The sequence below is a fragment of the Pseudofrankia asymbiotica genome, assembly GCF_001983105.1.
GTDB classification, from domain to species: domain Bacteria; phylum Actinomycetota; class Actinomycetes; order Frankiales; family Frankiaceae; genus Pseudofrankia; species Pseudofrankia asymbiotica.
In genome coordinates this window covers 1-111,969 of record NZ_MOMC01000049.1, presented here as the reverse complement: position 1 = coordinate 111,969, position 111,969 = coordinate 1, and the positions used below count along the sequence as shown (strand labels likewise).

85 protein-coding genes and 1 pseudogene are annotated in these 111,969 nt (G+C 71.9%); 40 read left to right on the top strand and 46 right to left on the bottom strand.

Going from position 1 to position 111,969, the window contains the following annotated elements; genetic code table 11:
* The coding region (locus BL253_RS24390; RefSeq protein ID WP_274535248.1) for a citrate/2-methylcitrate synthase at window positions 1–766 on the top strand (766 nt) is incomplete at its 5' end.
* 56 nt (window positions 767–822) lie between these two features.
* On the opposite strand, the gene pdxH is transcribed toward BL253_RS24390, so the two are convergent.
* Window positions 823–1,677 carry a pyridoxamine 5'-phosphate oxidase gene (pdxH, locus tag BL253_RS24385; protein ID WP_081438641.1) on the bottom strand — a complete coding sequence of 285 codons (855 nt, stop codon included), beginning with the start codon at window positions 1,675–1,677 and terminating at the stop codon, window positions 823–825.
* A 344-nt stretch (window positions 1,678–2,021) separates the two neighbouring features.
* Between pdxH and BL253_RS24380 the strand changes: the two genes are divergently transcribed.
* From BL253_RS24380 to BL253_RS24365, 4 genes are all read left to right on the top strand, one after another.
* Window positions 2,022–3,119: a citrate synthase 2 gene (locus BL253_RS24380; protein WP_076819435.1), complete on the top strand. Its 1,098-nt coding sequence runs from the start codon at window positions 2,022–2,024 to the stop codon at window positions 3,117–3,119.
* On the top strand, window positions 3,103–4,227 hold the full coding sequence (gene serC, locus BL253_RS24375) for a phosphoserine transaminase (RefSeq protein ID WP_076819434.1): 1,125 nt from the start codon (window positions 3,103–3,105) through the stop codon (window positions 4,225–4,227). Before BL253_RS24380 ends, serC begins: the two co-directional genes overlap by 17 nt.
* Window positions 4,228–4,819: 592 nt before the next feature.
* Entirely contained in the window at window positions 4,820–5,596 is a 777-nt protein-coding gene (locus tag BL253_RS24370) for a hypothetical protein (protein ID WP_076819432.1), read from the top strand.
* A gap of 2 nt (window positions 5,597–5,598) precedes the next feature.
* Window positions 5,599–6,366 carry a L,D-transpeptidase gene (locus BL253_RS24365; protein ID WP_076819431.1) on the top strand — a complete coding sequence of 256 codons (768 nt, stop codon included), beginning with the start codon at window positions 5,599–5,601 and terminating at the stop codon, window positions 6,364–6,366.
* 1,116 nt (window positions 6,367–7,482) lie between these two features.
* On the opposite strand, the gene BL253_RS24360 is transcribed toward BL253_RS24365, so the two are convergent.
* Window positions 7,483–7,755, bottom strand: coding sequence for a hypothetical protein (locus tag BL253_RS24360; RefSeq protein WP_076819429.1), 273 nt, complete (start codon window positions 7,753–7,755; stop codon window positions 7,483–7,485).
* An 830-nt stretch (window positions 7,756–8,585) separates the two neighbouring features.
* Between BL253_RS24360 and BL253_RS24355 the strand changes: the two genes are divergently transcribed.
* Window positions 8,586–9,803: a CE1 family esterase gene (locus BL253_RS24355; RefSeq protein ID WP_076819427.1), complete on the top strand. Its 1,218-nt coding sequence runs from the start codon at window positions 8,586–8,588 to the stop codon at window positions 9,801–9,803.
* A gap of 25 nt (window positions 9,804–9,828) precedes the next feature.
* Here BL253_RS24355 and BL253_RS43010 read toward each other — a convergent pair whose 3' ends face one another.
* Entirely contained in the window at window positions 9,829–11,403 is a 1,575-nt protein-coding gene (locus BL253_RS43010) for a hypothetical protein (protein WP_198946379.1), read from the bottom strand.
* Window positions 11,404–11,859: 456 nt separating this feature from the next.
* Between BL253_RS43010 and mscL the strand changes: the two genes are divergently transcribed.
* The 3 genes from mscL (at window position 11,860) to BL253_RS43005 (ending at window position 16,873) form a co-directional block, all read left to right on the top strand.
* A complete protein-coding gene (mscL, locus tag BL253_RS24345) occupies window positions 11,860–12,300 on the top strand; it encodes a large conductance mechanosensitive channel protein MscL (protein WP_076819426.1) in 441 nt (146 codons plus the stop codon).
* 259 nt (window positions 12,301–12,559) lie between these two features.
* Window positions 12,560–14,203, top strand: a complete 1,644-nt coding sequence (locus tag BL253_RS24340; protein WP_076819468.1) for a S1C family serine protease — start codon at window positions 12,560–12,562, stop codon at window positions 14,201–14,203.
* 753 nt (window positions 14,204–14,956) lie between these two features.
* Window positions 14,957–16,873, top strand: a complete 1,917-nt coding sequence (locus BL253_RS43005; RefSeq protein WP_096336074.1) for an RNA polymerase sigma factor — start codon at window positions 14,957–14,959, stop codon at window positions 16,871–16,873.
* Window positions 16,874–16,944: 71 nt separating this feature from the next.
* On the opposite strand, the gene BL253_RS24330 is transcribed toward BL253_RS43005, so the two are convergent.
* From BL253_RS24330 to BL253_RS24285, 10 genes are all read right to left on the bottom strand, one after another.
* A complete protein-coding gene (locus tag BL253_RS24330) occupies window positions 16,945–17,592 on the bottom strand; it encodes a response regulator transcription factor (protein WP_076819425.1) in 648 nt (215 codons plus the stop codon).
* 142 nt (window positions 17,593–17,734) lie between these two features.
* On the bottom strand, window positions 17,735–18,610 hold the full coding sequence (locus BL253_RS24325) for an MOSC domain-containing protein (RefSeq protein WP_076819423.1): 876 nt from the start codon (window positions 18,608–18,610) through the stop codon (window positions 17,735–17,737).
* Between the two features lie 231 nt (window positions 18,611–18,841).
* The gene (locus BL253_RS24320) at window positions 18,842–20,983 is read right to left on the bottom strand and encodes a copper resistance CopC/CopD family protein (protein WP_241835073.1); all 2,142 of its coding nucleotides are present in this window, start codon (window positions 20,981–20,983) and stop codon (window positions 18,842–18,844) included.
* A 194-nt stretch (window positions 20,984–21,177) separates the two neighbouring features.
* Complete coding sequence (locus BL253_RS24315) at window positions 21,178–21,921, bottom strand: YcnI family copper-binding membrane protein (protein WP_076819422.1); 744 nt, start codon at window positions 21,919–21,921, stop codon at window positions 21,178–21,180.
* 518 nt (window positions 21,922–22,439) lie between these two features.
* A complete protein-coding gene (locus BL253_RS24310; RefSeq protein ID WP_076819421.1) occupies window positions 22,440–23,237 on the bottom strand; it encodes a hypothetical protein in 798 nt (265 codons plus the stop codon).
* A 102-nt stretch (window positions 23,238–23,339) separates the two neighbouring features.
* Window positions 23,340–24,248, bottom strand: coding sequence for a metal ABC transporter permease (locus tag BL253_RS24305; protein WP_076819419.1), 909 nt, complete (start codon window positions 24,246–24,248; stop codon window positions 23,340–23,342).
* Window positions 24,245–25,207, bottom strand: coding sequence for a metal ABC transporter permease (locus tag BL253_RS24300; RefSeq protein WP_241835072.1), 963 nt, complete (start codon window positions 25,205–25,207; stop codon window positions 24,245–24,247). Before BL253_RS24300 ends, BL253_RS24305 begins: the two co-directional genes overlap by 4 nt.
* A gap of 67 nt (window positions 25,208–25,274) precedes the next feature.
* Window positions 25,275–26,327 carry a metal ABC transporter ATP-binding protein gene (locus BL253_RS24295; protein WP_241835071.1) on the bottom strand — a complete coding sequence of 351 codons (1,053 nt, stop codon included), beginning with the start codon at window positions 26,325–26,327 and terminating at the stop codon, window positions 25,275–25,277.
* Window positions 26,328–26,392: 65 nt separating this feature from the next.
* Complete coding sequence (locus BL253_RS24290; RefSeq protein WP_081438637.1) at window positions 26,393–27,397, bottom strand: metal ABC transporter substrate-binding protein; 1,005 nt, start codon at window positions 27,395–27,397, stop codon at window positions 26,393–26,395.
* Window positions 27,398–27,474: 77 nt separating this feature from the next.
* The gene (locus BL253_RS24285; protein WP_076819416.1) at window positions 27,475–28,494 is read right to left on the bottom strand and encodes a DUF2470 domain-containing protein; all 1,020 of its coding nucleotides are present in this window, start codon (window positions 28,492–28,494) and stop codon (window positions 27,475–27,477) included.
* A gap of 394 nt (window positions 28,495–28,888) precedes the next feature.
* Here BL253_RS24285 and BL253_RS24280 point away from each other — a divergent pair, with 394 nt between their 5' ends.
* On the top strand, window positions 28,889–29,242 hold the full coding sequence (locus BL253_RS24280; protein ID WP_076819414.1) for a type II toxin-antitoxin system VapB family antitoxin: 354 nt from the start codon (window positions 28,889–28,891) through the stop codon (window positions 29,240–29,242).
* Window positions 29,243–29,322: 80 nt separating this feature from the next.
* On the opposite strand, the gene BL253_RS24275 is transcribed toward BL253_RS24280, so the two are convergent.
* From BL253_RS24275 to BL253_RS24255, 5 genes and pseudogenes are all read right to left on the bottom strand, one after another.
* Complete coding sequence (locus BL253_RS24275) at window positions 29,323–29,682, bottom strand: hypothetical protein (protein ID WP_076819412.1); 360 nt, start codon at window positions 29,680–29,682, stop codon at window positions 29,323–29,325.
* Window positions 29,683–29,833: 151 nt separating this feature from the next.
* A complete protein-coding gene (locus BL253_RS24270) occupies window positions 29,834–31,705 on the bottom strand; it encodes a hypothetical protein (protein ID WP_241835070.1) in 1,872 nt (623 codons plus the stop codon).
* A 298-nt stretch (window positions 31,706–32,003) separates the two neighbouring features.
* Window positions 32,004–33,218, bottom strand: a complete 1,215-nt coding sequence (locus BL253_RS24265; RefSeq protein WP_076819411.1) for a pyridoxal phosphate-dependent aminotransferase — start codon at window positions 33,216–33,218, stop codon at window positions 32,004–32,006.
* A 205-nt stretch (window positions 33,219–33,423) separates the two neighbouring features.
* A complete protein-coding gene (locus tag BL253_RS42420; protein ID WP_158230405.1) occupies window positions 33,424–34,254 on the bottom strand; it encodes a hypothetical protein in 831 nt (276 codons plus the stop codon).
* A 232-nt stretch (window positions 34,255–34,486) separates the two neighbouring features.
* A pseudogene (locus tag BL253_RS24255) lies at window positions 34,487–34,696 on the bottom strand (SCO5389 family protein); the annotation flags it as partial.
* 107 nt (window positions 34,697–34,803) lie between these two features.
* Here BL253_RS24255 and BL253_RS24250 point away from each other — a divergent pair.
* On the top strand, window positions 34,804–35,280 hold the full coding sequence (locus tag BL253_RS24250; RefSeq protein WP_241835069.1) for a Fur family transcriptional regulator: 477 nt from the start codon (window positions 34,804–34,806) through the stop codon (window positions 35,278–35,280).
* 96 nt (window positions 35,281–35,376) lie between these two features.
* On the opposite strand, the gene BL253_RS24245 is transcribed toward BL253_RS24250, so the two are convergent.
* Together BL253_RS24245 and BL253_RS24240 are read right to left on the bottom strand one after the other, a co-directional pair.
* Window positions 35,377–36,822: a CapA family protein gene (locus BL253_RS24245; protein WP_338013744.1), complete on the bottom strand. Its 1,446-nt coding sequence runs from the start codon at window positions 36,820–36,822 to the stop codon at window positions 35,377–35,379.
* Between the two features lie 199 nt (window positions 36,823–37,021).
* Window positions 37,022–37,936, bottom strand: a complete 915-nt coding sequence (locus tag BL253_RS24240) for an LLM class F420-dependent oxidoreductase (protein WP_076819459.1) — start codon at window positions 37,934–37,936, stop codon at window positions 37,022–37,024.
* A gap of 323 nt (window positions 37,937–38,259) precedes the next feature.
* On the opposite strand from BL253_RS24240, the gene BL253_RS24235 reads away from it, so the two are divergent.
* From BL253_RS24235 to BL253_RS24220, 4 genes are all read left to right on the top strand, one after another.
* Window positions 38,260–39,660 carry a thiamine pyrophosphate-dependent enzyme gene (locus BL253_RS24235; protein WP_338013743.1) on the top strand — a complete coding sequence of 467 codons (1,401 nt, stop codon included), beginning with the start codon at window positions 38,260–38,262 and terminating at the stop codon, window positions 39,658–39,660.
* On the top strand, window positions 39,648–40,697 hold the full coding sequence (locus BL253_RS24230) for an alpha-ketoacid dehydrogenase subunit beta (RefSeq protein ID WP_076819408.1): 1,050 nt from the start codon (window positions 39,648–39,650) through the stop codon (window positions 40,695–40,697). Before BL253_RS24235 ends, BL253_RS24230 begins: the two co-directional genes overlap by 13 nt.
* A gap of 22 nt (window positions 40,698–40,719) precedes the next feature.
* Complete coding sequence (locus tag BL253_RS24225) at window positions 40,720–42,435, top strand: dihydrolipoamide acetyltransferase family protein (RefSeq protein WP_076819406.1); 1,716 nt, start codon at window positions 40,720–40,722, stop codon at window positions 42,433–42,435.
* Window positions 42,436–42,642: 207 nt separating this feature from the next.
* The gene (locus BL253_RS24220; protein ID WP_007516179.1) at window positions 42,643–42,891 is read left to right on the top strand and encodes a hypothetical protein; all 249 of its coding nucleotides are present in this window, start codon (window positions 42,643–42,645) and stop codon (window positions 42,889–42,891) included.
* Between the two features lie 141 nt (window positions 42,892–43,032).
* Here the strand turns inward: BL253_RS24220 and BL253_RS24215 are convergent, their stop codons facing one another.
* Entirely contained in the window at window positions 43,033–43,329 is a 297-nt protein-coding gene (locus tag BL253_RS24215) for a hypothetical protein (RefSeq protein WP_076819405.1), read from the bottom strand.
* An 802-nt stretch (window positions 43,330–44,131) separates the two neighbouring features.
* On the bottom strand, window positions 44,132–46,003 hold the full coding sequence (locus BL253_RS24210; protein ID WP_076819404.1) for an acyl-CoA dehydrogenase: 1,872 nt from the start codon (window positions 46,001–46,003) through the stop codon (window positions 44,132–44,134).
* A gap of 612 nt (window positions 46,004–46,615) precedes the next feature.
* Between BL253_RS24210 and BL253_RS42415 the strand changes: the two genes are divergently transcribed.
* The 4 genes from BL253_RS42415 to BL253_RS24190 all read left to right on the top strand — a co-directional run bounded on the left by BL253_RS42415 (window position 46,616) and on the right by BL253_RS24190 (window position 52,889).
* On the top strand, window positions 46,616–47,254 hold the full coding sequence (locus BL253_RS42415) for a hypothetical protein (protein WP_076819403.1): 639 nt from the start codon (window positions 46,616–46,618) through the stop codon (window positions 47,252–47,254).
* A gap of 225 nt (window positions 47,255–47,479) precedes the next feature.
* Window positions 47,480–48,388 carry an ATP-binding cassette domain-containing protein gene (locus BL253_RS24200; protein WP_241835068.1) on the top strand — a complete coding sequence of 303 codons (909 nt, stop codon included), beginning with the start codon at window positions 47,480–47,482 and terminating at the stop codon, window positions 48,386–48,388.
* Entirely contained in the window at window positions 48,385–49,218 is an 834-nt protein-coding gene (locus tag BL253_RS24195; protein WP_241835067.1) for an ABC transporter permease, read from the top strand. Before BL253_RS24200 ends, BL253_RS24195 begins: the two co-directional genes overlap by 4 nt.
* Window positions 49,219–49,661: 443 nt before the next feature.
* Complete coding sequence (locus tag BL253_RS24190) at window positions 49,662–52,889, top strand: ATP-binding protein (RefSeq protein WP_076819402.1); 3,228 nt, start codon at window positions 49,662–49,664, stop codon at window positions 52,887–52,889.
* A 236-nt stretch (window positions 52,890–53,125) separates the two neighbouring features.
* Here BL253_RS24190 and BL253_RS24185 read toward each other — a convergent pair whose 3' ends face one another.
* Together BL253_RS24185 and BL253_RS24180 are read right to left on the bottom strand one after the other, a co-directional pair.
* Window positions 53,126–54,085, bottom strand: a complete 960-nt coding sequence (locus tag BL253_RS24185; protein WP_241835066.1) for a polysaccharide lyase — start codon at window positions 54,083–54,085, stop codon at window positions 53,126–53,128.
* 23 nt (window positions 54,086–54,108) lie between these two features.
* The gene (locus BL253_RS24180; RefSeq protein ID WP_274535247.1) at window positions 54,109–55,431 is read right to left on the bottom strand and encodes a UDP-glucose dehydrogenase family protein; all 1,323 of its coding nucleotides are present in this window, start codon (window positions 55,429–55,431) and stop codon (window positions 54,109–54,111) included.
* A gap of 500 nt (window positions 55,432–55,931) precedes the next feature.
* Here BL253_RS24180 and BL253_RS24175 point away from each other — a divergent pair, with 500 nt between their 5' ends.
* From BL253_RS24175 to BL253_RS24165, 3 genes are all read left to right on the top strand, one after another.
* On the top strand, window positions 55,932–57,188 hold the full coding sequence (locus BL253_RS24175; RefSeq protein ID WP_076819401.1) for a glycosyltransferase family 2 protein: 1,257 nt from the start codon (window positions 55,932–55,934) through the stop codon (window positions 57,186–57,188).
* Window positions 57,189–57,355: 167 nt separating this feature from the next.
* The gene (locus BL253_RS24170) at window positions 57,356–59,044 is read left to right on the top strand and encodes a right-handed parallel beta-helix repeat-containing protein (RefSeq protein WP_241835065.1); all 1,689 of its coding nucleotides are present in this window, start codon (window positions 57,356–57,358) and stop codon (window positions 59,042–59,044) included.
* Window positions 59,045–59,311: 267 nt separating this feature from the next.
* Window positions 59,312–60,475: a right-handed parallel beta-helix repeat-containing protein gene (locus BL253_RS24165; protein ID WP_076819449.1), complete on the top strand. Its 1,164-nt coding sequence runs from the start codon at window positions 59,312–59,314 to the stop codon at window positions 60,473–60,475.
* Between the two features lie 16 nt (window positions 60,476–60,491).
* Here the strand turns inward: BL253_RS24165 and BL253_RS43985 are convergent, their stop codons facing one another.
* A complete protein-coding gene (locus BL253_RS43985; protein ID WP_241835064.1) occupies window positions 60,492–61,241 on the bottom strand; it encodes a hypothetical protein in 750 nt (249 codons plus the stop codon).
* A 358-nt stretch (window positions 61,242–61,599) separates the two neighbouring features.
* On the opposite strand from BL253_RS43985, the gene BL253_RS24155 reads away from it, so the two are divergent.
* Together BL253_RS24155 and BL253_RS24150 are read left to right on the top strand one after the other, a co-directional pair.
* Window positions 61,600–61,869: a hypothetical protein gene (locus BL253_RS24155; RefSeq protein ID WP_076819399.1), complete on the top strand. Its 270-nt coding sequence runs from the start codon at window positions 61,600–61,602 to the stop codon at window positions 61,867–61,869.
* A 697-nt stretch (window positions 61,870–62,566) separates the two neighbouring features.
* On the top strand, window positions 62,567–63,088 hold the full coding sequence (locus BL253_RS24150) for a hypothetical protein (protein WP_076819398.1): 522 nt from the start codon (window positions 62,567–62,569) through the stop codon (window positions 63,086–63,088).
* Between the two features lie 38 nt (window positions 63,089–63,126).
* Here the strand turns inward: BL253_RS24150 and BL253_RS24145 are convergent, their stop codons facing one another.
* Complete coding sequence (locus tag BL253_RS24145; protein WP_076819397.1) at window positions 63,127–63,510, bottom strand: STAS domain-containing protein; 384 nt, start codon at window positions 63,508–63,510, stop codon at window positions 63,127–63,129.
* Between the two features lie 222 nt (window positions 63,511–63,732).
* A complete protein-coding gene (pgi, locus tag BL253_RS24140; RefSeq protein WP_076819396.1) occupies window positions 63,733–65,421 on the bottom strand; it encodes a glucose-6-phosphate isomerase in 1,689 nt (562 codons plus the stop codon).
* A 602-nt stretch (window positions 65,422–66,023) separates the two neighbouring features.
* Here pgi and BL253_RS24135 point away from each other — a divergent pair.
* From BL253_RS24135 to BL253_RS43000, 4 genes are all read left to right on the top strand, one after another.
* Window positions 66,024–68,594: a serine/threonine-protein kinase gene (locus BL253_RS24135; RefSeq protein WP_076819447.1), complete on the top strand. Its 2,571-nt coding sequence runs from the start codon at window positions 66,024–66,026 to the stop codon at window positions 68,592–68,594.
* Between the two features lie 222 nt (window positions 68,595–68,816).
* Window positions 68,817–71,339 (top strand): serine/threonine-protein kinase, encoded by a 2,523-nt coding sequence (locus BL253_RS24130; RefSeq protein ID WP_241835063.1) that lies wholly within the window; start codon window positions 68,817–68,819, stop codon window positions 71,337–71,339.
* 168 nt (window positions 71,340–71,507) lie between these two features.
* A complete protein-coding gene (locus BL253_RS24125) occupies window positions 71,508–73,118 on the top strand; it encodes an FAD-binding oxidoreductase (RefSeq protein ID WP_076819394.1) in 1,611 nt (536 codons plus the stop codon).
* 890 nt (window positions 73,119–74,008) lie between these two features.
* Entirely contained in the window at window positions 74,009–74,167 is a 159-nt protein-coding gene (locus BL253_RS43000) for a hypothetical protein (protein WP_198946377.1), read from the top strand.
* A gap of 14 nt (window positions 74,168–74,181) precedes the next feature.
* Here the strand turns inward: BL253_RS43000 and BL253_RS24120 are convergent, their stop codons facing one another.
* The 3 genes from BL253_RS24120 to BL253_RS24110 form a co-directional block, all read right to left on the bottom strand.
* Window positions 74,182–75,174, bottom strand: coding sequence for a bifunctional lytic transglycosylase/C40 family peptidase (locus BL253_RS24120; RefSeq protein ID WP_076819393.1), 993 nt, complete (start codon window positions 75,172–75,174; stop codon window positions 74,182–74,184).
* Between the two features lie 136 nt (window positions 75,175–75,310).
* Window positions 75,311–75,985 (bottom strand): hypothetical protein, encoded by a 675-nt coding sequence (locus BL253_RS24115; protein WP_241835062.1) that lies wholly within the window; start codon window positions 75,983–75,985, stop codon window positions 75,311–75,313.
* A gap of 188 nt (window positions 75,986–76,173) precedes the next feature.
* A complete protein-coding gene (locus BL253_RS24110) occupies window positions 76,174–76,416 on the bottom strand; it encodes a helix-turn-helix domain-containing protein (RefSeq protein WP_076819392.1) in 243 nt (80 codons plus the stop codon).
* Window positions 76,417–77,591: 1,175 nt separating this feature from the next.
* Between BL253_RS24110 and BL253_RS24100 the strand changes: the two genes are divergently transcribed.
* The 6 genes from BL253_RS24100 (at window position 77,592) to BL253_RS24075 (ending at window position 85,343) form a co-directional block, all read left to right on the top strand.
* Window positions 77,592–78,869 (top strand): MinD/ParA family ATP-binding protein, encoded by a 1,278-nt coding sequence (locus BL253_RS24100; RefSeq protein WP_076819390.1) that lies wholly within the window; start codon window positions 77,592–77,594, stop codon window positions 78,867–78,869.
* Between the two features lie 52 nt (window positions 78,870–78,921).
* Window positions 78,922–79,344 (top strand): DUF6112 family protein, encoded by a 423-nt coding sequence (locus BL253_RS24095; RefSeq protein WP_076819444.1) that lies wholly within the window; start codon window positions 78,922–78,924, stop codon window positions 79,342–79,344.
* 69 nt (window positions 79,345–79,413) lie between these two features.
* Window positions 79,414–80,196 carry a DUF8175 domain-containg protein gene (locus BL253_RS24090; protein WP_241835061.1) on the top strand — a complete coding sequence of 261 codons (783 nt, stop codon included), beginning with the start codon at window positions 79,414–79,416 and terminating at the stop codon, window positions 80,194–80,196.
* The gene (locus tag BL253_RS24085) at window positions 80,193–81,539 is read left to right on the top strand and encodes a hypothetical protein (protein ID WP_081438631.1); all 1,347 of its coding nucleotides are present in this window, start codon (window positions 80,193–80,195) and stop codon (window positions 81,537–81,539) included. Before BL253_RS24090 ends, BL253_RS24085 begins: the two co-directional genes overlap by 4 nt.
* A gap of 229 nt (window positions 81,540–81,768) precedes the next feature.
* Complete coding sequence (locus BL253_RS24080) at window positions 81,769–83,271, top strand: SCO6880 family protein (RefSeq protein WP_076819389.1); 1,503 nt, start codon at window positions 81,769–81,771, stop codon at window positions 83,269–83,271.
* The gene (locus tag BL253_RS24075; protein WP_076819388.1) at window positions 83,268–85,343 is read left to right on the top strand and encodes a conjugal transfer protein TraC; all 2,076 of its coding nucleotides are present in this window, start codon (window positions 83,268–83,270) and stop codon (window positions 85,341–85,343) included. The genes BL253_RS24080 and BL253_RS24075 overlap by 4 nt, the downstream gene beginning before the upstream one ends.
* A 65-nt stretch (window positions 85,344–85,408) precedes the next feature.
* Here BL253_RS24075 and BL253_RS24070 read toward each other — a convergent pair whose 3' ends face one another.
* Window positions 85,409–86,209, bottom strand: coding sequence for a nuclease-related domain-containing protein (locus BL253_RS24070; RefSeq protein ID WP_076819387.1), 801 nt, complete (start codon window positions 86,207–86,209; stop codon window positions 85,409–85,411).
* 635 nt (window positions 86,210–86,844) lie between these two features.
* On the opposite strand from BL253_RS24070, the gene egtA reads away from it, so the two are divergent.
* Genes egtA through BL253_RS24050 form a run of 4 tightly spaced genes read left to right on the top strand, consistent with a single transcriptional unit; the run spans window position 86,845 to window position 91,944 of the window.
* Window positions 86,845–88,356 (top strand): ergothioneine biosynthesis glutamate--cysteine ligase EgtA, encoded by a 1,512-nt coding sequence (gene egtA / locus BL253_RS24065; protein ID WP_241835060.1) that lies wholly within the window; start codon window positions 86,845–86,847, stop codon window positions 88,354–88,356.
* Entirely contained in the window at window positions 88,353–89,801 is a 1,449-nt protein-coding gene (egtB, locus tag BL253_RS24060) for an ergothioneine biosynthesis protein EgtB (RefSeq protein WP_076819386.1), read from the top strand. Before egtA ends, egtB begins: the two co-directional genes overlap by 4 nt.
* A gap of 2 nt (window positions 89,802–89,803) precedes the next feature.
* Complete coding sequence (egtC, locus tag BL253_RS24055; protein WP_076819385.1) at window positions 89,804–90,709, top strand: ergothioneine biosynthesis protein EgtC; 906 nt, start codon at window positions 89,804–89,806, stop codon at window positions 90,707–90,709.
* A gap of 41 nt (window positions 90,710–90,750) precedes the next feature.
* A complete protein-coding gene (locus BL253_RS24050; RefSeq protein ID WP_081438629.1) occupies window positions 90,751–91,944 on the top strand; it encodes an L-histidine N(alpha)-methyltransferase in 1,194 nt (397 codons plus the stop codon).
* A gap of 38 nt (window positions 91,945–91,982) precedes the next feature.
* Here BL253_RS24050 and ilvD read toward each other — a convergent pair whose 3' ends face one another.
* From ilvD to BL253_RS24035, 3 genes are all read right to left on the bottom strand, one after another.
* A complete protein-coding gene (gene ilvD, locus BL253_RS24045; RefSeq protein WP_076819384.1) occupies window positions 91,983–93,833 on the bottom strand; it encodes a dihydroxy-acid dehydratase in 1,851 nt (616 codons plus the stop codon).
* Window positions 93,834–94,314: 481 nt separating this feature from the next.
* Window positions 94,315–94,959 carry a hypothetical protein gene (locus BL253_RS24040; protein WP_076819383.1) on the bottom strand — a complete coding sequence of 215 codons (645 nt, stop codon included), beginning with the start codon at window positions 94,957–94,959 and terminating at the stop codon, window positions 94,315–94,317.
* Between the two features lie 29 nt (window positions 94,960–94,988).
* The gene (locus tag BL253_RS24035; protein WP_076819382.1) at window positions 94,989–95,357 is read right to left on the bottom strand and encodes an antibiotic biosynthesis monooxygenase family protein; all 369 of its coding nucleotides are present in this window, start codon (window positions 95,355–95,357) and stop codon (window positions 94,989–94,991) included.
* Between the two features lie 135 nt (window positions 95,358–95,492).
* Between BL253_RS24035 and BL253_RS24030 the strand changes: the two genes are divergently transcribed.
* Complete coding sequence (locus BL253_RS24030; protein WP_076819381.1) at window positions 95,493–98,012, top strand: WD40 repeat domain-containing serine/threonine protein kinase; 2,520 nt, start codon at window positions 95,493–95,495, stop codon at window positions 98,010–98,012.
* 295 nt (window positions 98,013–98,307) lie between these two features.
* Here the strand turns inward: BL253_RS24030 and BL253_RS24025 are convergent, their stop codons facing one another.
* The 7 genes from BL253_RS24025 to BL253_RS40440 all read right to left on the bottom strand — a co-directional run bounded on the left by BL253_RS24025 (window position 98,308) and on the right by BL253_RS40440 (window position 104,970).
* Window positions 98,308–99,441 carry a glycosyltransferase gene (locus BL253_RS24025; RefSeq protein WP_076819380.1) on the bottom strand — a complete coding sequence of 378 codons (1,134 nt, stop codon included), beginning with the start codon at window positions 99,439–99,441 and terminating at the stop codon, window positions 98,308–98,310.
* A 704-nt stretch (window positions 99,442–100,145) separates the two neighbouring features.
* A complete protein-coding gene (dnaB, locus tag BL253_RS24020; protein WP_076819379.1) occupies window positions 100,146–101,504 on the bottom strand; it encodes a replicative DNA helicase in 1,359 nt (452 codons plus the stop codon).
* 882 nt (window positions 101,505–102,386) lie between these two features.
* Complete coding sequence (gene rplI, locus BL253_RS24015; protein WP_076819378.1) at window positions 102,387–102,833, bottom strand: 50S ribosomal protein L9; 447 nt, start codon at window positions 102,831–102,833, stop codon at window positions 102,387–102,389.
* Between the two features lie 16 nt (window positions 102,834–102,849).
* Window positions 102,850–103,086 carry a 30S ribosomal protein S18 gene (rpsR, locus tag BL253_RS24010; protein ID WP_071053408.1) on the bottom strand — a complete coding sequence of 79 codons (237 nt, stop codon included), beginning with the start codon at window positions 103,084–103,086 and terminating at the stop codon, window positions 102,850–102,852.
* A 193-nt stretch (window positions 103,087–103,279) separates the two neighbouring features.
* The gene (locus BL253_RS24005) at window positions 103,280–103,939 is read right to left on the bottom strand and encodes a single-stranded DNA-binding protein (protein ID WP_076819377.1); all 660 of its coding nucleotides are present in this window, start codon (window positions 103,937–103,939) and stop codon (window positions 103,280–103,282) included.
* 28 nt (window positions 103,940–103,967) lie between these two features.
* Entirely contained in the window at window positions 103,968–104,294 is a 327-nt protein-coding gene (rpsF, locus tag BL253_RS24000; protein ID WP_274535246.1) for a 30S ribosomal protein S6, read from the bottom strand.
* Between the two features lie 199 nt (window positions 104,295–104,493).
* Window positions 104,494–104,970, bottom strand: coding sequence for a hypothetical protein (locus tag BL253_RS40440; protein WP_076819375.1), 477 nt, complete (start codon window positions 104,968–104,970; stop codon window positions 104,494–104,496).
* A 206-nt stretch (window positions 104,971–105,176) separates the two neighbouring features.
* On the opposite strand from BL253_RS40440, the gene BL253_RS23990 reads away from it, so the two are divergent.
* Window positions 105,177–105,584 (top strand): hypothetical protein, encoded by a 408-nt coding sequence (locus BL253_RS23990; RefSeq protein ID WP_131831555.1) that lies wholly within the window; start codon window positions 105,177–105,179, stop codon window positions 105,582–105,584.
* Between the two features lie 40 nt (window positions 105,585–105,624).
* On the opposite strand, the gene BL253_RS23985 is transcribed toward BL253_RS23990, so the two are convergent.
* The 5 genes from BL253_RS23985 to BL253_RS43980 all read right to left on the bottom strand — a co-directional run bounded on the left by BL253_RS23985 (window position 105,625) and on the right by BL253_RS43980 (window position 111,584).
* Window positions 105,625–106,941 (bottom strand): hypothetical protein, encoded by a 1,317-nt coding sequence (locus BL253_RS23985; RefSeq protein WP_420801707.1) that lies wholly within the window; start codon window positions 106,939–106,941, stop codon window positions 105,625–105,627.
* The gene (locus BL253_RS23980) at window positions 106,938–109,031 is read right to left on the bottom strand and encodes a glycosyltransferase family 87 protein (RefSeq protein WP_081438628.1); all 2,094 of its coding nucleotides are present in this window, start codon (window positions 109,029–109,031) and stop codon (window positions 106,938–106,940) included. The genes BL253_RS23985 and BL253_RS23980 overlap by 4 nt, the downstream gene beginning before the upstream one ends.
* 764 nt (window positions 109,032–109,795) lie before the next feature.
* Window positions 109,796–110,479: a hypothetical protein gene (locus BL253_RS23975; protein ID WP_131831554.1), complete on the bottom strand. Its 684-nt coding sequence runs from the start codon at window positions 110,477–110,479 to the stop codon at window positions 109,796–109,798.
* Window positions 110,476–111,120, bottom strand: coding sequence for an SGNH/GDSL hydrolase family protein (locus BL253_RS23970; RefSeq protein ID WP_241835074.1), 645 nt, complete (start codon window positions 111,118–111,120; stop codon window positions 110,476–110,478). Before BL253_RS23970 ends, BL253_RS23975 begins: the two co-directional genes overlap by 4 nt.
* Complete coding sequence (locus BL253_RS43980; protein WP_476644122.1) at window positions 111,060–111,584, bottom strand: golvesin C-terminal-like domain-containing protein; 525 nt, start codon at window positions 111,582–111,584, stop codon at window positions 111,060–111,062. The genes BL253_RS23970 and BL253_RS43980 overlap by 61 nt, the downstream gene beginning before the upstream one ends.
* Window positions 111,585–111,969: the final 385 nt, after the last annotated feature.

The window sequence follows — 111,969 nt, the reverse complement described above, 5'->3', positions numbered from 1 at the left end:
CAACTTCCTCAACATGATGTGGAAGGCGACGGAGCTCAAGTACGACCCGGACCCGGTCCTCGAGCACGCGCTCGACGTGCTGTTCATCCTGCACGCCGACCACGAGCAGAACTGCTCCGCCAACGCGATGCGCGCCGTCGGCAGCTCCGAGGCCGACCCGTTCTCCGCCGCCGCCGCGGCGATCGCCGCGCTCTACGGCCCGCTGCACGGCGGCGCCAACGAGCAGGTGCTGCGCATGCTGCGCGAGATCGGCTCGCCGGAGAACATCCCGGGCTTCATCGCGCAAGTGAAGGACGGCAAGAAGAAGCTGATGGGCTTCGGCCACCGGATCTACAAGAACTACGACCCGCGCGCCCGGGTGATCCGCCAGATCGCCGACGAGGTGTTCAAGGTCACCGGTACGAACCCGCTGCTGGACCTGGCGATGGAGCTGGAGCGGATCGCGCTCGAGGACGACTACTTCATCAGTCGCAAGCTCTACCCGAACGTCGACTTCTACACCGGGATCATCTACCAGGCCATGGGCTTCCCGGTGGAGATGTTCCCGGTGCTGTTCGCGATCGGCCGGATGCCGGGCTGGCTCGCCCAGTGGGAGGAAGGACTGCTCGACCCCGAGCAGAAGATCGCCCGCCCGCGCCAGCTCTACACCGGCTATGACGAGCGTTCCTACGTCCCGATGGCGACCCGTTCCGCCGCCCAGGACGCGGACGTCGACGCCATCGCCGCTCAGGCCGCCCATGCCGCCCCGGAGCGCCCGCTGCGTTAGCTTGGTCCGCTCCGTGCGGGCGCGGCGCCCGCACGGAGCGGAGCAGCGACACAGCTTCAGGGCGAGAGGCGTTCGATGGTCCAGGCGAGCTTGGCCGGGGTGCCGGCAGGAGGCTTGGCAGCGGCGTGGCGGTAGCGGAGGCGGTCGTGGAGGCGGTCGGGGCGGCCCTGCCAGAACTCGACGGTCTCCGGGACCACGAGCAGGCCGCCCCAGAACGGCGGGACCGGGATCGGCGTCCCGGGTGGCCAGCGCTCGACGAGCTCCGCGTCGCGGCGCTCCAGCTCGTCCCGCGAGGAGAGCACCGCCGACTGGTGGCTGGCCCAGGCGCCCAGCTGGCTGCCCCGGGGACGGGAGTGGAAGTACTCGGCTGACCGTTGCGCGGACACTCGTTCCACGGTCCCGACCACGATCACCTGGCGTTCCAGTGCGTACCAGGGAAAGACCAGGCTGCCGTGCGGGTTGGCCGCGCTCTCCCGCCCTTTACGGGACGTGTAGTTGGTAAAGAGAAGAAACCCCTCGGCGCCGAACCCCTTCAGCAGGACCGTCCGGGCACTCGGGCGGCCGTCCGCGTCGGYGGTGCCGAAGACCATCGCGTTCGGCTCAGGCACCCCGGAGTCGGACGCGGCGGCGTCGGCGAACCAGCGCGCGAACTGCTCCATCCAGGTCGCCGCCAGGTCGCTCTCGTCGAGTCGTCCGCCGCCATAGCCTCGTCGTACCGCCGCGAGGTCGGCGCCGAGCTGGCCGTCGGTCTCCGCCGGGACGCCAGCGAGATGCACGGGTCCGGGGCGTGCTTGGCCGGGATGAGCCTGGACCGGATTGGCGTGGCCGGGGTGGGCCTGGCCGGAGCGAGGCAGGTTCGAAGGTGGCAGGGTGGACCGTCGCCGGGTGGGCGCGGGCTCGGGGGCGGCCATGGGCCGATCCTGGCATCGCGCGCGGGGCGCCGGGGCGCAGGAGTCCTCGGTGGGGGGCGGTCTGACCGCGGTAGCGGTAGTAAAGGGCGGCTCCACGGCGCTAGCTCGCCCTTCTCTCCGTAACACGGAGGTTTCACCCACCTGACGGCGTCGTGGGATGTGAAGTACGACACCTCCCCGTCGCTGGGGGTTTCCCTGTGGCCCTGGACAGGGCGATCGTCCCCTCCCAGGAGTTGGATGGTCGGTGGGGCCCGTTCGTGGCGTCRCCGGGCCCCGGGCGGCAGGATGCTCGCCGCGGGGGACGCCGCAATCACTGCGATACATAGAGCGGAGATCCGGACTCGATGGCCGAGAAGACAAGCGATTTCAAGCCCGGTCTGGAAGGCGTGATCGCCTTTGAGACCGAGATCGCCGAGCCGGACAAGGAAGGCAGTGCGCTGCRCTATCGCGGCGTCGACATCGAGGATCTCGTCGGCAAGGTCGACTACGGCCATGTGTGGGGCCTCCTCGTCGATGGCTCCTTCGAGCCTGGCCTGCCACCGGCTGAGCCTTTCCCGGTGCCGGTGCACTCCGGTGACATAAGGGTCGATGTACAGAGCGCGCTGGCGATGCTCGCCCCGTACTGGGGGTACGGCCAGCTGATCGACATCTCGGATGAGCAGGCCCGCCAGGACCTCGCCCGGTCCTCCGTGATGGCGCTGTCGTTCGTCGCGCAGTCCGCCCGTGGCCTCGGTCAGCCGGCGGTGCCGCAGACCGAGGTCGACAGGGCGCGCACGATCACCGAGCGGTTCATGATCCGCTGGCGCGGCGAGCCGGACCCCAAGCACGTCCAGGCCGTCGACGCGTACTGGGTGTCGGCCGCCGAGCACGGCATGAACGCGTCGACGTTCACCGCCCGCGTGGTCGCCTCCACCGGAGCGGACTGCGCGGCGGCCCTGTCCGCGGCGGTCGGCGCGCTGTCCGGCCCGCTGCACGGCGGCGCGCCGTCCCGGGTGCTCGCCATGCTCGACGAGGTCGAGCGCACCGGCGACCCGGTCGGCTACGTGAAGCGAGCGCTGGACAACCACGAGCGGCTGATGGGCTTCGGCCACCGGGTGTACCGGGCCGAGGACCCGCGCGCCCGAGTGCTGCGGCGCACCGCCCGGGACCTCGGCTCGTCCCGCTACGAGGTGGCCGAGGCGCTGGAGGCGGCGGCGATCGAGGAGCTCACCAACCGCTACCCCGACCGGCCGCTGCGCACGAACGTCGAGTTCTGGTCGGCCGTGGTCCTGGACTTCGCCGAGGTGCCGGCGCATATGTTCACCTCCATGTTCACCTGTGCCCGGACCGCGGGCTGGAGCGCGCACGTCATGGAGCAGAAGCGCACCGGTCGGCTCATTCGGCCGTCCGCGCGTTACGTCGGTCCGGCGCCGCGGCCCCTGGGGGATGTCACCAGTGCCTGAGATCGTCCTGCCGGGCGAGCTTCGGCCGGCCGATGGCCGGTTCGGCTGCGGCCCGTCGAAGATCCGGCCGGAGGCGCTGGCGGCCCTGGCCGCCAGCGGCGCCGAGCTGCTGGGTACCTCGCACCGGCAGAAGCCGGTGAAGAGCCTGGTCGGCCGCGTCCGCTCCGGGATCACCCAGCTGTTCTCGCCGCCGGACGGCTACGAGGTCGTGCTGGGCGTGGGCGGGTCCACCGCGTTCTGGGACGCGGCGGCGTTCAACCTCGTTCGCGAGCGGTCACAGCACCTCGTCTTCGGCGAGTTCGGCGGGAAGTTCGCGGACACCACCAAGGGCGCGCCGTTCCTGGCCGAGCCGTCGGTGGTGAAGTCCGTGCCGGGCACCCACCCGGACTGGTCGCCGCTGGCCGGTGTCGACGTCTACGCGACACCGCACAACGAGACGTCCACGGGCGTGGTCAAGCCGGTGCGCCGGCCGGTCGGCGCCGATGAGGGCGCGCTCCACCTGGTGGACGCCACCTCCGGCGCGGGCGRCCTGCCGGTCGACGTGTCGGAGACGGACGTCTACTACTTCGCGCCGCAGAAGTGCTTCGCCTCGGATGGCGGGCTGTGGGTGGCGCTGATGTCGCCCGCGGCTCAGTCAAGGCTCGCCGAGATCAAGACGACGGATCGGTGGATCCCGCCGTTCCTGGACCTGACCACGGCGCTGGAGAACTCGACCAAGGACCAGACGTACAACACCCCGGCGGTGGCGACGCTGTTCCTGTTCGCCGAGCAGCTCGACTGGATGCTCGGGCAGGGTGGTCTGGACTGGTGCGTGTCGCGGACCGCCGAGTCGAGTTCGATCCTCTACAACTGGGCCGAGAAGACCCCGTACACGACACCGTTCGTGACCGACCCGGCGCATCGCTCGCAGGTGGTCGTCACGATCGACTTCGACGGAGTGGACGCGGCGGCGGTCGCGAAGACGCTGCGCGCGAACGGCGTCGTCGACGTCGAGCCGTACCGCAAGCTCGGCCGCAACCAACTGCGGATCGCCTGCTTCCCGGCGGTCGAGCCGGCCGACGTGGAGGCGCTCACCGGCGCGATCGAGTTCGTGGTCGAGCACCTGTAGTCGCCGCGGCCCGCGGGGCGGCGGGTGGCGCGGCTGGCCGCGGGTGGTCTGGCGGCGGGTGGTGACGATGCCCGAGTGACACCGACGTCGCGGCTCGCCCTGTCTCATCACGGTGAGGCGCGGCGTCCGACGAGCGCGGGTGTCCGCCTGAGCGTGATGATCGGCGAAGACGGCCGGTCCGACTCTCCTCCGAGAGTCGGACCGGCCGTCTTCGCGTGGAGGCCGGGGTAGCCCGAGGGCCGGTATGGCTCCGGCAATCGAGCCACGCCGGTCGTTCCACCCGATGGACACCGATGGAGCAGCCAGGCCGTCATTTGGTGGGTGCCTTCCGGCCGGGGCTGACCGGGGCCGCCGTGTGGCTGTCACCAAATGACAAAAGTCGCCCTTAGTGGTGGGACAAGGTTCCTATGTGGAAACCGATGCCCAACGGCGACGCTAGATCGCAACCCTGCCTGTGTATCCGCTATGCGACRTTGGTACCGTTCCTCACCGGCACCGGTGCACGCGCAGGGGAAGTGCCCCCGTCGGCTCGGGCCAACTAGCCCTCGTGGGTGGCAACCGCGCGGGCCGGTCCTGCGAGGGAGACGGATTCATGCGTAAATCCAGGATGCGGGCCGTCATGGCCGGCGCTGTTGGCGCGGCGGTGATCGCCGTCGGTGGACCGGCGTGGGCGGCTTCCCCTTCTCCGAGCGCGAGCCCCGAGGCGGCCGCCAGCCCATCGGCGAGCCCCACGGCCACGGCGACTCCCGTGACGGACGGCCTCGGCGTGACCATCAGCCCGCCGGCGATCAACGTGCCCACGGCCACCGCCACGGCCACGGCCACCTCGACGGGGACGCCGACGCCCGAGGCCAGCCTCACCAGCACCGCGGTGACGTCCGCGAGCCCGACGGCTACYGGCACGCCCGGGATCATCGTCGTCCCGGGCTTCGGTGAGATCGACTTCAAGAAGGGCTGCGACACCTTCAACTCCTTCTCGCCGATCAAGGTCCCCTGCGACAAGGAGATCAACGGCATCGAGGACTTCGAGGTCAACCCRCTGCTCATCACCGCCACCTGCGGCCCGAACGGCCCGGACTGGACGGTGAAGAACACCGGCGCCAAGGCGCTCGGCTTCGGCTGGTTCGACATCAACCTCGGCGGCGGCATCTCGACGATCGCGCCGGGCGAGACCCAGAAGCTCAACAGCCACTCCAAGGCCGTGATCGCCTCGCCATGGGACGCGGCGACCAATGTCCTGCTGGTCGCGATCCCCGCCGTCGGCTTCTCGACCTGCCCCGGCGCTCCGGCCGTCCCCGCCGTGCCGGCCAACCTGCCGGCCGCCCCGCCCGCCGTGGCCGTTCCCGGCACCCCGCACTTCACCGGCTGATCATGAGACTGTCCGGCAAGATCGCTCGCGCCGCGGTGATGGTGGCTCTCGCCGCCGTCGCCGTGGCCGGCTGTGGGGGTGGCGGCACCCCGGAGGCCACCCCCACCCAGATGCCGGACCCGGTGAAGACCCAGCTGGCCGCCGTGGCCGGGGTTGGCGTGGACAGCACGGTCCTGACCGCTACCGGTAACTCGGTCGCGGTCTACGCCGCGCCCGGGGCGCCCGGTGCCGCCGCGGCCACGAAGCTACGGCTGGCGAACCCGAACCAGGACGGCGCGAAGCTCGTCTTCCTCGTCACGGCCAAGATGCCGGGCTGGTGGCAGGTCCTGCTGCCAGTCCAGCCGAACGGGTCGACTGGCTGGGTCAAGGCCGAGCAGGTCACCGCGAGCAGCACTCCGTACCGGATCGTGGTGTCCCGCGGCCAGCACACCCTCACGCTCTACAAGTCGGGTGTTTCGATCGCGGTGGAGAAGGTCGCGATCGGAACCTCGGACACGCCGACGCCGGGTGGCCGGTTCTACCTCGCGGAGCTGCTGAAGCCGCCGAACCCGAACGGACCGTATGGTCCGTACGCATTCGGTCTCAACGGCTTCTCCACGACCCTCGACTCCTTCGAGGGCCAGGATCCGGTGATCGGCCTCCACGGCACCAACCAGCCGCAGATGCTCGGTCAGGACGTCTCTCACGGGTGCATCCGGCTCAGCAACGACGCCATCACCCGTCTCGCGGGAACTGTGCCGACCGGCACCCCGGTCGACATCATCGCCTAAGACGATCACCATCAACGCGCGCTGAGCGCCCTGCGGTGCTCTCCTGGGTGCTTGCGCGCCCGGGGGACGATGCGGCGGCTTAGGCTGGTTCGTCGGGGATAGCGCAAGACACGCGGGTGTCGGGCATCCGACAGCCCCGGAATTCGGGATGCGGTAGTCAGTCGCCCGTCGGATGTCCGAACCTTGGCTGGACGCTCCCAACTTCAGCCGACTGATATTGGGTGCGTAAGCCCGGCTCAGCTGGGTAGGTGGCCATAACGTTGCTGGTCAGGCCCAAGTCGGGGCTTGTATCGGTGGCAGATGGGTACGGAATGTCCAGGCTAGGCGGAGGCGATGGGGATCCCTCCGCCGCTGGGACCACGGACGTGTGGACTAGGAGGGTTCCACTCGTCGAGGACGGTCCCGCCCGGCCGCGGTCGCGCCGACCCTACGCTCGGAGGGGGGCGTACGGAGGCGCGACCGCGATCGGGGTGCTGTATCTCTGGTTCGCTCCGTCCGGGCACGGCGCTCCGCGGCCGTCCTCGCCTGGCGGCTCGGACGACCACTCCGCGCCGTGTCCTCCTCCGCTCACGGGCGCTCCGGCGACCTCGCCGCGGCCCATCCCACTTCGCTGCGCTCGTAGGACGGGCCTCCGCGAGGCGCGCCTCCGCGCCCAGCACGGTTACGTGCCGCTGAACGTCACCAATTCACCGGTGTCGCATTCGTCAGGGGGCACTTCGCTGCGCTCGTGGGACGGGCCTCCGCGAGGCGCGCCTCCGCGCGCAGCGCGGCGCCGTCGCGCCACAACGTCATCAATGCCAGACCATTCGTGCCAGGCGCGAAACAGGGCCGCCGCCGGAGCGTCGCGGAACCCGGCTCGGGCTGATACCGCGGGGCACTTCGCTGCGCTCGCGCGGGGTTCACGGCCGGCCGACGGCCGGTCCCCCTGGGCGGGGACGTCGCAGCGCGACGCCCGCACGGAGCGAACCATGACAACCTTCCCGCCCAACCCCCGTCCGACTACGACCCTGACCGCCGCCAGACCATTCCCGCCTGGGGAGCGAAGCGAGTAAGGGCCGGAGCGCGCCGCCCGCACGGAGCGAACCATGTCACAGCCCGGATGGAGCGAACCAGAAACTACGCGCGGTCTCCGCGGACGATGTTGAGATGCGGACGGTGGGAGTCCTGCATGGGGGTGGGGCCGGTCTTCGCGGCGGCCGAACGGTAGCGGTCGAAGGCGGCCTGGGCGCGACTCTCCAGGTCGTCGACGAGCGCGAGTTGGGCGCGGACCCGCCGCTCACCCGCCGGTCCGGCGGCCAGCAGGTCCGAGAGGCAGTGGTCCACCGCCCGCCGTGCCGCAAGCCACCCAAGGAGCAGGCGGGAACGGTCCATGTCCGATACCTCGTCCACCGAGAGTTATCCCTCCGGATTGCTGATTGCTCGCTCCGGTCGCGTCTCCTGCCTCGCCTGGCGGTGCGACGTGTGTCGGCGCCGTCCTCAGCGCCCGCGCTGGTGCCCACTCCCAGAGTGCCGCAGYTAGGCCGGCGACGCCCAATAGTTCGCCGAAACCGCCCGCTCCATCGACCTGCCAACCCGGCCTTGCCGCTGGTCAGCGCACCGGCGCGTCCCGGGCAGGCCGGAGGATCGGCGAGGAACCGCGCACACCGATCCGTCAGCCTCGCCCCGTCGTCCGTCAGCATGCCCAGCGCCACGTGGGTGGATCGCGGGACCGAGGAGGCTCGGCGCCGATCGACCACCAATCGCCCCGCGCCGGTGCGCGGCGCGCATCGGTCGGCACGGCGGGCGCCGAGGTCGGCGGGGCTCCCAAGCACGGCGATCGGGAGGATTCTCGTCGGTCAGCGGACGGATTGGTGGGACGCCGCCAGAGCGCGGCGACGGCCCGGCGAGGCCGGCACCCGACCTTCTCGGGTGTCCGCCGTGACGGCGAGCACTGACAGGTCCGCTCACGCGGGAATTCACGACGCGAGGCCGCCGTGGACCATCCCGCGGCTACTTTCCGTAAGCGAATCCCGGCACGCCGTCGACCTATCGGCTCGCTGGCGCACATGTCTTCGCATCCTCTCGTGCAGGTTCAGCCGCGTGAGACCCGGCCAGGCCGCCGCGCCGCCAGCGGCCGGTGGCGGGCGGGGCCTCGCCAGCCTGGGCAGGACGTGGCAACGCGAGTACCGACGGCCATGACGGACAACCAGAGGTCGAGCGCCTGGGCGTTACCGGACAGAATGGGCGTTGTGTCGGCCGTCCGTTGCCGCCGGGCCGCCACGGTCTGGCTTCTCAGCCTCACGCTCGCGGTGCCCGCCACCGCCGGATGCGGAATCCTCGCTGACGACCGGCCCGCCACCCAGGCCGCGTCCGGTCCCACGCCAGCCGCGGCCGCCGTCGTGACACGCACGGCCGGCCCGGACGCGTACGAACGCTCCGGCCGGCCGGGCAATCTGCGGCTGGTCCTGCCAGGCGCCGACACCGCGGGGCCGTACCCGCTGGTCATCGCGCTGCACAGCCTCTTCCACGACGGCGGCGAGGCGGCCGGGTGGGGTCTGGACAAGCTGGCGAAGACGGCCGGCTTCGCGCTGGTCAGTCCGGACGGCATCGACGGGTCGTGGAACGCGGGTACCTGCTGCGACAGGGCGGCCAACGCCTCCGTCGATGACGTCGGCTGGCTGCACGCGCTGATCCAGCACCTGGAGAGCAACTACCCGATCGATCCGGCGCGGGTGGTCATAATCGGGCTCTCCAACGGCGGAATGATGGCGTACCGGTACGCCTGCGAACATCCCGAGGACCTCGCGGGGATCGCGGTTGTCGCCGGCAGCCTGCAGCAGCTGGGCTGCCGCCCGAACGCGCCGGTCACGGTCGTCTCGGTGCACGGCGGCAAGGACGGGCACGTGCCCGGCGCCGGGACGCCCTGGCAGCCCGCGCTCGGCACACCGATCACCTCGACCGAGCAGAGCCTCGCCCCGTTCCGGGCGGCCGACCGCTGCGAGACGCCGACCCACCCGGGCGACGTCACGGCCGCCGGCCAGGACGGCGCGCCCCGGCTGTCGCCGACCATCGGCACGAGCGGCGCGGCGGTGACTCCCGCCCAGATCCGAGCCGTGCTCGCGGCGGTCACGCCTCAGGCCCAACCGACAGCCGCTTCCGGGGGCCCCACGACCGGTCCCGGGGCGGGCGGCACCGCCGCGCCGGCCCCCTCCTCGACCACCGCGGCATCCACGACGCCCTCGTTCACGCTGCTGACGGTCGACCCGGCGACGAGCCCGGCGGACGCGGTGCGCACCGAGTCGACGTGCGCCACCGGTACCCGGGTGGTCGACTACTACCTGCCGGACGTCGACCACGGCTGGCCGCCCGCCACCGGCCCCGGTGCCTTCGACACCGCGTCAGTGCTCTGGCAGCTGCTGAGCACGGCACGCGCTCACGCGGCCTCCACCGGCCGCTGACGCGGTATCCGAGGCGCCAGCCTCCTCAGGCGGCGGGTTGGAAGGACCTGCGCAGCGAGGTCATCAGGGTGTCGAGTTCCGCGTCGGAGTCGGCGGGCACCCGGACGATCAGGACGTAGACGGCACCGGACGCGTCGACCGAGCGCATCAGATACGAGACCTTCTGCCCCTGCCTGGTGTACGTACCGGTGAGCTCACGCACCTTGGCGCCGGACACCGGGTCGGTGACGTCGCCGGAGCCGGTGACGGCGAGACCCGGCTGGCCGCCGAACTCGAGTGCCTGCACCTTGGACAGCGCACCGGCCCCGTCGACCCCGGTCCGCCTGGCGACGCCGACCATTCGCGGCCCGGACGGCTCTCCGAAGAACACCCCGGTGGAGTCCTCACGCGCCGCCCAGCTGCCGGGATGGGAGAAGGTCGACTTCGCCTTGCTGGCCGTCGTGGTGTACGAGACCCAGTCCGATGGCACGGCCGGGGTCGCCGCCGCGCTTGGCGACGGTGCGGGCGTCCCTCCGGCCGGGGCGGACGTGATCGCCGTCGGGGTGGCGCTCGTTGGAGCCGCCACGGCGCTCTCGCCGCTGGGGCGGACCTTCTCCCACACGACACCCGCGCCGACACCGAGGCCGAGCGCGAACCCGAGCCAGACCAGCGCGATCACCAGCCGGCGCAGGAACAGGCCCATCCCTGGATCCGGCGCCACCTTGGCGGAGGAGACCCTGGCGGAGGAGCTGGCGCCACTCTCGAGGCCGTCGCCGGAATCCTCAGCATCATCGACCTCGGAGAAGCGGCCGGAGCTCTCGGGCGACACGGCGAACCTGGAGGACGTCGCTGCGGCGGCCGCGCGGCGCGCTCCGGTCCCGCGGCCAGGTTGGAAGCCACCTTCATCGGCGTCGCCATCTCTGGGGGCGACGCCCCGCCCTCCGGTACGCCAGGGACGCTCACCGGCACCGCCGGGGCCGTCGGCCCTGGCCCGCTCGCCGGCGGCCGGGCCGGGCGCTGACGCGAACCGGCCGGTTCCACCGCCGGCCCTGGGCGACGGATCCGTGCCAACAGGCAGCCCGTCGGTAGGTGGATCCTGGTTCTCGGGGCTTGTCCGCCCGGCCGGTCTCCGGTCGTCCCAGCCGTCCTGACGGCCCGGGCTGACGGCCGGACGGGCGCCCGTGGCCGGACGGCCACCCGTCGCCGGACGGGCGCCCGTGGCCTGGTAGCCACCCCGGCGTGGTGGGCCGTCGTCATCGCTCCGGTAGTCGCGGGCCGGCCCGGTGCCTCGTCCAGTGGGCTCCTCGCGGCGCCGGTTCCCGGATCCGTCGCGGTCGCCGCCGCGTCCGGTGTTCCCCCGCTGTTCGCCGCCGGCGCGAGTGCGGCCGCCCTCGTAGCCTGGCCTGGTACCTCCGGATTGGTCCGCGATGTCCTCGCGGCCGGCGCCTCGCCCGCCGGGGGGACGCCGGGCTTCCGGCTCCTCGCGGTAGTAGCCGTCGCGTGGGTACGGCGCGCGCCCGTCGCTGTCCTGCCGGTACCCGTCGGACTCGTCGGCGCGACGTCCGGTCACCGCGGACCGACGCGGGTCGACCGGGCCGGGCCGGCGAGCACCGTCCGTCACCAGGCAGCCTCCATCCGGAACTCATGCCAGATTTGCCCAACACCGGTGTACCACCGCTGTTGGTTCCCCATTGCGGCAGGTCCTGATCAACCGGGCCTTCGTCGCCTACAAGGCATTGAGCATGCCACCGAGCATTTCGATCGCATAGGCGTCGACCGAGCACTAACGCGGATGAGACGGTGAAATCATGACAGAATGCTTCCCGCCGGGCACGCTACGGCGATGGGGCGGTCACGCAACGCTGTCAGACCGGCCCGACTCCGCCCCGACTCCCCTCCGGATTCGTTCGATTCAGGACCGTCCAAACGGGCGTTCGGGACATTCGTCTACGGTGACCAGTTGGACGACGCCCCACCCCCGGCACCCGCGAGGAGCGGGGCGGGCGCCCGCACGGGCGTCCCGCGCCCGCGCACGGGACGCGGACTGGCGCCCGCAGGAACAGACCAAGGGGGAGCGATGCGGGACTCGTTCAAGGGGTTCAAGCAGTTCGTTTTGCGCGGCAACATCATCGACCTGGCCGTGGCCGTCGTGGTCGGTACCGCGTTCACAGCGCTGGTCTCGTCGCTGGTGAACAACATCTTCACGCCGCTCATCGCGGCGATCGGCGGCAAGYAGGACTTCTCCACCCTGCATTTCAAGATCAACAACAGCGTGTTCCGGTACGGCGCGTTCATCAACAGCGTGATCACTTTTCTGATCGTCACCGCGGTGATCTACTTCTTGGTCGTGCTGCCGCTGGCCAAGCTCAACGAGCGGCGCGCGCGTGGCCAGGTGCCCGTCGAGGAGGAGCCCGTGCTGTCCGACGAGGCCCGGCTGCTGATCGAGATCCGTGACCTGCTCGCGACCCGCGACCCCGGCTCCGGCTCCGGCACGGACAGGACGAAGTCGATCCTCTGACGGCCCGGTCACACCGGCCGCACCGGTCAAACCGGTCACAGCGGTCTAGCCTGCTCTGGTCTGACCTGGCCGGTGGCCCACCGCCACCGGCCAGGCCCGCGGACGGCGGCTGACACGCGAAGATGGCGGACTCGCGTGTCAGCCCACCGACCCGCGCCGGACCCGCCAGTCCGATAACCGATAGCCTGCGGAGACCGCTTAGCGGAAACGTTGGATGGATTTCAGGAATCACTCAGGGTCCGCCGGGAAAGTGCATCTCATGACAACGCGTCCCACCTTCAACACCACCGCGTTCGGCAACAGCGACGCGGACGGCCGGCCAATCGATGCCCGGGAGGTGCCTGACGCCGCGTCCGAGTACCGCTCGCCCTGGGCTCCGCCTGTAACGGGCTCGGCCGAGAACACCGGACCCGGCGCGGCCCCACAGGGGCCGCCCGGCGGGTTCGGACATACGCCATATGCCGGCGGCATGAACCCGGCCACGGGCCCCGTCCCCACCGGCCCGGCGACCGGCGGGGTCCCGACGAACACGGTGTTCAACACCGAGGGCACGCCGGGCCCCAACCCGCCGACTGGTCCCGGTCCCGGGCAGAGCTCTCCGTGGGGCCCGCCGCGATCCCCACAATCCCCACCCTGGTCAGCGGGCCCGCCTTCGGGCCAGCCATGGGCGGCCCCGCAGTACCCGCCGCCCACCGGCGGGTACGGCTCACCCGTCGGCGGTGCCCCCAGTGGTCCTGTCGGGCCGGGCGGGCCGGGCCGAGGCCCTGGTCGCTCGGGCCCGCTGGGCGGCCGGCGCCGGCTGGCCGCCGCGGCGGTCGCGCTGGTCCTCGTCAGCGGGGGCATCGGCGGCGGAGTCGGGGCCCTGGTCGCTGACAACAACGGCTCCGGCTCCCAGGTCGTCACCGGCTCAGGGCTGACCCGCGACACCGACAACTCCCCCGTCGCGCCGGCCGCCGACGGCACCGTCAGCAAGGCCGCGCAGATCATCCTGCCCAGCGTGGTCACGATCTCCGAGGTGTCGAGCAGCGAGGCCGGCACCGGGTCCGGCATGATCATCCGTGCGGACGGCTACATCCTGACCAACAACCACGTCGTATCGGGTGCCTCGTCCGGCGGATCGCTCACCGTGACGCTGCAGAGCGGCGAGCAGCTTGACGCCACCGTCGTGGGTACCGACCCCAGCTCGGACCTCGCGGTCGTCAAGATCAACAAGACCGGCCTCACAGCGGCGACGTTCGGTGACTCCGACGCGCTGCAGATCGGGGAACTGGTGGTCGCGGTCGGCAGCCCGCTCGGCCTGTCCGGGACGGTCACCTCCGGCATCGTCAGCGCCGTGCACCGGCCGGTGCGCACCGGCGACAGCCAGGTACAGGACCAGAACGCGGTGCTCGACGCGATCCAGACCGACACCGCTATCAACCCGGGCAACTCGGGCGGGCCGCTGGTCAACAGCAAGGGCCAGATCGTCGGCATCAACAGCGCGATCGCGACTGTCGACAGCGGCAGCGGGTTCGGGCAACAGCAGCAGCAGTCCGGCAACATCGGCGTCGGCTTCGCGATCGCCAGCAACTACGCGCAGAAGATCGCCGAGCAGCTCATCGCGACCGGCCACGCCTCTCACCCGTACCTCGGCGTGAGCGCGTCGGACGTGGGCAGCAACCCGACCAGCACCGGCGGCGAGGGCGCCCAGGTCCGGTCGCTCGTCGGCGGTGGCCCGGCCGAGCAGGCCGGTCTGCGGGTCGGCGACATCATCACCAAGCTCGACGACCGGACGGTGGCCGACACCGACTCGCTGATCGCGGCGGTACGGGCACACGAGATCGGCGACAACGTCTCGGTCACCTACAGCCGTGACGGCCAGAATCGGACCGTCCAGATCAAGCTGGCCCAGCAGCCGCAGTAGCCAGGCGGCGCGGTACCCCTACGCGGTACCCCAGCGCCCGTGGGTGGCCCGACAGCTCCCACGACCGCGGGCGGGCACCCGAGCCCGGCCGGTGGCAACCACCGGCCGGGCTCGTCGCCGTTCGGGACCGGCCACCCGGAGAGTTGTCGAACACCTCCGGTCGTCGTACGGGGCACCCGTCCCCTCGTGGGAGCCGCCATTCGGCGATGGACTGACGCCCACGCCGACGCCCACGCCGACGCCCACGCCGCCGCCGACGCCGACGCCGACGCTGCGCGGTGTTCGGGCCGATGTTCCGCGGGTCGGCGGCGCGGCCATCAATGGTGGCCGCGCCGCGAATACCTGACGGAATCGCGGGTGTTCATTCCGATTTTCCCACCAGATACACCACGGACGCTCAGAAAACGATTCCGAGTCCGGCGCCACGATGTGGCGCGGATTGTGCGCGGCAACGCCGGGCGGTCGCCCGGGAGCGGCCCGACCGATCGCCCGCGGTGCCGCCGCGGGGGCGGGTTGTCCCATAACTGACGTGATCCGCCCTGGAACTGCTGTACGTCTGGTGCCCTCAGATGAGAACATGTTGAGGGAGAAGGCGTCACAGATCGGCATCTTGTAGGCCAAGTACGGCCATCGCCGTCAAGTCCGATGGGCTGTCAAACGCGCGACACGGCGATCTTCGCAAGCTTCACGCCCAACGAAGGCCTGGCTCCTAATATTGGTGCGTCCGACAGAACGACAGGAGCGGCGGGCGATATGGACGGCGACGCGGATCTGGTGGCACGAGTACGCCGCGGCGACCGTCAGGCGTTTGACGATCTCTACGATCGGTACGCGGACGACGTCTTCTCGATGTGCGTTGTCGTTCTGGGGGACCCGACGGTCGCCCGTGCCGCCGCCGGCACGGCGTTCGCCCTCGTGGCCCGCACCCGGATGAACCCGCTGAGCGAGCCGGCCCGCCTTCGGTCGTGGCTGCTCKAGCTTGCCCGTGGCAGCGCCCTCGCCTGGTCCGGGTCGCCGCAGGCGCGCAGCGCGCCCGTGCCGCACGGCGTCAGCGCCGAGGACATGATCGACGGGGCAGTGGTGCCCGCGCCAGCCAGCCTGCGCGTCGGCCTGGCGCGCACCTTCGACCGGGCCGCCAGCGCCGCCGCGCACGAACGAGCCGCCCAGGAGCGCCTCGCCTCCCGGACGGACTACGGCCTGGAGTCGTCCGGCCTGCCGATCCGCACGACCGGCGCCGCCGTCGCGATGGCCGGCGCCGCCGCGTTCGCCGAGACGGACGCGGACACCGCCGGCGACGCCACCCGACGCGACGTCGCCGGCGCGGTCGGCCTTGGCGCCGTGGTCGCGGCCGGGCTCGCCGACGCCCCGACCATCGCCTCCGGCGCGAGCGGAGGCGTGGCCGCGACCGGAGGCTCGGGATCGGCCGGGTCGAATCTCGCGGCGGCCGCGGCCGACAAGGGGAACGCCGCGACGCACGCCCACGGCGGGAACCTCGCCCAGGCAGCCGCTGACCACCTGACCAAGGCGGCCCAGGGGACCACGAAGAGCGCCGGCGCCGCGCACGTCGGCGGCGGAAACGCCGCCCAGGCGGCCGCCGACCATCTGACCAAGGCCACCGGGCACGACCCGGCTGGCGGCGGCGGCGTACACGGCCACGCCGCCGCCGCGCACGGCCACGCCGTCGGCGTCTCGAAGGCGAAGGCCTCCGGCGGCGACTCCGCGGCGACCAGCCACGCCGTGGCCAGCCACGGCAACGCCGCGAACGCCGCCCAGCAGGCGCGGTCGGCCCAGCCGCGGGGGGCGTCCGACGAAGCCACCAGCCCAGGGCACCTCCCCGCCGACGACGTCGACCCGCCGACCGTCGACGTCGACCTCGGTGAGCTCGTCGACACGAACGTGACGCCGTTCCCGGCCCGCCGGTACGACGCCGACGGTCACTACTACGCCGACGGCCAGGGCGCACCGCTGGTGCCGATCGACGGCCCCGAGGGGCGCCGCCGCCACGGGTCGCCAGACTGGCGCACCCGCCCGGCGATCGCGGTGGCGGCCTCGCTGGTCGTGGCTGTCGCCGGTATCACCGCCGCGCTCAACTGGCCGGCGCCGACGGCCCAACTGTCCGCTCAGGACTTTCCCGACGTGGCGATCGTGGCCCCCTCGCTGGAGGTGGGCAAGGCGGCCGGCGCGGGGTCGACCAGCCGGCCGACTCCGCCCGGGCCGACGGCCGCGCCGACCGTCGGCGTCTCCAGCCACCCGGGCCCGGGAGATCAGCCGCGGCTCGTCAGCGACGACCACCCGATCGCCACGGCGACGCCATCCCCGCCCACGCGGGCGGGCGCCTCATCGGCGCCCGTGAGCACACCGCCGCCGCCGCCGGCGACCACCACCACCACCAGGGGCTCCAGCTCCAGCCCGTCGCCGACGCGCACGACGAACTCGCCCACGCCGTCGCCGACGCGCACCACGAACTCGCCCACGCCGTCACCGACCCGTACGACGACCTCGCCTCCGCCCGACGGGGGCGCTCCCACCACCCCGCCGCCTCCGCCGACGTCGTCCGCGCCGAGCACGCCACCCCCGTCGCCCAAGACGAGCCCTCCGACCACCGAGTCGAACAGCGGCACCTCGTCGATCCCCGGCACCGTCGGCTCCGGAACCACCGCCAACATCTAGTCCTCGCCCCGGTGGCGGCCCCGGTCTGAGCGGCGCCTCCGGTCTGAGCGCGACCGGGGACGCGCTCGGGGCTAGGACTCGCGCAGGTAGGTGAGGACGGCGAGCACGCGGCGGTGGTCGCTGCCGGAGGCCTCCAGGCCCAGCTTGGAGAAGACGTTCGAGATGTGTTTCTCGACGGCGCCGGCGCTCACCACCAGCTCGCCGGCGATCGCCGCGTTGGAGCGGCCCTCGGCCATCAGCCGCAGCACCTCGCGCTCACGCGGGGTCAGGGAGGCCATCGGGTCGTCGCGCCGGGTGCGGACGAGGAGCTGCGCGACCACCTCGGGATCCATCACGGTGCCGCCCGAGGCCACCCGGCGGACGGCCTCGACGAACTCCCGGACATCGGCGACGCGGTCCTTGAGCAGGTAGCCGATACTGCCGGCGCCGTCGGCGAGCAGTTCGGCGGCGTACTGCTTCTCGACGTACTGGCTGAGCACCAGCACCGGCGAGCCCGGCACGGTGGAGCGGGCCGTGATCGCGGCCCGCAGCCCCTCGTCGCGGTGCGACGGCGGCATCCGCACGTCGACGACGGAGACGTCCGGGCGGTGGGTGGCGATCGCCTCGACCAGGGCGGGTCCGTCACCGACCGCCGCGACGATCTCACAGCCCGCGTCGGTCAGCAGCCGGGACAGCCCTTCCCGCAGCAGCACCGAGTCCTCGGCGATCACGACCCGCACGGGTCCTCCTGGTCCTTGGTCCATCGTCGGCAAGCCGTCGCGACGCGTCTGCTGGCGTGCCTTCGGCCACGCGAGGCTCAGCCATTGTCGCGCGGCCTTTCAGCGGGGTCGTTGCCGGATGTCCGGCGCGGGTGACGCGGCGCTAACCGGAGGCGGGCGGTGTCACCGAATCCCCGGGGCGCACCATGCCCGGGACGCGCACCTGGACATAGATGCCGCATTCGGTGTGACCGTAGTGAGCGGAAAGCTCCTTGACGACCTTGAGGTCACGCTCCGCGGTATCCGGGTTGACGGTGGTCGCGGCGCAGCGCCGGGTGACGGAGAGCCCCCGGGCCCGAACCGGGCCCAGGGCGAAGTCCCTGTCGACCCAGTCGCGCTCGGCCCAGGCCGGGATACCGTCGATGTAGATGTTCGCCCGAAACCGCAGCGGGTGGACCGACTGGCCGACCCGCTCGGCGAGGTCGCGCACGGATGCCAGGTTGATGACGGACACCGCGCGCATCAGGTCCGGCCCGCCCGGCCCCGCGTCAGTGAACCGGTGCCCGGCGCGGGCCTCGACCAGTCGGGGCAGCCCGCCGCCGCCACCCGTCCCGGGCGCGTCGGCGCCGTTCGTGCCGGCCGTCTCATCGGCCAGGTGGGGGGCGCCGGATGTGCCGGCGGTCGGGGCGGCGAGCCCGCCGAAGTACTCCTCGACGGCGCGTCGTCCGGCCGCGGTGCCAAGGTCCGCCGACCAGCGCTCGGCGCCGTCGTCGACGCCGAGCCGGCCGGTGGCCGGGTCGTAGCTCGTGCGGACGCGGGCGAGCGCCTCGTCGCGCTGCAGCATCAGGAACCGCGTCTTGTGCAGCGCCGCCGGATGGTCCTCGTCGAAGTCGGTGTCGGGCAACGCGAACGCGAACAGACGATCGCCGGGGACGCCCTCGTCGGCGCTCAGCGCGACCTGACTGAGCGGCTCGGCGGACAGCCCCTTCACCGGGTACCGGTAGAGCTCGGCTACCCGCGGATCAGCCGAAACACCCATCTACTCGCTCCCTCGTCCGCAACCCTTCCCGTCCGCCAACCCAAGGTCGCACGACGATGGCGCGGCCTTCGCGAGAGCTACCCGGCCGACGGCGCGCCTGCCCGGTGGCACCCGGCGCACGGTGGCTCTTCACTGTAGGTCTCGGCGGATCGCGGTGGGTCTCGGCGGTCCGGTCTCTCTCACCGCCCCGCCAACGCCCGCCCCGCCAACGGCCGGCCGGCGCACTCACAGTCAGCGGACACGGTAGGTAACGGTGGTGGAGTACTGGTCGAAGTCGTTGATCCGCAAGGTGACCGTCATGCGCCAGTCGCCGGGAAGCGGGACCTGAGCGTCCTGGGCGACCAGGACCCCGGTGCCACCCGCGACCACCGGTACGTCGAGYGGGCCGACCTGGGCCGCCGGCAGCGACAGCGTCACCGACGCCTCGACCAGCCGTTGCGGCTGTCCCTGCGGGTCGCGCACCGTGATCTCGACGCTCTCCAGGCCAATCCGGGTGGGCGACACCCGCACGTCGACCGTGAGTGGCCCGGCGACGGTTGTCGTGTGGAACGGCGGAGCGTAGGAGGACCGGGCGGGGACGCGGTTGATCAGCACGGCGGTCACGGCCAGCACCGCGATCGCGATCACCGCCTCGGCGATCACCCCGCGCCGCAGCGCGGCGAGTGCTCCGACGGTGACCTCCCGGCCGGAGTCGTCGCCGTCGGGTGCGTCGGGCGCGTCGGCCCCCTTGGCGCCGTCCGGGTCGCCGCCCGCGGCGCGGCGATGGGCCACGCCGCGGCCCACCGGATCCGTCTCGGCCGTCATGGCCAGCGCGACCGGCCGGTAGTGCCGCCTGACCCAGCGCTGGGAGACGTAGCCGATCCCGAGCATCGCCAGCACGAACCAGAGCTTGTAGAGCAGCAGTCGCCCGTAGTCGGTGTCGAACAGGGCCGGCAGCGTGCCGACCTCGCGCCAGGTCTGGTAGGTGCCGCTGACCACGATCGCGGCGACCGCCGCCATCGCCGTCCGCGACCAGCGTGGGAGTACCGCGGCGAGCTCCGAGGCCCGGGCCGCCGGCACCGGTACGGCCTCGGCGCCCTGCTCGTCCAGGTAGGCACGGGCGGCGGCGAGGTCGGCCTCCTCGTCCGTCCCGCCGGCGCTCCCCCGCTCGACAGCGGAGGCCCAGCCGGCCGATTCGCCCTGACCCCTCGCCGTCGCGGCCGGCGAGGCACGCCGGTCCAGGAACCCGGCGGCGAGCACGGCCAGGCCTCCCAGCCAGATCGACATGGCGAGCAGGTGCACCGTCAGGCTGCTGGCGGCGAGCCAGGACCACGAGCCCGCGCCCGCGTGCCCGACGAGCGCCGTCGTCGCGGCGACCGCGACGGCGAGGCCGCCGAGCTCGGCCATCACCCAGCGCGAGGGCCGCCCCGCGGCAGCGGGAGGCGAGCTGTCCGTGGCGTCGTCCGCGGGGGACGAGACCAGTCCTCGCAGCAGCGGAAGAGCTAGCAGCAGGGCCAGCAGTCGAATCAGGGTCAGCCGGCCGTACCGGTCCCCGAGCGTGGCCCCGAGCGGATCCCAGCGCGCCAGCGCCGAAAGCCCCAGCCCCGAGGCGTAGATCCCCTGCAGGAGCAGACAGGCGACGGACCCCACGAACACCGCCACCCAGCCGCCGGCGATCAGCAGCCGCGGCGCGCGGCGGCGCAGGCCACCCGGCCAGAGCGTCGCCAGGAAGAACACGGCGCCGAGCAGCAGCGCCGTCCCGGCGAACGCGACCAGCCGCGCGAGACCGAAGGTGAACCCGGTGAGGGCCGACCCCTTCGGGGTGGCGCTCGCCGCCGCCGCGGCGCCGGCGGCCGGCGGCTCGCCGATCCCGAACGCGTAGCCGCCCGCGATCGGATGGCTGTCAGCGGAGACGACTCGCCAGCTGACCAGGTAGGTCCCCTTCGGCAACCCCGGCTTGAGGGCCACGGTCACCTCGGAGGCGTGTGCGCCGCTGTGCGCGCCGCCGGTGTCCACCCGGGTGCCATGCGTGTCGATCACACGGATCGCGTTCGCGTCGCTGCGGACGGCCTCGCTGAAGCCCAGCGTGACGTTCGCCGGCGCGGTGGCGACGGCGGTGCCGCCGGCCGGCGTGGCCCGTTCCAGGATGGCGTGCGCCCACGCCGGCGAGGCCGCGCCGCCCACGACGGCCAGCGCGGCGGCCAGCGTCAGCGCCAGCAAGGTCCCGGCCCGGCGACGACGGCGCCCCGCCGCCGCGATCCGGCGCCGGCGCCGGCGGACCGCGGCGGCACCGGAGATCTCCGAGGGCGTCGTAGGCTCGTCGGCCGCCGCGCCCGGCGCCAGCCCTCGGGAGAAACCCGGCGAGTCCGTCGTGATGCCGGTCTTACCGCTCATAACGTTCAGTCTCTTCCTGTCACCGCGCCCAGCGGCGTTCTTGCCCAAGCATGGGTTGGTCCCGATCCCGTCGGCGGTGGGGCGCAGGGCGCCGATGAGCCTTTCCGATCGACTCGGGGTGGAGCGACCGCGGACGAGGCTGGGCCTGTCCGCCCGGAGACCGTTCCACCGGGCGGACAGGCCACGCGCGTGCGTCAGCCTCCCGTGCCGGCGCGGCGCCGGGACGTGGCGAGGGCGAAGCCCGCCGCCGCGAGCCCGAGAACGCCGACGACCAGCCCGGCGATCCCGAGCCCACGAGCCGTGTCGTCCGACAACGAGGCCGACGAGACCGACGAGGCCACGGGCGTGGCGGCCGTCGTGGCGCCCTGGTCCGTGTCCTGCGCCGCCTTGGTCAGCGTCAGGGTCGGGGCCGGGTGCTCCGGCTCCGGCTGCCCCGCGGCGCTCGTCTCGACCCAGCGCACGATCTCGCCGTCCGAGTAGGTCTGCAGCGCCTTGAAGGGGATCGACGCGACGCCCTCGGGCAGCGGGCCGGCCGAGACGACGAAGGTGTCGAACTCGCCGGGCTTGATCCCCGGCGCGCCGTCGGMGGCGGTCCAGATGATCTCGGTGACGACCTCGTTGATCTGGTCACCGTCGTCGGTCACCACCGGCTTGGGTGGCTTGCCCTTGTGGACCTCGTAGGTCCAGCCCGCCTTCGGCTGCACGCTCACCGAGGCGATGGGCGCGTCGGTGGGGAACGCGACGTCGAGCTTGGTGGTCGACGTGGTGTCGCTCTCGGTCGGCACCTTGAACGCCAGCGTCGTGTAGCCGCCGGCGGGCGCGCTGGCCGGGGCGACGGTGACATGCGCCGAGGCTGGCAGGGCCGTCGCGACGAGGGCGATGGTTCCGGCGGCGAGCACGCCGCCGGCCCGGACGGCCCGGGACATGGTTCGGGACATCGTGGTCCTTCCACACAGGTGGACGAGAAGTTGGGAGGGGAGGCCACCCGTCGCCCGAACCGTCGCGGCGGTCTCGCCTGGACGGTCGCTCATGGGCCCGGTCGCCCACGGGGCTTACGGGTGGTGGAGGAGGCACCGCCGGTCGCCCCGCTCCGCCGCGTGGCGGCGGCGGGTTCGCCCGGTCGTGGACGCGCCTCGTCGTGACACACGCCGCCCAGCACCCGGCCGTCGTCTCCCTGTCCACAGGGTGGGCGGCTTCGCGACCGGCCGGTTCCGACCTCACCCGGCGTCAGCCGAGGGGATGGGTGGCGTCGTCCGGCGGCTCGTCCCACCCGTTGGCCGGGTGAGGCTCAGCACGCACCAGCACGTCCAGCACCCCGCCACTCGGCGGTCAGTCGGCGGGCCCCGCGCGGGGACCAGCGCGGACATGCCGCTCGCGCGGTCGGAGGCCGCTCAGGCATCGGAGCTGGACGTGCGTGAACTGAACGTGCGTGAACTGGACGACGAGGTACGGGAGGTCAGACGGGTGTCGGGGCGAGGCATGGCGCCGGCGGGCCGCGCCGCCGGGCCGTCCGACCGACCGGGATGTCCCGTGGCGGCACCGGCGGCGCTGCCGCCCAGGCGGTCACCCCGACGACCATCGCCGGCGGAAGGCCCGCGATCATCAGCGCGAGCAGAGACCGCAGCCGGGCCACGGCGTCGGCCAGCGGTCCGAGGACCCGCGCTGTCAGGTGGCGCAACGTGACCCGCAGCGCCGCCGCGGCCCACAGTGGTTCCTCGGCCCGGTGCAGCAGCGCGCCAGTGATGACGACCGCGGCCAGGTGAGCGAGGATCATGAATCCGGCGCCCGTGCCGTAGTGCTCGCCGCCGTAGGCGAGCAGCTCCGCCGGGGCCACCACATGGTGATGCTCCGGGTTCGCGGCCCGGTGGCCGCTCAGGACGAAGGCGACGTGCAGCCCGAACTGGGAGCCGGCCAGTGTGGCGAGCACCGTCAGCAGGCCGCGGTGACGCCCGGCCAGGCCGTAGGCCAGCCGGATCAACAGCGCGCCCCCGGCGGCGACCAACGCGGCGTCGGGCGGGGTGCCACCGGCGGCGGCGGTGTGCGCGGCGACCGCGAGGCTCGTCGAGGCCCCGCCGGCGACGACCGCCCTGGCGAGCCGGACTCCCGGCGCCGCGGGATGCCCGTCCGCGGACTCCGCGGACTCCGCGGAGTCCGCGGAGTCCAGGGAAGCGGAGGCCAGGGAACCGGTCGGCCTGGGCCGCCCCGGGCCGGTCGCGCCGGGTGGCCGGCGCGGGCGGCTCCGACCGATCGTCACGACCGTGACTCTGCCATATCCCCAGCGTTCACCACTATTGCTCACGCAGTCAGGTGGACGTCAGCTGTCCCACCGGGCCGGCGGACCACGCCGGACCACGTCTCAGCCGGCCGCGGCGGGCTCCGCGGCCGGGGAGCGCGGGCTGGCGAGATGAGCACGGGGCGCGAGAAGCAGCGAGAAGGCGAAGAGGGCGGYGATGGTGAGCACGATGGCGCCGCCGGCGGCGACGTCCCACTGGGCGCTCACCGCGAGACCGATGACACTCGCGGCGACGCCGAGGGCCATCGACAGGGCGGTCATCGGGCCGGTGCGCGCGCACCACAGCCGCGCGGTCGCCGCCGGGCCGACGACCAGCGCGATCGCCATGATCGTGCCGACGGCGGGCACCGTGGTCACGACCGTCACCTCGACCACGAGCAGCACCACCAGGTCGAGCAGCCGCGCCGGGTAGCCGGCGGCCCAGAGCGCGGTCGGGTCGAACGCGCCGAGCAGCAGCTCCTTGCGCAGCGCGACCAGCACCGTGAGGACGACGGCGGCGGCGCCGGCGGTGATGGCGAGGTCCGTCGTGCCGACGGTGAGGATCGAGCCGACCAGGAAGGCCGTCAGATCCTTGGTGAACCCATCCTGGGCGGACATCAGGGCGACGCCGAGCGCGAACCCGCCGGACAGGACGACACCCGTGACGCTGGACAGGTCACGCCCGCCGCGGCCGGCCGGAGCGGCCGAGGGCAGGGAACCGCCCCCGCCACTCCCGCCGCGCGCCCCCGAGACGGCCGCGACCACGCCGACGACGAGCAGGCCGAAAAGTCCCGCGCCGAGGACGAGGTGCACGCCCAGCAGCGCGGCGATGACGACGCCGGGGAACGTCGCGTGGGTGAGCGCCGTGGTCAGGAAGCTCAGCCGCCGCAGGACCACGTGCACCCCGACGGCACCGCAGAGGATGCCGACCAGCACGGCCTCGGCCAGCGCGCGGCGGGTGTAGCCGTCACCGAGGGTCTCCCACAGCCTCATCGCGTGCCCAGGCCGATCTCGGTGCCGGGATCCGCCGCGCCGCGGGGGTCGCCAGGCGGGAGCGTGGCGACGGAGGCCCGCTGGCGGCCTTCAGCTCCTCGTTGGTGTCGCGGGCGCAGGCGAGCACGCACGGCGGCGGCCGCGAGCGCGAGGAGGTAGGCCGCGACGAGGACGAGCACGACGGTCGCGCCGGTCGCGAGCCGGATGCCGTGATCCACCGAGATCCGGTAGCTGACCAGCAGACCGAGCCAGCCGCTCGCCATCCCCAGGGTCGCGGCGACGGCGACGATCACGATGAGACGGTCGGAGAGCAGCCGCGCGGCCGCCGCCGGGACCACGACCAGCGCGATCACGAGGACCGTGCCGACCGCGCGCACCGCGGCGACGACGACCAGCGCGATCGCGAGATTGAGCGCCAGGTCGAGTGCGGCCACTCGGTACCCCGCGGCCCGGGCCGACTCCGGGTCGAACGCGACCAGCAGCAGTTCCTTGCGCAGAACCGCCAGGATCACGAGTACGAACGCCGCGACGACGGCCGTCGCGACGATGTCGGAGACACGCACCGTCAGCACCCGGCCGAACAGGAACGCCGTCAGGTCTGCCGTGTACGACGAACGCCGCGAGACCAGCACGACGCCGATCGCGAAGAACCCGGTGAGCAGGATCGCGAGCGCCGCGTCCTCTCCGACCCGGCGGGTGGCGGCGAGCAGGGTGAACAGCCCGGCGGCGACACAGGCGACCACCAGGGCGCCCGGAAAGATTCCCGACTGCCCGCCGAGCAGGAAACCGACGACGACGCCCGGGAAGACGGTGTGGGTGAGCGCGTCGGTCAGGAACGCGAGCCGACGCAGCAGCACGAACACCCCCACGACGGCCGCGACCCCGCCGAGCAGCAACAGCTCGACGAGCGCCCGGGTGAGGTAGGGCCGCTCGAACGGTGCCACCAGCAGCTGTGTCATCGTGCCGCGCCCGTCCCGACGCCTTCCCGCCTCGCGGCCCGGGCCGCGAGGCGGCGACGGGTCGAGCTCATGGGCGGGCCACGATGACGCCGTGGGCGCCCAGCTCCACCGCGGCACCGCCGTAGGTGGCGCGCAGCAGCTCGGGGGTGAGGGTCGCCGCCGGCGGCCCGAACGCGAACTGATGCCGGTTGAGCAGGCAGACGTCATCGCAGGCCAGGTGCGCCAGCGCCAGGTCATGGGTCGAGATCACCACGGCGGTACCCGCGGCGGTCAGGCGCGCGAGCGCCGCGAGCAGGGCGTCCTGCGAGACGGTGTCGACGCCGTTGAACGGTTCGTCGAGCAGCAGCAGCCGCGGCTGCGCCGAGATGGCCCTGGCCAGCAGGACCCGCTGGCGCTGCCCGCCGGACAACGTCCCGAACCGGTCGCGGGCGCGGTGCTCGAGCCCGACCGCCGCGAGCGCCTCCTGCGCGGCGGCCCGGTCGTCGGCGCCCGGCCGGCGCACCCAGCCGATCCGCCGGTAGCGGCCCATCAACACCACCTGCGCGACGGAGACCGGGAAGTCGGCGTCCAGGGTGTCCGCCTGAGGAACGTAGCCGACCTCGCGGCGGGCCCGGGACGGCGTCTGGCCCAGCACGGTGACCGAGCCGGACACCACCGGGACCAGGCCCAGCACCGCCTTGATCAGCGTCGACTTGCCGGCGCCGTTCGGGCCGATCAACGCGACCGTGCGCCCGGCCGGCACCCGGCCGCTCACGCGCTCCAGCGCCGGGGTGCGGCCATAGGCGACGGTCGCCTCCGCGAGCACCAGCGCGTCCGGTACTCCCGCGGCGGCCGGCTCGACGGGCAGAGCGGCCTCGGCGGTCCGCGCCCCCGCGGCTGGCCCGGTCCGCGCGTCCCGCTCCCCGCGCGACGCGGAGCGGCCGCCGCCGGCAACCCGCGCCACCGCGGCCAGTCCCGCCCCGGCGGCCGGCCCCGCCACAGCGGCCGGCGCGGCCATGGTCATCTGTCCGGCGGCAACCGGCGGCGCCTCGCGGTCATCGAGCGCGGCCAGCCCGAACCGCGGCGTCACGAGCGACGGGCTCAGCGGGGACGCCGAGGCGGGCCGCGCGTCGGAACTCATGACGGCCACGGTATGCGGTCGGCCACCAGGCGACAGCCGCCGGCCCGCCCCGAAGCCACCCCGCCTCAACGGAGCGCTCCGACGATGACGTCGGTGTTGTGCTGCTCGGCCTTCAGATAGGTCTCGCCGGCGGACCCGGCCGGGCCGAGCGAGTCGGCGTACAGCGAGCCCTCACCGGCGATCACCGTGACGCCCGCCTCATGTCCGATCGTCTCGGCGGTCTTCGGAGACAGCGAGGACTCCGAGAACACCGCCTTGACCCTGGTCGCCCGGATCTTCGCGACGATCTCCTGGATGGCCCGTCCGGAAAGCTCCGCCGAGGTGTCGAAGCTCGGGATGATCGAGCCGACGTAGGTGATCCCGTAGCGGGCCGCGTAGTAGCCGAAGGCGTCATGGTTGGTGACCAGCAGCCGGCGCTCAGGCGGGATCGTCGCGAACGCGGCGGCCTGACGGCGGTCGAGCGCGTCGAGCGCCGCCGAGTAGGTGGCCAGATTCGCGCGGTAGGCCGCGGCGTGCGCCGGATCGGCCTGCGCGAGGCCTCGCTCGACGTCGGCCACCATGATCTTGGTATTGCGCGGGTCATGCCAGATGTGCGGGTCGCGCTCGCCCGCCTCGCCACCGGTGCCGGTGCRCAGGGTCACGCCGTCGGCCATCACCACCCGGGTGCCCTCGAACCCGGCCGCCGAGACCGCGTCGTCGAGCCAGGACTCCAGCTTGACACCATTGGTGACCAGGACGCCGGCAGTGGCGATGGCGTCCAGGTCGGCCGGCGACGGCTCGTAGTCGTGTGGGTCGACATTTGGCTTGACCAGCTGGGTGACCTTGACGAGGTCACCGCCGATCACCCGGCTGAAGTCGCCGGCCTGGGTGGTCGTGGCGACCACCCGCAGCTTTCCGTCGTGGGCGTCGCCGGTGCTGTCGCCGTCGCCGGCGGAGCCGCAGCCGGCGAGCAGCGCCGAGGTGGCGAAGCCGAGCGCGACAAGCGCGCCGGCCGCCGCCAGGGCCCTCGGGCGGTTCTTCCAGGGCATGGCGGACCGGCGCGCGGGCGTCCGGTCCTCATGAGGGCGCATGCCCGTAATGAAAACCGTTTCGGATACCGCTGTCAAACACGGTACCCGGCGTCCGCGTCTCCGCCAGTCGCCCTCCGCTAGTCGTCCGAGAGCAGGCGGCGAAGCTCCAGGCCCAGCGAGCGCGGCTCGGTGAGCGGCTGACGGAAGGTGACGCGCAGTTCGTCCGCGCCGTCCTGGCCGACCTGCCACAGCGTCAGGCCGGTGCGGTCGAGGTCGCCGACCGCGACCGCGGCGACGGCGGACAGGTCCGTCGGGTCCGCGGGCCGCCTGGTCCACGCCGGCTCCGCCTCGCCACTCCCGCCCGCGACGCCGCCCAGGCCGAGGGCGCCGCCCGCGCCCGCGGCCGAACCCATGCTGTCCACCGCCGCGGCCGCGCTCCCGAGCGCGCCCGCCGTCCGCGACGGCCTCGGCGCGGGCGCCGCGACGGGCCGGCCGTGAACGGCGATCCGGCGCAGCTGGTCGCCGTGCGCGACGTTCAGGTGCTCCACGAGGTCGGGCGCGTACGCGGCGATCAGGTCCGGCTCGGCGAGCGCGTAGGCGGCCAGGTCGATCCGTCGGCCGCTCGCCGTCGACGGCCATCGCGGCTCGGCGCCCTGGCCGAGGGCACCGCTGCGCGCACCGCTAGCCACACCTCCGGCGGCGCGGTGAACGCGGTGGAGCCATCCCCGGCGCGCCCCCGGCGCGGCCGCGCTGGGCAGGCACAGCAGCACCTCGTCGACCGACAGCGCAACCGCCGCGAGTTCGCTGCCGCCGCACTCCGGCACCTCGACCGTCAGGCCGGGCCCGGCGATCCGGCGGGCCACCTGCTCGGCGCTGCCCGGCACGGTCCGCAGCTGCCCGGCGAGCACGAGCCGTTCGCCCGAGGCGCCGGGGACGTCGAGGCGGCAGCGGCGCGCCGAGCCGGCGGCGGCCGCGCGCGTGGGCGGACTGTCGGCACCGACCAGCAGAACCGGTTCGCCGCCATCGTCGATCAGGCCGGTCCAGCCTCGCACCCGCGGTCCCAGCAGGGTCAGCAGCGCGTGCCGGGCGCCGGCCAGGACGGTGCGGGCACGGACCGCGTCGCGGGCCATCGCCTCGTCCGGTTCCTCCGCTGGCATCGGGTTCCTCCTGTCGTCAGGTAAGGCTTACTTAAGTAGCCTGCGGCCTCCCCGTCAAGCAAAGGCCCCGGCCAGTCGGACGGACGGCGACACCGGCCCCCAACCGGACAACCGACGGGAGGAGAGTGTGATGGGCGTCTCRCGCGGATCGCCGGCGCGACGGCGGGGCGCGTTGACAACTACCCGACGCCAACAGGGCCCGCGTGTCTCAAGGTCCGASCAACTACGGGCCGGACACTGGTAGTGCTCCGGGGCGCGGACGGAGGATTCTAGGCTGGAACGACCGGCCGACCCGGGGCTGGCGAGTGGCCACGCGGTCCGGTGCCGTCCGGGTGGCGAGGCGTTGGGAGTAGGTCCGTGGCGTGAACGCTGACGGCACGGCAAGGAGGTTCAGGTGATCTTCAAGCTGGTCGGGGACAGTCGCCCGTACCCCGACCACGGGCTCGGCCAGCGCGACTGGGCGAAGATCCCGCCCCGCCAGGTCCGGCTCGACCAACTGGTGACCACGAAGCGGGTCCTCGCACTGGACCTGCTGCTGGATGAGGCCTCCACCTTCTACGGCGACCTGTTCCCGCACGTCGTCGAATGGGAGGGAACCCTCTACCTCGAGGACGGCCTGCACCGCGCGGTACGAGCCGCCCTGCAGCAGCGCACATCCATCCACGCCCGCGTCTACACCGTCACCCCAGCACGCGAGGCCCCCRCTTCCCCCACCGACTCCAGCGGGGCACCCCGTCCCGCGATCTGAAACTGGTTCGCTGTGTTGCCGGTTCGCTCCGTCCGGGCGGYGCGCTCCGGCGACCTCGCCGCGGCCAGCGCCTGCACGGCTTACTTGCTGGGGAAGGTGTAGACGACGAAGCGGTCTTCGTCGACTTTGGCGAAGACGTAGCGCGGGCAGGCCTTCGCGGGGCGGTAGGCGGCGATCGGGCGCAGCACCGGCGAACGCATGATCTGCTTCACGCGGCCACCGGCGAGCCTGTTCATCTCGGCCGTGGAGACGTCTGGCGGATTTTCACGCTGCTCGTAGTAGGAGCCGCAGTACTTGATCTCCGGGGGACGCGACGTCCAGGCCGGGGTATGGAAGATCCACAGTAGGTAGAGCTCCCGGAATATGATCACCATCAGCCCGATGATCAACAGCGAACGGACGAAGTTCCCTGCTCGAGACGAGGCGAGGACGGGGCTCACAAGACCGGGAGCCTACGGGCATCACCGCAGATTTCGGGGCATGCCCCCCGATGCGGCGAGGCGTGGGGCGCTTCGCCGCCGGGCGGACGTGGACGAGACGGTCCACGGGCCGGCCGTACCGCCCAGTCCGCCGCGCAGCGTCCTCCTGGCACTACGGGCAGTGCGTCAGGACGTTCAGGGTTCCCGTGTTCGGAAAGTCGAAGGCTTCCGACGGGCACCAGCCCACAGCACGCAGGTCGGCCAGCTCCGCCCGCGTGCCCGAGCGATCGTAGACGAGGACGAACAGCAGCACGCGGCTCGGGGCCGGGCCCTGGCGCGCCGCCAACGCCGCGCGTCCCTCGCCGGCGCCGACCTGGGTGAGGAAGACCGTCGAGCCCTGAGGCAGGCGAGGGCCGACCCGGGACGGCGCGCCCGGGGTCCCCGCCGGCTTAGCCGAGCTCGCGTCGCCCGGGGTCCCTGTTCGATCGCCGGCAGGGTCCCTGCCGGATCGGCGGAGCCGATCTGGGAGGTCGGCGATCGAAGATGTCTGCTGGGAAATCCGGGGCGGCGGCAGGTAGGCATCGTCGTCACTGACGTTCATCGCGTACAGCCACCCGGGGCGGGCCAGCCGGCCACCGACGACGACGACATCACCCGGCTGGTAGAGCCGGCGTGCCTGTGTCGTCGCGTCGACCATCAGCGCCACCGGTCGGATCTCGGCGCGCTCCCGCCACAGCGGCGCCAACGCGCTCGCGGACGCCACCGGTGTCACGGCGAGCACGGCGAGCCCGCCCGCCAGGAGCACCCGGCCTACCAGCACCACCGCCCCGGCGGCGGGATGGCGGCGCCGGTCGGTGGCCGCGGGGCGGCGGACGACAGCGCGGGCAAGGCGGCGGGCGAGGCGGTCGGCGCCGGTGGCGACGACGACGACCAGCAGCGGGACGAGGAACAGGTTGGTGCGGTTGGCACCGAATGGCCAGTAGCGGCCGGCGCTGGCGGCGAGCGCGAGCAGCAGAGCGCCGACGACCGCGACGATCAGATCGCGCCCGTCGCGGCGGCGTGCCAGCGCGACGGCCCCGACGGCGAAGGCGACCCCGGCGGCGGGGGCGATGAGCCAGCCGGCGACGAAGGTGGTGTCCGTCGCCGGGTGCACCAGGTTCGGGTCGTAGCGGTCGATGCCGGTCGGCGCGCCGCCGAGGATCCGGACCGCCTCACCCGCGACGAACCGGATCGCGTCGAGCGGGCCACGGCCCGCGAGGAACTGGGTGTCCCAGAACCGGCTGGCTCGCTGGCTGGACTGGTGGCCGACGAACACCAGGGTGTGCAGCCCGCAGATCGCCAGCGCGGGCGCCGCCACGAGCGCCGCGGTCAGCCGGCGCCGAGCCCCCCGTCCGGCCGTCAGCACATCGGCGGCGGCCAGCGGAATGACCAGGAAGGCGGCCGGCACCGAGAAGAGCGCGACGAGTCCCGCCGCGGTACGCGCGAGCAGGGCCTGCCCCGGCGCGGCCGGGGGGTCCTGGACGTCCGGAGCGGCCCCGCTGGTCGGGTCGCCAGCGGGGGACGGCGGTGTCGCTGGTCGTGAGTRTCCAGTCCGTGGGCGTCCAGTCCGTGGGCGTGCAGCCGTCCACAGCCAGACGATGGCGACGGAGGCGAGCGCCTCGACCGAGTACGGCTTGAGCTGGGTACCCAGGTCGACGATCACCCCGGACAGCCCCACCGACGCCCCCGCGAGGCCGGCCGCGACCACGCCGGCGAACCGCCGGGTGAAGGCGTAGACGACGGCCGGGAGCAGGACCAGCGCGACCAGCTCGGGCACGCGCAACGCCCAGGCGTGCCAGCCGGCCAGGTCGCCGACGAGCCGGGTGAGCACCGCCCAGCCGAGCGCCGACGGGGTGTTCGCGTGCGCGAGCTCCGGCCAGAACGTCGCCGGTGGCTCGGCGAGAAAGTGCGGCCGCCAGATCTCGTCGTACCAGAACGGGCGGCCCAACAGGACGTGCAGCGTGCCTAACGCGGCGGCGACGGCGCTGGCGAGCGCCACTGGCACGGCGATGTCCATGGGTCGTCGGTGCCGCTGCGCCCGCCTGGCGTCCGCCCGCGTCTCCGGCCTCGCGCCTTCGGCGAGATCGGCACCTTCAGCGAGATCCGCGTCCGCTGGCACCGATGATCTACCTTCGACGGGGTCCGCACCGGCGACGCCGAGTAGCGGCACGTTGCGGTCGTCAGCCCCGGCGTCCACAGTTGGGGGCGAGTTATCCACAGCTCTTGTCCACAGGACGCCCATGGCTGTGGAAATCTCGCCTGGTCATGTGGACAGCGGCACCGCGAGCCCCCTCGCCCACCACTCAGATCTGCTGGTAGGTCGACAGGAAGTGATCGATGCGGCCGATCGCGGCGGTGAGCTCGTCGACGCCCGGCAGGGTGACGACGCGGACATGGTCGGGCTTCGCCCAATGGAAGCCGGTGCCCTGGACCAGCAGGATGTTCTCCGCCCGCAGCAGGTCGAGAACGAGCCGTTCGTCGTCGCGGATCGCGTACACGTCGGGGTCCAACCGCGGGAACGCGTAGAGAGCGCCGCGCGGCGGCACGCAGGACACCCCGGGAATGTCGTTCAGCAGCTTCACCACGGTGTCGCGCTGTTCACGCAGCCGGCCGCCGGGAAGCACGAGCTCGCCGGCGCCCTCGTCGTTGGCCAGGGCGGCCACGACGGCGTACTGACCGGGCACGTTCGCGCACAGCCGCATGTTCGCGAGGATGTTCAGGCCCTCGATGTAGCTGGAGGCGTGCTCACGAGGGCCGGAGACCACCATCCAGCCGGCGCGGAACCCGGCGAGCAGATAGGCCTTGGACAGGCCGTTGAACGTCACGCAGACCAGGTCGGGAGCGAGCGCCGCGGCCGAGACGTGCTCCGCGTCGTCGTAGAGAACCCGGTCGTAGATCTCATCGGAGAAGACCATCAGGCTGTGCTGACGGGCCAGCTCCACCAGCGACTCGACCGTCGCGCGGTCATAGACGGCGCCGGTCGGGTTGTTCGGGTTGATCAGTACGATCGCCCTGGTGCGCGGAGTGATCCTGGCGGCGACGTCCTCCAGGTCGGGCATCCAGCCCGCGGACTCGTCGCAGAGGTAGTGCACCGGTGTGCCGCCGCAGAGGCTCACCACGGCCGTCCACAGCGGGTAGTCCGGGGCCGGCAGAAGCACCTCGTCGCCGTTGTTGAGCAGCGCCTGYAACGACATCATGATCATTTCAGAGACGCCGTTGCCCAGGTACACGTCGTCCGGGCCGACGCCCACCAGACCCTTGCGACGGTGGTACTCGGCGACGGCGACGSGCGCCGCGGGAAGTCCCTTGGAGTCGCTGTAGCCCTGGGCGCTTGCGAGGTTCGCGGTCACGGACGCGAGAACCTCGGGTGGGGTCGAGAAGCCGAACGAAGCCGGGTTGCCGATGTTCAGTTTCAGGATCCGCTCCCCAGCGGCCTCCATCCGAATCGCCTCGTCGAGGATGGGACCTCGGACGTCGTAACAGACGCCGGCGAGCTTGTCGGACTGGGTGAACTCCATGCCATCCAGGGTAGGCATGTCGTCCACTGGTTATGCACGCCCGGTGGCCGCGCCAGACACCCCCACCCCGGCCGAGTGGGGGATGAGTCGCCCGTACCTGCGTGTTCGCGGCGGTACGCCTCACCCACCGTTCGAGCCCATGACGCGACGATCAGTTACTTTCCGTAACCATCCGTCTCGTCGCGACGCGGTCCGGCGGCGCGGGTCAGTCCCCGCCGGGGAACGTGGGCAGGGAGGGCTTCGTCGGCGTGGTGGTCACGTCCACGGGCGGTGTCGACGCGGCGGGGCTCGCCGTGGTCGCGGGCGGCGGAGCCGGAGTGGTGGTCGCGGGCGGCGGAGCGGTCCTCGTCGCCGCTGGCGGCGGGGTCGTGCGGACGGCCGTCGGCCTGGTCGTGCCAGGCGTGGAGGCGGGCGCGCCGGGCGTCCCCGTGGTCGACGGGCCGCTCGCCGCCGTCTCGGTCGGGGGAGCCGCCGCGGCGGTGGCCATCGGCAGCGAGAGCCGGGTCGCGAGCGCGGCCCACTGCTCGTCGCCGGTGGTGAGCCCCTTCCTGATCTGCCCCTGGAGCACCTCGACACTCAGCTGGGTGCCGTCGAAGAGGTTCCCGCAGGCGGTGACGCCGTCGCCGTAGCCGTCGAGGCCGGCGTCGAAGAGGTTCTGCGCGGCGGTGTCCGGGCCGGACGTGAGTGCCCTGGCCTCGGTCACATCGTCGGCGAGCGTGGTGCAGGCCGGGCGCAGCGCGTGGCCGTCCTGAGCCGAGAGGCGCGCGCGGATCTCCGCGACGTCGCCGGCGATCCGCTGACGGATGTCGCGCGTCCCGTCATACCAACGGGCGATCACGTCGTCGCTCACGGTCGAGGCGGCGTACACGCTGTCGGGAGAGCTGGTCGAGCCGGACGACTGTCCGTCGGTGCAGGTGGTCAGCACCCCGGCGACCGCGATGAGCGCGGCGCCGGCGATCGCGAAGCGGACCCAGATCTGGTTCGGCTCCCCGTCGGCGCGCACGCCCGCTCGCGACCCTGTCCGGGCGCGTACCATCCCTCGTCCTCCTTGACCTCCTGGCGCCACGCAACGGTGCCGCCCCGCCACACCACACCTGGCCAGGCGGGCGCACCCGCCGGCCCCGCCGCGACCAGGCGCCGCGTCTCGGGGGCCGGGATTCGCGCCTCGGTGGAGGAAGCTTTCGGTTGGACGATATCGCCAGTTAGGTCAGCCTTTGGCGGGGGTGCACCGTTGGCACCCCCGCCGCCGCGCAAGGTGGCGCGCAGGCTCAGCAGTTGACGAGGTCAGGGCGTTGGTTGCGAATCTGTGACTCTGGCGAGATGAACCGGAGGTAGGCGTCACCCGCGCGCCCGGCGGGCGGGAAGGCGCCCACCCGGTGACAGTTCTGGAAGGCGAGCGCGACGCCGAAGCGCCGTTCCAGCGCACCGCGGATCGACGTGCTCGCGAAGGCGCGCAGCAACTGGCCGAACRCGGCGTCGTATCGTGAGTGAAATGAAAACCGTTGTCAATACCGTTAGGAGGAGAGGGTCCACCGGACCCCGCTGTCCGTCCAGCCCGATCCCCCGTAGCTCTGGAGATGAGAAAATGGAGGGCGTGCCCACCGCGAACCGCGATCGCGCGAGCGACGAACCGGACGGCCGCGTGACCGTCCCGGCTGGTCGTGGCCTGCCCGGCCGCGGCACGACGACGCGGTCCACCCGCCAGGGCGACGCCGTCTCGGCGGCGCTCGCGGCGACCAACGCGTTCACCAGCGCGCAGGAGCTGCATGCCCGGCTGCGCGCCGACGGCCAGCCGGTCGGTCTCACGACCGTCTACCGGCATCTGCAGGTGCTCGCCGACCGCGGCGAGGTCGACGTGCTGCGCCTGGACGACGGCGAGACGGTCTACCGCCGCTGCGCGACCGGCTCGCACCACCATCATCTGGTGTGCCGCGAGTGTGGGCACGCCGTCGAGGTCGCGGGCCCCGAGATCGAGCGCTGGACCGAGCAGGTCGCCGCCGCCGAGGGCTTCACCGACGTCGCGCACACCCTGGAGATCTACGGCCGCTGCGCCGACTGCTGACCAGCCCGGTTTTCCGCACCGATTCGGCCGCGGGGTCCCCGCCGACTGGCTTCGGGTGCGGAGGGCCGGGCGTGCCGATGTGGCTGTTGTCTCGATCTAGCCAGTCGGTGGGGAAGGTGCGGTGGGCGTGGCCACGGCCTGACCGGTCGGGGTGGTCACCGTCTGGCCGCTGGCGGGGCCGGTCGCGCCGCTGGCCGCCCCGCCCTGGCCGGCGCCAGGGACGGCGCCCCAGGTCGGCGGGTTGGGGTTCAGCCCGGCGCAGTCCTGCAGTCCGCCCTTGGACGCGAGGATCGCCTGGGCGTCGGACCCGGTGGCCGGCCGGGGCAGGCCACCGACGATGCGCGCCGGCACCCACTGGGCCTGGGTCACCGCCCGGCCCTGGACGGTCAGCCGCAGTACGCCGCTCTCCGTGGTGGCGCTCACGCCGGACGCGTAGAAGACGAAGTTGCCGAGCCCGTAGTCCACGAAGGCGCCCGACGGATGCCAGCCGCCGCCCTCGAGAACGTGGGCGTGCGAGCCGACGATGACGTCGGCGCCCGCGTCCACCAGGGCGGGCACGATGCCGGTCTGGTCCTCACCCGCGCAGCTGYGCATCTCCACCCCCCAGTGGAGGAACACCACGACCGTGTCGGAGTCGGCCCGCGCCGCGCGCACCGCCGCCAGCAGCTTGGGCAGGTCCTTGGCGGAGGCGAGCCCCGGCTTGCCCGGCCCCGCGGTCCACGCGGCGGCGAGCTCGTCGTCGAGCACCCGGGTCGCCCCGATCACGGCGATCCGCTGGCCCTTGATCTCGGTTCGGTACGGCTTGAACGCCTGGGTGTCGTCCTGCCCGATCCCCACCACGGGGAAGTTCGCCGCCTGGGCGGCGCGCAGCGTGTCCTGAAGGCCGGTCGGGCCGTAGTCCATGCCGTGGTTGTTCGCCACGTTCACGACGTCGACGCCCGCGGCCCGCAGCGACGTGAACGCCTGCGCCGGCGCCCGGAAGGTGAACGCCTTCGACGCCGGCTCGCCGCCGGTGGTGATGGCCGTCTCCAGGTTGAGCACGGTGAGGTCGGCCGCCGTCAGTGTGGGGATGATCGGGCCGAGAGAGGTGAGCCCGGCCACCGACGAGCCGGCGAAGTGCACGTCGCCGGCGAACTCCAGGGTCACCGGCTCACCCGTGGGCGCTCGTTGCGCTCCGCCCGGGGGCACGGACGTGACGGGCGGCGCCGTCGTGGCGGGTGCGCCCGGCTGGCCGAGCGCGCCGGCCTGCACCTGGCCGTCCGACGAACCATCGTCACCACCGCCGAGGACTCCGCAGCCCATCAGCGTCGCGCCCACCGCGGCGAGCGCCAGCGCGATCCTTGGCATCCGGGGGCGGCGGCCGGCGGACCGGTACCTGGATACGGCCATCGAGCCCATCCCCTTCGGTACCTCGGCGGCCGGGGTCCTCGTCGCGGACACGGCGGCCCCCGGCCGGCCGCTCGTCACGGCTCGGCCCTTCAGGCCCTCGTCCCGGCCCCCGCCGGTCCCGCCCAGCCTGCCTGACCTCGGCCGTGCCGGCATCACCGCTCACCCCGCCCCGTACTGGCCCCCATCAGGGACACGGTAGGCAGCACCTACGTGCCACATGCGACCGGGGCCACACTGTCGGCTCGTACGAGTGGGCCGGTCACGCCCGGTCATCCACTCTGGGGTAAAATATTCCGCTCTGTGCCGATGCGTGCCGCCCCCGAAGCAACCGTCCCCCGCAGTCCGGTCTCTGTCAGAGCGCGAGCAGCGCGGGGGCGAGTTCACGCCACTGGCGGCGGGGCAGGCCGCGGCGGTCGTAGTCGAGCACCTGCACGGCCACCTGGTCGGCGCCGGCGTCGAGATGCTCGGTGATCCGGCGCGCGAGCACCTCCGGGCCGCCGTGCGGCACGATCATGTCGACCAGCCGGTCGGAACCGGCGTTCGCGAAGTCGTCGTCGCCATACCCGTGACGGCGCAGGTTGTTGGTGTAGTTCGGCAGCCGCAGGTAGGAGCCGGTGTGCCGGCGGGCGAGCTCCCGGGCTCGCTCGGTGTCGGTGTCCAGCACGAACGCCTGCTCGGGAACGAGCAGCTTGCCCGAGCCGAGCGTCTTGCGGGCGGCCGCGGTGTGCTCGGGCGGAACGAAGTAGGTGTGCGCGCCATCGGCGCGGTCACGGGCGAGCTCCAGCATCTTCGGGCCGAGCGCCGCCAGCACCCGGACCGGCGTGCCTTCGGGCGGCACCGCCCGATACTGCTCGGCGGCCATCCGGTCCATCTCGTCGAGATACGCCGCCATCTGGCCAAGTGGTTTGGTATAGGGCGCCCCGCGGATCTGCATCAGCTCGGCGTGCGACACGCCGAGGCCCAGCAGGAACCGGCCGGGGTATGCCTCAGCCAGCGCCAGCTGGCCGGCCGCCATGGTCAGCGGGTTGCGGGCGAGGATCTGCGCGATGCCGGTGGCAACGGTGATCCGGCTGGTGGCGGCGAGCATCAGCCCGGCCGTCACCAGCACCTCGCGGCCCTTCACCTCGCCGGTCCAGACCGTCGGGTAGCCGAGCTCGTCGAGCTCGGCCACCGCCTCCCGGACGACACCGGCCGGCGAGAAGTCGAACTGCCCGCTCCAGATGCCCACCCGCCCGAGTGACCCGCCATCGACCAGTGGCCGCGACACCGGCGCGGAGGGGCCGGGCGAGCCGGACGGCGGGGACGCGGACGCGGGCGAGGTGGGTTCCGACGATGCGCTCACGCCGGTCACCGTACCGAGCCGCCCGGCGCCTATCGCCCGGCAACCCGCTGTCGCCCCTTTTGCTCCTGGAGTCACGCCGCGCCCCGGGAGCCGCGCCGCCAAGCCACCGAGCGTCGGGCCCAGCGCGGGGCAAGGCCCCATCAGCGGGGCATAAAACGGGCTGGCAGCAACGACTACCACCTTTCGAATCGATCCGATTACAGATTGCTGGCTTGCCGACGCGCCCACGCGGTCTATCGTTGGCCAACGTGACGGAGCTGATGCAGCTGCTCACACCGAGCGGACAAAGGGTGGCGGCGGCCGGACCAGAGATCAGCGCGCAGGAGATCGAGGCGCACATCGCGGATGTGACCTCGGCGGACCTGTCGGACATGTATGCCGACATGGTCATCGTCCGTCGCCTCGACGAGGAGGCCACCGCCCTGCAGCGCCAGGGTGAACTGGGGCTGTGGGCACCGCTGCGCGGTCAGGAGGCAGCCCAGGTCGGCTCCGCGCGGGCACTCGCGCCCGACGACATGGCGTTCCCGTCCTACCGTGAGCATGGAGTCGCCTACTGCCGGGGCGTCGACCCGGTCGCGATCCTCGGGCTCTTCCGCGGCACGGCGCACGGCGGCTGGGACCCGAACGAGCACGGCTTCGCGCTCTACGCGATCGTCGTCGGCTCGCAGACGCTGCACGCGACCGGATACGCCATGGGTGTCAGCCGCGAAGCCAGCCAAAACGGCTGGCGGGCTGGCCAAAAACCAGCCGCGGAGGCTTCGAAGGGCCGCGCCGTCGAGTGCGCGACGATCGCCTACTTCGGCGACGGCGCCTCCAGCCAGGGCGACGTGGGCGAGGCGTTCGGCTGGGCGGCGGTCTTCAACGCGCCCGTCGTCTTCTTCTGCCAGAACAACCAGTACGCGATCTCCGAGCCGACCAGCCGGCAGTCGCGCGTCCCGATCAGCCATCGCGCCGCCGGCCACGGCTTCCCCGGCGTGCGGGTCGACGGCAACGACGTGCTCGCGACGCTGGCGGTGACGAGGTGGGCGCTGGCCCGCGCCCGCGCCGGCGAGGGCCCGACGCTCATCGAGGCTGTCACCTACCGGATGGGCGCGCACACCACCGCCGACGACCCGACCCGGTACCGGGACGCCGACGAGGTCGCCCGGTGGGCCGAGCGTGACCCGCTCGCCAGGGTGCGCGCGTACCTGACAGCCCAGAACGCTCTGGATGACGCGGCGGCCGCCGCCATCGCGGCACGCGCCGACGAGGCCGCCACCGAGCTGCGCCGCCGTTGCCTGGCGCTCCCAGACCCGGAGCCGCTGTCGATGTTCGACCACGTCACCGTCGTCGAGAGCGGGCACGTGGCGGCCGAACGCGCCGATCTGGCCGACTTCCTCGGCACCGGCGACGACCCCCCGGCGCCCTCCTCGACGTCACCGCGCGCGGCGTCCGCGCACGCCGCGCGTCCGAGCCCGGCACGTCCGGACCTGGCACCGGCGGACTCGGCCCCAGCGAGTTCGGCCCCAGCGAGTTCGGTGCCGGCGAGTTCGGTGCCGCGGGCCCCGTCGCCACCGGGCTCGTCGCCACCGGAGGCGAGCCTGGCCGCCGCGCGTTCCGTCGCACCGCCCCCGCAGACTCCAGGACCGGAGGCATCGTGCCCACGCTGACCCTGGCCGGCGCGCTCAACAGCGGCCTGCGCGCGGCGATGGAGGCCGATTCGAAGGTCGTCATCATGGGCGAGGACATCGGTCAGCTTGGCGGGGTCTTTCGCGTTACCGACGGGCTGCGCGAGCGGTTCGGCGAGGAACGGGTGATCGACACGCCGCTTGCCGAGTCAGCGATCATCGGCACCGCGATCGGGATGGCGATGCGCGGCTTCCGCCCGGTCTGCGAGATCCAGTTCGACGGCTTCGTCTACCCGGCGTTCGACCAGATCGTGAGCAACCTCGCCAAGCTGCACTACCGGTCGGCCGGGCGCGTCCGGATGCCGGTGACGATCAGGATCCCGGTCGGCGGCGGCATCGGGGCGGTGGAGCATCACAGCGAGTCGCCCGAGGCGTACTTCTGCCACACCGCCGGGCTGAAGGTGGTCACCTGCTCGAACCCGGCCGACGCGCACATCATGATCCAGCAGGCGGTGGCGGCGGACGACCCGATCGTCTTCCTGGAGCCGAAGCGGCGCTACTGGGAGAAGGACGAGGTCGACCCCGTCGACCTGGCCAGCCTGAACGGCCACGCGGACCAGGCGGGCCAGGCGGGCCGCGCCGGCGTCGGTATGGCCGCGGGCGGCCCGGCGCCGCTGTTCACGAGCCGGGTGGTGCGGCCCGGGGCGGACGTGACCCTCGTCGGCTACGGGCCGATGGTGCGCACCTGCCTGGACGCGGCGCTGGTCGCCGAGGCGGAGGACGGCCGCTCGGTCGAGGTCATCGACCTGCGTTCGCTGTCGCCRCTCGACCTGGACCCGGTGATCGCCTCCGTGCGCCGGACCGGACGGCTGGTCGTCGCCCACGAGGCGCCGTCGAACGTGTCGCTGTCGGCCGAGGTGGCGGCTCGGGTGACCGAACAGGCCTTCTACTCCCTGGAGGCGCCGGTCCTGCGGGTCACCGGCTTCGACACCCCCTACCCGCCGTCACGGCTGGAGGACAGCTACCTCCCCGACGTCGACCGCATCCTCGACGCCGTCGACCGCTCCTTCGACTACTGACACGGCGCGGAAGGGAGGAACGGTGGCGCGACGAGAGTTCCGGCTTCCCGATCTGGGTGAAGGGCTCGCGGAAGCCGAGATCGTCCGCTGGCTGGTGGCGGTGGGCGACACTGTGACGATCAACCAGCCGCTGGCCGAGGTCGAGACCGCGAAGGCGCTGGTCGAGCTGCCGAGCCCGTTCGCCGGCCGGCTCGTCGCGACGCACGGCGCCGAGGGAGAGACGATCTTCGTCGGCGCCGCGCTGGTCACCATCGAGGATGACGAGCCGGCGGACGCGGGCGACGGCGAACCCCTGGCGCGGACCCCATCGGCTGGGGTCGTCGGTGAGCCGGCGAGCGGCGGCCCGGCGGAGGCCACGGGGCCGCCCGCGTCAGGACGAGAGGCTCCGGACGTGCCGGTACGCCGCGACCAGGGAGGTCTGGGGCGCGAACCGGTGCTCGTCGGCTACGGCCCGCGTGCCTCGGCGGGGGCCGCCGGCCTCGGGCGGGCGCGCCGGCGCGGCCAGCGGGCCACGGCTCCCACAGCGCAAACGCCTCCGGGCGCGGCCTCCCAGGCCACAACCTCCCAGGCCTCGGCCCCGCCGGTGCCGCTGAACGCCTTCGCCGCCGGCGCCGCGAGCACCTCCGCGAGCGCCTCCGTGGGCACGCGGACACCGGCCGCCCCGCCTGCCGGTGATCGCTGGGCCGACGACGAGCGGTTTGCCGACGAGGCGGCCGCCGAGCGGGGCAGCCGGGCGCTGGCGAAGCCACCGGTGCGCAAGCTGGCTCGCGACCTGGGGGTCGATCTGGGTCTGCTTTCCGGCACCGGTCCCGCCGGATCCATCAGCCGTGCCGACGTCGAGGCCGCGGCCCGGATCCTGGTGACCGGCACGCCGGAGGGCGCGACGCGGCCGGCCGAGCCGGGCGCCTGGGCACCACCGGCACCACCGGCGATGGAGCCGGCCAGCCAGCCGGTGGCGCCGGCCACCGGCCGCGCGGGGACTGGGCAGGTTGGCCGGATTCCGACCGAGGCCACGTTCGACGCGGCCAGCAGGATCTGGCGGGTCCCGGTCTCCGGGGTGCGCCGGGCCACCGCGCGGGCCATGGTCAGCAGCGCGTTCACCGCGCCGCACGTGACCGAGTTCGTGACCGCCGACCTGACGGAGACCATGGCCACGCGCGACCGGTTCGCCGCGCTGCCGGAGTTCGCCGGGGTGAAGGTCACGCCGTTGCTGTTCGCCGCGCGAGCCCTCCTCGTCGCGGTCCGGCGGCACCCCATGATCAACGCCAGCTGGGTCGAGCGTGAGCGGCGCGACCCGGAGATCGTCGTCTCGGAGGCCGTCAACCTCGGCATCGCGGTGGCGTCGCCCCGCGGGTTGCTGGTGCCGAACATCCCGGACGCCGACCGGCTCGACATGGCCGGGCTCGCCCACGCGCTGGCCGACCTGACCGCGCGGACCAGGGCCGGTCAGGCCAGGCCCGCGGACCTGACCGGCGGCACCATCACCATCACCAACATCGGCGTGTTCGGCGTCGACACCGGCACGCCGGTGCTGAACCCCGGCGAGGCCGCGATCCTGGCCCTGGGCGCGGTCCGCCCGGCGCCCTGGGTCCATGAGGGCCAGCTCGCCGTGCGCACGGTGGGACAGCTGGCGCTTTCCTTCGACCACCGCCTGGTCGACGGCGAGCTGGGCTCCGCCGTCCTCGCCGACGTGGCCGCGATGCTCACCGACCCCGCCCTCCTGCTCGCCTGGTCGTAGGGACGCCAGGGTGCTCAGCGATCAGCGTCCGGCGGGCTGACACGAGGCGCCAGCCTCAATGGATGGCTCCGGGACGGCCAAGAGTGGTAGATAGCAGCAAAGGCCGCAGATGGGGCGAACAACGGGAGCCGGAGCCGGCCTGGTACCGTGACGCACGCGTTCAGCTATCGGCACGACTCCGACTTCCCGGACAAAGGGGTGAACCGCATGACGCGCGTGGAGGCTCTGCTGGCCGCGGACGAGTTCGTGGCCAAGGTGCTCACGTCCGCGTCGTCCGCGGGCACCACCGGTGGTCGTTTCACCGGCGCGCTGAACCTGGCCGAGCGGGTCGATCTCACCCTCCGTGTCGCCCGCTTCCTCCTCGAGGGTCAGCCCTCGTCGGAGACGGACGACATCCTCAAGCGGGACATGCGCAACGAGCTGGACCAGGCCTTTCCGCCGCTCCGGACTTCCTGACAAGGTCAGCGCGGCCGAGAAAGCGCGCGTTTCGCCGCGCGTAGCCGCTGGCAGAACCGCAAGCCGTAGGTTCCTGCCGGATCCGATCCATTTCGGGTGCGCCGGCCCGAGTGGCCAGGCGCACCGCGATTCAGCAGAGGGTCAGTGGCGGACGTCCGGGACGATCTCGCGCTCGGGAGCGACGATCGGGGCCGTCGGCTCGACGAGGATGATGCCGTCATCTGGCGGAAGCGGCGGAGTAGCGCCCTGCTCGACGGACTCCTCGAACAGGTGCCGACGCCACCGCTCGCGGTACACCGCCGTCGCGAAACCGATGATGCTGACCAGCATCACGATGACCCCGACCGCGGTGAGGTCGATCCCTGGTGTGTCGCCGCGGACGGCGAATGCCAGGATTGCTCCGAACGCGAAGAACCCGAGGCTTGCCATGATTCCCATGCCGGATCAGTACCCAGGTAAGCCCTAGCCGGAAACAAGCTCTGTTTATTGGTTCGCTCCGTCCGGGCGCGGCGCTCCGGCGCCGTCCTCGCCTGGCGGCTCGGACGACACCTCCGCGCCGCGTCCTCCTCCGCTCACGGGCGCTACGGCGACCTCGCTGCGGCCCGACCATGGTCGCTTCGCTCCATGGCCAGGCCTCCGCGAGGCGCGCCTCCGCGCCCAGCGCGGTCACCCGCCGCTGGAGCGTTGCGGGATCCGGCCTTATAGGGGGCTGGTGCCGCGGGGCACTTCGCTGCGCTCGTGCAGGGGTTCACGGCCGGCCAGCGCCCGGACCCGGACTGGTGACGTTGCGGCGCAACGGTACCGGGCTGGCCCGGAGGCGCACCTCGCGGAGGCCCGGCCCACAAGCGAAGCGACGTGGGCCGGGCCGCAGCGAGGTCGCCGAAGGGCACGTGAGCGCAGGAGGACACGGCGCGGAGGTCCCTTGGGAGCGAAGCGAGTAAGGGGCCGGAGCGCCGTGCCCGCACGAAGCGAACCAGCAACAACCTTCCCGCCCGGCCCCGGCCGACTACGACCCTGACCCCGCCCAACCCCAACCCACCTCCGCCGACCATCTCGGCTAGGAGCGAAGCGAGTAAGGGGCCGGAGCGCCGTGTCCGCACGAAGCGAACCAGCAACAACCTTCCCGCCCAACCCCGTCCGACTCGGACCTAGGACCCGTCCGACTCCGACCTCGACCTGGGCTTGCCTCGGAGCGACCGAGCAACAACCTTCCCGACCAGCCTCCGGCCGGCGGGCTGGTTTAGAACGCGGCTTCGGGGACGTCCATGAGGTCGAGGGTGGTGGCCTCGAGCATCGCGCGACGGGCGCGCAGCTCGGGCAGGACGTTGGCCGCGAACCACTTCGCGGCGGCGATCTTGCCCTGGTAGAACGGCACGTCCCTGGCCGTCGGCGAGTCGGCGAGCGCCGCGAGGGCGACGTCCGCGCCGCGCAGCAGCAGCCAGCCGATGATCAGATCGCCGAGGCTCATCAGCAGCCTGGTGGAGTTCAGGCCGACCTTGTAGACCTCCCGCTTGTCGTCCGCGGCCCCCGTCAGGAACCCGACCATCCCGCCGACCATCGACTGGACGTCCTCGAGCGCGGCGGCGAGCTGGTCACGCTCCCCGGCCAGCGCGCCGTTGCCGGCGTCGCCCTTCGCGAACGTCTGGATGTCGATGAGCAGCGCGGTGAGCGCCTGGCCCTTGTCCCGCACGATCTTGCGGAAGAACAGGTCCTGGCCCTGAATGGACGTTGTGCCCTCATACAGGGTGTCGATCTTGGCGTCGCGGATGTACTGCTCGATCGGGTAGTCCTGCAGGTAGCCGGACCCGCCGAGCACCTGCAGCGCGCTGGCCAGCAGCTCATACGACCGCTCCGAGCCGACGCCCTTGACGATCGGCAGCAGGAGGTCGTTCATCCGCGCGGCCCGCTCGGCGTCCGATCCGGCGCCACCGGACAGCGCGTCATGCGTGCCCGGGACACCGGCCTCAGCCTCGGCGAACGCCACCGTGTCCTGGAACGACGCGGTGAAGAGGGTCAGCGCGCGCATGCCTTCGGCATAAGCCTTCTGCGCCATCAGCATCCGCCGGACGTCCGGATGGTTGATGACGGTCACCCGCGGTGCGGTCTTGTCGGCCGCCTGGGTCAGGTCGGCACCCTGCACGCGGGTGCGCGCGAACTCGAGCGCGTTGAGGTAGCCCGTGGACAGGGTGGCGATGGCCTTGGTGYCGACCATCATCCGGGCGTGCTCGATCACCTGGAACATCTGGGCGATGCCGTCGTGGACGTCACCGACGAGCCAGCCGACGGCCGGTGCCCGCTCGCCGAAGCGCACCTCACAGGTCGTGGAGACCTTCAGGCCCATCTTGTGCTCGACGTTGGTGACATAGACGCCATTGCGAGCGCCGGGAGCGCCGGTGCTCGGGTCTGGCATGAACTTCGGGACGATGAACATCGACAGGCCCTTGGTGCCGGGGCCGTGGCCCTCCGGCCGGGCCAGCACCATGTGGAAGATGTTCTCGGGGACATCCCAGTCACCGCTGGTGATGAACCRCTTGACGCCTTCGATGTGCCAGGTGCCGTCTGGCTGCGCCACCGCCTTGGACCTGCCCGCGCCGACGTCGGAGCCCGCGTCCGGCTCAGTGAGCACCATCGTGGCGCCCCACTGCCGCTCGATCGCCCAGCCGGCGAGCTTCTTCTGCCAGTCGGTGCCCAGCCGGTCGAGGATTCCGGCGAACGTGGGGCCGGCCATGTACATGAACACGGCCGGATTTGAGCCAAGGATCAGCTCGGAGGCCGCCCAGGCGACCGTGGGCGGAGCGCCGAGCCCGCCGAGGTGCGCGGGCACGAACAGCCGCCACCACTCGCCCTCCTGCAGGGACGCGAAGGACTTCTTGAACGACTCGGGCAGCCGCACGGTGCCGGTGGCCGGGTCGAACTCGGGCGGGTTGCGGTCCGCGTCCGCGAACGACTCGCCCAGCGGGCCGACCGCGAGCCGCTCGAGCTCGGCCAGCACCTCATGGGCGGTCTCACGGTCCATCTCCGTGAACGGGCCGGTACCGAGGATCCGGTCGACCCCCAGCACCTCGAAGAGGTTGAACTCGATGTCCCGCAGGTTGCTCCGGTAGTGCCCCATGGCCGCCCCCATGTCCCGCTTAGGGCCTCCGGCCGCGCGAGSCTTCGCCATCGCGGCCTTTGGCCGTGTCCCCTAGGGCCTCTGGCCGCACCGAGGCTTCATCCCTCGCCACGACCATCGACCAGTCCCGCCGTCGCCGCGACCCGCCGGGCCGCCGTTGACTTAGTTACCGGCGAGTACGTGATACCCCATGCTACTCGCCAGTAACCAGCACGCAAAGGGGACTCGACGGCAACGACCGGGCACCCGATCGCCCGAACAGGCCGGCGTCCACACCCAAACCACGACAGATAGCCACCCAACGATCAATGGCTTATCTAAGCTGGGTGATGGGTACCGGTCGGACATGTGCTGACGGAGCCGCCAGAAGGGCGGCGGGACGCTACGGAGCGCGATAGCTTTGCGAGCGCCCTGTAACCGGGCGGTCGGCAACTGCTCCCAGCGGCCGGCACGCGCGCCCGCGGTCCGCCGGGTGGGAGGAGGTAGGCCGTGGCCGGTTGGGCACACGTTCGCCGGCGAAGCCGACGACCTGATCTCGACCGTCGGCGAAGCCGGCGGCTTGGTCTCGGCGGTCAGCGAAGCTGGCGACCTGGTCTCGGCCGCCGGGCGGTCGTGGCGGGCGTTCTGCCGGTGCTGGTCGCCACCGCCCTGACCGGATGCGGGCAGAGCAAGGACGACCCGGCCAGTTCGTCCGCTCCCCAGGGGGTCACCGCGGCCACGACCGACCCGGAGGCACCGCCCACACCGCCCGAGCCGAGCTCTCAGCCCGCGCCCACCCCGAGCGGCGTCACCAGCGACAGCGGCACCGGAGGCACCGGAGGCACCGGGGGCACCGGGGGCACCGGAGGCACGACGGGTTCGGGCAAGCCGGGCGGTGGTGGCGGGGCAGCCGGCACCGGCGAGGCAGGCGGCGCGGGAACCCCCGTTCCCTCCGGGGCGAGCGACGCGCCCGCGGAGCCGAACGTGTCCGCGTCGCCCGTGTTCGTCGGCGAGCCCTGCGCGCCCAGTCAGGACACCGCACCCGCCGTCGCGATCAATGGTCTGACGCTCTACTGCGCCCCGCCGACGCCCGGCTCAGGCGGCCTGGGCAGCTGGTCGGACGTCCCGTCCCAGCAACAGCAGCAAGGGCCGACGCCGGGCGCGGAGTGCGACAGCTCGGATATGGGACACGTCCAGCAGGATCCCTCCGGCCGCCCGGTCGCCTGCCTGCGCGAGCCCAACGGCGAGTTCCGGTGGGCGGACATCTCCTGACGATCGTGACCGGCGCGGCTGGCTATCGTGGGCGCACGCGAAGGAGGACCCTTTCGCGCACCCATTGGCCCTGTGATCCCATGGACGGAGGCCGCCGGGCACGCGAAGGAGGACCATTTTCGCGCACCCCTTGGCCCAACATCGTCATCGCGCCGCGGGAGGCCTGCCGTCAGTCCGATCGTCGCCGTCGAGAATCTGACGAAACGGTACCGGCGGGTGCACGCGGTGACCGACGTCAGCTTCTCGGTGCGGCGCGGCTCGATCACGGGCTTCCTGGGGCCGAACGGCTCCGGCAAGACCACCACCCTGCGCGTCCTGCTCGGGCTGGTCACCCCGACGAGCGGCCGCGCGCTGATCGACGGGCGTGGCTACCGCGAGCTCGCCGACCCGGCGCGCCGCGTCGGCGCCGTGCTGGAGCCGGTGGCCTACCCGACCCGGACCGCGGCGGATCACCTGCGCGCGCTTGCGATGCCTCTCCGGGTCGGCCGGCGCCAGACCGACGAGGTACTCGGCCTCGTCGGGCTCGAGGACGCGGCGGAGCGCGCCACCGGCTCCTTCTCGCTGGGCATGCGCCAGCGGCTCGCGCTCGCGGGCGCCCTGCTCGGCGACCCGGAGCTGCTGGTGCTCGACGAGCCGGCCAACGGCCTCGATCCCGAGGGCATCCGCTGGCTGCGTGACTTTCTGCGTTCCTGGGCCGCCGAGGGCCGCACCGCGCTGCTGTCGAGCCACGTGCTCGCCGAGGTCACCCAGACCGTCGACCACGTCGTGATCATCGACCACGGCCGGGTAGCCCTCGATGCCCCGATGCCCGAGATCGGCCAGGGCTCGGTGACTGTCAGGACCCCGTACGCCGATCTGCTCGCCGATCTGCTCGCCGACGATCGGGCGGCCGAGGCCGGGGCTGGTGCCACGGCCGACACGCCGGTCCATCGCGTGGGGCCGGACGAACTACGGCTGCCGCACGGCTGGGCCGAGCGGGTCGGGCAGGTGGCCGCCGAGCACCGGATCCCCCTCGTCGAGCTGCACACCACCGGGCCGGACCTGGAGGGCGTGTTCTTCGCCCTGACCCGCGGCGACGCGGATGACCCGGAGGTGGGCTCCCGTGTCGCGCGCCCGCGGGTGGCCGGCCGATGACCACCGCGTTCCCCGGCGGTCACGGCGCGCGGGACGGCCAGCGGGGCCGAGCCTCTGACAGCGGCGCCGAGGACCGGACCCGTGCCCGCAAGCGGGCAGGGACCCGGGCACGGACCAGCCGGCCCGCCGGGTTAGGCGTCCTGGTACGCACCGAGATCTTCAAGATCGCCACCAGTCGCGGTCAGCGCAACACCATCGCGCTGTTCCTGATCTTCCAGATCCCGACACTGGTGTTCTGGGGCGCGCAGGCGTCGTCGGTCAGTACGTGGGAGGGCCTGCGCTCCCGCGCGGGCCTGTTGCTCGGCTACCTGCTGATGGCACTCGGGGTCCAGATCGCCGCGAGCGAGTTCCGCTGGCGCACCGCGACCCTCACCTGGCTCGTCACACCCGCCCGCCACCGGGTGCTCGGCGCGCAGCTGCTGACCGTCGTGGCGCTGGGCGCGGCCCTGTCCACGCTGACGTTCACCGCCTGGGTAGCGGTCGGCGTCGCCCGCCACGATGCCAGGACGATGCGCCTGGACCGGCCCGGCGAGCTCGCGGGCGCGTTCGCCGTCGTCGTCCTCGCCGTCTGCGCCGCCGGTGTCGTCGGCGTGGCGGTCGGGTCGATCGCCCGCGGCCCGAGCACGGCCCTGCTCGGTCTGGTCGGGGTGGGTCTCCTGGAGCTGATTGGCGACTCCAGCCGGTTCCGCGGCCCGGTGACCAGTCCGCTCGGCGTGCTCGGCTGGCCGACCTCGGAGCTGGACACGGTGTCCCTGTGGGCCTCGCTCGGCTGGGGAGCTGTCGCGACGGCCGCCGCGYTCGCCGCGTTACGCCGGGACCTACCCGGATGAGCGGCCTGGACGAGCGAAGGGCGTGCGAAAATGATTCGCCTTCGCCCGCCCGACGGCCGCCGTCCATGGAATCAGAAGGCCAAAGGGCGTGCGAAAATGGTCCTCCTTCGCACGCCCGGCGGCCACCGCCCATGGAATCGGAGGGCCGGCGGCCGTCGTCGGTGGGATCAGAGGGCAAGAGCGCACGCGAAAATGATCTTCCTTCGCATGCCTGGCGGCCGTTGCTCCCGGGATCAGAGGGCCAGAGGGCACGCGCACATGATCTTTCTTCGGACGCGCGGCGACCACTGTTCCTGGGATCATCAGCAGGCAGACCGGTAGCTCCCGGCGACGGGCCGTGGAGTACCCCCCAGGAGGAACCGGTGTGGGACGAGTCACGACGCGAGCGACCGATGCCGAGATCCCCTGCCGTCACGCCACCCGATCGGCCTACCATCCGGCACATGGTGGCGTGCCCGACATGCTTGGAGGAGAACCCGGACCGCGCCCGGTTCTGCTCCGGCTGTGGGAACCCCCTGCCCACCGCGCGCAGCGGGACCCGCAAGACAGTAACGATCATGTTCGTCGATATCACCGGCTCGACCCACATCGGCGAGAACATCGACTCCGAGCCGCTGCAGCAGGTGATGTGGCGGTTCTTCACCAACGTCCGCGAGGTCATCTACTCCCACGGCGGCACCGTCGAGAAGTTCATCGGTGACGCCGTCTTCGCCGTCTTCGGCATCCCGGTGCTGCACGAGGACGACGCGTTGCGGGCGGTGCGGGCCGCGCTCGACATCCGGGACAGGATCCGCGAGCTCAACGCCGACCTGCGCCGCGACTGGGGCCTCGGGCTGAGGATCAGGATCGGCATCAACACCGGCGAGGTCACCGTCGCCGGCAGCGGGGTCACCGGTGACCCGGTCAACGTCGCCTCCCGGCTGGAGGAGGCGGCCGCCCCCGACGAGATCCTGATCGGCGACAACACCCACCGGCTGATCCGGCCCAGCGTCACCGTCGACCCCGTCGGCCCGCTCGTCGTCCAGGGCAAGCGCGACCCGCTGCGGGCGCACCGGCTGGTCGCGCTGGTCGACCCGACCGCGGGCCCCGGCAGCCGCACGCCGTCACTGAGCCTCGCCGCGCCGGTCATCGGCCGCAACCGGGAACGCCGGCGCATCCAGGACGCCTTCGAGGCCGTCGTCGAGGAGCGCATCTGCCATCTGTTCACGGTGCTCGGCCCGGCCGGCATCGGGAAGTCGCGGATGGTGAAGGAGTTCTGCGACGGCGTGTCCAACCGGGCGACGGTGCTCTGGGGGCGCTGCCTGTCCTACGGCGAGGGCATCGCCTACTGGCCGTTGATGGAGATGGTCCGCCAGGCCACCGGGGTGTCGGCGGACTCGCCGACGCTGGAGGGCAAGCGCCGGCTGCGCGAACTGCTCGACGAGCTGGGCGTGGCGGGGGCGGCCGAGGTGGTCGCCGCGCTGGCCCCGCTGGTCGGCCTCGGCGGCGCGGAGGTGGGCACCCAGGAGAGCTTCTGGGCGGTCCGTACGTTCTTCCAGGCGCTCGCCGAACGACGCCCGCTGGTGCTCTGCTTCGACGACGTGCACTGGGYGGAGCCGACGCTGCTCGACCTGATCGAGCACATCACCGACTGGTCACGCGACGCCCCGATCCTGCTGCTCTGCCTGACCCGGCCCGAGCTGCTGGAGGAACGCCGGCAGTGGGGCGGCGGCAAGCTCAACGCCACCTCGATGCTGCTGCAGCCGCTCACCGAGGCGCGCTGCCAACGGCTGATCCGCAGCCTGATGGGTTCGGACGACCTCGCCCCGGAGCTGGTCGACCGGATCACCTCGTCGGCGGCGGGCAACCCGCTGTTCGTCGAGCAGATGGTCGCCGCGCTGGTCGACGACGGCCTGCTGCGCCGGGAGGGCAGCCGCTGGACGGCGACCAGCAGCCTGCGCAACGTCAAGGTCCCGCCGACGATCTCCGCGCTGCTCGCCGCCCGGCTCGACCGGCTCGACGCGGCCGAGCGCCGGGTGCTGGAGCGGGCGGCGGTGGTGGGCAACCGGTTCTACCTGGACGCCGTCGTCGACCTGTCCGAGCCGGAGGAACGACCTCACGTCGCCGCGCACTGCCTGGCGCTGGTCCGTAAGGAACTCGTCCACCCGGACCGCTCCGACCTGCCCGGCGTCGAGGCGTTCCGGTTCCTGCACGTGCTGCTGCGCGACTGTGCCTACCAGGCGACGTCCAAGCGCCAGCGGGCCGATCTGCACGAGCGGTTCGCCCGCTGGCTGCAGGCCAGGATGCTGGGCGGCCCGGGCGAGCACGACGAACTGGTCGGCTATCACCTGGAGCAGGCCTACCGCTACCGGGTCGAGCTGGGCCAGCGCGACGCGGCGACCATCGAGCTCGGCCGGCAGGCCGCGACCTGCCTGATAGAGGCGGCCGACCGGGTCCGCCAGGGCGACGAGATGGGCGCCGCCCAGCTGCTCAAGCGGGCGATCGTGCTGCTGCCCGAGCTGGACCCGCTGCGCCTGCGAGCCGAGATCGACCTGGGCTGGGCGCTGTACTCGTTCGGCCGGCTCTCGGACGCGGACCGCATCCTGCGCCAGGTCACCGAGCGGGCGCGGCGAGCCGGCGAGGACGGGCTGCGGGCGCATGCGCGGCTCGCTCACCTGCGGGTGCTGTTCTCCACCGAGCCGGACGGGCTGGTCGCCACCACCCTTGAGGAGGCGGGCGAGGCGCTGGCGGACTTCGTCCGCGAGGGCGACGAGGTCGGCGCGGCGCTGGCCTGCCGCAGCCAGGCCGCCGCCTACACCGCGGCCGGCCAGTACGCCGCGGCCGAGAAGGCGATGGACATGGCGGTCCAGCACGCCGAGGACTCGGGCGTGCCGCGGGCGGCCCAGTCGCTGCGCCGAGAGCTGACCAGCCTGCTGAGCTGGACGCCACGACCGGTCGGGGAGTCCATCACCATCGCGACGGCGGCGCTGGTGGACGCTGGCGACGACCGCGGCCAGCGGCGGGCGCTGCTCGCCCAGCTGGCGGTGCTCACCGCCATGGCCGGCGACCTGGAAGGGGCGCGGGCCCACCTCAAGGACGCCGAGGAGATCGTCTGGGACCTGCGCGGCCCGCGGTTCGACCCGCTGCACAGCGGGTTCGTGGTTGCCAGGGTGGCGCTGCTCGCCGACGACCTGACGACCGCCGAACGGGAGCTGCGCCGCAGCTGCCGGCACCTGTCACGGATGGGCGAGCGGGCGTACCTGGCGACGAGGGCCGCGGCGCTCGCCGAGGTCATGCTGGCGCTCGGCCGGCTCGACGAGGCCGGCAAGTACGTGACCCGCTGCCGGGACGCGGCCGCCACCGACCAGCTRCCCGCGCAGGCCGGCTGGTGCGGGGTCCACGCCCGGCTGCTGGCCATCCGCGGCCGCGAGGCGGAGGCGCTGCGTTTCGCGGAGACCGCCGTGGATCTCGCCGGGAAGACCGACGATTTCGACTGCCAGGCCACCGCCCTGCTCGCCCGCGCCGAGGTGCTGCACCGCGCCGATCGCAAGGACGACGCCGCCATGAGCCTGGCGGACGCGCTCGAGCGCTACCACCGCAAGGGCAACGTGACCGCCGCCGCGCTGGCGGCACGCGCCTTCGAGAATCTCGAAGGCCCGGCCACCGTCGTGATGCTCACCCCGCCGCTCTAACATTGGTTCGCTTCGTGCGGGCGCGGCGCTACGGCCCCTTACTCGCTCCGCTCCCAAGGGACCTCCGCGCCGCGTCCTCCTCCGCTCACGTGCCCTGCGGCGACCTCCGCTGCGGCCCAACCCACATCGCTTCGCTCGGGCCGGGCCTCCGCGGAGGCGCGCCTCCGGGCCAGCTCGGTCGCGGAGTGCTTGAACGTCGCGAACCGTGCTGGCCCGTTGCGAGGGGCGGGCGGCGACTACCCGTCCTCGGGCTTTGGAAGTGGGTTGAGCCGCTTCACGTCATAGGCAAAGCCGGCCAGGTCGATCGTCTGTGGCGAGACCGGTTTGAAGGTCGTGCCGCCGTCGCCGAACGTGGCTGTCACCAGGAAACCGCCGACCCTCAGGTCATTGGAGATCCTGGGGTTGAACTTCTGGTCCTTGTATACGAGCTTGCCGTCGATCCAGATGAGCATCAGCCCGTCGGAATACCCCTCGAAGTTCAGCTTCACGCCCTGCTCGACGCAGACCCATCGCCCTCGCGGCCAGCGCCAGGTGGCTTTGCCCACGGTGTTGGTCGGGTGATCGGAGCGGGCGGTGTTCGCGTATACGAGGCCGGAGTCGCCATCCCTCCAGGCGAAACGCGTCGCGAATCCGCTGCGCAGGGTCTCCGTCCGCACCCGGTTCTTCACGATTGTCCCGAAGAAGCCGGGCAGACGCCCACCCTTGCCAAAATCGAAGTTCTGTGGGAATCGTACGTAATATCGCATGTAGAGCTCGTACGGCGAGCGCAGCGTGTGGTCCACGAACATCTGGACGCCGCCGTAGGTGGCCCCGTCCTGGTAGATCCGCTTCTCCTCGGGGTTTGTGACGTCGATCGGGATCGACACCCGCAGAAGAGAGGGAAAACGCTTGTCGTCGGACGGCAGCACCTCGGCCAGGTCGAGACCGAAACTGGACCGGGTCATCGGGACCAGCTTCTCGCCGAAGAACTGCCTGGCGACGTCCGTGTTGGCGAGCGTGCGGTGGGCCCGCGCCGGCGTGGTCGACGCCGCGACGGGCGTCGACGTGTCCGGCGGCAGGATCTCGCTCGCCGGATCCACCTGCCGCGGTCCCGAACCGCAGGCGGCCAGCCCGCCGCTGAGGCCGGCCGCCGCCAGCCCCAGGGCGCCAGCGGACGACGAGCGCATCAGCGCCCGCCGGGTCATTCCGCCTTTCAACCGCCTTTCCTGTCCGTCGATCCTCACAAGGTCGGCCGGCCAAGCGCGTGAAAGGTCCAACCAGCCTGCCGCCAGCGCACCGGGTCAAGGGTGTTGCGCCCGTCGATGACGACCGGCTTGCGGACGACGGACGCGAGCACGGCGGGGTCGATCTCGCGGAACTCCGCCCACTCGGTCAGGTGCAGCACCACATCGGCGTCCAGCGCCGCGTCGAGCGCGTTCAGCTCGTACCGCAGCTCAGGATGACGGCGTCGGGCGTTCGGCATCGCGGCCGGGTCGCAGATGGTGACCACCGCGCCCGCGTCATGCAGCGCCTTGGCCACGTCGAGCGCCGGCGAGTCCCGGATGTCGTCGCTGTTCGGCTTGAAGGCCGCGCCGAACACGGCCACCCGCTTCCCCTTCATATCGCCACCGGCCACCTCGGTCGCGAGTTCCGCGACGCGTGCCCGACGTCGGAGGTTGATCGCGTCGACCTCGCCGAGGAACGCGACAGACCGCCCGATATTCAGCTCCTGCGCCCGGGCCTGGAAGGCACGGATGTCCTTGGGCAGGCACCCCCCGCCGAAACCCACGCCGGCCCCGAGGAAGCGGCCGCCGATCCGGGTGTCGTAGGAAAGCGCCTTCGCCAGGACCGTCACATCGGCGTCGGTCGCCTCRCAGACCTCGGCCATCGCGTTGATGAACGAGATCTTCGTGGCGAGGAAGGAGTTCGCCGCGACCTTCACCAGCTCGGCGGTGGCGAAGTCCGCGACGATCAGCGGCGTGCCGGCGTCGAGCGGCCGGGCGTAGATCTCGCGCAGGATGGCCTCCGCCCGGTCACCGTCCTCCGTCGGCACACCGAAGACGAGACGGTCGGGGCGCAGGGTGTCCTCGACCGCGAAGCCCTCGCGGAGAAACTCCGGGTTCCAGCCGAGACCAACGTGGGGCGCCTCGGTCGCGAGCCGGGCGGCCAGCCGGGCGGCCGTCCCCGCGGGCACCGTCGACTTGCCGATCACCAGCGCTCCCGGTTTGAGACCGGCGGCCAGCAGACCGTCCATCGCGCTGTCGAGGTAGCGCATGTCGGCCGCCGCTGAGTCGGCCCGCTGCGGGGTGCCCACGCACAGGAAGTGCGCGTCCGCGTCGGCGACGTCCTCGAAGGACGAGCTGAAGGTCAGTCGGCCTGACTCGAGGTTCTTGCGGAGCAGCTCCTCGAGGCCGGGTTCGAAGAACGGCACGGCCCCCGAGGCGAGGCTCGCCACCTTGGTCTCGTCGACGTCCAGACCGACGACCGTGAAGCCAAGCTCGCTCATACATACCGCATGCGTGGCACCCAGGTAACCGGTGCCCACCACGCTGATCTTCGTCACCAGTCGACCAGAGGCCGCCGGATCATCTCCTCGCGAAACCGCGGTGCCAGAAAGCACGCTCCCACTCCCCCATTACGTAAGGCGACCGGCCGCCACGAGCAGTCATGTGATGACGCRCACTGTCCGGTCCAACTAGCCATACGACCCCGACCGCATGGTGCCAAATGCCGCCGGCCGGCTGGACACCGGCCGGCCCAGGCGACGATTGCGGATACGGGAGATGACGAGGATTTAATCAGGGAGACAATGGATTGACAATAGATTCACAATAGACAGAACCATACGACGTTCCGTGACGGGGAAATTTCCCAGCGAGATCAGGCGTCGCTACTCGGCAATCAACGCGGCACGGCTGCCGTCGACGCGGCCACGGTCACTGCTAGCCTACTGCCGTCCACCGGAGAAGAATTGATCATCGACTGGCCGGGGGCGGAATCCAGGGCTGGCCAAGGCGCGTGGCCGTCCGACCTTGGGTCGCATTTGGGGGGGGTCCCGCGACAATGCAATGGCTCAGTAGCACGGTCGACTTTATAACCAGTCATCGAAGTCTCATACCAATCGGCATCGCCGGCGTCATCTCATGGGTGGTGTGGCTCAGCCGGCGTCTGCTCTCCATGCGGTACCGACCCGTACGGAACAGCTTCCGGACGACGACGTCTGTCGTCRTGCCGTCCTTCCGCGAGGACCCAGAGGTTCTCGAGCGCTGCCTGAAGACCTGGCTCGCCCAGAACCCGACCGAGATCATCATTGTCCCCGACGTCGAGGACACGGCGCTGATCGAGCTGCTCGACCGCCGCGCGGATCCGAAGGTTCGAGTGATCCCCTTCGTGCACGAGGGCAAGCGCTCCGCCCTCGGCGTTGGGATCTCGGTGGCGACGTCCGAGGTCATAGTCCTCTGCGACTCGGACACGGCCTGGGAGCCCGGGCTGCTGGCGGCCGTGCAGATGCCGTTCGTCGATCCAGAGGTCGGCGGGGTCGGCACCCGGCAGAACGTCTACGAGGCGCGCAGCAGCGTCTGGCGTCGGGTCGCCAACTGGCTCGTGGACATCCGATACCTCGACTACGTGCCGGCCCAGGGCCGGGTAGGCGCGGTGGCCTGCCTGTCCGGGCGGACCGCGGCGTATCGCCGCTCAGCCGTCATGCCCGTCCTGTACAACCTCGAGCACGAGTTCTTCCTCGGGCGCCGTTGCATCGCCGGCGACGACGGCCGGCTCACCTGGCTGGTGCTGGCCTCCGGGTACAAGACGGTGCACCAGGACACGGCCCGCGCCATGTCGATGTTTCCGGACAGCCTGCGGGCGTTCATCAAGCAGCGAGTCAGGTGGAGCCGTAACTCCTACCGCACCTACCTCACCGCGATCTACAAGGGCTGGCTCTGGCGCCAGCCACTCATCACGCAGGTCGGCGTGCTTCAGATCGTGCTGACGCCGGTGACGATGGGTGTCGCGGTGACCTATTTCACGCTGTGGATGTTCCGGCCTGAGGCGAACGCACCCATCATCGCGATCTGCTGGCTGCTCCTCGGCCGAGCCATCCGCGGYTTCTCGCATCTGAAGGAACACCCGCGAGACATATTTGTCCTCCCGCTTACCGTACTGATGATCATCACCATCGCACTACCGATCAAGGCATGGGCTCTTGTGTCCATGAACAAGCAGGGCTGGCTGACCAGACGCTCCGACCTGATCGGTGGTGAGGGGCAGACGGACGCCTCCACCAGGACCGGCGTGCCCGGGACTGCCCCGGTGGGTGCCTGATGACCGTCGCCGGGCGAACCCGGCCAGCCCATCGCCCGCGCGTGCTGATCGTGGGTCTGCTCGCCGGCGCCRCGGTCACCGCCGGTGGCCTGGCCGCGCTCCCCGCGCAGGCGTCCTCCGTACAGCCTCTCCCTCCCGTCTCGTCGGCTGACGCGAAGAAGCAAGCCGTGCTGGTGGACGCCGAGGACATTCGGCTGCGGACGATGTTCGAACGTTTCGGTGTGCTCACCGAGCCGACGCTGGTCGAGACGACGGGCAGCCTGCCGACTGTGCTGCTCCCGGCGCGGACGGATCCCTACACGGCGACCGACGTGATCAACGCTGGCGGTGGTCGCCGTGAGGTCGACGGCGCGGTGCTGTTCACGGCGAACGTGCTCGTCGGGCCCCAGGCCCGCCTCGTGATCAACTCGCAGGTCGGCGAACTCAGGCTGGCCAGCGGGCCAAAGGGATTCGCGACCATCGCCGCCTGGCGCGGCGCGATGGAGTTCGTCGGCGCGTCGCCGGAGAACAAGCTGCGCGTCGTCGGCTGGGACGTGCAGAACCTCCAGCCGGACACCACCACCGTCGACGGCMGGTCCTACATCCGGACCATGGGCGGTGAGCTCATCGTCCGGAACGTCGACGCGAGCAGCCTGGGCTTCTGGACGGGACGCACCGGCGGCATCGCCTGGACCGGGAGCAAGGGCGAGCCCAGCACCGGTGGCGCCGCTGACTCCGTGTTCCGAAACAACATCTACGGCGCCTACATCTCCGGCAGCGAGGGCATCCAGCTGATCGATGTCCGGCTGCAGGACAACGAACGTTCTGGACTCGGCGTCCACCGCGACGCGACCGGAACGCTGGTCTCGGGCGTCACGGCGGCGCGCAACCACGGCGACGGCATGACCATCGACCGCGCCTCTGGATCGCGGGTGATGCGGAGCACGGTCACCGACAACAGCGGCGACGGCATCACGGTCGACGGCCGCGGTCTCGGCGTGGTGGCGACCGCGACCGGAGTCCAGGTCAACCAGATCAAGGACACTCTGATCGACAGCAACACCGTCAGTGGCAACGGACGCTATGGGATCCGGATCGTCGGAGGTGAGAACTCCGTCGTCCGGGCCAACAAGGTTTCCGGAAGCCAGGTCGGCATCATCATCAAGAGCGGCGCGAACGGCACCCAGGTCACGGACAACAAGGTGAACGACGCCAGCGAGACCGGGATCCAGGTCGGCCCGGACGCACGGCGCACCGCGATGGTGAAGAACATCCTCACCGACAGCCAGCGAGGCATCGTCGTCCAGGACGCCACGACGAACATCCTCAGCCGCAACCAGGTGACCGGCGCCAAGGACTTCGCGATCACGATTCGCGGCCAGGCCACCGACACGAAGATCCAGAACAACACGCTCGCCGGACGGGGATGGCGGGCGATCGACATCCGCAAGGCGCTCGGCGTGAACACCCGCGAGGTGCATGACAACAGCACCAGCGGGTGGGTGTCGCTGACGCCTCACCACTGGTACACGTTCGTCGAGCAGCACCCGGCGCTCCTCGTCTGGGGAGTGGTCGTGCTGCTGCCGTTCGTCGGACTGTGGAGCCGTCGGCGGGCAAGGAGGCGGCCGCCCTCGCATCCCTACCCCGAGTCGGAGCTGATGCTGCAACGGCTGACAGGCGGCACCATGCGGCCACCGGCCCAACAGAAATTGATCACAACGGCGGCCAGCCAGCCCGCCATCGGCGGTCGCGCGTCCAATCCCGTGACGACCGTGCCTCGGTCGCGGACACCCGACGAGTACGACATGCCGGTCGAACAGCGCCCGGCCCGCGGCCCGGCGAACTATCCCCCAGTCGACGCCGAGCCAACGTTGTGACGTGCGGCGCGCGCGACACAGGGATCGTCCGCCGGCGGTGACTCCCGTCCCGGGCAGGCGCCCGCCGCCGCGGACTCGGGTCAGGAGGACAAGCCGAGGACAAGCCGACGTCGGATTCCCTCACGTCGCGCGCGCCAACGCCACAGGTGAACCACGACCAGGCCCCGGGGCACCGGCGGCCACCTCGCCGATCCGACCGATGACACCACCTGCCGGCAGGCGAAACCGGCGTGACTGGTCAAGGACAGGGAGACTTCGGTGAACGCCATGTCGACGCCGCGGGACCGCTCGCCGGCCAGGGTTCGCGGTGGCGGGGCCGTCCGCGTGGCGACGCTGGTCATCGCCGCCACGCTGGCCGTCGCGTCCTGCGGTGGCGGCGGCGACCAGCCCACCGAGTTCGCATCGGTGCCAGCGGCCTCGCCGAACCGGAGCGCGTTGCAGGGCTCGGATGACGGTAAGGGGCACGCGAGCGGCGGTCCGGTGGGAGCGGGGGGCACCGCCCCGAACGCCTCGGCGGATGGGAAGGTCACCTGCCCCACCGGGGGCGGTACCACCGTGCACAACGCGGACGAGCTGACGGCGGCGCTGAAGGCCGCTCGCCCTGGCACCATCGTCCGAATGGCCGCCGGCCGCTATGTGGGTGATCTCGGCATCACGGTTTCGGGCACCGAGGCGAGCCCGATCTGGCTGTGTGGGTCACCGGACGCCGTCATCGACGGTGAGGATGACGCCAAGTACCTCCTGTACCTGAACAAGGTGTCCTGGGTCCGAGTGGTCGGATTCAGCCTCCGCGGCGGCCGCAAGGGCCTGGTGGCCGATTCCGTTCATAATTCGATCATCGCGTCACTCCACGTCAGCCAGATCGGCGACGAGGCCATCCACCTGCGTACCGCCAGCACGGACAACACGGTGATCGGGAATGTCATCCGGGACACCGGCAACCGCTCGGAGAAGTTCGGTGAGGGTATCTATGTCGGCAGCGCCACCAGCAACTGGTGCACGTACACGGACTGTCAGCCCGACCGCAGCAACCGCAACTCGGTGATCGGAAACGACATCGCCGACACCACCTCGGAGAACATCGACATCAAGGAAGGCACCGAGGGCGGGGTCGTCCGCGACAACAGGCTCAGCGGCTCCGGAATGGTCGCGACCGACTCGTGGATCGATGTCAAGGGCAACGGCTGGCTGGTGGAGAACAACACGGGAACGACCGATGGCGGCTCCATCGAGGACGGCATCCAAACCCACGTGGTCGAGGAAGGCTGGGGCCGTCAGAACACCATCCGTGGCAATCAGCTGACGGTGGACGGCGAGGGCTACGGCGTCTACATCCACGACGGCAAGGGGACCCTGAACGTCGTCGGCTGTGACAACAAGGTGACCGGCGCGAAGAAGGGCCTCTCGAACATCCCCTGCTCCTCGGGCTGAGCGCGGAAAGTCCAGGCTASAAGTTCCCAAGCCGTTCCTGAAGCCAGTAAAGCTCCTGAGCCCAAACCCGTAGGCGTTCGACGCCGGCCAACTCGGAGGCCAGTGCACGGGCTACGGCGGGGCGACGTAGTACGTCCAGCTCGCTGTCGCGGAACGGCCAGCCGGGGCCGTCGTCCTCGCTGGCCCGCCGGAACGCGGCTCGCGCCAAGGCGATCTCGGCCAGGGCGTAGTCGACCTGCTCGCGCACCACCGCGTACCGAGCGGCGAGATCCTCCCGGCTGGCCCACCCGTCCCCGCTGGTGAGCGGAGCGGGGCCGCGACCGGCGCCGGCGCGTCCGGCCCCAACGCCGCCTGGCGACCCGTCACGAGCCTCGAATGCCCCGGGGGCCCCGGGCGTTCCGGGAAAGGACTGACGCAGAGCGGTGGGGCCGGTAACGGGCCCCGCGGATACCTCCTGGGCGGCGTCCTCGGCCGTGCCCATCGCCTCGGCCGCCGCGGCGGCCTTAGCCGCCAGATCCGCCAGCAGGGCCGGCAGCGTCGCGGGCGGTGGCGGGCCGGGAGGGAACGGCACGGAGCGGGCCTGGGCGCCCCCCGGCGCCGAGACGGGCAGGGCTGAGGACGCCTGCGCCGGTGCCGGCGAGGCGGCCTCGTGGCCAGAAGGCGGCGGCGTTTGGAGAGCGACGGCGTCGGTGACGGCCGAGCCGACCGTCACCGACGGACCGGCTGTCATGGCCCGGCTGGAGGGGTCGAATGGTTCGACCGTCACGAACCGGTCGGTGGGCGGCACGGGCGTGGGTGGATGGCCACGCTGACCCAGCCCGACATCGCCGACGACAACGTCCCAGCCAGTCGATGACGACGTCGACGGGTGCGACGGCGTGGGCGGCGAGTGCCCCGACGCAGGGGGAGGCGTCGGGTATGGCGAAGGCGGTGAAGCCGGGTAGGAAGGCGATTGCCTCGAATATGGCGGAAGTGGCGCGTCGAGGTCGATCACGCCCTCGTCGAGGGCGGTCAGACCGACCCCGGTGTTCCCGACCGGCACGGGAACCGACGCCGGCACCTCCCCGGCCGGCATCGACACGGAGGGCAACGCGGTGTAAGGGGCCGGTCGGATCGCCGCCGGTGTGTCCGCCGTCATGGCCCGGTCGGTCACCGCGTCGGGCGACGTGACCTCGGGCAGCCACGTACCCGCCCCCGAAGCGGTCGGATACCCCCCGCCCGAGTACGGCTCCGTCGAGGGCGGCGGGTATCCGTACGCGGGCAGGTGCGGCGACGGGTCCGGCCAGCCGACGACCGGTTCCGGGTCGACGGACGGCGAGAGGACTGATATCGGCGGCGCGGGCGGTGATCCGGCGGATGCCATCGGGGAGGGCCGCGCCGCCGGCACGCCGTAAGGCGACGGTTCTGGGTACCCGGACGGCGCGGGCTGCGGTGGGACCCGCGCGAGGGGCGGTTGCGAGAGCTGGCCAGGCGCCTGCGGAGGGGGTGCCGGAGGCGGGGGTGGGATCGGACGGCCGAACTCGTCGACCGCGAACCGCCAGTCGGTCACCGGCTCTGATCGCACAGGGGCGGGCGCGCTGGGCTGGCCGGCCGGCACGCCCGCATCGACCACCCATGGTGACGGCGGCGTGGCGGCGGCGGGATAGTCATGCGGGCCATGCGCAGGCTCGTAACGGTCCTCATACGGACCGTGGCCTTCATACGGGCCAAACGACGCAGACATGGTGAGGGCAGGGTACGGCGGTCCCACGACCCGGGCGCGAAGCGCCCGGACGCCGGGGCGTTACATCCGTCATCGGGCCGGCATGTCACCGCTTTTGGGGCGTGCTTGGCGGTTCCGGGCAGCGGCGGCGGCCGGGCTGCCGAGTCGTCCCAGCGGTGAGAACGTGCAGGAGCGGACGCCTTCGCCGAGCGGGGCCTCCCCGCACAGCTGGGCGGGTCGGGACGCAGTCGGCGGACCGGGTTGACGCCGGCATTCGGGACCACCTCGGTTTTACGGCTACCTCACGCGGTATGCGCGGAGAGGCTAACTCGTCGCGGGTGAGGGTGGTACTGCAGAGTGACAAAGCAGCAACGGTGGGTAGCTGACGAATGGGCTACCTCGTCGCGGTCCGCGCCCACCGCGTCAAGGAGCACGACTTCTTTTGGTACCAGGTCTTTCAGGGGGTTCAGGTGGAGGTAACCGCGCCGGCGGCCGTTCTCGTGGTTGGGTTCCCGCTGCTGATGATGCTCGTCATGCTGCTGATGAACGCTGTCGAACGCCGGCTGACCGACTCCGGGCGGTCCACCCTGCGTCTGGTACCCAGCGGCGGCGCCGAGGAGACGACTATCGGCGACGAGGGCGCGCTCGCGCCAACCATCGCCGCGGCCGCCATACCAATCGGATCAACCGGACCAACAAGACCAGTCGGGCCGACAGCCGATGGCACCGAGACGCCGGTCGCGGCCGGGCACCGCCGCACCCTCCATCTCATGCCGGTCGATCTCGTGACGGCCAATCTGGCGCCCGCCAAGCTGACGCCCGGCGAAGCGGCGCGAGCCTTCACGCACTCGGCGGTTCGCACCGTAGAGGCAGGCGCACTCTCGAGAGGAGCCGAGGCCGGCTGCTCCTAGGAGCCTTTCGCGGAGGAACCTCCCTCGGACCGATGGGTCTACGGCGACGCGGAGGAGATCGGCGATTCGGCCGGAAGGGCCGGAAGGGCCGGGACGACCCGGAGGCGGCCGGTCAGGCCGGTCGCCGCGACCAGCTCCAGGAACGCGGGCGTCGGCGCGCGTATCTCCAGCATGGCGTGGACACGCCGCAACAGCAGGTCCGCGCGCAGAAGCGCGGCGAGCGCCGGAATGTCCACCCGGCGCAGACCGCCTACGTCGACCGTCACCGTGCAGCCGCCGCGGCCAAGCAGATCGCCGACCTGGTCGCGCAGGCAGCGCCGGCCGGGTCCGTCCAGCTCGCCGACGAGCTCGATCAGCACGTCCTCGCCGCCCCGCGTATCGCGGTGCACCGTCATCCGCAGAGCCCCGGCGTCGACCCGCATCTCACCCCCGATCCCCTGGCCGCCGGCTACGCCGCGGCAAGATGGTTACGGAGAGTAACATGAGGGCCGGCCGCCGAACCCTCAGCGCGCAGCGATGCGGCAAAGGGCCAAAGCCCCGGAAGTACCTGACGCCCCGGGCTCCGCTGATCCAGCAGGACCCTGCCGATCGGGCGGGACCCTGCCGATCGGGCGGGACCTCGGAACCGGCCGAGACTCCGGAGGTCAGCCGGTGAAGCCGGCGCGGAAGCGGCGGATCAGGCTGTTCGTCGAGGCATCATGCGCGAGTTCCGGCTCGCCGGAGGCGGCGAGCTCCGGAATGATCCGGCCCGCGAGCGCCTTGCCCAGCTCGACGCCCCACTGGTCGAAGCTGTTGATCCCCCAGATCGTCCCCTGCGTGAAGACCTTGTGCTCGTAGAGCGCGATCAGCTGCCCGAGGGTGAACGGGGTCAGCGCCGGCGCGAGCAGCGTGTTCGTCGGCCGGTCACCGGTGAACACCTTGTGCGGCACGAGCTCGGGTGCCACGCCTTCGGCGGCGACCTCGGCGGCGGTCTTCCCGAACGCCAGCGCCTCGGTCTGGGCGAAGAAGTTGGCCATCAACAGCACGTGCTGGTCGTCGGCGCCAGTCCCGCCGACGTGGGTGTGCGGCGGGGCGACGAAGCCGATGAAGTCGGCCGGGATGACCGTCGTCCCCTGGTGCAACAGCTGGTAGTAGGCGTGCTGGCCGTTCGTGCCCGGGGTTCCCCAGACGACCGGCCCGGTGTCCGTCGTGACCGGCCGGCCGGCACGGTCGACCGACTTGCCGTTGCTCTCCATGTCCAGCTGCTGCAGGTACGCCGCGAAACGGCTCAGGTAGTGGCTGTACGGCAGCACCGCGTGCGTCTGCAGGCCGAAGAAGTCGCGGTACCACAGACCGGTCAGCCCCATCAGGACCGGAAGGTTGCGGTCAAGCGGCGCGGTGCGGAAATGTACGTCCATCGCGTGGAACCCGGCGAGCAGCTGGCGGAAGTTCTCCGGCCCRATGGCGACCGCCAGGGAAAGGCCGATCGCCGAGTCCATGGAGTACCGGCCGCCCACCCAGTCCCAGAACTCGAACATGTTCGCCGTGTCGATGYCGAATTCGGCGACCTTCTGGGTGTTCGTCGACACCGCGACGAAGTGGTGCCGGACCGCGTCCTCGCCGAGGGCCGCCACCAGCCAGGCGCGGGCGGACCGCGCGTTCGCGAGGGTCTCCAGGGTGGTGAACGTCTTGGACGAGACRATGAACAGCGTCTCGGCCGGGTCCAGGTCGTGCGTCGCCTCCCAGATGTCGGAGCCGTCCACGTTGGACACGAACCGGCTTGTCAGGGAGCGGTCAGCGAACGTCCGCAGCGCCTCGGTGGCCATCGCCGGGCCGAGGTCGGAACCGCCGATACCGATGTTGACGATGGCGCGGATACGCCGGCCGGTGGCGCCCGTCCACGCTCCGGAACGGACCCGGTCGGCGAAGGTGTACATCTTCTCGAGCACCGCGTGCACGCCAGGGACGACGTCGGTGCCGTCCACCTCGATGGTCTCGCCCTCGGGGGCCCGCAACGCGACGTGYAGCACCGCGCGATGCTCGGTCGTGTTGATTTTCTCGCCGGTGAACATCGCCTCGACCCGGGCGGGCAGTCCGGCTCGCTCGGCGAGCGCCACCAGCAGCCGGACCGTCTCGGCGGTCAGGAGGTTCTTCGAGTAGTCCAGGTACAGGCCGTCGGCCTCCGCCGACAGCGTTTCTGCCCTGCCCGGGTCCGCGTCGAACAGCGCGCGCAGGCCGGCACCGGCCAGCTCGGCGTGATGYGCTCGCAACGCCGCCCATTCCGGTGTCCGTGTGATGACGACCGGCTCGTCATCCAGGTGAGAGGGCTCGGAGCTCGGCAGTGAACTCGGCATCGCGCGACCACCCTTCGGTACCAGACCTGCCCGCTGAGATCTGCTAGCGCCAGTCTCCATGTATCTCCCCCACCGATTGGCCAGGCGGGGCTCGGTGCCCATCGGCGCGTTAGGCCTCGAACACGCTCAGCAGCCAATCGGCCGATACCCCCGTGGWAAGGTCGGCTCTGAGGAGGACCCGCCGGACTCGGGGTCGGTCGGAGTGCTCCGTCTCCGGTACAGCCAGACGGCCAACGGGGGACGTAGCCGGGTCGGTCGTCCGTTCCGATCGAAAGGCTCGCCCGTGCGTGACGGTCCACAGGCGCGCCACGGTCGCCACGTCCCGCGCGCGCCCGCGCCCGCCCGCCCGCGCCCGCCCAGAGGCGGCCCGCCATCGGACACCGCTCATCGGTCGGCGGACTCCCTCTGGCGTCGGCGAGAGGATGGGTACGCACCGTGTCAGACATCCGACGCCCACCAACTGACCCATGCCAGGGGGGATCTCGGGGGTACCAGGCCGTAGTATCGCCGGGTACACGACGAAGRGTGTGTTTGCGGCCCGGGCGCGGCCTTCGTGTTTTGTACTTCCGCGTGAAGTGGCCGGCGGCGAACGGGACCAGACCTTGCTAATCGATCGTTCCCTGGTGGAGGCGGCCCTCCCCGGCTACCAGGTCGAAGGTGACCTCGGTAAGGGTGGGTATGGCCTTGTGCTCGCCGGCCAGCACCGGCTTATCGGCCGTAAGGTCGCCATCAAGATCCTCCTCGACACCTCCGACGACCCGGAGCTGCGCGCCCGCTTCCTCGCCGAGGCGCGGGTGCTCGCCGAGCTCGACCATCCGCACATCGTGCGCGTGCACGACTATGTCGAGCACGAGGGCACCTGCCTGCTGGTGATGGAGCTCCTTTCCGGCGGGACGCTCAAGCAGCGCATCCAGGCCGGCAAGATCAACCAGGAGACGATCTGCGCGGTCGGCATAGCGGGCGCTGCCGCGCTCGCCACGGCGCACGCGGCCGGGGTCCTGCACCGGGACATCAAGCCGGACAACATCATGTTCGACGGCGGGGGCCTGCTGAAGGTCACCGACTTCGGCATCGCCAAGATCTTCGATGGCGCCGAGACGACCGCGAGCGCGATCCTCGGCACGCCCCGTTACATGGCGCCCGAGCAGATCCTCGGCAGCCGGCTGTTCCCGTCGACCGACCTGTACGCGCTGGCCGGCGTGCTCTACGAGATGATCGCCGAGCGGCCGCTGTTCGGGAAGCCGATGGGCGTGCAGCCGCTCACCCACCACCACCTGAACGTGGTACCGGATCCGCTGACCAACGTCGCGACGCCGGTCTCCGCGGTCATCATGCGCACCCTCGCCAAGGATCCGATGGCCCGCTACGGCGACGCCACCGAGTTCGCCCTGGAGCTGGCGCGCGCCAGCGTCCGCACCTTCGGCCCGAACTGGCTCGCCAGGTCCGACGTCAAGATCCGCGTCGACGACGAGATCCGCGAAGCCGCGCAGGGCACGTCGTCGACCCCGAACCCGCCCTTCCCCGTGCCATCCTCCGGCCCGCAGCTCCGCCCCGGTGGCCCGGCGACGCCGCCGCCCGTGGGGCCGCCCCGCCCCGGTGGCTACGTCCAGGGGCAGCCATACGGGCCGCGGCCGAACCTGCCCGGCGGCGGCCGGGCCTTCCCGCCCGGGCCCGGACAGCAGGTGCCCGGCCGGCCGCCCCTGCCCGGTCAGCCGATACCGACCCCGCGGCCGTTCACGCAGCCGGGCGGTTCCGGGAACTGGCCGGCGCCGCCCACCCCGCGCCCGGCGACCCCCGCGCCACCGTCGAACACTCCCGGGCCGACTCCGCTGTCCGCGCCGTTGACCGGCCCCGGCTACCCGCCGCGGGCCGCGGGAGCCTGGCCGAGGGCGAACCAGCCGGCTCCGCCGCCGCGGCTTCAGCAACCGCGACCCCAGCCCCAGCCCCAGCCTCCGCTGCCGGCGCACCGTGCGCGCCCGAACGAGAAGAAGGGGCTGTTCGGGCTCTCGGCGCGCGCGACCTGGATCGTCGCGACGCTGCTCTTCGTGCTCATCGCGGGCCTCACGACCGCCATCGTGCTCGCGGCGTCCAGCGGAGGCGGCGGCGGAGGCGGCGGCGGCGGCGGCGAGTCGTCCGAGGCGTTCCCGGAGCGGTCCCACCGGCTGCCCGCGCAGGCCGTCGGCTACGCGGGCCAGGCGCTGACAATTCCGAATCTCGCCCCGTACGACCTGAGCATCGGCGACGACGGCGCGCTGTACGTGTCCAACCTGGACACCCACATCGTTCACAAGATCGCCAAGGACGGGGCCGTCACCCCGATCGCCGGAAACGCGCAGAACGGCTTCTCCGGCGATGGCGGCCCGGCCACGGCGGCACAGGTGTACGGCCCCGGGCGGGTCGCCTGGGACAAGGCCGGCAACCTCTATCTCCCGGACACGCAGAACTTCCGCATCCGCAAGATCGACACGACCGGCAAAATCACGACCGTGGTCGGCACCGGCACGGCCGGCTACTCCGGCGACGGCGGTCCGGCCACCCAGGCGCAGATCAACGGCGTCGAGGGCATCGCGGTCACAGCTGACGGCACCCTCTACCTGGCCGACTACGAGAACCAGCGGATCCGCAAGGTCACCCGGGACGGGATCATCAGCACGATCGCTGGCACCGGCGAGAAGGGCTACACCGGTACGCCGACCCCGGCGACCCAGGCCAAGATCGACGGCCCGAACAGCATCGGCCTGGCCGACGACGGCACGATCTACTTCGCCAACCTGGGCAGCGACACCGTCCAGAAGATCGACAAGACCGGCACGCTGAGCACCTTCGCCGGCAACGGTGAGACCGGGCGTACCGGCGACGGCGGCCAGGCCACCGGCGCCACGCTGTCGATCCCCGACGTGTTCCTCGGCCACGACGGCACCGTCTACATCTGCGCCTACGGCAGCGAGACGATCCGCAAGGTCACGCCGGACGGGATCATCACGACCATCGCCGGCACCGGCGCCGAGGGTTACACCGGCGATGGCGGCCAGGCGAACGCGGCCCAGCTCAAGGACCCGACCTCGGTGGTCGTCGACGCCACCGGAGCCATCTACGTCGCTGACAACGGCAACAACGTGATCCRCCGGATCGACCCGAACGGAACCATCACGACCATCGCCCGACAGAGCTGAGCGGCCACGGCCACGGGCGCGTGCGGAGATCCTCTTCCGTACGCGCCCCACGCCGTCCCGGAACCCGGTACCGCCTGAACCACGGTGCCCGCCTGAACCACGATCCGTGCCTGACCCATGGTCCCCGCCCGACCCGCCACCGCCGGACCACCTCGGCCTCGACCACCCGTCGCCCGAGCACAGACGCCTGAGCATGGAGCAGCCCCGACGATGCCGACACCCATGCCTGACCTGATCGCCACCGCGCTGCCCGGCTACGAGATCGGATCCGAGCTGGGCCGAGGCGGCTTCGGCGCGGTGCTGGCCGCGCGCCACCGGCTTATGGGGCGTGCCGTCGCGATCAAGGTGCTGCTCGACCCGGAGGCACCAGGCGAGGGCTCCGGCAGCGGCGATGGGTCGGGCAGCGGCCCGTCGGGGCCCGGTGGCGGCGTGTTCGGCTCAGGTGGGGACGAGTCGTCCGACCTGCGCTCCCGGTTCCTCTCCGGGGCCCGGGTGCTCGCCGGCCTGGACCACACGCACATCGTCCGGGTCTACGACTACGTGGAGCACGCGGGCCTGTGCCTGCTCGTCATGGAACAGCTCACCGGCGGCAGCCTGCGCCAGCGCATGGCCGCCGGCGGGCTCGACCCGCGGGCGAGCTGCGCGGTCGGCGTCGCCGCCGCGTCGGCACTGGCGGCCGCGCACCAGATCGGTGTGCTGCATCGGGACGTCAAGCCCGACAACCTGCTCTTCGACGCGTCCGGCGTGCCGAAGGTGACGGACTTCGGCATCGCCAAGATCGTGGAAACGACCGCGGTGACGACGACCGGCCTCGTCGGCACCCCGCGCTACATGGCCCCCGAGCAGATCGAGGGCAGCAGACTCGGCCCGGGCACCGACATCTACGCCCTCGGCATCGTGCTCTACGAGCTGCTCGCCGGCCGGCCGATGTTCCCGCGCGGGCTCGCGGTGCCAGCGCTGCTGCACCACCACCTGTCCGTCCCGCCCCAGCCGCTGCCGGAGGTGCCGGCGCCGCTGGCCGCGGTGGTGCTCGCCGCGCTGGCCAAGCATCCGGCCGAGCGACCGGCGAGCGCGCACGAGCTGGCCCTGCACCTGGCCGCCGCCGCGACGGCCGTGTTCGGCCCCGGCTGGCTCGCCACGGCCAGGGTGCCGGTCCGGCTGCCCGACGACGTCCTGACAGCCGCGGGCCATCGCCTCGGCGACACGCTGCTCGGCCCCTCCGGCGCGTCCGGCACTTCCGGCACTTCCGGCACTTCCGGCGCCTGGACGACGCCCTCGAACCACCTGGCCCAGCCGACTGTCATCACGCCGCCGGGCTCGACCCCACCGGGCACGCCGCCCCTCACCCCGACGAGGCCGGCGCCGCCCGGGCAGCCGTTTACCGCCGGTCAGCCCGGCCCAGGCGGGTGGCAGCCCTCCCCGGCGAACGGCACTCCGCCCCCCGGCTTCGGCGGGTCGCCGGGCTTCCCGCCGCAGCCAGGCCCGGCCTCCCCCTCGCTCACGCCGAMCCGCCGCCGGCGACGTGCCCGCCCCAGCGCGCGCCGCCGTGTCACGCTCATCGTGGGGGGAGTAGCCGTTGTCTGCGTCGCGGCGCTCATCGTCGGCCTGGTCCTGGCCAACCGCGGCGGTAACGGTGACGCGAAGGTCGGATACGCCGGCGAGCAGCGGGTTCTGACCGGCGGCAGCTATCTCGGGGCGCTCGGCCTGGCCAGGGACGGCTCGGTCTACGTCGCCGCCCCCGGCGGATCCGACGGCACCGCGGCGGTGTACCAGCTCAGCCCGGACGGTGCCCTGCGCAAGATCGCTGGTATCGGCCCGCCGGCGGCGCAGCCGTCGGGTACACCCCAGCCCGGGGCGAGCACTCCGGCACCCACTCCCGCCCCGATCCCCGCCGGTGGGATCTCCGCGCTGTCGCTCGTCCTGATGGATCCGCGGGCGGTGGCGGTCGCGCCGGACGGCACCCTCTACATCGCCGACTACGGCGCCGACCGGGTCTACCGGGTCGCGTCCGACGGCCGGGCGTTCGTGTTCGCCGGCGTCAGCGCTGACGAGGACGGTTTCACGGTGGACTCGGGCCTGGCGGCCAAGGCCGCGCTCTACGGGCCCACGGCGCTGGCGATCGGCCCGGACGGCTCGGTCTACCTCGCCGAGGGAAACCGGATCCGGAAAGTCACCAAGGATGGCCTGATCTCGACGGTTGCCGGCGCGTACAGCCGCTCCGGTGCCGGCAACCGCGAGGGTGACGGCGGACCGGCGACGAAGGCGACACTGCCCTCACCGAACGGGCTCGCGGTCGCGGCCGACGGAACTGTCTACGTCTCCGACGACAACCTGGAGACCGTTCGGAAGATCACCCCAGACGGGATCATCAGCACGATCGCCGGCACCGCCGGCACGAGCGGTGACACCGGCGACGGCGGGCCCGGCCAGAAGGCGCAGCTCTACGACCCGATCGGCCTCGCCCTGGGCGGCGACGGCGCGCTGTACATCGCCGACCAGTCCAACGGCAAGATCCGCAAGATCGGAACGGACGGCGTCATCACCACGTACGCGGGCGTGGGCACCGCCGGTTCGGGCGGCCTCGACGGAACGCTGGCGACTCAGGCGGACCTGGGCAGCGTGGACTCGGTCATCGTCGACCCGTCCGGCGCGGTCTACGCCACGTTGCTCTACGAGTCCACCCTCATCCGGATCGACCCGAGCGACCACATCGTGCGGGCCCTGGTGGTCCCGCCGGCGGAGTAGCTCCCGGGCGCGGGGCGCACCACGCACGGTCGGTCGCCGGTCACGGACCGCCGATATATCGGCGCGCCCGGTCGGTCGCCCGCTACGCGGCGGCTCACGAACGGCCGAGTGTCGAGAAGCCGGTGCAGCGGACTGCGGCCTGAGGGTATGCGCGGTTAAGGTCCGGACATGGAGGTCGTACCGGACAGGCGCGCCGTGCTGCGGCTGGGGCTCTCGGTGCTCGGGGGCGCGGCCGTCGGCGGCGGAGGCCTGCTCGCCGGCTGCTCCTCGGACGGCTCGCCCGCGCCAACGCCCAGTTCGACCGCGTCGGCGAGCCCAACCGGGCCCTCACCGTCACTTGATCCGGCGCAGAGCTGGGACACGCTGGCGACCCGGCTGACCGGGGAGCTGGTACGGCCCGGCGACGGCGAGTACGACACGGCGAGGGCCCTGTTCGACCCGGCCTTCGACACCATCCGCCCCCAGGGCGTCGCCTACGCGGCGAACCAGGACGACGTGGCCACCGCGATCCGGTTCGCGCGGGCGACCGGGGTGGGCCTGGCTGCCCGCTGCGGGGGGCACAGCTACGGCGGCTACTCGACGACCGAGGGACTGGTCGTCGACGTCACCCGGCTGAACCAGGTGAGCGTCGATGACCAGGGCATCGCGACGGTCGGCGCCGGCGCTCGGCTGATCAAGCTATACACCGACCTGGCGGGCGTCGGGCGGGCCATTCCAGGCGGATCATGTCCGACGGTCGGTATCTCCGGGCTCGCGCTTGGCGGCGGGGTCGGGGTGCTCGGCCGTCTGCACGGCCTGACCTGTGACCGCATGACGGGCGCCGACGTCGTGCTCGCCTCCGGGGACACGGTGCGGGTCGACGAGAACCACGACGCCGACCTGTTCTGGGCGCTGCGCGGAGCGGGGGGCGGCAACCTCGGGATCGTCACCGCGTTCCGGTTCGCCACCCACGCCGCCCGTTCGCTGACCTTGTTCTCGCTGCGCTGGCCGTGGGCGGCGGCGCAGGAAGTGCTCACCGCGTGGCAGGACTGGGTCACCGGGAAGCTCGGCGCGATGCCGGACGAACTGTGGTCGACGCTGATAGCGGGCTCGGTGCCCGGCGGTTCCACGCCGACGGTGCGGATCAACGGCGTGTTCGCGGGCGCGAAGGCAGGGCTGTCCGGTCCGCTCGCCGATCTGCGGGCGGCGATACGTTCGGCATCGCCCGCGGCCACGTCGATCACCGAGCATGACCATCTGACCGCGATGCGCATCGAGGGTGGCTGCTCGGCGAGTGGCGGCGACTGCGGCAGCACGGCCGGGATCCGGGCGGGTGCCCGCAGGCCCGGCCAGCGCGCGGCGTCGTCGATCCTGCTCACGCCGCTCGCCCCCGCGGGGAACGAAGCACTCGTCCGGATGATCGAGGAACGCCAACGCGACCCGCTGGCCACCGCCGGCGGCGGGATCATCCTGGACGCCTGGGGCGGCGCGATCGGGCGGGTCGGCCCGGCGGAGACGGCCTTCGTCCACCGAGACGCGATCGCCAGCATCCAGTACTTCGGCGGCTACCCGGCCGGCGCCTCGGCCGAGGTGATCGACGCGAACGGCCGCTGGCTGCGCGACATCGTCGCCGCCGCCGCCCCCCACGTCTCCGCGCAGGCATACCAGAACTACATCGACCCCGAACTAACCGACTGGGCACAGGCCTACTACGGCGCGAACCTCCCCCGCCTGCGCACCGTAAAAAAGCACTACGACCCCGACAACCTCTTCCGTTTCCGCCAGAGCATCCCTGTTTAGCTGGTTCGCTGTATCGCTGGTTCGCTCCGTGCGGGCTGTGACATTGGTTCGCTCCGTGCGGGCACGGCGCTCCGGCCCCTTACTCGCTTCGCTCCCAGACGAATGATCTAGCAGGGGTCGGGCGGGAAGGTTGCTGCCGGTTCGCTGCGGAACAAGCCTCGGGCCAGGGCAAAAGGTTGTTGCTGGTTCGCTCCGTGCGGGCGCGACGCTCCGGCCCCTTACTCGCTTCGCTCCCAAGGGACCTCCGCGCCGCGTCCTCCTCCGCTCACGGGCGCTCCGGCGACCTCGCTGCGGCCCGGCCCCGATCGCTTCGCTCCGGGGCCGGGCCTCCGCGAGGCGCGCCTCCGCGCCCAGCGCGGTTGCGTTTGGCTTGAAAGTCACCAATCCAAGGCCGGGCCCGATCCGGAGCTCCGGGCCCGGCAGGCCAGCCCAAAGACACCAGGCCGAGGCCGGCAGGCAACTTCTCAGATCGGGCAGCACCTGACGGATCCCGCCTGATCCGGACGGCTGAAACCCAGCCAAAAAGCTCACTGAAAGGCACAGCGGAAGGCAACCATAGGAGGCACCTCGAGCAGGGAGTCGACGTCAACCGGCTCGAGGTGCCGGGGCCAGTAGAACGCGGGAAGGCTTCAGATCGCTACTGTCAGCTTCCTGTCCGCTCCTAGTCAGGTCTTATCCGGATTACAGACAGGTCGCCCGGACGCATACTTTCTGTGGTCTGCCGTGTTCTCAGTGCGGCGGGTCGGCTTGCGATGAACACGCTACGTAAGTAGAAACTCGAATCTGGTGATGCGGTAGGCGCGCCGGCAAGAGCCGGGCACCGCGTCGCCGGTCCTCGACACCGCACGATCGCTCGCCGGTCGGGCGCTCAGATCACTGTGAGGTCTGGCGTGAAGAAGATTCTTTATCCATGGGGGTTCTGGATCTTCGTGGCTTTCTACGTGGTCACGGCTCCCAGCGACGCCGCCAGCTTCGTCCACACCGCGTTCGGCTGGCTCGGGCAACTCGGGGACGGCTTCTCGAACTTCGTCAGCGACGTCGCCGTCTAGCCGGGATCGCGTGATCAGGGCTTGGCGGCCAAGGGGCGGGTGACGGCGACGACCTCGGTCCAGCTGGAGATGTCCGAGACGACCACACCCCAGCGGGCACCCTTGGCCGCGATCATCTGTCCGTCACCGACATACATTCCGACGTGCCCGGGCGCGGCCACCGTGCCATCCGTGCCGGGGGTGAACAGCAGGTCGCCCGGCTGCAGGTCCACGCCGGAGATACTCGGCCCGGCGGCGAGTTGCTCCGTGGTCACCCGCGGCAATTCGATGCCGACTGTCCGGTAGGCGGCTCGCACCAGCGAGGAGCAGTCCCAGGCGCCCGGCCCCTCGGCTCCCCACACGTACGGCTTACCCACCTGGGACCGCATGAAAGCGATCACGGGCGACACCACCCCCGCGGGGACCTCGGCACCCGGCGCGAGCGAGTCACCGTACTCGCGCGCCTTCGCCAGGATCGTCCGCACGTAGTTTCGCGTCTCCGGGAACGGTGGGATGCCGGAGAAGGCGAGCACGGCGCCCGGCCCGGCGTTGTACGCGGCGAGCATCTTCTCCTGCCCGGGCCCCGGAATCCGCGCCACCGACGCCGCGACGGCGCAGTCATAGCGGGCCGCCGCGGGGATCGCGTCCGCCGGATTCCACACGTCTCCGCCACCGCCGTGCGTCGCCCAGGTGCCCGGCATGAACTGGGCGATACCCATCGCGCCGACCGGCGACGACGCCCTCGGGTTGAAACCGGACTCCTGGTGGAGCTGCGCCGCCAGTAGCGCCGGGGTGACCTCGGCACAGCCGGCGTCGTTCGCCGCCGAGATGATCAGCCCCAGATACTCCTCCGGTATTCCCTCGGAGTTCGTGATCGTTCGTGGGCCGTTGTCCTGCTCGGCAATGAACGGACCGGCGATGAGCAGGACGACGACGAGGATGAACAGCATGACCCCGGCGATCGAGACCATGCCGGCGACGCCGAACCAGAGCAGCCACGAGCGCGAGCCGCGCGCTCCCCGAACCATCCCCGTCTACCCTTCGCTCTTCGCGGAGTACCTGGCCGGCGAAATACCGACCACCCGGTGTGGAGGCCGCTTCTCGACCGCCTGGCGCCGCCCACGACGCGCGATCGCCCAGCATGATCGCACATTTCCCCGCCTGTCAGCGCCCGGGCGCGTCGCCCGCGTTGTCCGACAGGTCCGCGCCCGCGATCCGCCACCGGCCGTCGGCGTCATCCAGCAGCGTCACCTTCGGAGTGGAGACGGTTTCGACGGGCGTGGAGTTGTTGGTGGTGAAGACGCTGCGGGTGTTCAGCAGATAGACCACTCGGCCGGTCGAGGCGGTGTCGGCGAGCGGGGTGGCCGCGAGCACGGTGACCGTCGAGCGGGCACCATGCGCCCGCTGCTCCTGCCACGCCTGGCCGTCCCCGGCGGAGGATCCCGCGCCACCGGCTCCGCCGGAGCCAGCACCAGCACTCGTCAGCTGGGCGAAGAAGTCGGTGGTGAAGCAGCCGTCGGCCTGGGCGCGCTCGACACCGGCGGACAGATCCGCGTCGGAGCGCGCGTCGAAGGACTGCCAGCGAGCGAAGCAGTAGGTGGCGACGGCGGCCGGGTCCGTGGGGTCGGATGGCGCGCCCGCACCGGCCCCGCCCGCCGACGCGGTGGCCAGCGGTGGCCCGGGCGCCTGGCTCGCGCCGGGCGGCGGCCCGGTCGTGCGTGGCGGGGTCGCCGACGAGACGGCCCGCTCGGTCCGGTCTCGCAATGACGAGCAGCCGGCCGCCAGGAGCGCGACCAGCACCACCGCCACGATGACCTGGACGGTTCTGGGCGCTGACAACGCCGATGTCCTGGCGGCGACGCGCGGCGAGGTGGGGACGACCGCGGCAGGCTGAGCGGCCGGCACGGGACGGGCCGCGGGCGGCGCCGGACGGCAGTCGGTGCTCACCCTGACCCGAGTTCGCCACGCCGCCGCGCCGRCACCGGCCTCGCCTTCGCGGCGAAGCCTCTCCTCGGTCGCTCCCGCGTTCATTCCCGCCCGTCCAGCCAGTCCCGGACGCGTCCTCGGCGGATTCGCCACTGGTGCCCCACCTTGCGGGCAGGAATGGCGTGTTCGGACAGCAGCCGCAGCACCGTGCTCTCCGACAGCCGTAGCCAGCTGACCAGCTCGTCCACCGTCAGCACGTCGTCGTCGTCGAGACGTTGCGGGCGCTGGGACGGGACGGCGCCCGCGCCCGCCGGGTCGCGCGCCGTCGGCACGCCCTCCTGCATAGCGGCTGCCCCTTTCGAAGAGGGTCAGGCCAAAGGGTGCGCGACGATGGCGAAGCCTCGCGCACCCGGCGGCCGTCCAGATGTCAGCGAGCCCAAAGGGTGCGCGACGATGGCGAAGCCTCGACCGCCCGGTAGCCGTCCAGGTGTCCGAGGCCAAAGGGAGCGTGACGGTGGCGAAGCCTCGTGCGCCCGGGGGCCATCCAAGATGTCGCGGTGGCCAGTTCCGCTGGCGCCTCGGGCAGCGTGTGCCGTGACGAGCACGATCGCGCCTCCTTCGGCCGCCGCGCTGGAGAGGAGGGTCGCTGGCCTCGTCGCCAGCGGTGATGCATCCATGCACCGTCTACCCGGACGACTCCGGGCCCGAATATCGGCTACGGACGGTACACCACCCTAGGTAACCATGGTTAGGCTCTGTCGGAGCTTGTCATACTTCAGCCGCTCGGGTTACCTCGATTCGACGGCGATCCGAATCAAGTAACAGTAAGTAATCCTAACCGGGGCCAACGAGCCTGAACCAGCCAGGAGGGCGACGGCACGTGAGCGATGTGCCACCGACACCGTACGGCGAGGAAGGCGACGCGCGACCGGTATCCCTCATCGGCGCACAGTTCTCCGCGACAACCCCACCAGCCGGCGAGGGCAAGGGTGATCTACGTCACGGTGGCGCCAACGACTCGAGCGCGTCGAACTCCTCCCGGTCTGGCCGGCGCCGCCACCGGCGCGGCCGAGCGGACAGCCCCTCGGAACCGGTGTCGCCTCATGGCGACGAGGCGTTCCACCTCGACGACCGCTCGACGGCCCCCCTGCCCCCAAGTGGGGCGTGGCGGGAACCGGGACCGTCGGAGCCCGCCCCCTCGGACGTGACGACCCAGCCGGTCCCGCCGCCGACGACGGCGCCTCCGCCCACTGGCGGCCCGGCGGGCGCCGCGACGAGGCGATCCAGGCCTGAGACCACCGTGGTGGATCCGTCCTCCGTGCAGCCGCCTCGGGTGCGCACAGGCTGGCTGCCGGCGACCCCGTACGCGGCCGCGCCACGCGGCCCGGAACCGACGCAACCAGCCCCGGACGACTGGAAGGTGCCGCCCAGGCATCGGCCAGCGGTCACGCCGCCGCCCTCTATGCCGCCGCCCTCCGAAGCGCCTCCGTTCTCGCGTCCAGCGCCGACGGCGCCGCCGATGGCCAGTGGCCGGCCGGCGGCCCAGCCACCCACAGCCAAGCCACGGCTCACCACGCCGCCCCAGGCAGGCGGCGTGAGCGAGGCGGCGGCGGTTCCGAGCGGCGCCGAGGCGAGGGCCGCTCGGGCCGGCGCGGCGACGGGCAGTCCCGCGGGCGGGCGGCTGCCCGCCGTCCCCGCGGTCCCCGCCGGGTCGGCAGCCGGCCACCGGCCCTCGGCCGGTCCGTCGGCCGCCGGGCGGGTGGACGACGCCTGGGGCGATCAGAACGAGGACTACTACGGCGACGGCCACGGTCTCGCGCCGTGGGACGAGATCCCGCTACGCGAGTCACTCGCCGACCGGGCCTCCACCGAGTTGCCCGGGTCGTGGCGCATCGGGGTCACCTCCGCGTTCCCCTACTCCGGCGCGACCACGCTGGTGGGCATCCTCGGTCTGGTGCTCACCGGGGCGCGCGGCGAGTCGGTGCTCGCCGTGGACCTGCGCCCACGGACCTGGCCGGACGAGGACCCGGACGAGCCGCGCGGCGACCCGTTGTGCTCCCGGGTGGGGCTGCCCGGCGACGTCACCGTGGCCGACATCGCCCGCCGCCGCGGGGGCGCGTCCGGCGCCCTGCGTGAACTGATCGGCGACCCGGCCCGGCCCGGCACCCCCGAGCTCGAGGTCGTGCCGCTCTGCCGCGGCGAGGGGGCTACCAGCGGCGCCCCGGGCGCGGTGGTCCCCGCGGACGACACCGTCACACCTGGAATGCTGCGGACCGCTCTCAGCCATCTCACCCGCGCCTACCCCCTGGTGCTGGTGGACGCCCCCGTCGAGGCACCGCTGTCCCCGACGGCGCTGCGGGCGAGCGACCTGATCGTCGTTGTGAGCCTCGCGGCGTCGGCGGACCTCGATCGGACCGCGGCGGCACTGCGCGACCCCGCGGCGCCACTGCTCCCGGTCGACGCGCAGGGGCGGAGGCCTCCGGTGATCGTCGCGGTGGTCTCACCGCGGCGGGGCCGCTGGTCCCCGCGCACCAGAGCAGCCGCCGGGCGGTTGACCAGACATGTGGACACCCTGGTTCGGATCCCCTACGAGAGCCGGCTTGATCCGAGCCGGCGTGCGCCGGTACGCATTCCTCGGCTGCGCGCCAGCACCCGCCGGTCTTACCTGCATCTCGGTGCCGCGGTGGTCGAACGGCTAGTCAGACTGGCGGCCGAGGAATCAACCAAGGCTGGCGCAACGACCCACGACGCGACTCGGGGGAGCACTCCGGAAACGCTGCGGACGCCCGTCGTATGATTCGCCAGACCTGCGGTCCATTGGGGCGCAGTGCCCGCGGGAAGGACCCATGATGATCGCCGAAGTCGCGTCCGCGCGAGCGGCAGTGCTGCTCGTGGCGGTTTCAGTCAAGCCGGATCCGACGAAGGCGCCCGGCATCAACGCCCTGAAAGACCTGGTCAACGGCCTCGCGGCCTATGCGGCCGTCGCGGCGGTCGCCTCGATTCTGCTCGGCGGCATCGCCTGGGCGCTTGGCGACCGGATGGGCCTGGACCGGGCCTCGTCCGTCGGCAAGAGCGGGGTCCTCGCCGGCTGTGGGCTTGCATTCCTCGTCGGCATCGCCGCGGTGCTGGTCAACTTCTTCCTCGCGACCGGCAGCTCGGCCTCCGCCGGGACTCCTCAGACTGACGGGACAGGCAGCCAGCGCCCGCCCGCCGTCGTCCAGGTGGTGGACAGCGCCACCGTGGTCCATGGCGAACCTTCCGCATACTCCTGAGATGTTCTCCAGGTACTGGCGGGCCGGTATTGGGATGATGGCCCTGCCGATGGGGAGGAGGAGTGCGCGTTGGCCGACGTCACTGCGTGGGCGACCAGGCGACTGACCCTGGTGATTGTCGCGACGATGGTTCTGACGACCGCCGTCGCGCTCCCGGTGGGGCTGCTTCTCGRCCGGCACTCGACGCCGGGCGACAACCACCAGCCCTTGGGAGCCAGCACCCGCCCYGCCTCCTCGCCACCCGCCACGGCCACCGTGACCGTGGTGCCGTCGCCGACCTCTGCCGGCGTGGACCATACCGCCGAACCGGCCGGCGCCCTGCCAGGCACGCCGAGCCGAGTCAACGAGTTCGGCATCCCGGTCGGCTATCCCCACACCGAGGCCGGCGCCATCAGCGCCTGCGGCAACTACGTATCTGCGTACATGACCTCTGGAAATCGCGAACCTACCCGAATTCGTAAAATTCTAGACTCCATTTCAACAGCAGGCGCTGCCGGTGGGATCGCGAAATCGATTACCGACACCGATGCCAATACCGCCAAGAACCTTGGCGTGGCATCAATAAATGCTCCAGAAGTTTCATTCAATCTCAGGGTCGTCGGATACCGGGTGCAGAATTTCACGACCACAAAAGCATCCGTCCAGATCTGGGCAAACGCGAGTGTGGGTCTTTACAACGACGCGTCAGATGTCGGCCCTAGAGAAAGTTGGGGAACCGACATATGCACGGTGATATGGAACGGAGGAGACTGGAGTCTATCTGAGGCCGGCAACGGACCAGACGGACCAGCACCAACGGAACGTGCTTCCGAACAGTTTCAACGCTTTATCCTGCAAGGAGCACCCGCGTGACGACGTCCGAAACGCTCGCCATTGGCATTGACCCGCTGTCCGGGCTCAAGGACGCCGTTACAGGCGCGGTCTCCGGTACGGCGGATAGTTTTCTTAATTCTGTCGGTACGGCGTTCTGCAACATGGCGGCGGATCTGTCGTCGTCGGTGTTCAGCTTCGCGTCGCAGAAGACGGCCGTCGACCTGCGGGCCGACTACGTGGTCGAGAACTACAACATCGTCTTCGGGGTCTCGATCCTGATCGTGACCGGCCTGTTCCTGTGCTCGTGCGTCGTCGGCGCCGTCCGCGGCGACCCGCACATCTTCGCGCGGGCGGTCGCGTCGACCGGCACGGCGATTCTCGGCTCGTTCGTCGCRTTGACCCTGCTGCAGATGGTGCTCACCGCGTCCGACGGTGTCGCCGACGCGTTCGGCGATGGACAGCCCCTGGGCGCGAGTCTCGTCAGCCAGCTGCGGGCGTTGCCGGACCAGGGCAACTTCGCGCTCGACATGGTGCTCTCACTGCTGGTCGCACTGTTCTCGTTCGCGCTCTTCGTGGTGCTTTACATCCGGAAAGTCGTGATCATCGCCATGGCTGTGTTCATCCCGCTCTACCTCGCCGGGCAGCCCGCGATGTCGACGAGCGCCTGGATGAAGCGGGCCACCGAGATCCTTGTCGCGCTCGTCTTCGCCAAGCCGGTGATCTACGCGATCTTCACGCTCGGCGCCGGCATGGCCAGCGAGGGCACGGGCTCGGCGGCCGATCAGACGCTGAGCATTCTCAGCGGCGTGGTCGTGATGATCGCCGCGGTGTTCTCGCCGTTCCTGTTGCTGCAGTTGTTCGGGTTTGCCGATGTTCAGCTGATGCGCGCGGTCGGCGGTGCCGGCCGGCGCAGCATGGCGTCCTTCGGCCAGGGCGCGGGCGCGCTGCTCGGCTCCACGTCCCGGGACACCTTCCGCGGCATCGGCGCCCGGATGCAGACCCGTAATCGCGGCATGCTCGGCGGTGCCAGCGCGGCGCTGCCGGCCGGTGTCGGCGGCTCCGCCGCCGGCGGTCTCAGCCGGCCGGCGATCCGACCGGCCCGGCCTGGCGCGGCGCGGCCTGGGGTGGCCGCCGGTCCGCGGGTGGGACGCCCGGCGATCGCCTCGGCCGCGGGTAGCGCCGCTGGTGTCGGCGCGGGCACCAGCGCTGTCCGGGGCCGTCCCCGCACGGCGGCCGCGGCGCTGCCGCCGGCGCAGCCCCGGGTGGGCGCGGCGCGCGCAACGGCACCGGCCACCAGCACGTCACACAGTGCGGGGGCCGGGCGTCCGGTGACGCAGCCCGCCCGGACGAGGGTCCCCGGCGGCTCCACGCGCGGTGGTTGAGCGGCTGGTCCGCCGGCCGTTCGGATGCCAGTCGGGTGGCCGACGCGAGGTGGGCGTCCACCTGGCGGTGGCCGGCCGACCGGCCACCGGCGCGGAGAGCCGCGAGGCACGGTCGCGACCCGATGACCTGCGAGAACTGGATCACCACGGGTCGCCGTTGTGTTGGCGGAGATATTTTTCCATGACCGCGTTGGAATAGAGACATCGCGTTGGAGTAAAGACAGGGGTCATGGTCGCGGAACGCAGCTATYGGTTCGGCCCGCTCGAACGGGGTGGGATCCTGCTCGGCCTGCGCTGGCCGCAGCTCGGCCTGATGGTCGGGGTGATGGTCTGCGTGCTCGGCGCGCTGCGCTCGCCGTTGCTGCTCGCACCGGCGTGGGTCCTGGTCGCGGTGGCTCTGGGCTTCATCGCGTTCGTCCGGGTCGAGGACCGTAACCTCGATCAGTGGGTGCCGATTCTGTTCGGCTACACGATGCAGAAGGTGACGGGCGAGACGTTGTTCCGCGGGGGAGTGTTCCGGCTCGGACCGGACGAGGACCAGATCACCAGGACGGTTCTGCCGGGCCCGCTTTCCAGCCTGGTCATGCTGTCGGTCCCGGTGGGCAACGGACGCTACGTCGCCRTCGTCAAGGACACCAAGAAACAGACCTACACCGCCGTCCTGCAGGTCCAGGGCAGCCAGTTCGCGCTGCTGGAATCCGGCGACCAGCAGGCGAGGGTGGACGCCTGGGGCGAGCTGCTCGCCGGGCTCACCTCCGGCGGCGGCCGGCTCGCGCGCATCCAGTGGCTGGAGCGGACACTGCCGGATTCGGGCGACGCGCTGCAGCGGCACTGGCGGGTACGGGGCCACCACGACGACTCGTGGGCGGCGGAGGCCTACCAGGAGATCATCGACGCGGCCGGCCCGGTGGCCCAGCGCCACGAGACCTACCTGTCGTTCCAGCTGCGCACCCGTGACGCCCGCAGGGCGATCCAACGGGCCGGCGGCGGCGACCGGGCGGCCTGCGCCGTATTGCTCGGCGAGCTGCGCACGATGGAGGCGGCGCTCGCCAGGGCACAGATCAGCACGGTCGGCTGGCTGCCGCCGCGGGCGCTGGCGGCCGTCATCCGCACCACCTACGACCCGTACTCGGTCGACATGATCGACGCACGCGGCGGCGCCACGAACGACCTGGCCGGTGGTCTGAAGGGCCTGCCGTCGGGGATCGACCCGGCTGTCGCCGGCCCCGTGCGCGCGGTCGCCTCCTGGGACCACTACCGCACCGACTCCGGTTTCCACACCACCTACTGGATCAACGGCTGGCCGCGGGTGTCGTCGCCGGCGGCGTTCCTCGCCCCGCTGCTCATGGAGACGACCTGCCGGCGGACCGTGTCGCTGGTGGTGGAGCCGTTGCCGGGCCGCAAGGCCGAGCGGGCGGTGAACCGGCGCCGGATGACGCACCTGGGAGAGCAGGAGATGCGGGACAAGTTCGGCAAGGTGACGACGCAGCGCGACATGGCGGAGGCGGACGAGGTGGAGCGGCGCGAGCAGGAACTGATCGCCGGCTTCGGCGCCTTCCGGTTCCACGGCTTCGTGACGGTCTCCGCCGAGGACCTCGATGGCCTGGCGGATGCCTGCGGCGAGGCCGAGACCCTGGCCTCGCGCAGCCGGTTGGAGATGGTGCGCCTCGTCGGCGAACAGGACCAGGCCTTCAACGTGGGTGCGCTGCCGCTCGCCGTGGGCGTGTCATGACGACCTCCGAGCCGACCCCGACCGGGCCGGCCGCCACCGACGGCCGCGGCCGCGCCGGTCTGGCGGGCGTGGCCGACGGCGCGAGCGTGCTTGACGACAACGACGCCTACGACGAGACGTATGGCGCCGACGGCTACGACCAGTACGACGAGCTCGACGGCTACGGCGGCGAGCCGGGAACGGCCGATGGGCTGGCGTCCGCGGGCGACGCCGGATATGGCGAGGCCGAGGACGAGGGCTACCCCGACGGGGGCTACGAGTACGGTCGCGGCCCGTTGTCCGGCGTCGCGGAGCCGGCCGGACCGGCCCGGGGCCCGGACTACGACCCGGGCCGGGACGCGACCGGCTACGTCGACCTCGGCGGAAACCCTCGCGCCCGGCGCAGGGCCGCCCGGCGGGACGGCGGTTCCGCCCGCGGGGCGCGCCGCGCGGGGAAGTCGGCCGCGGCGGCCGACCGGGCCGAGCGCGCGGCGACGCGCCGTGCGCAGGTGGCGCTGCGCCGCGGGGCGCAGCAGCCCAGGCTGGGCGGCGCGTTCCGCGGCCAGGCGTTCCACAAGCTGCGGCTGCCGGCTCATATGGAGACGACGGCACAGATCGCCGGGATCTATCCGTTCATCGTCGACTCAGGGCTGGACGCGCCGGGCATGTTCATCGGCCGGCACGTCTGGTCGGGCAACTCCTTCGTGTTCGACGTCTTCGAGCTCTACCGCCAGCAGGTCATCGAGAACCCGAACTTCGCCGTCTTCGGCGCGGTCGGCTCACGCAAGTCGTCGCTGCTGAAGACGCTGATGTCGCGCGGCGCGGCGTTCGGCTACCAGGCGGCGGTTCCCTGTGACCCGAAGGGTGAGTACACCCGGCTGGCCCGCCGGCTCGGCTGCGAGCCGACCTACATCGGCCCGGGCATGTCGACCCGGCTGAACCCGTTGGACGCGCCGCCCCGTCCGCGCGGCATCCATGACCACGACTGGGCGCGCGAGGTCAAGCGCGCCCGCTCGTCGCTGCTCGCCTCGCTGATCGAGACGGCCAAGGGCGTGCCGCTCACCCCGGCGGAGCACACCGCGGTCGACCTGGCCCTTGACGTCGTCAGCCGGCAGATCACCGGCGCGACGACGGACCGCTGGGCGACCCCGCTCCTCGGGCACGTGCTGGACGCGATGACGGAGCCAAGCGAGGCGGACTGCGTCGGCCTGCCGATGACGGCCACCGAGCTGCGCGACGCCTCCCGGGACGCCACCCTCACCCTTCGCCGGCTCACGGGCGGGGCGCTGTCCGGCCTGTTCGACGGGCCGACGACCTCCCCGCTGGACTTCGACCGGCCGATCGCCGTGCTCAACCTGGAGCGGGTGCAGGGCTCGGACGAGATGATCGCGCTGATCATGACCTGCGCGCAGGGCTGGATGGAGGCCGCGCTGATGCGCCAGGACGGCGTGCAGCGCTACGTGGTCTACGACGAGTGCTGGCGGCTGATGCGGTTCGCCGGGCTCGTCCGGCGGCTGTCGGCGCAGCAGAAGCTCGCCAGGCAGTGGGGCTGCGCGAACGCCATCGTGGSGCACCGGATCTCCGACCTGCTCTCGGCCTCCCCCGACTCGGTGGAGATCGCCAAGGGCCTGCTGGCCGAGACATCCACCCGGATCCTCTACAAGCAGGCATCCGACCAGGTGGCGGCGACCCAGCAGGCGCTCGGCCTCACCGACGTCGCCGCCGACCTGCTGCCGCGCCTCGACCCGGGGTTCGCCCTCTGGCTGATCGGACAGCGGGCGTTCTACGTCGAGCACGTCGTCGGTGATCTGGAGATCCCGGTCGTGCTCAACGGCTCGAAGATGCACGGCGAGGTCGACGACGTCAACCTCGTTCCCGACGACCTGGACCCCGCTGAGCTCGACCCGCCGGGCCTGGGTCCCGAGGACTTCGCCGGCCGCCGCCTCGAGCACCTGCCTCCCGGCGCCGCGGACAGCGGCGCGGACGATCGCCTCGACGACGAGGACGTGTTCGACGTGTCGATCGCCTACCACGACGACGGGGAGCCCGATGGCACCGGCGTTCGCGTCCCGCCCGGCTACCCGGGCTTCTAGCGGGCCAAGGGAGGCGCGAGAACGATCTTCCTTCGCTTCTCCGGAGGCCATCTACCCCAGAAGCACTAGAGGCGCTCGCGCCGGCGCAGGCCGCGCAGCCTGGACAGGGCGGACCAGGCTGGCGGCGGCCCGGTGACCTCGTAGGCGGGCAGGACCCGCTCGACGACGTCGACGAGCATCGCGACGTCCAGCGGACGCAGTACCACCCCCGCGGACAGCACATACTCGGCCACACCCGAGGCCGGCAGCAGGAGCACGCCGTCGACCAGGGCGAGCCCGCCGGGGACGTCGGCCTGGGCGAACGCCAGCACGGTCTGTGCCTGCAGCTGCCAGCCGTCGGGGAGCTCGGCGAGCAGCGCCGCGCTGACCTGTTCGCCGGTCCACGCGACAAGGCCCAGCCGGGCGCGCAGCGGCGCCTTGCCCACCCACACGCCGGCGCTGTTCTCCCGAACCGGACCGCGGTGCGCGTCGGTCTCCACCACCCAGACGCCCGAGGGCCCGATGATCAGATGGTCGATGTTGCCGGCGGACTCGGCTGTCGACCGGTCGTGCAGCACCGTGTAACCGGCCAGGCCCAGCCGGTCGAGCACCCTGGCGGTGTGCCGCTCGGCCCCCGCGTCCCGCCGCCAGGCCTCGATCTCCGGCGGAACCCGGTAGAAGCGAACCGCGGCGGCCGCGAGGACCACCAGCGCGACGGCGATCCCGGCACGGACCAGGGTGACCGCCGACAGGTGGAGGGCGAATCCGGCCAGTACGACGGCGAGCACGGCGCAGGCCACGGCAACGCCCGTGAGCACGGCGGCGCGGACTCGCCGGTCCTCTCGCTCGGCCGCGTAGAGGGCCCGGCGCCGCTGGTACTCCGCCATGGCCGAACGTCCAGGAGCTGCCCGGTCCCCGCTGCGCGTCAACCGCCCTCCCCAGATGACGCCTTCCCCACACTTCCGCCTGATCTACGCTCGTCCGCAGAATCACACGGTAAGCCAATGACACCACAGGCGGCACACTGGGAGATGGTTGCCTATGCCTGACCCCATGGGCCTGCTCAGTCATCTGTTCAGCCGAATGTCGCGGGCTTCCGGTTTATCCGCCACGCTCGGGGTGTATCGACGCGTCGGGTGACTGGGCCGCACGCCGGCCTGGGTACCTGGAAATCGGCGGGCGGCCGAGCCCGATCACGGCCGCGCGGAAGCGACGTCGAGTCGGAAGGCGGCCGCGGGAGCGGACGCCGGCTCCCGTCCGCGGCGTGCGCGGGCCGGTGGGGCGATCCCGGGAGGATCCGATGGCACCACGTCCGACCTCGTCAACATCCGTGTCCCAGTTTCCTGGCACTCCACCGCCGTCACCGGGCTCACCGTCGCCAAAAGCCCCTCGACCACCGGAAGCGCCCCAGCCGCCGGTGGTGTCGCCGTCCGGTTCCAGTGAGCCGTTCAGGCCCAGGTTCTCCGCACTCCCCGCGGCGCCCCCGGCCGCCGTGACGGCGTCGGAGCCCCGCCAGCCGGCGGTGTCCGAGTCAACACCGATGGCGCCGGAGGCCGGCCGGGCGGGCGTCGTCCCGGTCACCGCGAGCCGGCGGCGCCGCGCACACGCGGGGCTGACGGCGGACGACGTGCTGCGCTACGCGGCCAGCTGCCTGCCGACGCGCCCCGGCCCGCGCACCGTCGGGATCGAGACCGAGTGGCTGGTGGTGGACCGGGCGGCGAGCGACAGATCGGTGCCGCCGGAGCGCACCCGGGCGGCCCTCGCCGCGCTCATCGGGAGCCCCGCCACAGCCAGCCGGCAGGAGCCCGCCCACGCCGCTTCGGCTGCCGGCACCGCCGGCACCGCCGGTGGGGACGCGTCGCCCACCGGACCCACGGGAGCGGTGCTGGCGGGGGGCAGCCGGATCACCTTCGAGCCGGGCGGCCAGCTGGAGCTGTCGGGCCCCCCGGCGCCGCTGCCACTGGCGGTGAGCCGGCTGGCGGGCGACCTCGCGGACGTGCGGGCGGCGCTCGCCGGCGCCGGCCTGGGCCTCGCCGGTATGGGGCTCGACCCGGTTCGCCCGCCTGTGCGCTGGCTCGCCGACCGCTACGCCGCCATGGCGGGCTACTGGACGGCGAACGGCCAGGAGGCCGGCGAGATCATGATGTGCTCCAGCGCATCGGTGCAGGTCAACCTGGACGCCGGCCACGACCCGTCGGATGTGGCCCGGCGCTGGCGCCTCGCGCACCAGCTGCGACCGGTGCTGACCGCGATGTTCGCGGCCTCTCCCGCCCGGCTCGGCGCGCTCACCGGACTGCGCTCGGCCAGGGCGCAGGTGTGGGAGTCGCTCGACCCGACCAGGACCCGGCCGGTTGGCCCCGCGCGGGTGGCGGCGGCCGACGTGGCGTGTCACTGGGCCGAATATCTGCTCGCGGCCCGGCTCATGATGGTCCGCGACTCCTCGCCGGACGGCTCGGGGCTGGGCGAACCGGGCGAGACGGGCCCTCACGGCGCCCTCCCTCAGGACGCGAACGGCCACGGCGACGCGCGGCTGGTGTCGGTGCGCGACGGATCCACGTTCGGCGACTGGCTGCGCGGCGCCGGGCCCATCGACCGCCCGCCCACGCTCGACGACCTGAGGCTGCACGCGACGACGCTGTTCCCTCCGGTACGGCCGCGCGGCTGGCTGGAGGTCCGCTACCTCGACGCGCAGCCGTTCGACCTGTGGGTGGTGCCGGTCGCGGTCACCGCCGCGCTGCTCGACGACCTGGTCGCCGCCGCGGGCGCGGCCTCCGCGTGCTACGACGCGGATGACGGGTGGCTCACCGCGAGCGTGCACGGGCTCGCCGACGACACGCTGCGCGCCGCGGCGCTGACCTGCGTGGACCTCGCGCTCGACGCGCTCGACCGCCTCGGCGCGGGCAGCGACCTGTGCGCCGCCGTCGCGAGGTTCCGGGATGAGTACCCGGCCCGTGGCCGCACGCCGGCCGACCACCTGGCCGAACGCTTCACCCAGGTGGGCCCGGCCGGCCTGTTGCGCGAGGAGACCCGATGACCGTGACGACAGCCGGCTGGGCGGCGGCCCTGGACAACAGCCGCCGCCGGACGCTCGCCTACACCGACCTCGACGACGACGAGTTGCTGCGCCAGCATTCGCCGCTGATGTCCCCGCTCGTATGGGACCTGGCTCACGTCGGCAACTACGAGGAGCTGTGGCTGGTACGGGCACTCACCGGAGCCGACCCGATGCTGCCCGGCATCGACGACCTCTACGACGCCTTCCGTCATCCGCGGACCGATCGGCCCGCACTGCCGCTGCTCTCCCCGGCGCGGGCACGCGCCTATCTCGCCGACGTCCGCGCCCGCGCCCTCGACACCTTCGGCACGCTCGACGCGCGGGGCGCTCTCGCCCCACCCGACGTCGCGCCGGCCTCGCCAGCCGTCGCCCCCGGCCAGACCACTCGGGACCGGGCAGGCACGCTGCTCTCCGGCGGCTTCGTCTACGGGATGGTCGTCCAGCACGAGCACCAGCACGACGAGACGATGCTCGCCACGCTGCAGCTGCGCGCCGGCGCGCCCGTGGTCGACGAGGGCGCGCCCCCGCCGCCCGGCCGGTCGGTATCCGGGGGCGACGAGGTGCTGGTTCCCGCCGGCGAGTTCGTGATGGGCACGAGCGCCGACCCCTCGGCCTACGACAACGAACGCCCGGCCCACCGAGTCACGCTGCCCGACTTCTGGATTGGCCGGCTTCCGGTGTCCAACCGGGCGCATCTGGCGTTCATCGAGGATGGCGGCTACGACGACGAGCGGCTCTGGTCGCCGGCCGGCTGGGCATGGCGGTGCCGCGAAGGGCTGACGGCGCCGCTCTTCTGGCGGCCCGACGGTGCGGGCGGCTGGGTACGGCGCCGCTTCGGCCGGGACGAGCCCCTCCCGCTGGACGAGCCGGTACAGCACGTCTGCTGGTACGAGGCGCAGGCACACGCCCGCTGGGCCGGGCGGCGGCTGCCGACCGAGGCCGAATGGGAGAAGGCCTGCGCCTTCGACCCCGCCACCGGCCGCTCGCGCCGCTTCCCCTGGGGCGACCAGGCGCCGGCGCCGGAACACGCCAACCTCGGCCACCGGTCGGCGCGACCGGCGCCGCTCGGCGCGTATCCGGCCGGCGCGAGCCCCTGCGGCGCCGAGCAGCTCATCGGCGACGTGTGGGAGTGGACCTCGTCCGACTTCTCGGCCTATCCGGGCTTTGTCGCCTTCCCGTACCGGGAGTACAGCGAGGTCTTCTACCAGGCGCCGACTGGCGCCTCGGGCGCCGGCACCAGCCAGGGCGCCACCGGCACCGAGATCGGTACCGGGATCGAGCGGGAGTTCCACGGCTACAAGGTGCTGCGCGGCGGTTCGTGGGCKACCGACCCGAGCGCGGTACGCGCGACGTTCCGCAACTGGGACCACCCGATCAGGCGGCAGATCTTCGCCGGTTTCCGTCTCGCCAGGACGGGCGCCTAGACATGTGCAGACACCTCGCCTGGCTGGGGGCGCGGCGGACTCTGGCCGAGGTGGTCGTCGATCCGCCGTTCGGGTTGATGCGCCAGTCATGGGCGCCGCGGCGGCAGCGGCATGGGCGGATCAACGCCGACGGGTTCGGCGTCGGCTGGTACGCGCCGGCGGTCCGGTCCGAGCCGGCCCGTTACCGGCGGGCCGTGCCGATGTGGACCGACGCGTCGTTCGCGTCGTTCGCCGGCGCCGTGACGTCGGGCTGCGTCCTGGCCGCGGTACGCGACGCGACGGTGGGCATGCCGATCGAGGAGAGCGCGACGGCGCCGTTCGCCCACGGGTCGTTGCTCCTCAGCCACAACGGCCGCGTCGACTCCGGCATTCTGACGGCGCTGCTCGCCGGCCGGCCGGACGCGCCGGCGCCGGACTCGCGCTGCGACTCGGCCCTGCTCGCGGCGCTGGTCTGGGAGCGGACCCTCGCCGGGGCGGAGCTGGCGGAGGCGGTCGCCGAAGTGGTCACGACGGTGGGCGCCAAGGCGGCCACCCGCGAGGCGGCCACGGACGCGGATGGCCGGGCGCCGACGACCAGACTCAACGTGCTCGTCACCGACGGCCGCCAGATCGTCGGTACCACCTGGGACGAGACGCTCTGGTACCGACGCGGCCCCGCGGGAGTGCTGGTGGCGAGCGAACCGGACGACGACACTGTCGACGTCCCGGACGGCACCGGTTCTGGTCGTGGCCGCGAGGCCCCGATGTTCCAGCCCTCCGCCTCGCCCGGCGGCGCGCCGTTTCCCTCGGCCGTCCCGGACGCGGCGGGGCAGCCCGGCCCCGGTCCGGACGTCTGGGTTGAAGTCCCGAACCACCGCTTGTTGGTAGCCGACACACGCGAAGTAACTCTAAGTAATTTGACCTTGTAGGACGACTACCCTGAGTTGACTAACTGACTAAGGACGTCCGCATGACTTCGAGGACACCGACGGGCACCGGCACCACCCGACCGCCGGCCACGCGCATCCCGACCCCGGCCGACGTGGCCGCCCTGCTGAATGCCCGTGGCGGCATCACGATCGAACGGCACCTGACCGAGGCGCAGCGCGCGTCGACGCTGGCGGCCGACGCGCGCGCGGGGCTCACCGCCGACCCCAAGGAGCTGCCACCGACCTGGTTCTACGACACGACCGGCAGCATGCTCTTCGGAAAGATCACCGAGCTTCCGGAGTACTACCAGACGAGGACCGAACGCGCGATCCTGTCCGCGCACGCCGCGGACCTGTCCGCCGCGCTCACGGCGGCCCTCCCCGGCGGCGGGGCCGGCACCCTGGTCGAGCTGGGCTCCGGCACCTCGGAGAAGACGAGGATGCTTCTCACCGCCCTCGCCGGTACCGGCCGGCTGCGCCGCTTCGTCCCGTTCGACGTCGACGCCGACACGCTGTCCCGGGCGGGCGCCGCGGCCAAGGCCGCGCATCCCGGGCTCGCCGTGCACGCCGTCGTGGGTGACTTCCGCCAGCACCTCGGCCTGCTGCCCACACCGGGCGCCGCGCCGCGGCCGGCAGCGCGGCCGGACGGCACCATTCCTGACGCCCACGCGTCCGGCACCAAGGCGACAGGCGAGAGCACGCCGAACGAGACCGACACGCCGGCCGGCACGCTGGTCGCCTTCCTCGGGGGCACGATCGGCAACCTGCGCCCGCCCGAACGGCACACGTTGCTCACCGGGTTGCGCGAGCGGATCGGCCAGGGTGGCGCGCTGCTGCTCGGAACCGACCTCGTCAAGGATCCGAGCCGCCTGGTCGCCGCCTACGACGACAGCGCGGGCGTCACCGCCGCGTTCAACCGCAACCTGCTCACCGTGCTCAACCGCGAGCTCGGCGCCGACTTCGACCTGCGCGGGTTCGCGCACGTCGCCCTGTGGGATCCCGAGAACCGCTGGATCGAGATGCGGCTACGGTCGGTGCGGGCACAGACCGTGCGCCTGACGGCCCTGGACCTGACCGTCGCGTTCGCCGACGGCGAGGAGATGCGCACCGAGATCAGCGCGAAGTTCGACCGCGCGACCGTAGAACGCGAACTCACCGCCGCCGGCTGGCGCCTGACCCATTGGTGGACCGACCCTGACAGCGACTTCGCGCTGTCGTTGGCGATCGCGGAATAGGTCTCGGGGCGGAGCGGAAGGACGGGGGCGGGTGTGACTCAGTCCAGGAGGGTGACGTCGCGGGCGGCGCCGGTGGAGGCTGAGGTGGCCATGGCGGCGTAGGCGCGGAGGGCGGCCGAGACCTGGCGCTCTCGGTTCGCCGGGCGGTAGCCGGGGCCGGCCTCGAGTTCGGCGCGGCGGGTGGCGAGTTCGTCGTCCGGGACCATCAGGGCGAGGCGGCGGGCCGGGATGTCGATCTCGATCCGGTCGCCGTCGCGGACCAGGGCGATCGTGCCGCCGTGGGCCGCCTCGGGCGAGACGTGCCCGATCGACAGGCCGGAGCTGCCGCCGGAGAAGCGGCCGTCGGTGATCAGCGCGCACTTCGGCCCGAGGCCGCGGCCCTTGAGGTACGCGGTCGGGTAGAGCATCTCCTGCATGCCCGGGCCGCCGCGTGGGCCCTCGTACCGGACGACGATGACGTCACCCGGCTTCACCCGGCCGCCGAGGATCGCCTCGACGGCCTCGTCCTGGCTCTCGACGACGACCGCCGGGCCGGCGAACGTCCACTGGTCCTCGGGGACGCCGGCGGTCTTCACCACGGCGCCGTCCTCGGCCAGGTTGCCGTGCAGCACGGCGAGGCCGCCCTCAGCCGAGTAGGCGTGTTCGACCGAGCGGATGCAGCCGTCCACGGCATCGGTGTCGAGGGTGTCCCACCGGTTCGTCGAGCTGAACGGCTCGGTGGTGCGCACCCCGCCGGGCGCGGCGTGGAAGAGCTCCACGGCGTCCGGCGCGGGGCTGGCGCCGCGAATGTCCCAGCGGTCCAGGAACTCGCGCAGGCTCGCCGAGTGCACGCTGTGAACCTCGGGGTCGAGCAGCCCACCGCGGTCCAGCTCGCCGAGGATCGCGGGGATGCCGCCGGCGCGGTGGACGTCCTCCATGTAGTACTTCGTCGAGCTGGGCGCGACCTTGCAGAGGTTGGGCACCCGCCGGRAGATCTCGTCGATGTCGGCGAGGGTGACCTCGACGCCGGCCTCGACGGCGGCGGCGAGCAGGTGCAGCACGGTGTTCGTCGAGCCGCCCATGGCGACGTCGACGGCGAAGGCGTTGCGGAAGGCGGCGGCGCTGGCGATCGAGCGCGGCAGCGCCCCCTCGTCGTCCTTCTCGTAGTAGCGGCGCGCGAGGTCGACGACGAGCCGGCCGGCCTCGACGAACAGCTCCCGGCGGGCGGCGGCGGTGGCCAGCGTCGAGCCGTTGCCCGGCAGCGACAGGCCCATCGCCTCAGTCAGGCAGTTCATCGAGTTCGCGGTGAACATGCCCGAGCAGGAGCCGCAGGTCGGGCAGGCGGAGCGCTCGATGATCCCGAGGTCGGCATCGCTGACGTTCGGATCGACGGCCGCCGACATCGCGTCGATGAGGTCGAGGCGGGAGCGGACCGTGCCGCCCTGGATGACCGCGTTACCGGACTCCATCGCCCCGCCAGAGACGAACACGGTCGGGATGTTGAGCCGCAGCGCCGCGAGCAGCATCCCGGGAGTGATCTTGTCACAGTTGGAGATACAGACCAGCGCGTCGGCGCAGTGCGCGTTCACCATGTACTCGACGCTGTCCGCGATGATCTCCCGCGACGGCAGCGAGTACAGCATCCCGCCGTGCCCCATCGCGATCCCGTCGTCCACGGCGATCGTGTTGAACTCACGCCCRACCCCACCGGCCGTCGCGACCGAGTCCGCGACCAGCTTGCCCAGATCCCTCAGGTGCACGTGACCCGGGACGAACTGGGTGAAGCTGTTCGCGATCGCCACGATCGGCTTGCCGAAGTCGTCCTCGGTCATGCCGGTGGCTCGCCACAGGGCGCGGGCTCCGGCCATGTTGCGGCCATGGGTGGTCGTACGGGAACGCAGTGCGGGCATCTTGTGACCTCAGGACCTTCGACTGCTGGGGTCCGGGGTGTCCCCCGGAATGACGTTGYGGCCTCAGGAAAGCGACCGCTGGCCGGTGACCAGGCGGAACCGCCTCTATTGAGGGTCCGGGGGTGTCCCCTGGAATGACATTGCGGGCCTCCTGGAACGCGGCCGCTGGCCGGTGACCAGGCGGAACCGCCTCGGCGAGCGCGGCGGGGCGGGGTCGCGCGGCCGGGTCGCTGCACTCGTGGTGGCGCGCGCCGGGCCCGGTTCTGCCACTGGGTTCACCAGAGGGCCGCCAGCACGCCGGAGGCGCGCACCCGATTCGGTTCCGCGCCCCTTGCCAGCGTATCCGCCGCGGCCGGCGCGATGGCCTGGCGCCATGGCCTCAGGACGGGACGAGCGGGTTGGCGACGCACCGATCGACGGGAGTGTCTGTGATCTCCGCGTCCCGCGGAACGCGGAGATCACAGAGATCGCCGCCGGACCGTCAGTCGGCGGGGGGTGTCGGCGGGAGGGCGGTCGGGCCGGGGGGCGGGACGACCCAGGGGACGCCGCGGGCGGGGGGCGGGTCGGCGGCGGTGACCTCACCACTCGGCCGGTGTGGCGGGGGCGGCGGGAGGCGCTGCCCGGGCTGGGGGGCCGGCAGCTGTCCCGGGTAGCCGGGATGCGGGGGGTAGCCGGGTGGGAGGGGCGGCGGCTGACCGTAGCCGGGATGGCTGTAACCGGGATGGCTGTAACCGGGGTGGCCGTAGCCGGTTCGGCCGACCCCGGGGTAGGTGGGCGCCGGCGGCCCGCCTGGTCGAGGGGCTCGGGGGAAGCGCCTGCGCAGCACGTGCTGGACCCACCAGGAGAGCGCCAGCGACACGAGCATGCCGACGATCGGACCGGCCTGATGGTGGCGCCCGCCGCCGTCCGCGGCGCTGACCTTCGCCCCGACGACCAGCAGGTAGATCGCGGTGATCGCGATGAAGATGTAGCCGCTGACGAAGAAGTGGAAGAACCGCAGGCGCAGCCGGGTGAGCTGGTCGCGCAGGAACACGGCGGGCAGGACCCAGATGCCGAGCCCGAACACCGCCGCGGTCAGCGGCGAGAAGATCAGGTACCCGAAGAACTGCTTGATGAACTCGCCCATCGCTCCCCCGGCCGTCGCCGCGTCCGCCGTCAGGTGGTGCCGGTGGACGCGACCGACGGGACGTCCACGCCGGCCACGTGCTCCACCGTGGGCGTACCGGCGAAGTACGGGCTGATCGCCGCGCGCCAGCGACCGTAGCCCTCGGAGGCGCGGAACCCTTCGGTGTGCGCCTCCAGGCTGTCCCACTCGACGATCAGCACGAACGAGCTCGGCGACTCGATACCCCGGCTCATCCGCATCGACCGGCAGCCGGGTGAGGTCGCGATCTCGTGCCGGACCGTGTGGTACGCCGCGATGAAGGCGCTCTCCGCCCCTTGTTTCACGTTAAACCTTGCGATCTCCGTGACCGCGGACTCCGTGTCGCGGGTGCTGCCCGTGGCCGGCCCGGATGCGCTCATGCCGCAAGTCTGGCACCCCCCGTGGCGGTGCCGCCGCCGAGTCGGACATCCCGTGTGCTGTCGAAGCGGGAGAAACGGGGGGTTGGCGCCGAATATCCTCGGAGCCAGGGGTTTCCGGGCGACAGGGGCGTCGGCATGGTGGTCGGAGACGGCGCGGTCGGCGGCGCGGTCGGCGGCGCGGTCGGCCGCGCGGTGGAGCCTCTCGACGAGGACGACCCGGTGCGACTTGGCCCCTACGTGCTACTGGGGCGCCTCGGCCACGGCGGGATGGGCACGGTCTTCCTCGGACGCTGGGCGGACCCCGACACCGCGGGTGCCAGCGGAACGAATGTGAGTGAGGACGCCTCGGGCCGCAGCGGCGTCCGCGGGCAGGACGCGGAACGGCTTGTCGCGGTCAAGATGATCAGACCCGACCTGGCTCGCGAGCCGGAGTTCCGGGAGCGGTTCGGGCGGGAGGCCGTCGCGGCCCGGCGGGTCGCGCGTTTCTGCACCGCCGAGGTGCTGGACGTGGACGTCGAGGCGCGTCGGCCCTACCTGGTCACCGAGTACATCGATGGCCGCACGTTGGCCGCGGCAGTCCGCGAGGACGGGCCGCTGCCGAGCGCCGAGGTCGAACGGCTGGCTGTCGCGGTCGCCTCGGCGCTGACAGCGATCCACGCCGCCGGTCTGGTTCATCGTGACCTGAAGCCAGGCAACATCATGTTGTCGCCGTCTGGCGCCCGTGTCATCGATTTCGGCATCGCCCGGGCGCTGGACGCGACGACCACGTTCACGCACGCGGGTATCGGCACGCCCGCGTTCATGGCACCCGAACAGGCGCTCGGCGGCGTGGTCGCTCCGCCGGCCGACATCTATGCCTGGGGTGGCGTCGTGATCTTCGCTGCCACCGGCCGGCTGCCGCACGGCGAGGGTCCCAGCCCGGTGGTCCTCTACCGGGCCGTCAACGAGGAACCCGACCTGACCGGCCTTGACCCGGGCCTGAGCCAGCTAGTCGCCCGGGCGATGGCGAAGGACCCGGCCAGGCGCCCCACCGCCCAGGACCTGCTCCTGCTCCTCGTCGGCGCCACCCAGCTCGACGACGACGAGGCGGACGCCCCCGCCGCCACGGCCGCGGAGCCCGATCCGCGCCCCCTCCCGCCTACCCGGCGAGCGCCACCGYCCGAGCGGTCCGAGCGGTCCGGGCAGTCGGCCGGCCTGGTCTCCTCGTCCGCGTCGTCTCCGCGACCGGCGACGCCATCGGCGATGGAGGAGGCGCTGGCGGCGGCCATCGCCCGGGACATCGACGCTGGTCGCGCCATACCGGCGGGGCCTCGGGCGGCTGGTCCGCTCCCAGCCAGCCCGCTCCCAGCCAGTCCGAACACGGACACCGGCGGCGAGGAGACAACCGCCCGAGCGCTGCCGGCCGATCCCCGCCGGCCCGCGGCCCCGGCCGGGCCGACCGTGACGACGGACCCACCCACCCGGGAGGCGACAACCTTCGTTCCATCCCACCTGGCTGGCGGAACCCGGCCGGCCGGCGACGCCTACCCGTTCGACGGCGGCCGCCCCGCGGGCGGGGGCGTCGCGGACCCGACCGGCCGGCGACGGCAGGCCAGGCGGTTCGGCGCGCGGCGCGGCGGGCTGGTCGGGCTCGGACCGGTCGTCGACGCGGCCCCGCTCGGCGAGCCGCTCACCGGCCACACCGGTCAGGTCACGGCGGTCGCCTTCGCCCCCGACGGCCTGACGCTCGCGACGGCGAGCACGGACGGCACCGCCCGGGTCTGGCGCCTCGCCCACGAGACCGGCCACGCCGCGTCCCAGCTGGGTGAACCGCTACGCGGCCACGAGGGCCGGGTGCTTGCCGTCGCCTACTCGCCGGGCGGGGATGCGCTGGCTACCGCGGGCGGCGACCACACGGCGCGGCTCTGGCTGCGGACGGCCACCGCTCCCGGCGCGGCGGACCCGGCCGCCGTCGACGGGCACGGCTACCGCCCGCTGGCCATCGCCCGCGGTCACACCGACCAGGTGACCTCGGTGGCGTTCGCCCCGGGCGGCCGGTCGCTCGCCACCGGCGGCCTCGACGGGACGGTCCGGCTCTGGCGGCTCGACCTCGACGCCGCCGACCGGGACGTCGTCCGGCCGCTCGGGCGGCCACTCACCGGGCACCGGGGCAAGGTCCTCGCCGTCGCGTTCTCGCCGGACGGCCAGATCCTCGCCACCGGTGGGACGGACCACGCCGTGCTGCTCTGGGACCTGACGTCGTCGGTTCCCCGCCCGTTCGGCCCGCCGCTCGCCGACCACCGCTGGCACGTGCGGTCGCTCGCTGTCTCACCCGACGGCGCCACGCTCGCCACGGCGGCCGGCTTCGGCACCGTCCGTCTCTGGGGCCTGACCGACCCGGCGCGCCCGTCGGGCCTCGCCGAGCTGACCAGCTGGCAGAGCGGCCAGGTCCGGGCGGTCGCGTTCGCCGCCGACGGCCGCACCCTCGCGGCCGCGGCCGGCATCGGCGCGGCGGTCGGCCTGTGGAACGTCGAGGATCCGGCGATCCCGGAGCCACTCGGCCAGCTCGCGACCGGCCACGTCGGCACCGTCCGGGCGCTCGCCTTCTCCCCGACCCGCGACATCCTCGCCACCGCCGGCGACACATCCGCCCGCCTCTGGCGCCCCGAGGAGTAGCCCAGCCTCATCGCGAGACGAGCTCGGCGCAGACGCAGACGTCGGAGTCCGAGTCGGCGCGGTGCTCATGGCCCGCCCGGCCGATGACTCTCCGCCTGAAGCAGCGTCTACTGGTGGATCCAGGTGGTGAGAAGGCTCAGTAGACCCGAGCGACGCGATCGCCAGTCGCCTCGGCCCAGACGTTTCCTATGTAGGTTCTCATTCTTGCTGTCGTTGTGGCCCTCGCTGACCAGCGCTTCCACGGCTGTTCTCGCGGGCCTGTCGGTGGTGGGTATCTCACTGGTTCGCCATTTCCCTACCAGGCGGAGCGAGAGGCCCTCGGCGCGGGGCCTGCGATCATCGACCTGAGCACGTCGTCCGCGCCTGGYATCGTGTCGATCTCCTTCTGCACGGCGCGGGCCGCCRCCACGTACCGCGGGTCGCCGAGCAGCTGGCCTACTGCCTCGGTGATCGCGAGYGGGGTCACCACAGAGTCGTCGAGCATGAGCGCGACGCCCGCCCGCTGTGCGGCCGCGCCGTTGTCGAACTGGTCGGCGCCCTGGGGCAGCACGAGCTGGGGCAGGCCGTGTGCCAGCGTGCCGAGCAGGATCCCGGCGCCGCCCTGGGAGACGACGAGGTCGCAGCGGGGCAGCAGGAGTGCATGCGGGAGGTAACGCTCGACGAGGACGTGCGGCGGCTGTGAGCCGAAACGATCGGGAGCCACGTCGGGGCCGACGGTGACGACGAGGTTGACCGGCAGCTCGCGCAGCCCGGCGATGGCTGCCTCCAGCACTCCGGGTCGACGCTGGTGGAACACCGTGCCAAGGGTGAGGTGCATGGTGCGCTCGTACGGCAGCGCCATGAGCGCCTCGGGTAGCCGCTCGCCCGGCGCGGGCTCGCCGAGACCGGGGCGCAGCGGCCGCACCCTGCGCTCCGACGCCCCGCGCTCCGGCCTGGTCGGTGGCTGCAGGGTCGGTGGACAGATGGACAGGTAGACCGCGCCGCGATGTGCGTCGGCGAGGTCGGGCACGTCCCACTGCCTCCCGAGCTCGTCGACGCTCGCGGCGAACATCTCCCAGTCGCCGGCCGCGGCGATTCCCAGCCCGTGCACGACGTGACGGGAGTCGCCGCGAGCCGCGGCGATGGCCCCGGCGAACTCCAGTTCCTCGGACACGACGAGGTCCGGGCCCCACGCGGCGGCCAAGGGGAGCAGGTCGACGGCGCGCTGGCTGGCGGTGTGCCAGAAATACGCCGGCGAGCCGGGTGTCCCCGCCTCGGCGGACGTGGGCCCGACCGACCAGGCCGTCAGACCACGACGTGTGATGTGTTCCCCGAAGTCGGCGCCCGTGGCGACGGCAACCTCGTGCCCGGCACGCCGCGCGGCCAGCGCGAGCGGAAGCACGGTGTTGACGTGGCCGAAGAAGGGACAGGCGGTGAACAGGACCCGCATCGGCTGCTCCCTTCGCAGGCTGAGGAGGACCTCAGCGGTCCGGCCACCCCCTTGTCCGCTCGACGCGGCGGGGGCACGAGCGGCCACAGAACGCTGGCGCCACCACCGTGGCACCAGAAGCCTTCACCGCGTCTTCTGAACACACGGACCGGCGCTTCGTCGCGCGTCGCGGATCTTCCATCCGCTCGGGTGCCTTGATGTCTACGACCATCCCTCCCCCACCCGCGTCGATCAAGAGGAGGTCGGGAACGCGACGCCGATTGCGAGCACCGTCAGCTTCGATCAGGTGGAAAGGGCTGGGCGACGATCGCGATCACATCGGGGTTGAGGTCCGCCAGCATGATCCGGGGCAAACTCCAGGCGGCTCTAGTAGGCCACCAGTCGTTCCACGGTCGACGACCAGTACCAGCCCGAGTAGCGCCGCTGCCCCTTCCGCCAACGGCAATCCGCCGACGACCTCATCTGCGGTCAGCAGGTCCAACGTCGTGTCGACGACCGGGCCGCTGTCGGCGCGGTACCGCACCCGCGTCCGGCGGGTCTGCGGCCCAAGATCGGTCGACATGGCGCCGATCTTCCTTCGTCGACCAGACGACCTCTGCCCTACGCGCCGACGGCTCTCTCACCTACATGTCGGAGACGACATGTAGGTGACATCCCATCTGAGAAACCGACAGGTGTTTTGAGAACCTACATCCTATCGGCGGTCAGTTCGCCATGTCGACGAAGCGGGAGTAGTGGCCCTGGAAGGCGACCGTGACGGTACCGGTCGGACCGTTACGGTGCTTGGCGATGATCAGGTCGGCCTCGCCTGCCCGGGCTGATTCCTTCTCGACGGTGTCCTCGCGGTACAGGAGGATCACCGCGTCGGCGTCCTGTTCCAAGCTGCCGGACTCGCGAAGGTCGGAGACCTGGGGGCGCTTGTCCGCGCGCTGTTCGGAGGCGCGGTTGAGCTGTGAGATCGCGACGACGGGGACCTCCAGCTCCTTGGCGAGCAGCTTCAGCGAGCGGGAGATCTCGCTGACCTCCTGCTGGCGGCTCTCCACCCTCTTCGGCGACGACATGAGCTGCAGGTAGTCGAGGATGACCAGCCGCAGCTCGTTGCGCTGGCGCAGCCGGCGCGCCTTCGCCCGGATCTCCATCATCGTCAGGTGCGGGCTGTCGTCGATGAACAGCGGTGCCTCGGCGACCTCGCCCATCCGCCGGGCCAGCCGCGCCCAGTCGTCGTCGGTCAGCCGGCCTGTCCGGATGTTCTGCAGCGAGACCCGCGCCTCCGCCGACAGCAGCCGCATGGTGATCTCCATCCGGCTCATCTCCAGCGAGAAGATGACAGACGTCATTCCATGCTTGATGGACGCCGCTCGCGCGAAGTCGAGGCCCAGGGTCGACTTTCCGACCGCGGGCCGGGCGGCGACGATCCAGAGCTGGCCGGCGTGGAGGCCGTTGGTGAGCTCATCCAGGTCGGTGAAGCCGGTAGGGACGCCGGTGAGGGCGCCCTCGTGGCCGGCGATCGCCTCGATCTCCTCGAGGGCCGGGTTGAGCAGGTCACCCAGCGGCGAGTAGTCCTCGGTGGTACGGCGCTCGGTGACCTCGTAGACGGCGGCCTGGGCGCGGTCGACCAGCTCGTCGACATCCTGCGCCGGGCCGAACGCGAGCTGCACTATGCGCGTGCCGGCCTCGGCGAGCCTGCGCAGCACGGCCTTCTCGGCGACGATCCTGGCGTAGTAGCCCGCGTTCGCGGCGGTCGGCACGCTGGAGATCAGCGTGTGCAGGTAGCCGGGGCCGCCGACGCGGTCCAACAGGTCGCGCCGGCCGAGCTCCGCGGCGACACTGACCGTGTCGGCCGGTTCGCCGCGGCCATAGAGGTCGCCCACGACCTCGAACACCGTGGCGTGCGCCGGCCGGTAGAAGTCGCCGGCGCGCACGACCTCGATGACGTCTGCCACCGCGTCCTTGGACAGCATCATGCCGCCGAGCACGCTCTGCTCGGCCAGGATGTCGTGCGGGGGCGTCCGGTCGAACTCGACGGGCTGGCCGCCATTGCGCGAGATGTCAGTGACCGTCACTCGCCTCACCCCCCGTCTACGATCTTCTCGCACGGCACTGACGGTGCCTCGCACCGCTCTCCGCCGCTCCCTGCGGCCCAGGCCAGGCCGGCCCGGGTCAGAGCTGGCCCAGGTCAGAGCCACTCTTCGAACATATGTTCGATCGAATGGCTGCCCACTGTCAAGGAGGAGCGTCGGGATGGCCACAGTTACGTCAAGTAGAGAAGGTACGTGCGCCTTCCCCGCGCATCACGCTCGGCACTCCGTAGCGATCCCTGAATGGCTGACTTTAGGGAACGCGGGCACCGTGCGGCAAAAAGTTATCCACAGGGATGTGTGGAAAACCTGTGGGYAACGCCGGTGCAGCCTGGGGAGGACCTCGGGACGACGGCCGATGAGCTGTGGATGGACCAGCCCCGTACCGCCCTGGATCGCCTGTCAGGCTGGGCTTCCGTCCTGGCGCCCTGTGGATACAAAAAAGCTCGCCCAAGTCTCCGAATAAGTTCCCCACCCGGGAAACGACCCCTTACGAGGACCATGGGTGGCTCACGTGACGCGTCAGCTCCGACGTCTGAGGACACCAACAGTGACGCCGCACGACACCGTCGGTGAGGTCGGAGGACGCCTCCGGACCGGGCCCGGAGACGGCGATGCCCGGTGCCCCGGACTTCCGGGACACCGGGCAGGTGTCTGGCTATGGTCACGCCTCGCCGCGTACTCGGTCGCGCCGTGCTTGCGTCGCGGACGCCTCAGTTGAGGCCCGCTTGTCCACATCCGACTGATCCGAGGTCTGCCTGCCGGCCGGGCCCGAGGATCCAGCCGGGTATCAGACGAGACATGCCGGTCCGACGATCGCGTGACCGCCGCCGCGAGTCAGGCCGCGACGAGTCACGCCCTCGCGAGTCAGGCCGCGGCGACCTTGACGGTCAGCTGGGCGGTCACCTCGGGGTGCAGGTACACCGCCACGGTGTGCTGACCGACAGCCTTGATCGGCGAGGTCAGCTGGACCTTCCGCTTGTCCAGCGCCGGGCCACCCGCCTTCGCCACGGCGTCCGTGACGTCGCCGGCGGTGATCGAGCCGAAGAGCCGGCCCTCCTTGCCCGCTCGGCTGGTCAGCGTCACGGACAGCGCCTTGAGCTGCGCGGCGATCTCCTGCGCGTGCCCCAGGTCGCGGACCTCCCGGGCCGACCTGGCCCGCTTGATCTGCTCGACCTGGCGCTCGATGCCGCGGGTCGCGACGATCGCGAACTGCTGCGGGACGAGGTAGTTGCGGCCGTAGCCGTCGGCCACCTCGACGATGTCGCCGGGGCTGCCGAGGCCCGGCACCTCCTGGGTGAGAACGAGCTTCATGTCGGCGTCACCCTCCTCAGCGCGCGGTCGAGGTGTAGGGCAGCAGCGCCATCTCGCGGCTGTTCTTCACCGCGATGGCGACGTCCCGCTGGTGCTGGCTGCAGTTGCCGGTCACCCGACGGGCGCGGATCTTGCCGCGGTCCGAGATGAACTTGCGCAGCAGCGAGGTGTCCTTGTAGTCGATGTAGTCGGTCTTGTCCTTGCAGAAGACGCAAACCTTCTTCTTCGGCTTGCGCACAGCCGCCTTGGGCATGGTTGTGCACTCCTAGATTGCAGACAAAGTCAGATGAGCGTCCCGGGCACCCTCGAGGACGCGAAGCGCCTTCGAGGTCCGGGCCGGCCCCGGACCGGCATCGTGGCCCCGAGCAGGCCGCCCCAAAGGGCGGCGGGCAGGGTCAGCCGGGTCGGCGCGCCCTGGCCCGAACGCCTGGGCACCACGAACAGGGCTAGAAGGGCGGCTCGTCGGAGTATCCGCCGGCCGGCTGCGACCAGGGGTCGTCGACGGCGCCGCCGGAGTAGCCGCCCCCGGAGGAGGAGGAGCCACCGCCAGCACCGCCGCGGTAACCACTGCCACCGCCGGCGCTACCGGCACCGGCACCGGCACCGGCACCGGCACCGCCGGCACCACCGCCGCTGTAGCCACCGCTGGCGCCGTTACCGCCGGCACCACCACCACCACCACCGCGGTATCCGCCGTCCGGCGGGCCGTCGTAGCCACCGCCACCGCCGGCACCGCCGCCGCGCGCCGCGCGGACGACCTTGGCGGTCGCGTATCGCAGCGACGGGCCGATCTCATCGACGTCAAGCTCGATGACAGTACGTTTGTCGCCCTCGCGGGTGTCGAACGAGCGCTGCTTGAGCCGACCCTGGACGATGACGCGAGCGCCCTTGGTCAGCGACTCCGCGACGTGCTCGGCCGCCTGCCGCCAGATCGAGCAGCGCAGGAACAGCGGTTCGCCGTCCTTCCACTCGTTGGTGGCCCGGTCGAGCGTGCGCGGCGTGGATGCGACCGTGAAGCTCGCGACAGCCGCCCCGTTCGCGGTGAATCGGAGCTCCGGGTCGCTGGTCAGATTGCCGACGACAGTGATGACGGTCTCACCGGCCATGGGATGTACCCCCTGTCCCGCGGATGTGTCAGGCGGCCGGCCGACGGGCGGCGCGCGGCTTCTTCGCTTCGGGCAGTCGGATGACCTTGGTGCGGATAACCGACTCGTTGAGCGTGAGCTGACGGTCGAGCTCGGCGACGACGTCCGGCTCGGCGTGCAGATCGATGACGGCGTAGATGCCCTCGTGGCTCTTACGGATCTCGTAGGAGAGCCGGCGGCGGCCCCACACGTCGACCTTCTCCACCGCGCCGCCGCCATTGCGGACGACGGAGAGGAACTGGTCGAGGGACGGCGCGACGGTGCGCTCCTCAAGATCTGGATCGAGGATGACCATCAGCTCGTAGTGACGTGCCAAGGCTGAACCCACCTCCTGTGGACTCGGCGGCCACGGGCTTCGCCCGTGGCAGGAGGGAAAATGATGCGCGTTCCTGGTTCCGCGCCCTACTGCTACGTCCCGGTACTGGAACATCCCTGGTACTGGAACCCATGGTGGGCCGCGGAGAAGAACGTGCCGACGGCGTCCGCCATAGGACGAGCACCGTGCCGCGTTGAGCTTACTCGACGTGCTCGCCGGCCCCGCCGGACAGGTCACCGCGGCCGGCGGGCTGGCGGTCCGCCACCGGCCCGTGCCACACCGTGCGCGCCCACCCCCAGGCGACCGCGAGCAGACCGACGAGCGCGAGCAGGACGAGCAGACCGCGCAGGTGCCGTCCGGGAGACGGGTCGACGGCCGCCAGCACGATGACGCACAACACCGCGGCGGCCGCCCCGCCGGCAAGCGGATAGGCCAGCGCGTTCGAGGCCCGTTCGCCGTCGCCAGCCGGGCCGGTCCGGCCGGCCTGGGCGGCTTGGCCAGGCGTGCCGGCGGGCGCGTCGACCGTGCCAGGCTCGCCGGACGTCGCACCGGTCAGCCCGCGCCCGTGGGCAGCCGAATCGTGGATGTCCCGCCCGTCGGCACCGCCGACAGGGGCACCCGTCTGGGCGTCGGCGCCGCCAGCCGGGCGGCCTTCTGGGTCGCCGCCTGTACTCATCGTCCCCATCCTGGCGCACTCGCGGCACGATCCGCCTCGTCGTGGCCCTATCGGCGGGGCGCGCCCTCCGACCGATGGCTCCCGGACCACTCGCGTACCCGGCGCTCCCGGCGATGACCGTCACCGTGAGTTACCGTCCGCGCGACGCCGGCACGCGCGGCCGGGACGACGCGGAAAGACGACGCGGGTAAGGAGTGGCTACGGCGGTGGCGACCTCCCACCGGGCGCGTCCGGCACACCGGGCGCGTCCGGCACACCGGGCGCGTCCGGCACCCGCCGAGGACGAGACGCCGGTGATGCCGCACTCGGCACAGGCCGCGGCCGCGCTGCTCGCCGGAGCCGTCGTCGTCGGGTTCGTCCTGGTGGCCGGTGGCGCGTTGGCACCGGCGAACGCCGGCCCCGACGCCTCGGGGCGGTTCGCCCGGCATCCGGCGTCGACGGTGGCCGTCGTGCCGCCGCCACCGTCCGCCGCGCCCGCGCCCGGTCCGACCCGCGGGCCGGCGACGCGGCCTCCGCCGCCGAAACGGCTGCCCGCGGTGGCGCTGCCCGCGGTGGCACCGAGACCGGCTCGCGCCAGCGGCTCGCCGGCGCCCGGCCAGCCTGACCTACCTTGATCGGCCCCGACAGGCACGCTCGCCGGCGAGACAGGACCCGTCAGTCGACCCAGCGTCCCTGGGTGAAGGCGACCACGAAGACGGCCATCACCGGACCGGACAGCCACAGGTAGGCGGGCGCCGCCCTCGGAAACCGAGCGGCGAGCCGCGCGAACAGCAGGTAGACCGGGAACGCGACCAACATCGTGCGCACGCCCGAGGCGTAGTAGTTGGTCGCGGCCATCAGGAGCGTCGCCGTGCCGACGAACGTCGCCTCCGCCCACCGGCGGCTGTACAGCAACGCGATCGTCACCACGACGCCCAGGACGACGGCGAGCAGCTCCGCCCGCCAGAACCAGGTGAAGGTCGTCGAGCCGTCCGCCCCGGGGAAGGCCGACCCCCAGGTCGTGCTCCAGCCCGACCATGGCCAGTCGACCCAGCGGTGCCAGCCCTCGCGCATCGCGGCCGTGTAGGCGTTCCATTCCCCGGTCTTGCCATGCAGGTACCAGAGGAAGCCGAACACCGGCAGGGGCGGGAGCGCCAGTGACAGCGCCGGCCGCGCCAGCACCGGCGCGCCGATCCGCCGGCGTTCGACGACGTACAGGACGACCAGCCCACACCACAGCGGGATGCCGGTGACCCGGGTCCCGGTGGCGCAGGCGGCGAGCGCACCGGCGAGCCACCATCGTTCGCGCCGGGCCGCGAGCCACGAGGTGCTCGCGAACGCCAGGAACAGCGCCTCGGAGTAGCCGGCGAACAGGAACACGGCGTACGGCGCGAAGATCATCGCCAGCACCGCCGCGCGGCCGGCGGCGGGGCCGCCGTCGTCCGCGGCCAGCCGCCAGATCGCCGCCGACGCGACCGCTCCGGCCAGGAACACCACGATCAGTCCCGCGATGATCCAGTTCGGCACGACGAAATGGACCAGCCGGATCGCGAGCGGGAAGGCGGGGAAGTCGACCTCGGTCTTGTCGGAGTAGCGCGGCGAGACGTAGCCGTAGTGCGCGACCTTGGTGAACAGGCCGACGTCCCAGCGGTCCCACAGCTCGGTGAACGTGGGCACCTTGCCCATCGCGCCCTCGACCGCGACCCGCGCGGCGGCCAGCGACAGCAGCGCGACCGCCACCCGGCTGGCGAACCACAGCGGCAGCGTCGCCCGCGCCGCCTCAGGCAGCCGGGCCCACAGGTCGCTCGCGGACGACGCCAGCCGTGCCAGTGAACTCACCGGGCCGGGCGGACTCACCCGACTCTCCGCACTAGGCGGACCAGGCGGACCCGGCGCACCAGGCGCACCAGGCGCACCAGGCGCACCAGGCGCACCAGGCGCACTCATGGAATCCCGCGGACTCATCGGATCCCGCGGGCGCAGGGGTCTCACTGGGGTTCGGGATCAGCCCGGCGCGGCCGGAACAACGCGCCCGGCTCCAGAATGTCCTCGTCGGGCGGGCCGCTGGCGCCGCCGCCTCCGCCTTCGTCGGGTCGCCCGCGCTCGTCGGCGCCCGTCGCCACGTCCGGCGCCGCGTCCGACGCGGCATCCGCCCAGAGGTCACCGGACCCGGACGGGTCGGCGATGACCTCACCGACGAGGACCCGCCGCGTCGGCCGCCGATATGGGCCGAACACGTCGGCGGCTCCGTCCAGCACACCGCCGGCCGGGTCGTCCACGCCGCTGGCCCGCACGACGTCAAGCTCGGGACGCAGGATCTCGCGGACGATCAGGCCCGCGAGCACCAGCAGCACAAGGTCACGCAGCGCGACCGCGCCGACGAACCAGCCGCGGGAGACCCCGCGCACGCCATTGGTGTCGTTGTAGATGAAGTGCATGAACCGCATGAACAGCAGGTAGACCTCGGCGGCCTGCCAGACCAGGAAGGCACGCCACCTGGGCCTCGCCAGCGCGTACAGCGGCAGCAGCCACAGCGTGTACTGCGGCGAGAACACCTTGTTGGTCACCAGGAACGCGACGACGAGCAGGAACAGGACCTGCGGCAGGCGCGGGCGACGCGGCGCGAACCAGCACAGCGCGGCGATCGCGGCGATCGCGGCGAGCAGCGCGACCATCGTGATGGCGTTCAGCACCGACACCGGTATGCCGTGGTCGCGCACCGCCGTCAGCAGGACCGGCGTGACGACGACCACGACCAGCCAGCCGGCGGCGCCCACGGCCAGCGTGGTCCCGCGGACGCCGTCGATCATGCCTGTCGAGGCGCCGCCCGTGCCGCCGGACGCGTCCCGCGCCGCGTCGTCGTCCCCCGCCTCGGCCCAGCGCGCGCGTACCCACGGGCCGGCGGTGACGGCGGCGAGGCCGACTGTGGCCAGCACGATGACGATCAGATGCGGGCCGCCGAACCAACCCGGGTCATACGCACCGGCCAGCCACTGCACGGCGAACGCGAGCGAGTCCCAGTCGGCGGGGCGATGCTCGTTGAGGTCGATGAAGCGCGCCACCGCGTTCTGGGCACCGTCGGCATGCCCGTCGAGCATGCCGAACCAGCCACCGGACCCCAGCGACGACAGGATGCCGCCGTGCGTCCGGTGGTCACCGGTGAAGTAGCCGGCGACGAGGTACGTCGGCAGCACGACGGCGGCGACGGTCACCGCGGTGGCGGCGACCGCGCGGCCGAAGGCGCGCAGCTGGCCGGTACGCAGGCACAACACACCGATCGCGACCAGGAAGAACACCGGGTAGAGCTTGGTGGCCACCCCGAGGCCGAGCAGGATGCCGGCGGCCACCGGCGCCCGTCTGGACCAGGCGTAGATGGCCACGGCCCCGAACGCGACCGCGACGATGTCCCAGTTCGTCAGCAGGTGCAGCACCATCGTCGGCGCGAGCGCGAACAGCGCCGCGTCCCAGACCCGCCGCCTCCCGGCGGTCTTGGCGACGGCGACGACCGCGACGACCGCGAAGCAGAGGAAGAGCAGCGCGGTCAGGTCGTAGAACAGCGCGGAGCGGGCGTCGATGGTCCAGTGGTCGATGACCTGCTCGCCGTTCTCGGTCCGGTAGACCGGCTTCTGCGGCGGAGCGATATGCGATACGGCGGCGACCACTTCCATGGTCGCGCCGATCAGCGGCGGGTACTCGGTCGGGTAGTCCAGGAAGGGGACCTTGCCGTCCTTCAGGCCCTCCTGCGAGTAGAGCGCGACGACGTCCGAGTAGCACATCCGCGTGTACTGGTACTCGTGCGTCCAGTTCCGGGTGTCGCGGCAGGTCGACTTCTGCGCGTAGCCAAGGCCGCAGACGACGATCGTCAGCGCGAGCAACACCCGCACCGGCGTCCACCAGGTCCGCCGGTCGGGCAGCACGGCATGCCGCCCCGGCGGCCCGCCGATGAGCTCGCTCGCGCCCCGCGCCACCGGGTCCTCGAGGCTCGGGCTCACCGCCTCGTCCGTCGGGCGATCTCGTACCGCCTCGCGCGCCGTCATCATCGTCGCCGTCCGGTCCGAGACCGGCACGTCGGGCGGCGTCATCCGGGCCGCCTCATCCGCGCACCGCTGTCATGCGCCTATTGTGGTACACACCCTCGCTCACCTGTCGCTTCGGGTTGCTCACCACCAGGGACGCGTTGGCTGCCCGGCAGCGGCGGAACGGACCCCTATTACCAGACCGCCGCAAATCCCACCAGGGCAAACGCGACACAAACGATCATGACTGTGACAGCCAGTCGACGTCGGAGACGCCGGCGATCTATGTCAAGACGCATTCGCCGAACAAAGTCAGGTGGTGCCGCGAGATCCCACCTGGAGATCGGCGCCGCATTCCTAAGGTTATTCTCGATGTCATCCGTCGTGAGCATTCCGTGTCTTTCTCCGGTTCTAAGAAGGCCAAGGTCAGCATGTGAACGGCGAGTTCACCCATGCTCAGTCCCACTCAACCGTTCCGAATTTCGTCAGACTGGCACGCCCTTTTCGTGACGTGCAGGTGCACAATCCACAAGGAACGGTCCGGTTCCAGTCACCACTACTCACGACCGTCAGGGCTTGGCTGTGCGATCCACCTGTCCGAATCCGGTCGCCCTGGTCGGGGCGCTGGCCGGGCAGTCCAGGTTGGCCGCCTTGGCCTTGGCGTCGATGCTGGGTTTGTCGGTAAACCGAGYGCACAGGCGCGCCAGCGCATCCTGGCAATCGCCGCCGAGAGGCCCGGTAGCGTTGCGCTGCTCGAAGAACTACAGCGTCGACGGCGTGGATCTCTGCCGCGCCGGTACCGCGGCTTCCGGTGCCGCGGTCAGCGGTGGTCAGTCCGGTAGGCGCAGGCCGGGTGGGCAGTCGCCGGAGATGGATGGGGTGAGGACCGGTGTCGGCGTCGGCGCCGGGCCACCGCGGCCGGGATCAAGGACGACCTGGAACAAGGGCGCCTGTATGTGCCCGATGTGATTGTCAGGGCCAAGCTGCGCGTAGACGTGGACACCGGCGGGCCACTCTTTCACGTAGGGYCAACTCGACGGCACAATCTTTGTCCCGTAGACGGAATAGGTCGGCGGAGCACATGTGAGATCGACCATGGTGACGCCCTGCCTGGTGAGCCGTGCCAACAGAGCTGTCAGTTCCTCGATCGGGTCTCTGCCTGTCGGGATATGCGCGATGACGATGACCTGCGCCGGAGTGGTCTCGGAGCCCATGATCGGGATATGCGAGACCTGCGTGGCACCGGGAACAATAGGCTTTGTGTATATGGGGTCATTTTTCAGATCGGCGAGCTTGGCCTTTTCCAGCTCGCTGGGCTTCTCATCCGGCACGACGGTGCAGCCGGCGGCCGCGACGACAGCCGCCAGAGCCCATAGAACGAACGAGTAGCACCCGCCGCCGAAGCCTGTGCGACTGCCGCCTCGGGTGGTATGGAGCCTGATCCGGTACCGCGTCTTCCCAGGAGGCGGGACCGGTGATCGCGAGCGCTGGTCCTCAGAGGTACGCATCGTCACAGGGCCGCGTTGATGAGCGACGCGAAGGCCCCATGGCCAGTGGCATCCGGATGGAGTGTTCCCTTTTCCAGGACGGTGAGGGCGTTGATCCATTCCTGCGAATGATCAGGGACGCATGCCTCGTGGGCCGGCGGGCCGGCGAAGGTGCTCGTCGGGTTGACGAATACGGCGCCGACGTTGGCGGCTGTCACGGCCTGCTGGGTCACGGAGTTGAGGAGGTCGGTCATCTGAGCGAACCACTGCCGCATTGGGACGTTCGTGAGGCCACAGGCAATGTCGGCGCTGACCGCGAGGCCGGTCGTCATGGGATGTGGATATCCGAGAACGACGATCTGGGCGTTGGGCGCGAGCGTATGGATATTCTGATAGAGCTGCGTCAGCGGAGTCAGGAGGTTATTGATGACATCTGGCTCGGAGTCCACCAGCGGATCCGAATCGCCGTCGAGGTGGAAGCCGGGGTCCAGGCAGAAAGTAACAGAAAGCGGATCAATGCAGGCAGAAACGACTTTGGCGAAACGAGCGTCGTTCCCGCCGATCGATATCGTGACGAGGGTCGTGTTCTCGTCGGCCCAGCCGGTCCTCAGCTGCGGCATCTCGTTCTGCGGATAGGTGACGTCGCTGGTGCTCCTGACGTCGCTGATGATCGCGCCGCCGCAGGCGACGAAGTGGAACTCGTTGTTTCCGGGTGCTGGCCGATCTGCGTCGAGAAGACGGTAGTGGGATAGGCCTGAGGGCTTCGGTGGCAGTCGTCGTTGCCGTAGTACGGCTCGACGCCCTGGCCGGCCGAGTAGGAGTCGCCCAGGGCGACGTAGTCGACCGCGGGCTTGCTGGACGGCGTGAACGCGACAGCGTCCCAGGACACGTCGACGGCGACGGGGTTGTTGTTGTCGTCGTGCCAGTCCCGGTCCGTCACGTTCGACAGCGACACCGACGCGCCGGCGCTCAGCTGGTACGAACCAAGATCGAACCACACATCCTTTTCCCAGTGTTGGTTGACCGCACGGGTCTTGACGGTACCCGTCCCCATGTTGATCTTATAGAGCACCTGGCGGGAGTCGGCCCCGTTCTCGGGAATATGCACCCAGATCCGCCGCCAACCGATCACGCCAGAGGGCAATGGCCATAGGTTAAATGATCCTTTGGAGGTTTGAGGGATGGTTGGTCATCGGAAGTCGAGGCAGTGCAGTTCGAGGCGGTGGGTGACGGCTCGGGTGGGTGGATCGTCGGGCTTGCGGCGGGGGTAGTCGCTGGGTCTGCGGGTCCTGCGGGGTGCGGTGCGGTCGGGGCGGGTCCGGATGGTCTGGCGGGGGTCGAGGATCTCGAGGAGGAACGCGAGGAGTGCCTGGTCAGGGGGAAAAGGCCGCGGTCCGGATGGAGTCGGACGCGGCGGCGAGGGCGCGGCGGAAGCTGATCTTTTCGGGTGGGGTGCCGGTGGTGTCGGCGGCGACACCGATGAGGCGGGCGAGTGCCTGGTAGACGGCGAACAGGGC

What these genes read in the sequence shown, in the direction of transcription:
- BL253_RS24365 (WP_076819431.1), top strand. Translation starts at nt 5,599, where the DNA reads ATGAGACTGTCCGGCAAGATCGCTCGCGCCGCGGTGATGGTGGCTCTC.
- BL253_RS24355 (WP_076819427.1), top strand. Translation starts at nt 8,586, where the DNA reads ATGGGCGTTGTGTCGGCCGTCCGTTGCCGCCGGGCCGCCACGGTCTGG.
- BL253_RS24340 (WP_076819468.1), top strand. Translation starts at nt 12,560, where the DNA reads ATGACAACGCGTCCCACCTTCAACACCACCGCGTTCGGCAACAGCGAC.
- BL253_RS24325 (WP_076819423.1), bottom strand. Translation starts at nt 18,610, where the DNA reads ATGGGTGTTTCGGCTGATCCGCGGGTAGCCGAGCTCTACCGGTACCCG.
- BL253_RS24300 (WP_241835072.1), bottom strand. Translation starts at nt 25,207, where the DNA reads ATGACACAGCTGCTGGTGGCACCGTTCGAGCGGCCCTACCTCACCCGG.
- BL253_RS24295 (WP_241835071.1), bottom strand. Translation starts at nt 26,327, where the DNA reads ATGAGTTCCGACGCGCGGCCCGCCTCGGCGTCCCCGCTGAGCCCGTCG.
- BL253_RS24285 (WP_076819416.1), bottom strand. Translation starts at nt 28,494, where the DNA reads ATGCCAGCGGAGGAACCGGACGAGGCGATGGCCCGCGACGCGGTCCGT.
- BL253_RS42420 (WP_158230405.1), bottom strand. Translation starts at nt 34,254, where the DNA reads ATGGTACGCGCCCGGACAGGGTCGCGAGCGGGCGTGCGCGCCGACGGG.
- BL253_RS24250 (WP_241835069.1), top strand. Translation starts at nt 34,804, where the DNA reads ATGGAGGGCGTGCCCACCGCGAACCGCGATCGCGCGAGCGACGAACCG.
- BL253_RS24220 (WP_007516179.1), top strand. Translation starts at nt 42,643, where the DNA reads ATGACGCGCGTGGAGGCTCTGCTGGCCGCGGACGAGTTCGTGGCCAAG.
- BL253_RS24215 (WP_076819405.1), bottom strand. Translation starts at nt 43,329, where the DNA reads ATGGGAATCATGGCAAGCCTCGGGTTCTTCGCGTTCGGAGCAATCCTG.
- BL253_RS24165 (WP_076819449.1), top strand. Translation starts at nt 59,312, where the DNA reads ATGTCGACGCCGCGGGACCGCTCGCCGGCCAGGGTTCGCGGTGGCGGG.
- BL253_RS24150 (WP_076819398.1), top strand. Translation starts at nt 62,567, where the DNA reads ATGGGCTACCTCGTCGCGGTCCGCGCCCACCGCGTCAAGGAGCACGAC.
- BL253_RS24145 (WP_076819397.1), bottom strand. Translation starts at nt 63,510, where the DNA reads ATGCGGGTCGACGCCGGGGCTCTGCGGATGACGGTGCACCGCGATACG.
- BL253_RS24125 (WP_076819394.1), top strand. Translation starts at nt 71,508, where the DNA reads ATGGAGGTCGTACCGGACAGGCGCGCCGTGCTGCGGCTGGGGCTCTCG.
- BL253_RS24120 (WP_076819393.1), bottom strand. Translation starts at nt 75,174, where the DNA reads ATGGTTCGGGGAGCGCGCGGCTCGCGCTCGTGGCTGCTCTGGTTCGGC.
- BL253_RS24110 (WP_076819392.1), bottom strand. Translation starts at nt 76,416, where the DNA reads ATGCAGGAGGGCGTGCCGACGGCGCGCGACCCGGCGGGCGCGGGCGCC.
- BL253_RS24100 (WP_076819390.1), top strand. Translation starts at nt 77,592, where the DNA reads ATGGCCAGTGGCCGGCCGGCGGCCCAGCCACCCACAGCCAAGCCACGG.
- BL253_RS24095 (WP_076819444.1), top strand. Translation starts at nt 78,922, where the DNA reads ATGATCGCCGAAGTCGCGTCCGCGCGAGCGGCAGTGCTGCTCGTGGCG.
- BL253_RS24070 (WP_076819387.1), bottom strand. Translation starts at nt 86,209, where the DNA reads ATGGCGGAGTACCAGCGGCGCCGGGCCCTCTACGCGGCCGAGCGAGAG.
- egtC (WP_076819385.1), top strand. Translation starts at nt 89,804, where the DNA reads ATGTGCAGACACCTCGCCTGGCTGGGGGCGCGGCGGACTCTGGCCGAG.
- BL253_RS24050 (WP_081438629.1), top strand. Translation starts at nt 90,751, where the DNA reads ATGACTTCGAGGACACCGACGGGCACCGGCACCACCCGACCGCCGGCC.
- BL253_RS24040 (WP_076819383.1), bottom strand. Translation starts at nt 94,959, where the DNA reads ATGGGCGAGTTCATCAAGCAGTTCTTCGGGTACCTGATCTTCTCGCCG.
- BL253_RS24035 (WP_076819382.1), bottom strand. Translation starts at nt 95,357, where the DNA reads ATGAGCGCATCCGGGCCGGCCACGGGCAGCACCCGCGACACGGAGTCC.
- rplI (WP_076819378.1), bottom strand. Translation starts at nt 102,833, where the DNA reads ATGAAGCTCGTTCTCACCCAGGAGGTGCCGGGCCTCGGCAGCCCCGGC.
- rpsR (WP_071053408.1), bottom strand. Translation starts at nt 103,086, where the DNA reads ATGCCCAAGGCGGCTGTGCGCAAGCCGAAGAAGAAGGTTTGCGTCTTC.
- BL253_RS24005 (WP_076819377.1), bottom strand. Translation starts at nt 103,939, where the DNA reads ATGGCCGGTGAGACCGTCATCACTGTCGTCGGCAATCTGACCAGCGAC.
- BL253_RS40440 (WP_076819375.1), bottom strand. Translation starts at nt 104,970, where the DNA reads ATGAGTACAGGCGGCGACCCAGAAGGCCGCCCGGCTGGCGGCGCCGAC.
- BL253_RS23980 (WP_081438628.1), bottom strand. Translation starts at nt 109,031, where the DNA reads ATGACGCCGCCCGACGTGCCGGTCTCGGACCGGACGGCGACGATGATG.